Annotated in this window: 106 protein-coding genes and 5 pseudogenes (1 of these 111 only partly in view); 32 read left to right on the top strand and 79 right to left on the bottom strand. The window is 68.2% G+C overall.

Annotation, left to right across the window (positions count from 1 at the left end; genetic code table 11):
• The 3 genes from ACFSCU_RS10965 to ACFSCU_RS10955 form a co-directional block, all read left to right on the top strand.
• A protein-coding gene (locus ACFSCU_RS10965; RefSeq protein WP_377560684.1) for an inositol monophosphatase family protein crosses the window boundary here: on the top strand, positions 1-281 show its 3' end. It extends 682 nt beyond the left edge of the window; only the last 281 of its 963 coding nucleotides appear in the window; its start codon lies off the left edge, out of view; it ends in the stop codon at positions 279-281.
• A complete protein-coding gene (gene trmB / locus ACFSCU_RS10960) occupies positions 278-1054 on the top strand; it encodes a tRNA (guanosine(46)-N7)-methyltransferase TrmB (RefSeq protein WP_377560682.1) in 777 nt (258 codons plus the stop codon). The genes ACFSCU_RS10965 and trmB overlap by 4 nt, the downstream gene beginning before the upstream one ends.
• Positions 1055-1327: 273 nt before the next feature.
• Entirely contained in the window at positions 1328-2302 is a 975-nt protein-coding gene (locus ACFSCU_RS10955; RefSeq protein WP_377560680.1) for a pseudouridine synthase, read from the top strand.
• A gap of 387 nt (positions 2303-2689) precedes the next feature.
• On the opposite strand, the gene ACFSCU_RS10950 is transcribed toward ACFSCU_RS10955, so the two are convergent.
• Positions 2690-3163: a hypothetical protein gene (locus ACFSCU_RS10950; RefSeq protein WP_377560679.1), complete on the bottom strand. Its 474-nt coding sequence runs from the start codon at positions 3161-3163 to the stop codon at positions 2690-2692.
• Positions 3164-3366: 203 nt separating this feature from the next.
• Here ACFSCU_RS10950 and ACFSCU_RS10945 point away from each other — a divergent pair, with 203 nt between their 5' ends.
• Positions 3367-4293 carry an MBL fold metallo-hydrolase gene (locus ACFSCU_RS10945; RefSeq protein ID WP_180551240.1) on the top strand — a complete coding sequence of 309 codons (927 nt, stop codon included), beginning with the start codon at positions 3367-3369 and terminating at the stop codon, positions 4291-4293.
• A 369-nt stretch (positions 4294-4662) separates the two neighbouring features.
• Here the strand turns inward: ACFSCU_RS10945 and ACFSCU_RS10940 are convergent, their stop codons facing one another.
• The 11 genes and pseudogenes from ACFSCU_RS10940 to ACFSCU_RS10895 all read right to left on the bottom strand — a co-directional run bounded on the left by ACFSCU_RS10940 (position 4663) and on the right by ACFSCU_RS10895 (position 17104).
• Positions 4663-5130, bottom strand: a complete 468-nt coding sequence (locus ACFSCU_RS10940) for an AAC(3)-I family aminoglycoside N-acetyltransferase (protein WP_180551239.1) — start codon at positions 5128-5130, stop codon at positions 4663-4665.
• Positions 5131-5300: 170 nt separating this feature from the next.
• Positions 5301-6761: pseudogene (gene alaS / locus ACFSCU_RS10935) on the bottom strand (alanine--tRNA ligase); the annotation flags it as partial.
• 363 nt (positions 6762-7124) lie between these two features.
• Positions 7125-8264: pseudogene (gene alaS / locus ACFSCU_RS10930) on the bottom strand (alanine--tRNA ligase); the annotation flags it as partial.
• A 38-nt stretch (positions 8265-8302) separates the two neighbouring features.
• Positions 8303-8728, bottom strand: a complete 426-nt coding sequence (locus ACFSCU_RS10925; RefSeq protein WP_180551238.1) for a TA system VapC family ribonuclease toxin — start codon at positions 8726-8728, stop codon at positions 8303-8305.
• The gene (locus ACFSCU_RS10920) at positions 8715-9029 is read right to left on the bottom strand and encodes a type II toxin-antitoxin system Phd/YefM family antitoxin (RefSeq protein WP_180551237.1); all 315 of its coding nucleotides are present in this window, start codon (positions 9027-9029) and stop codon (positions 8715-8717) included. Before ACFSCU_RS10920 ends, ACFSCU_RS10925 begins: the two co-directional genes overlap by 14 nt.
• Positions 9030-9150: 121 nt before the next feature.
• On the bottom strand, positions 9151-9762 hold the full coding sequence (thpR, locus tag ACFSCU_RS10915) for an RNA 2',3'-cyclic phosphodiesterase (RefSeq protein ID WP_180551236.1): 612 nt from the start codon (positions 9760-9762) through the stop codon (positions 9151-9153).
• A gap of 2 nt (positions 9763-9764) precedes the next feature.
• Positions 9765-13211, bottom strand: a complete 3447-nt coding sequence (locus ACFSCU_RS10910; RefSeq protein WP_417629396.1) for a helix-hairpin-helix domain-containing protein — start codon at positions 13209-13211, stop codon at positions 9765-9767.
• Positions 13212-13214: 3 nt separating this feature from the next.
• Positions 13215-13565, bottom strand: a pseudogene (locus ACFSCU_RS18945) (PHP domain-containing protein); the annotation flags it as partial.
• An 88-nt stretch (positions 13566-13653) separates the two neighbouring features.
• On the bottom strand, positions 13654-15522 hold the full coding sequence (locus ACFSCU_RS10905; RefSeq protein ID WP_377560677.1) for a DNA polymerase Y subunit UmuC family protein: 1869 nt from the start codon (positions 15520-15522) through the stop codon (positions 13654-13656).
• Positions 15491-16312 (bottom strand): translesion DNA synthesis-associated protein ImuA, encoded by an 822-nt coding sequence (imuA, locus tag ACFSCU_RS10900; RefSeq protein WP_377560676.1) that lies wholly within the window; start codon positions 16310-16312, stop codon positions 15491-15493. The genes ACFSCU_RS10905 and imuA overlap by 32 nt, the downstream gene beginning before the upstream one ends.
• Positions 16313-16414: 102 nt before the next feature.
• Positions 16415-17104 carry an ion channel gene (locus ACFSCU_RS10895; protein WP_180551231.1) on the bottom strand — a complete coding sequence of 230 codons (690 nt, stop codon included), beginning with the start codon at positions 17102-17104 and terminating at the stop codon, positions 16415-16417.
• Positions 17105-17156: 52 nt separating this feature from the next.
• Between ACFSCU_RS10895 and ACFSCU_RS10890 the strand changes: the two genes are divergently transcribed.
• From ACFSCU_RS10890 to ACFSCU_RS10865, 6 genes are all read left to right on the top strand, one after another.
• Positions 17157-17966, top strand: a complete 810-nt coding sequence (locus ACFSCU_RS10890) for a thymidylate synthase (RefSeq protein ID WP_180551230.1) — start codon at positions 17157-17159, stop codon at positions 17964-17966.
• Between the two features lie 73 nt (positions 17967-18039).
• On the top strand, positions 18040-19041 hold the full coding sequence (locus ACFSCU_RS10885) for a thiamine pyrophosphate-dependent dehydrogenase E1 component subunit alpha (RefSeq protein ID WP_257645853.1): 1002 nt from the start codon (positions 18040-18042) through the stop codon (positions 19039-19041).
• A gap of 160 nt (positions 19042-19201) precedes the next feature.
• Entirely contained in the window at positions 19202-20176 is a 975-nt protein-coding gene (locus ACFSCU_RS10880; RefSeq protein WP_377560673.1) for an alpha-ketoacid dehydrogenase subunit beta, read from the top strand.
• Positions 20173-20682, top strand: a complete 510-nt coding sequence (locus ACFSCU_RS10875; RefSeq protein WP_377560671.1) for a dihydrofolate reductase — start codon at positions 20173-20175, stop codon at positions 20680-20682. The genes ACFSCU_RS10880 and ACFSCU_RS10875 overlap by 4 nt, the downstream gene beginning before the upstream one ends.
• A 71-nt stretch (positions 20683-20753) precedes the next feature.
• On the top strand, positions 20754-20972 hold the full coding sequence (locus ACFSCU_RS10870; protein ID WP_333707660.1) for a hypervirulence associated TUDOR domain-containing protein: 219 nt from the start codon (positions 20754-20756) through the stop codon (positions 20970-20972).
• Between the two features lie 4 nt (positions 20973-20976).
• Positions 20977-21522: a DUF488 domain-containing protein gene (locus ACFSCU_RS10865; RefSeq protein WP_257646220.1), complete on the top strand. Its 546-nt coding sequence runs from the start codon at positions 20977-20979 to the stop codon at positions 21520-21522.
• A gap of 103 nt (positions 21523-21625) precedes the next feature.
• Here ACFSCU_RS10865 and ACFSCU_RS10860 read toward each other — a convergent pair whose 3' ends face one another.
• The 5 genes and pseudogenes from ACFSCU_RS10860 to ACFSCU_RS10840 all read right to left on the bottom strand — a co-directional run bounded on the left by ACFSCU_RS10860 (position 21626) and on the right by ACFSCU_RS10840 (position 24875).
• The gene (locus ACFSCU_RS10860) at positions 21626-22672 is read right to left on the bottom strand and encodes an NAD(P)-dependent alcohol dehydrogenase (RefSeq protein ID WP_377560916.1); all 1047 of its coding nucleotides are present in this window, start codon (positions 22670-22672) and stop codon (positions 21626-21628) included.
• Between the two features lie 29 nt (positions 22673-22701).
• A complete protein-coding gene (locus ACFSCU_RS10855; RefSeq protein WP_377560669.1) occupies positions 22702-23148 on the bottom strand; it encodes a cyclophilin-like fold protein in 447 nt (148 codons plus the stop codon).
• Positions 23145-23751, bottom strand: a pseudogene (locus ACFSCU_RS10850) (DapH/DapD/GlmU-related protein). Before ACFSCU_RS10850 ends, ACFSCU_RS10855 begins: the two are co-directional and overlap by 4 nt.
• A complete protein-coding gene (locus tag ACFSCU_RS10845) occupies positions 23748-24608 on the bottom strand; it encodes an alpha/beta hydrolase (protein ID WP_377560667.1) in 861 nt (286 codons plus the stop codon). Before ACFSCU_RS10845 ends, ACFSCU_RS10850 begins: the two are co-directional and overlap by 4 nt.
• Positions 24609-24647: 39 nt before the next feature.
• On the bottom strand, positions 24648-24875 hold the full coding sequence (locus ACFSCU_RS10840) for a hypothetical protein (RefSeq protein WP_257645849.1): 228 nt from the start codon (positions 24873-24875) through the stop codon (positions 24648-24650).
• Positions 24876-24997: 122 nt separating this feature from the next.
• Between ACFSCU_RS10840 and ACFSCU_RS10835 the strand changes: the two genes are divergently transcribed.
• The 3 genes from ACFSCU_RS10835 (at position 24998) to xth (ending at position 27270) form a co-directional block, all read left to right on the top strand.
• Positions 24998-25903, top strand: coding sequence for a LysR family transcriptional regulator (locus ACFSCU_RS10835; RefSeq protein ID WP_180551228.1), 906 nt, complete (start codon positions 24998-25000; stop codon positions 25901-25903).
• A 139-nt stretch (positions 25904-26042) separates the two neighbouring features.
• Positions 26043-26489 carry a helix-turn-helix domain-containing protein gene (locus ACFSCU_RS10830; protein WP_180551227.1) on the top strand — a complete coding sequence of 149 codons (447 nt, stop codon included), beginning with the start codon at positions 26043-26045 and terminating at the stop codon, positions 26487-26489.
• Position 26490: 1 nt separating this feature from the next.
• The gene (xth, locus tag ACFSCU_RS10825) at positions 26491-27270 is read left to right on the top strand and encodes an exodeoxyribonuclease III (protein ID WP_333707653.1); all 780 of its coding nucleotides are present in this window, start codon (positions 26491-26493) and stop codon (positions 27268-27270) included.
• Between the two features lie 17 nt (positions 27271-27287).
• Here xth and ACFSCU_RS10820 read toward each other — a convergent pair whose 3' ends face one another.
• The 32 genes from ACFSCU_RS10820 to ACFSCU_RS10665 form a co-directional block, all read right to left on the bottom strand.
• A complete protein-coding gene (locus ACFSCU_RS10820; RefSeq protein WP_333707651.1) occupies positions 27288-27908 on the bottom strand; it encodes a GAF domain-containing protein in 621 nt (206 codons plus the stop codon).
• 254 nt (positions 27909-28162) lie between these two features.
• Positions 28163-29707 (bottom strand): nitrogen regulation protein NR(I), encoded by a 1545-nt coding sequence (gene ntrC / locus ACFSCU_RS10815; RefSeq protein ID WP_180551225.1) that lies wholly within the window; start codon positions 29705-29707, stop codon positions 28163-28165.
• Positions 29708-29860: 153 nt separating this feature from the next.
• Positions 29861-30934 carry a nitrogen regulation protein NR(II) gene (glnL, locus tag ACFSCU_RS10810; RefSeq protein WP_257645848.1) on the bottom strand — a complete coding sequence of 358 codons (1074 nt, stop codon included), beginning with the start codon at positions 30932-30934 and terminating at the stop codon, positions 29861-29863.
• A 162-nt stretch (positions 30935-31096) separates the two neighbouring features.
• Positions 31097-31627, bottom strand: coding sequence for a hypothetical protein (locus ACFSCU_RS10805; RefSeq protein ID WP_180551223.1), 531 nt, complete (start codon positions 31625-31627; stop codon positions 31097-31099).
• A 162-nt stretch (positions 31628-31789) separates the two neighbouring features.
• On the bottom strand, positions 31790-33205 hold the full coding sequence (glnA, locus tag ACFSCU_RS10800) for a type I glutamate--ammonia ligase (protein WP_377560665.1): 1416 nt from the start codon (positions 33203-33205) through the stop codon (positions 31790-31792).
• A gap of 217 nt (positions 33206-33422) precedes the next feature.
• Positions 33423-34268 (bottom strand): competence/damage-inducible protein A, encoded by an 846-nt coding sequence (locus ACFSCU_RS10795; protein WP_377560663.1) that lies wholly within the window; start codon positions 34266-34268, stop codon positions 33423-33425.
• Complete coding sequence (locus tag ACFSCU_RS10790; RefSeq protein WP_377560662.1) at positions 34249-35151, bottom strand: EI24 domain-containing protein; 903 nt, start codon at positions 35149-35151, stop codon at positions 34249-34251. Before ACFSCU_RS10790 ends, ACFSCU_RS10795 begins: the two co-directional genes overlap by 20 nt.
• A gap of 69 nt (positions 35152-35220) precedes the next feature.
• Positions 35221-36924, bottom strand: a complete 1704-nt coding sequence (locus tag ACFSCU_RS10785) for an AMP-binding protein (protein ID WP_180551222.1) — start codon at positions 36922-36924, stop codon at positions 35221-35223.
• Positions 36925-37108: 184 nt separating this feature from the next.
• Complete coding sequence (locus tag ACFSCU_RS10780) at positions 37109-37501, bottom strand: hypothetical protein (RefSeq protein ID WP_377560661.1); 393 nt, start codon at positions 37499-37501, stop codon at positions 37109-37111.
• Between the two features lie 59 nt (positions 37502-37560).
• Positions 37561-38619: a beta-N-acetylhexosaminidase gene (gene nagZ / locus ACFSCU_RS10775; protein ID WP_377560660.1), complete on the bottom strand. Its 1059-nt coding sequence runs from the start codon at positions 38617-38619 to the stop codon at positions 37561-37563.
• Positions 38620-38785: 166 nt separating this feature from the next.
• Positions 38786-39184, bottom strand: coding sequence for a holo-ACP synthase (acpS, locus tag ACFSCU_RS10770; RefSeq protein WP_180551220.1), 399 nt, complete (start codon positions 39182-39184; stop codon positions 38786-38788).
• Complete coding sequence (locus ACFSCU_RS10765; protein ID WP_180551219.1) at positions 39181-39714, bottom strand: 2'-5' RNA ligase family protein; 534 nt, start codon at positions 39712-39714, stop codon at positions 39181-39183. Before ACFSCU_RS10765 ends, acpS begins: the two co-directional genes overlap by 4 nt.
• Positions 39715-40488 (bottom strand): pyridoxine 5'-phosphate synthase, encoded by a 774-nt coding sequence (locus ACFSCU_RS10760; RefSeq protein ID WP_377560658.1) that lies wholly within the window; start codon positions 40486-40488, stop codon positions 39715-39717.
• The gene (recO, locus tag ACFSCU_RS10755) at positions 40485-41246 is read right to left on the bottom strand and encodes a DNA repair protein RecO (protein ID WP_180551218.1); all 762 of its coding nucleotides are present in this window, start codon (positions 41244-41246) and stop codon (positions 40485-40487) included. The genes ACFSCU_RS10760 and recO overlap by 4 nt, the downstream gene beginning before the upstream one ends.
• A 158-nt stretch (positions 41247-41404) precedes the next feature.
• Positions 41405-42400 (bottom strand): GTPase Era, encoded by a 996-nt coding sequence (gene era / locus ACFSCU_RS10750; protein ID WP_180551217.1) that lies wholly within the window; start codon positions 42398-42400, stop codon positions 41405-41407.
• Positions 42397-43086 (bottom strand): ribonuclease III, encoded by a 690-nt coding sequence (rnc, locus tag ACFSCU_RS10745; protein WP_180551216.1) that lies wholly within the window; start codon positions 43084-43086, stop codon positions 42397-42399. Before rnc ends, era begins: the two co-directional genes overlap by 4 nt.
• Before the next feature lie 25 nt (positions 43087-43111).
• Positions 43112-43477: a DUF4845 domain-containing protein gene (locus ACFSCU_RS10740; protein WP_373368311.1), complete on the bottom strand. Its 366-nt coding sequence runs from the start codon at positions 43475-43477 to the stop codon at positions 43112-43114.
• A 28-nt stretch (positions 43478-43505) separates the two neighbouring features.
• Positions 43506-44474 carry a signal peptidase I gene (gene lepB / locus ACFSCU_RS10735; protein WP_180551214.1) on the bottom strand — a complete coding sequence of 323 codons (969 nt, stop codon included), beginning with the start codon at positions 44472-44474 and terminating at the stop codon, positions 43506-43508.
• On the bottom strand, positions 44474-46282 hold the full coding sequence (gene lepA / locus ACFSCU_RS10730) for a translation elongation factor 4 (protein ID WP_333706491.1): 1809 nt from the start codon (positions 46280-46282) through the stop codon (positions 44474-44476). The genes lepB and lepA overlap by 1 nt, the downstream gene beginning before the upstream one ends.
• Positions 46283-46752: 470 nt before the next feature.
• Positions 46753-48231, bottom strand: a complete 1479-nt coding sequence (locus ACFSCU_RS10725) for a DegQ family serine endoprotease (RefSeq protein ID WP_333706489.1) — start codon at positions 48229-48231, stop codon at positions 46753-46755.
• A 96-nt stretch (positions 48232-48327) separates the two neighbouring features.
• Positions 48328-49350 (bottom strand): MucB/RseB C-terminal domain-containing protein, encoded by a 1023-nt coding sequence (locus ACFSCU_RS10720; protein WP_333706487.1) that lies wholly within the window; start codon positions 49348-49350, stop codon positions 48328-48330.
• Between the two features lie 74 nt (positions 49351-49424).
• Positions 49425-50072 carry a sigma-E factor negative regulatory protein gene (locus tag ACFSCU_RS10715; protein ID WP_377560656.1) on the bottom strand — a complete coding sequence of 216 codons (648 nt, stop codon included), beginning with the start codon at positions 50070-50072 and terminating at the stop codon, positions 49425-49427.
• A gap of 36 nt (positions 50073-50108) precedes the next feature.
• On the bottom strand, positions 50109-50741 hold the full coding sequence (gene rpoE / locus ACFSCU_RS10710) for an RNA polymerase sigma factor RpoE (RefSeq protein ID WP_377560655.1): 633 nt from the start codon (positions 50739-50741) through the stop codon (positions 50109-50111).
• Positions 50742-50778: 37 nt separating this feature from the next.
• Positions 50779-51249: a hypothetical protein gene (locus ACFSCU_RS10705; protein ID WP_377560654.1), complete on the bottom strand. Its 471-nt coding sequence runs from the start codon at positions 51247-51249 to the stop codon at positions 50779-50781.
• A 76-nt stretch (positions 51250-51325) separates the two neighbouring features.
• Positions 51326-52570 (bottom strand): beta-ketoacyl-ACP synthase II, encoded by a 1245-nt coding sequence (gene fabF / locus ACFSCU_RS10700; RefSeq protein WP_377560653.1) that lies wholly within the window; start codon positions 52568-52570, stop codon positions 51326-51328.
• Between the two features lie 7 nt (positions 52571-52577).
• Positions 52578-52814 carry an acyl carrier protein gene (acpP, locus tag ACFSCU_RS10695; RefSeq protein WP_106703654.1) on the bottom strand — a complete coding sequence of 79 codons (237 nt, stop codon included), beginning with the start codon at positions 52812-52814 and terminating at the stop codon, positions 52578-52580.
• 92 nt (positions 52815-52906) lie between these two features.
• Positions 52907-53656 (bottom strand): 3-oxoacyl-ACP reductase FabG, encoded by a 750-nt coding sequence (fabG, locus tag ACFSCU_RS10690; RefSeq protein ID WP_377560652.1) that lies wholly within the window; start codon positions 53654-53656, stop codon positions 52907-52909.
• Between the two features lie 23 nt (positions 53657-53679).
• Positions 53680-54630 carry an ACP S-malonyltransferase gene (fabD, locus tag ACFSCU_RS10685; protein ID WP_333706473.1) on the bottom strand — a complete coding sequence of 317 codons (951 nt, stop codon included), beginning with the start codon at positions 54628-54630 and terminating at the stop codon, positions 53680-53682.
• Between the two features lie 62 nt (positions 54631-54692).
• Positions 54693-55673: a beta-ketoacyl-ACP synthase III gene (locus ACFSCU_RS10680; RefSeq protein WP_180551211.1), complete on the bottom strand. Its 981-nt coding sequence runs from the start codon at positions 55671-55673 to the stop codon at positions 54693-54695.
• Between the two features lie 30 nt (positions 55674-55703).
• Positions 55704-56744 (bottom strand): phosphate acyltransferase PlsX, encoded by a 1041-nt coding sequence (plsX, locus tag ACFSCU_RS10675; protein ID WP_180551210.1) that lies wholly within the window; start codon positions 56742-56744, stop codon positions 55704-55706.
• 179 nt (positions 56745-56923) lie between these two features.
• The gene (gene rpmF, locus ACFSCU_RS10670; protein WP_180551209.1) at positions 56924-57106 is read right to left on the bottom strand and encodes a 50S ribosomal protein L32; all 183 of its coding nucleotides are present in this window, start codon (positions 57104-57106) and stop codon (positions 56924-56926) included.
• Between the two features lie 174 nt (positions 57107-57280).
• On the bottom strand, positions 57281-57829 hold the full coding sequence (locus ACFSCU_RS10665) for a YceD family protein (protein WP_180551208.1): 549 nt from the start codon (positions 57827-57829) through the stop codon (positions 57281-57283).
• A gap of 26 nt (positions 57830-57855) precedes the next feature.
• Here ACFSCU_RS10665 and ACFSCU_RS10660 point away from each other — a divergent pair, with 26 nt between their 5' ends.
• Together ACFSCU_RS10660 and ACFSCU_RS10655 are read left to right on the top strand one after the other, a co-directional pair.
• Positions 57856-58449, top strand: coding sequence for a Maf family nucleotide pyrophosphatase (locus ACFSCU_RS10660; protein WP_180551207.1), 594 nt, complete (start codon positions 57856-57858; stop codon positions 58447-58449).
• A complete protein-coding gene (locus ACFSCU_RS10655; RefSeq protein ID WP_180551206.1) occupies positions 58446-59231 on the top strand; it encodes an SAM-dependent methyltransferase in 786 nt (261 codons plus the stop codon). Before ACFSCU_RS10660 ends, ACFSCU_RS10655 begins: the two co-directional genes overlap by 4 nt.
• A 136-nt stretch (positions 59232-59367) precedes the next feature.
• Here the strand turns inward: ACFSCU_RS10655 and ACFSCU_RS10650 are convergent, their stop codons facing one another.
• The 4 genes from ACFSCU_RS10650 to ACFSCU_RS10635 all read right to left on the bottom strand — a co-directional run bounded on the left by ACFSCU_RS10650 (position 59368) and on the right by ACFSCU_RS10635 (position 62592).
• Positions 59368-60324, bottom strand: a complete 957-nt coding sequence (locus tag ACFSCU_RS10650; protein ID WP_377560649.1) for a S49 family peptidase — start codon at positions 60322-60324, stop codon at positions 59368-59370.
• 196 nt (positions 60325-60520) lie between these two features.
• On the bottom strand, positions 60521-60898 hold the full coding sequence (locus ACFSCU_RS10645) for a Rieske (2Fe-2S) protein (RefSeq protein ID WP_180551205.1): 378 nt from the start codon (positions 60896-60898) through the stop codon (positions 60521-60523).
• 30 nt (positions 60899-60928) lie between these two features.
• Positions 60929-61591, bottom strand: coding sequence for an HAD-IA family hydrolase (locus tag ACFSCU_RS10640; protein WP_180551204.1), 663 nt, complete (start codon positions 61589-61591; stop codon positions 60929-60931).
• Entirely contained in the window at positions 61588-62592 is a 1005-nt protein-coding gene (locus tag ACFSCU_RS10635; RefSeq protein ID WP_377560648.1) for an RluA family pseudouridine synthase, read from the bottom strand. Before ACFSCU_RS10635 ends, ACFSCU_RS10640 begins: the two co-directional genes overlap by 4 nt.
• 601 nt (positions 62593-63193) lie before the next feature.
• Here ACFSCU_RS10635 and ACFSCU_RS10630 point away from each other — a divergent pair.
• From ACFSCU_RS10630 to ahpF, 5 genes are all read left to right on the top strand, one after another.
• On the top strand, positions 63194-66160 hold the full coding sequence (locus ACFSCU_RS10630) for an Rne/Rng family ribonuclease (RefSeq protein WP_377560647.1): 2967 nt from the start codon (positions 63194-63196) through the stop codon (positions 66158-66160).
• A 768-nt stretch (positions 66161-66928) separates the two neighbouring features.
• The gene (locus ACFSCU_RS10625; protein ID WP_180551203.1) at positions 66929-67834 is read left to right on the top strand and encodes a M23 family metallopeptidase; all 906 of its coding nucleotides are present in this window, start codon (positions 66929-66931) and stop codon (positions 67832-67834) included.
• A gap of 18 nt (positions 67835-67852) precedes the next feature.
• A complete protein-coding gene (locus tag ACFSCU_RS10620; protein WP_180551202.1) occupies positions 67853-68284 on the top strand; it encodes a bactofilin family protein in 432 nt (143 codons plus the stop codon).
• A gap of 245 nt (positions 68285-68529) precedes the next feature.
• Positions 68530-69102, top strand: a complete 573-nt coding sequence (ahpC, locus tag ACFSCU_RS10615) for an alkyl hydroperoxide reductase subunit C (RefSeq protein ID WP_180551201.1) — start codon at positions 68530-68532, stop codon at positions 69100-69102.
• 249 nt (positions 69103-69351) lie between these two features.
• Positions 69352-70956, top strand: a complete 1605-nt coding sequence (gene ahpF / locus ACFSCU_RS10610; protein WP_377560646.1) for an alkyl hydroperoxide reductase subunit F — start codon at positions 69352-69354, stop codon at positions 70954-70956.
• A 103-nt stretch (positions 70957-71059) separates the two neighbouring features.
• Here ahpF and ACFSCU_RS10605 read toward each other — a convergent pair whose 3' ends face one another.
• The 11 genes from ACFSCU_RS10605 to ACFSCU_RS10555 form a co-directional block, all read right to left on the bottom strand.
• On the bottom strand, positions 71060-71491 hold the full coding sequence (locus ACFSCU_RS10605; RefSeq protein WP_180551200.1) for a hypothetical protein: 432 nt from the start codon (positions 71489-71491) through the stop codon (positions 71060-71062).
• Positions 71492-71566: 75 nt separating this feature from the next.
• Entirely contained in the window at positions 71567-71914 is a 348-nt protein-coding gene (locus tag ACFSCU_RS10600; protein WP_180551199.1) for a TfoX/Sxy family protein, read from the bottom strand.
• Between the two features lie 120 nt (positions 71915-72034).
• A complete protein-coding gene (gene fba, locus ACFSCU_RS10595) occupies positions 72035-73051 on the bottom strand; it encodes a class II fructose-bisphosphate aldolase (protein WP_180551198.1) in 1017 nt (338 codons plus the stop codon).
• An 86-nt stretch (positions 73052-73137) separates the two neighbouring features.
• Positions 73138-73842, bottom strand: coding sequence for a phosphoglycolate phosphatase (gene gph, locus ACFSCU_RS10590; protein WP_377560645.1), 705 nt, complete (start codon positions 73840-73842; stop codon positions 73138-73140).
• A 13-nt stretch (positions 73843-73855) separates the two neighbouring features.
• Positions 73856-75907 (bottom strand): transketolase, encoded by a 2052-nt coding sequence (gene tkt, locus ACFSCU_RS10585; RefSeq protein WP_377560643.1) that lies wholly within the window; start codon positions 75905-75907, stop codon positions 73856-73858.
• A gap of 197 nt (positions 75908-76104) precedes the next feature.
• Positions 76105-76989 carry a phosphoribulokinase gene (locus ACFSCU_RS10580; protein WP_180551197.1) on the bottom strand — a complete coding sequence of 295 codons (885 nt, stop codon included), beginning with the start codon at positions 76987-76989 and terminating at the stop codon, positions 76105-76107.
• Positions 76990-77073: 84 nt separating this feature from the next.
• Complete coding sequence (locus ACFSCU_RS10575) at positions 77074-78183, bottom strand: class 1 fructose-bisphosphatase (protein ID WP_180551196.1); 1110 nt, start codon at positions 78181-78183, stop codon at positions 77074-77076.
• A gap of 24 nt (positions 78184-78207) precedes the next feature.
• Positions 78208-78930, bottom strand: coding sequence for an HAD-IA family hydrolase (locus ACFSCU_RS10570; RefSeq protein WP_180551195.1), 723 nt, complete (start codon positions 78928-78930; stop codon positions 78208-78210).
• Positions 78927-79886 carry a CbbX protein gene (cbbX, locus tag ACFSCU_RS10565; protein WP_180551194.1) on the bottom strand — a complete coding sequence of 320 codons (960 nt, stop codon included), beginning with the start codon at positions 79884-79886 and terminating at the stop codon, positions 78927-78929. Before cbbX ends, ACFSCU_RS10570 begins: the two co-directional genes overlap by 4 nt.
• Before the next feature lie 76 nt (positions 79887-79962).
• Entirely contained in the window at positions 79963-80397 is a 435-nt protein-coding gene (locus tag ACFSCU_RS10560; protein ID WP_180551193.1) for a ribulose bisphosphate carboxylase small subunit, read from the bottom strand.
• Positions 80398-80586: 189 nt separating this feature from the next.
• Complete coding sequence (locus ACFSCU_RS10555) at positions 80587-82053, bottom strand: form I ribulose bisphosphate carboxylase large subunit (RefSeq protein ID WP_180551192.1); 1467 nt, start codon at positions 82051-82053, stop codon at positions 80587-80589.
• Between the two features lie 110 nt (positions 82054-82163).
• Between ACFSCU_RS10555 and ACFSCU_RS10550 the strand changes: the two genes are divergently transcribed.
• The gene (locus ACFSCU_RS10550) at positions 82164-83102 is read left to right on the top strand and encodes a LysR family transcriptional regulator (RefSeq protein WP_180551191.1); all 939 of its coding nucleotides are present in this window, start codon (positions 82164-82166) and stop codon (positions 83100-83102) included.
• A gap of 28 nt (positions 83103-83130) precedes the next feature.
• Here the strand turns inward: ACFSCU_RS10550 and ACFSCU_RS10545 are convergent, their stop codons facing one another.
• The 6 genes from ACFSCU_RS10545 to ACFSCU_RS10520 form a co-directional block, all read right to left on the bottom strand.
• The gene (locus ACFSCU_RS10545) at positions 83131-84420 is read right to left on the bottom strand and encodes a heme biosynthesis protein HemY (RefSeq protein ID WP_377560642.1); all 1290 of its coding nucleotides are present in this window, start codon (positions 84418-84420) and stop codon (positions 83131-83133) included.
• A 4-nt stretch (positions 84421-84424) separates the two neighbouring features.
• Positions 84425-85567: a uroporphyrinogen-III C-methyltransferase gene (locus ACFSCU_RS10540; protein ID WP_377560640.1), complete on the bottom strand. Its 1143-nt coding sequence runs from the start codon at positions 85565-85567 to the stop codon at positions 84425-84427.
• A 220-nt stretch (positions 85568-85787) separates the two neighbouring features.
• Complete coding sequence (locus ACFSCU_RS10535) at positions 85788-86591, bottom strand: uroporphyrinogen-III synthase (protein ID WP_377560639.1); 804 nt, start codon at positions 86589-86591, stop codon at positions 85788-85790.
• A gap of 5 nt (positions 86592-86596) precedes the next feature.
• Positions 86597-87520, bottom strand: a complete 924-nt coding sequence (gene hemC / locus ACFSCU_RS10530; protein ID WP_180551190.1) for a hydroxymethylbilane synthase — start codon at positions 87518-87520, stop codon at positions 86597-86599.
• Between the two features lie 430 nt (positions 87521-87950).
• A complete protein-coding gene (locus ACFSCU_RS10525) occupies positions 87951-88691 on the bottom strand; it encodes a LytR/AlgR family response regulator transcription factor (RefSeq protein WP_180551189.1) in 741 nt (246 codons plus the stop codon).
• On the bottom strand, positions 88688-89746 hold the full coding sequence (locus tag ACFSCU_RS10520; protein WP_377560638.1) for a sensor histidine kinase: 1059 nt from the start codon (positions 89744-89746) through the stop codon (positions 88688-88690). The genes ACFSCU_RS10525 and ACFSCU_RS10520 overlap by 4 nt, the downstream gene beginning before the upstream one ends.
• A gap of 208 nt (positions 89747-89954) precedes the next feature.
• Here ACFSCU_RS10520 and argH point away from each other — a divergent pair, with 208 nt between their 5' ends.
• The 8 genes from argH (at position 89955) to ACFSCU_RS10480 (ending at position 98306) form a co-directional block, all read left to right on the top strand.
• Positions 89955-91409, top strand: coding sequence for an argininosuccinate lyase (argH, locus tag ACFSCU_RS10515; RefSeq protein ID WP_377560637.1), 1455 nt, complete (start codon positions 89955-89957; stop codon positions 91407-91409).
• Positions 91410-91878: 469 nt separating this feature from the next.
• Entirely contained in the window at positions 91879-92304 is a 426-nt protein-coding gene (locus ACFSCU_RS10510) for a type IV pilin protein (protein WP_377560636.1), read from the top strand.
• Positions 92295-92774 carry a GspH/FimT family pseudopilin gene (locus ACFSCU_RS10505; RefSeq protein ID WP_377560635.1) on the top strand — a complete coding sequence of 160 codons (480 nt, stop codon included), beginning with the start codon at positions 92295-92297 and terminating at the stop codon, positions 92772-92774. Before ACFSCU_RS10510 ends, ACFSCU_RS10505 begins: the two co-directional genes overlap by 10 nt.
• A complete protein-coding gene (pilV, locus tag ACFSCU_RS10500; protein WP_257645846.1) occupies positions 92771-93376 on the top strand; it encodes a type IV pilus modification protein PilV in 606 nt (201 codons plus the stop codon). Before ACFSCU_RS10505 ends, pilV begins: the two co-directional genes overlap by 4 nt.
• The gene (locus tag ACFSCU_RS10495) at positions 93373-94503 is read left to right on the top strand and encodes a PilW family protein (RefSeq protein WP_377560634.1); all 1131 of its coding nucleotides are present in this window, start codon (positions 93373-93375) and stop codon (positions 94501-94503) included. The genes pilV and ACFSCU_RS10495 overlap by 4 nt, the downstream gene beginning before the upstream one ends.
• Positions 94500-95039, top strand: coding sequence for a pilus assembly PilX family protein (locus tag ACFSCU_RS10490; protein ID WP_180551185.1), 540 nt, complete (start codon positions 94500-94502; stop codon positions 95037-95039). Before ACFSCU_RS10495 ends, ACFSCU_RS10490 begins: the two co-directional genes overlap by 4 nt.
• 48 nt (positions 95040-95087) lie before the next feature.
• A complete protein-coding gene (locus tag ACFSCU_RS10485) occupies positions 95088-96020 on the top strand; it encodes a hypothetical protein (RefSeq protein WP_180551184.1) in 933 nt (310 codons plus the stop codon).
• A 3-nt stretch (positions 96021-96023) separates the two neighbouring features.
• Positions 96024-98306: a pilus assembly protein gene (locus ACFSCU_RS10480; RefSeq protein WP_377560633.1), complete on the top strand. Its 2283-nt coding sequence runs from the start codon at positions 96024-96026 to the stop codon at positions 98304-98306.
• A gap of 66 nt (positions 98307-98372) precedes the next feature.
• On the opposite strand, the gene ACFSCU_RS10475 is transcribed toward ACFSCU_RS10480, so the two are convergent.
• Positions 98373-98975, bottom strand: a complete 603-nt coding sequence (locus ACFSCU_RS10475) for a PadR family transcriptional regulator (protein WP_377560632.1) — start codon at positions 98973-98975, stop codon at positions 98373-98375.
• A 104-nt stretch (positions 98976-99079) separates the two neighbouring features.
• On the opposite strand from ACFSCU_RS10475, the pseudogene ACFSCU_RS10470 reads away from it, so the two are divergent.
• Both ACFSCU_RS10470 and ACFSCU_RS10465 read left to right on the top strand, forming a co-directional pair.
• Positions 99080-101098: pseudogene (locus tag ACFSCU_RS10470) on the top strand (NADPH-dependent 2,4-dienoyl-CoA reductase); the annotation flags it as partial.
• 171 nt (positions 101099-101269) lie between these two features.
• Positions 101270-101881 carry a nuclear transport factor 2 family protein gene (locus ACFSCU_RS10465; protein WP_180551847.1) on the top strand — a complete coding sequence of 204 codons (612 nt, stop codon included), beginning with the start codon at positions 101270-101272 and terminating at the stop codon, positions 101879-101881.
• 120 nt (positions 101882-102001) lie between these two features.
• Here the strand turns inward: ACFSCU_RS10465 and ACFSCU_RS10460 are convergent, their stop codons facing one another.
• Positions 102002-103438: an SLC13 family permease gene (locus ACFSCU_RS10460; protein ID WP_377560631.1), complete on the bottom strand. Its 1437-nt coding sequence runs from the start codon at positions 103436-103438 to the stop codon at positions 102002-102004.
• Positions 103439-103582: 144 nt separating this feature from the next.
• Here ACFSCU_RS10460 and ACFSCU_RS10455 point away from each other — a divergent pair, with 144 nt between their 5' ends.
• Complete coding sequence (locus ACFSCU_RS10455) at positions 103583-105040, top strand: rhomboid family intramembrane serine protease (RefSeq protein ID WP_180551181.1); 1458 nt, start codon at positions 103583-103585, stop codon at positions 105038-105040.
• A gap of 22 nt (positions 105041-105062) precedes the next feature.
• Here ACFSCU_RS10455 and ACFSCU_RS10450 read toward each other — a convergent pair whose 3' ends face one another.
• From ACFSCU_RS10450 to hflX, 7 genes are all read right to left on the bottom strand, one after another.
• A complete protein-coding gene (locus ACFSCU_RS10450; RefSeq protein ID WP_180551180.1) occupies positions 105063-105587 on the bottom strand; it encodes a phosphoribosyltransferase in 525 nt (174 codons plus the stop codon).
• A 74-nt stretch (positions 105588-105661) separates the two neighbouring features.
• On the bottom strand, positions 105662-107035 hold the full coding sequence (locus ACFSCU_RS10445; protein WP_180551179.1) for an adenylosuccinate synthase: 1374 nt from the start codon (positions 107033-107035) through the stop codon (positions 105662-105664).
• 24 nt (positions 107036-107059) lie between these two features.
• Positions 107060-108220: an ATP phosphoribosyltransferase regulatory subunit gene (locus ACFSCU_RS10440; protein ID WP_377560629.1), complete on the bottom strand. Its 1161-nt coding sequence runs from the start codon at positions 108218-108220 to the stop codon at positions 107060-107062.
• 135 nt (positions 108221-108355) lie between these two features.
• On the bottom strand, positions 108356-108541 hold the full coding sequence (locus ACFSCU_RS10435) for a DUF2065 domain-containing protein (protein ID WP_180551178.1): 186 nt from the start codon (positions 108539-108541) through the stop codon (positions 108356-108358).
• A gap of 4 nt (positions 108542-108545) precedes the next feature.
• Positions 108546-109433, bottom strand: a complete 888-nt coding sequence (hflC, locus tag ACFSCU_RS10430; RefSeq protein WP_180551177.1) for a protease modulator HflC — start codon at positions 109431-109433, stop codon at positions 108546-108548.
• Positions 109434-109445: 12 nt separating this feature from the next.
• Positions 109446-110798, bottom strand: a complete 1353-nt coding sequence (hflK, locus tag ACFSCU_RS10425) for an FtsH protease activity modulator HflK (RefSeq protein ID WP_180551176.1) — start codon at positions 110796-110798, stop codon at positions 109446-109448.
• The coding region (hflX, locus tag ACFSCU_RS10420) for a GTPase HflX (protein ID WP_377560625.1) at positions 110795-111813 on the bottom strand (1019 nt) is incomplete at its 5' end. The genes hflK and hflX, both read right to left, overlap by 4 nt.

Below are 111813 nucleotides of genomic sequence, written 5' to 3'. Positions count from 1 at the left end.
CGGGCGGCCTGATCGGCAACTTCACCGGCGAATCGGGCGACCTGGAACAGGGCGAATGCCTGGCCGGCAACCCGCGCGTGTATGCGCAGCTGGTGCAGGTGCTGCGCAAGTACTCTCGTTTCGATAGCGTGCAGCGCTCGTCCGACAAGGAGAAGGCGCTGATTTCTCTCAAGAAACCCGACACGGGTGAAGCCGCCACCGACAGCCACGCCAGCGATGCCGCCTTCGACGCCTGGGCCGGCCCCGACGCCGCAGCGGGCGACGAACCCCCGCGCGCATGAGCACGGCCGACGGCAGCGCGCCCGCCGCTGCACCCACGCCCGCTGAACCCCACACGCCCCCCGGCGATGTGGCGCACCCGCGCGCCATCCGCACCTTCGTCATGCGCGCCGGCCGCACCACCATCGGCCAGGCCCGCGCGCTGGCCGAGCTGGGGCCGCGCTACCTGCTGCCCTACGATCCGGATACTACGGATTTGGTAGCTGCCTGCGCCCTTCAGTCGGGCGCTGAAGGCCAGAATCACTCGAAAACTGTGCTGGAGATCGGCTTCGGCATGGGCCATGCCACGGCGCACATCGCGGCGCTGATGCCCGACACGCTGTTCATCGGCTGCGAGGTGCATGAACCCGGCGTGGGCGCGCTGCTCAAGGCCATCGGCGAGCAACAGCTGGCCAACCTGCGCATCATCCAGCACGACGCCGTGGAGGTGCTGCAGCACATGATCGCGCCCGCCAGCCTGCACGGCGTGCACATCTTCTTCCCCGACCCGTGGCACAAGAAGCGCCACCACAAGCGCCGCCTGATCCAGCCGCCGCTGGTGCGCCTGCTGGCCACGCGCATCGCCCCCGGCGGCTACGTGCATCTGGCCACGGATTGGGAGCCCTACGCCCAGCAGATGCTGCAGGTGCTGGGTGCCGAGCCGCTGCTGGCCAACACCGCCGACGGCTACGCACCGCGCCCCGCCTACCGGCCCGAAACCAAGTTCGAACGCCGCGGCCTGCGCCTGGGCCACGGCGTGTGGGATCTGGTGTTCCGGCGCCTGCCCACGGCATGAAAGATGACGGCGCGACGCGCCATGACCGCGGCGGCGCCGCATGACGAGATCACTCCACTGCTGCTTGATGACCAAGAAGTCTCAGATGCGGCTTGTGGGAGCGGCCTTGGCCGCGATGGCAGCGCCTGGCCCCGAGCCACGGCTGATCGCGGGCAAGCCCGCTCCCACAAAAACGCATGACTGAAGCGTCCTCCCTGACGACAGGATGCTCATCCGTTCATGGTGCGCAGCACCGTCATTGACGCGCAGCGCCGTCATTTCGTCATTCCCCGCATGAGCCGCCCACCGCGCCCCCCACACCTGCCGCTGCGCGACGGCGTCAGCGCCAGTTGCCTGGTGGCGCAGCCGGGCGATGCCGGCGCCAGCGTGCTCGACCTGCTGGCCGCCCGCCTGCCCGCACTCAGCCGCGCCGACTGGGCCGAGCGCCTGCACGGCGGCGAGGTGCTGAACGCCGACGGCGACCCGCTGGCCGCCGACGCGCCCTGCCGCCCCGGCCAGCGCCTGTACTACTACCGCCGGCTGGACGACGAGCCCGAGCCGCTGAACACCGAGCGCATCGTGTTTCAGGACGACTGGCTGGTGGTGGCCGACAAGCCGCACTTCATGCCCGTCACGCCCAGCGGCCGCTTCGTGCAGCGCAGCCTGCTGGTGCGGCTGAAGCGCCGGCTCGGCCTGCCGGACTTGAGCCCGGTGCACCGCATCGACCGCGAAACGGCCGGGCTGGTGGTGTTCGCCGTGCAGCCGCACACGCGCGATGCTTACCAGGCGCTGTTCCGCGACCGGCGCGTGCAGAAGGTGTACGAAGCCGTGGCGCCGCACCGCGCCGACCTGGCGCTGCCGCGCACCCACCGCAGCCGCTTGGAGCCCGATGCCGAGCGCTTCTTCATCTCGCGCGAGGTGCCGGGCGAGCCGAACAGCGAGACGCACATCGAGCGCACCGCCGTGTTCGGCGCGCACGCGCTGTACCTGCTGCAGCCGGTGACCGGGCGGCGCCACCAGTTGCGCCTGCACCTGCACGCGCTGGGCGTGCCGATCCTGGGCGACGGCTTTTATCCCACGGTGCTGCGCGGTCCGGGCGCGCCGGACGATGCCGAGCGGCCGCTGCAGTTGCTGGCCCGCGCGCTGATGTTCGACGACCCTTTCACCGGCGCGGCGCGGCGGTTTGAATCGACCTTGACGCTGGCCGCCAGCCAGGGGCGGTGGCCCGGTGGCTGCGCTGCGGTGTCGGTGCCGCAGGCACCGGCCTGATTCCGTTTCGCGTTGCAAGCGCTTTTTTTGACGGATGACGGAATGACTTCGCCGCTGCGCGGCGTAATGACGAAACGACGTCCGTGATGCGCCAAATGCCTCGCACGCCGCTGGCGTCATGGCGGCGCAGCCGCCGTCATCCAAGCGCAGCGAGGTCATTTCGTCATCGCACGCGAGAAGCCATCCTTTCGAGCAACGAAACACCATAAGTGTCCGAAGCCTGAGGCGCGGTCGGTCTGAGACGGTGTTGGGACAACCTCCATGGCGTAAGACCTCCAAAAACATACTCCCCATACACCCATCCTTCAGCGCCTGTCCATCGGGCGATAGATCCATATACCCCCTGAAACTCAACCCGTCTCCAGCGCGGAACGCGCCGCCCGCGCCTCAACGCTCCGGCAGGCTGCCCAGGTCGGTCAGCGGCGCCGGGTGCAGCGGCGCGTATTCGGTGTGCCCGCGCGCCTCGCGCCGCTCGTGCAGGCGCTGGCGCACGGCGCTGCGCAGATCGGCCAGCTGATCGGCCGGCAGCGCGTGCTCGTCCTCATGGTTGGCGGCGGCCACCACCGAGGCGATGCGCGCCGAGCTGCTGTCGGAGTGCGCGCGGTGCGCATGGCTCAGGTCGTCGCCGTCGCGGATGGTGAGCATGAAATGCTCGCCCCGCAGTTCGCCCAGCTCGGTCAGCTTGCGGCGGAAGAACAGGCGGATTTCCTCGCGCGCCTGCTGCGGAATGTGCTGCGCGGTGTGCACCACCAGCACGAAGCCCGCGCGGCCCTCGGTGTCGCGCGTGGCCAGGCAGTCGATGCGCCCCGCCATGCCGACGTGGCGCATGACGTAGGCGCTGGCCGCGCGCAGGCGCCGCAAGCGCGTGGCCGGCGAGCGGAAGCGGGCGCGGACTCGTTCGATAAACTGGATGACAGGATCGCGATTCTGGACAGCCGGCCCGCACCGCCAGTGGCGCCGCGGACCATCTGAAAGAATACCCGATACCCCCGCATTCAGGGGGTCTTCCGCCGCGCACCACGGCCGCTGGTGTGCACTTGCCGCCACTTTGCCGCGCCATTGCCATGCACGCCCTGCCCTCTGATCTGATCGTCTTCGAGCGCGGCTGGCTCTCGTCCAACAACCTGCTGTGCCTGGGCGATGCGCCGGCCTTCATCGACACCGGCCACACCAAGCACGCCGCCGACACCGTGCGCCGCGTGCGCGATGCGCTGGGCGGCCGCCCGCTGGCCGACATCGCCCACACCCACCTGCACAGCGACCACTGCGGCGGCACCGGCGCGCTGCAGGCCGCGTGGCCCGCCGTGCGCACCTGGGTACCCGCGCCGTCGCTGCCGCACGTGCAGGCGTGGGACCAGGACGCCCTCACCTTTGGCGACAGTGGCCAGCGCTGCGACCGCTTCAGCGCCGGCCACGCCCTGGTGCCCGGCCAGGCGGTGCGCCTGGGCGCGCACGAATGGCAGGTGCTCGCAGCGCCCGGGCACGACGCGCTGGCGGTGCTGCTGTTCGAGCCGCGCCATGGCATCCTGATGGCGGGCGACGCGATGTGGGAGCACGGCGTGGGCGTGATCTTTCCGCACATCGACGGCTCGGGCGGCTTCGAGCACTTCACCGACACGCTGGCGCTGATCGAGCGGCTCGACCCGGCCGTGGTCATCCCCGGCCACGGCGCGCCGTTCGGGCGCGAGGGCGGCGCCATCCAGGCCGCCATGGCGCGCGCCCGCGCCCGCATCGAGCAGTTCCACGCCCACCCGGCCGCGCACGCGCTGTACGCCGCCAAGGTGCTGATCAAGTACCAGATGCTGGACGCCGAAAGCATGGCGCACGCCGACTTCCAGCACTGGCTGGAACACGCCCCCGCCCTGCGCACCCTGCACCGGCAGCACCGGCCCGATCTGGACTGGCACGCCTGGCTGGCGCTGGTGCTGGCGCCGCTGTTCGGCAAAGGTGTGTTGCGGCGCGACGAGACGCACGTGCACGACGGCGCCTGATTCCAATTCCAGGTCAAAGCTGCCATGGCCCGTCATTCCGGCGCAAAGCCTGCCCCGTACCGCGATACGGGGCCGGAATCCAGACGGCGTGTGCGCAGAGCCATGGATCCCGGCCTTCGCCGGGATGACGGTGATGGACGCATGGAATTGGAAATGGAATCAGCAGACGAGGTGCAGGCGCAATCACCCTTGAACGGGCGATAGCCATTTGGCGCCATGGTGCAGTTCAATAACAGGAGCTGCTTGCGCCCGCCACACGGGCGCTGAAGCCCATTTTTCTTCCACGAAAAATATGGAAGGTCCCCCCCTGCTTCCACCCGGCCTGTGCGGCGGCGCGCCGCCCGCCGTGGGCCACGGGGTGCGCCGGCCTCAGCGCGAAGGGTGCGGCCGGGGCGGGATGTCGAAGTGCAGCACGTCCTCGCGCGTGCCGAGCCGGGTGTACAGCGCGATCGCCGCATCGTCGCCCTGGTCGGCCTGCACGAAGATCACCCACGCGCCGCGCTCGGCGGCCATGGCCTGCAGGTGGCGAATCAGCGCCGTGGCCACGCCGCGCCGGCGGTGCGCGGCATCGACCGCCAGGTCGTAGAGGTAGATTTCGCTGCGCGCCTGCTCGAACTTGGGCAGCACATACGCCACCAGCCCGCCGATCACCGCGCCGTCCTCCACGGCGGCCAGCGCGATGACGCCCTCGCGCGCCAGCCACGCGCGCGCTTCGTCGGCGGACGGTGGCTTGCCAAGGTAGGTGGCCTCATCCTCGAAGGCAGCGCCGAACATGGCGCGCATGGCGTCCATCAGCGGAACGTCATCGACGCCGAGATGATGGACCGCAAACGCCATCGTCGGCCCCGATCAGACGCGCTCTGCCACCCAGCCCTGCACCGACGACAGCGCCTTCGGCAGCCCCGACGCATCGGTGCCCCCAGCCATCGCCATGTCGGGCTGCGACTGCGGAGCAGAGGGCCCGCGAAGTGGCCCCGCGCAGCAGGATGCCAAGCCCGACATTTGGTTCACACCCGCTCCGCCACCCAGCCCTGCACGGATTTCAGCGCGTTCGGCAGCCCGCTCGCATCGGTGCCGCCCGCCATCGCCATGTCGGGCTTGCCGCCGCCCTTGCCGCCCACTTGCTGGGCGACGAAGTTGACCAGCTCGCCGGCCTTCACCTTGCCCACCGCGTCCTTGGTCACGCCGGCGGCCAGCTGCACCTTGTCGCCTTCGACGGCAGCCAGCACGATGGCGGCGGACTTGAGCTTGTCCTTCAGCTTGTCCATGGTCTCGCGCAGCGTCTTGGCGTCGGCGCCGTCCAGGCGCGCGGCCAGCACCTTCAGGCCGTTCACGTCCACCGCCTGGTTCACCAGCTCGTCGCCTTGCGAAGAAGCCAGCTTGCCCTTGAGCTGGGCGATTTCCTTCTCCAGTGCCTTCACCTGATCGAGCACCTGGCCCAGCCGCGCCTGCACCTCGGCCGGCGGCGCGCGCAGCGTGGCGGCCACGCTGTGCAGACTGGATTCGAGGCCCTGCGTGTATTCCAGCGCGTTGGTGCCGGTGATGGCTTCGATGCGCCGCACGCCGGCGGCCACGCCGCCTTCGCTGACGATCTTGAACAGGCCGATGTCGCCCGTGCGCCGCACGTGCGTGCCGCCGCACAGCTCCTTGCTGGAGCCGATGGTCAACACGCGCACGGTTTCGCCGTATTTCTCGCCGAACAGCATCATGGCGCCGCTTTTCTGAGCGTCGTCCAGCGCCATCACCGCCGCATCGGTGGCCGCGTTGGCGAGGATTTCGGCGTTGACGCGGCGCTCGATCTCGGTGATCTGATCGGGCGTGACCGGCGCGTTGTGCGCAAAGTCGAAGCGCGTCTTTTCGGCATCGACCAAGCTGCCCTTTTGCTGCACGTGCGCGCCCAGCACCTCGCGCAGCGCCTTGTGCATCAGGTGCGTGACGCTGTGGTTGCGCATGGTGGCGGCGCGCGTGAACTGGTCAACCTTGGCGTCCACCGTATCGCCCACTTTGAGCGCGCCTTGCGTCATCACGCCATGGTGACCGTAGACATCGGCCTTGATCTTCTGCGTATCCTGCACGCCGAACTCGAAACCTTCGGCCGTCAGCACACCGGCATCGCCCACCTGGCCGCCGCTTTCGGCGTAGAACGGCGTGGTGTCCAGCACCACAATGCCGCTTTGACCTTGTTTCAGGCTGTCTACCCGCACGCCGTCTGCGTAGAGCGCTACCACTTTGCTAGTGTGAACGAGTTCTTCGTAGCCCGTGAAACGGTTCGCATCACCGCTGTAATCTACGGCCTTGTCCATCTTGAACTTGCCCGCGGCGCGTCCGGCCGCCTTCTGCTGCGCCATGGCTTCGTCGAAGCCCGCCACGTCTACCGTCACGCCGCGCTCACGGCACACGTCCTGTGTCAGATCGAGCGGGAAGCCGTAGGTGTCGTGCAGCTTGAAAGCCAAGCCACCGGACAACGGCGGACTCTGAATCGCCCGCACCTCTATAGCGTTTGGCGCCTCGGAACCGCGACGCTGTATTTCCGCCCTGAATTCAGGTGAAACGCTGCTGGGAAGGAGAGCTACTAACCTGGGATCGAAACAGGTGTTGTTTGCCCCATTCTTCAAGAATTCGTCGAGGTTAGATAAGAAGTCAGCCTCACGTCCCACATACCGATTGGGCGTCGCCACAAGCCTTAGCCGATCATCCACTTTGAGAATGTCTGGAAATGCAGATGAAAGGACCATCTCCTGAGCCGTCATCCGCAATGCGCCCTTGAACACAGTGGCGTTAACGCTCTCGGACAAGACGCGCATTTCGTCGTCAACGAAGGCGTTATTAAGAATCTCCATGCCCGTTTCCAGCGTCTCATAAAAGCGCTCTTCCTCGGCCTTCAGCACCTCTTCCACGCGCTTGCCTTCAGCCTGCAGGCGCGGGTAGGCAGCGCCCATCAACTCCACCAGCAGCGGCACCAGCTTGTAAAAGAAGGGCTTCTTCTGCCCCAGCTTGTAGCCGTGGCGGATGGCGCGGCGGATGATGCGGCGCTGCACGTAGCCGCGGCCTTCGTTGCTCGGCATGACGCCGTCGCTGACCAGAAACGCCGTGGCGCGGATGTGGTCGGCGATCACCTTCAGCGAAGGGTTCGCCAGGTCGGTGCAGCCGGTCACCTCGCAGGCCTTGGCGATCAGCTTGTCGAACAGGTCGATCTCGTAGTTGCTGTGCACGTGCTGCAGGATGGCGGCCAGGCGCTCCAGGCCCATGCCGGTGTCCACGCAGGGCGCGGGCAGCGGCGTCACGCTGCCGTCCTCGTGCATCTCGAACTGCATGAACACGTGGTTCCAGATCTCGATGAAGCGGTCGCCGTCTTCCTCAGGCGATCCGGGCGGGCCGCCGGGGATGTGCGGGCCGTGGTCGTAGAAAATTTCGCTGCACGGGCCGCAGGGGCCGGTGTCGGCCATCATCCAGAAGTTGTCGGACTTGTACTTGCCGCCCTTGTTGTCGCCGATGCGAATCACGCGCTCGGGCGGCAGGCCGATGATCTGCGTCCAGATGCCGTAGGCCTCGTCGTCGTCTTCATACACGGTGGCCAGCAGGCGCTCGGGCGGCAGGCCGTAGACCTTGGTCAGCAGCTCCCAGCCCCATTCGATGCTCTCCTTCTTGAAGTAGTCGCCGAACGACCAGTTGCCCAGCATCTCGAAGAAGGTGTGGTGGCGCGCGGTGTAGCCGACGTTCTCCAGGTCGTTGTGCTTGCCGCCGGCGCGCAGGCAGGCCTGCACGCTGGCCGCGCGCACGTAAGGGCGCTTGTCGGTGCCGAGGAACACGTCCTTGAACTGCACCATGCCGCTGTTGGTGAACATCAGCGTCGGGTCGTTGCCGGGCACCAGCGGGCTGCTGGGCACCACGGTGTGGCCCTTGCTCTCGAAGAAGTCGAGGAAGGTCTTGCGAATGTCGGCGACGGAGATGGGGGGCTTGTTTTGGCTCATGATGTTTTGGGTTGGAAGCGCTTGTGGAGCAAGCGCAGTCAGCTCAGTAATTGATAGCGAAGGCCGGAGAAGCGGGCAAAGTCCCTGTCGAAGGTCAGCACCTCGGCCTGGTGTTCGATGGCGATGGCGGCGATGTGGGCGTCGGTCATCAGGTTGCCGGCAGTGCCGGCCGACAGCAGCAGGCGGCCGAAGATACCGGCGTGCAGCGGCCCCGGCTCGAGCACGCGCACGCGCGGGTGCGCCAGCCACTCGTCCACGATGCCCAGGACCTCGGCCACGTCCAGCGGCGATGGCAGGATGCCCCGCTTGGTCGACAGCCGCATGAAGCCCATCAGCACGACCCAGGTCAGCGCCATGCCGCGCGGGTCGGCCAACATGTCTTCCAGCGTCTTGCGGGCCAGGTCGTGCTGCGCGCTGTCGGCGTGAACGGCGTTGAGCAGCAGGTTGGTATCAGGAAGCAGCATGGCGCTCCTGGTAGTCCTGCTCGATGCGGCGCATCTTCTCGATCAGTTCTTCGTCTTCCAGTTCGGCCGCGAGCTGGTTGGCCTTGGTCAGATCGACCAGCGGCACCCCGGTATGAAAGGTGCGCTGAACGAATGGCGGAATGGCTTGCGCCGGCGCGTCGGCCTTGGCATGCAGCGGCACGATCTTCGCCACCGGCTTGTTGTGGCGCATGATGATCACTTCTTCGCCCGCCTCGGCGCGCGCGACGAATTCGGACAGGCGGGTCTTGGCCTCGAACAGGCCGACGGCGGGTGATGGCATGACGACCTCCAGAAAAATTGGTTGAATCAACTAGATTTTAGCGGATTCGGCGCCTGGCCGGCGTTCTGCCATCGCGGAGATGGACTTGACACCTCGCGCTGCTGCCAGCGCCGAGTCCGCTTCATGGCGCCCTGCGGCCGAACTGCCCCAGCCGGCGGTACTGCGGCGGCTGGGCCTTGAGGTCGGACCAGATCAGATCGACCTGCCGCACCGTCCAGCGGATGGGCTCGGTCAGCGGCGCCAGCGTGGGGCGTTCGGCATGACGCAAAGTGGTCAGGTGGGGCTTGAAACCGTTGCTGGCGGCGGGCAGGCCCGCCTGACGGGCCAGTTGGGCGGTGGCGCGGTGCAGCGCGGCCAGTTCGGGCGTGTGCTCCGGCACCAGCACCGCAATCACGCCGCTGGGCGCGCGCCACAGTTCGGCTTGCGTGAGCGTGATCTCGAACGTAGCAAACCGCAGCGTCTGCAGCGCGGCCAGCCAGTCGCGCTCGTGCGGCGCATCGACCGCGTTGAAGAACTGCAGCGTGAGGTGCATGCGCTCGGGCACCGGGTGCAGGCGGCGCGGCAGGCCGGGCCAGCGCTGGCGTTCGGCGTCGATGGCAGCGCAGGCCTCGGGCGGCGGGAACAGCGCGGTGAACAGGCGGCGCGGGGCGGCGGGCGTGGGCAGGTCGGTCATGGCGAACAGCGCATTCTGCGCGGGGTGGGCGACGTGTGCGGCGGGGCGGCGCCGGGCCATGGTCAATGAAAGTCGCGGCTCGTCGTCAGCCCGGCGATGCGGCCGAGCAGCGGCGTGAGATCGACAAAGCGCTGCGCGATGAGATGGCGCACGTGGCCGCCGCTGTCCTGGCCGATCTGCCATTCGCCCTGCACGGCCAGCAGGCGCGAGCGCAGCAGGGCGTTGCGCTGATCTTCGGCCACCCGCACGCTTTTCCAGACGATGACGTTGACGGGGCCGGTCTCGTCTTCCAGCGTGACGAAGATGGTGCCCTTGGCGGTGCCGGGCTGCTGCCGGCCGATGACGATACCGCAGGCGCGCACCTGCTCGCCGTGCCGGGCGGCCTTCAACTCCTGGGCGCTGCGCAGGCGCCAGCGGGCCAGGCGCGGGCGCAGCAGCGCCAGCGGGTGGCGCCGCAGCGTCAGGCCGAGGGCGGCGTAGTCGTGCACGATTTCTTCGCCTTCCGGCGCGGCGGGCAGCACGAGCGCGTCCTCGTCGATGGGCGCGTCGCGCAGCAGTTCCGGTGCTGACTTGAGGGCCGCGCCCTGCCACACCTGCTGGCGGCGGTGGCCGGCCAGGGTGATGAGCGCGTCGGCGGCGGCGAGCTGGTTGAGTGCCTTCACGTCCAGTTGCGCGCGGCGCGCGAGGTCATCGACGCTGGTGAACGGCCGCTCGGCGCGCGCTTGCTCGATGCGCCGGGCGGCGGCTTCGTTCAAGCCCTGCGCCAGGCGCAGGCCCAGGCGGACGGCAGGTCTTGCCGTTTCTCTTGCTGGGGTAAGGCTGGGATGGGTGCCGGCGGATTGGCGGGTGGCGCGGGGTGGCCCCCACCCCGGCCCTCCCCCAGCGGGGGAGGGAGAAAAATAAGCTTCATTTTCAATAGCGTGTTGCGCTTTCTGGGTAAGGTCCCGAGGCAAATTTGATTCAAAAAAAGGCTGCGCATCTTCAACCGCCTGCCCCTCACCCCAGCCCTCTCCCGCAAGCGGGAGAGGGGGCGATAGCCGCCCGTGCCGCAGCGGATGGGCTTGCTCCCTCGCCCCTCTGGGGAGAGGGCTGGGGTGAGGGGCCGACGGCGCGGCCATCGGCCACGGGGCTGACCCCCACCCCGGCCCTGCCCCAGCGGGGGAGAGAGCCAAGACAGCCTCCTCCAGCGCGCAATCCCACCCGCTCACCGTCACATCCGGCGGCAGCACGACGACGCCGTGGCGCCTGGCGTCCTGAACCAGTTGCGCCGGGCCATAGAAACCCATCGGCTGCGAATTGAGCATCGCCGCCAGAAACGCCTCGGGCTCGTGGCACTTGAGCCAGCTGCTTTCGTAGGCGATCAGGGCAAAGCTGTAGGCGTGGCTTTCGGGGAAGCCGTATTCGCCGAAGCCTTCGATCTGCCTGAAGATGCGCTCGGCGTATTCCAGCTCATAGCCGTTGCGCCGCATGCCCTGGATGAGGCGTTCGCGGTGCGGCCCCAGACCGCCCTTGCGCTTCCAGGCGGCCATGTCGCGGCGCAACCGGTCGGCATCCTCGGCGCTGTAGTCGGCGGCGATCATGGCGACTTCCATGACCTGCTCCTGAAAAATCGGAATGCCCAGCGTGCGCCTGAGCGCCTTGGCCAGGCGGGGCTGGCATTCCGGGTCGTCAGGATCGGCCGGGTTGGGCGCGGGGTCGTTGGTCGAACGATCGTAGGTGATGGGCAGACCGCGCCGCCGACGCTCGCGCGCCTTCAGGTACGGGTGCACCATGCCGCCGCTGATCGGCCCCGGCCGCACGATGGCGACTTCGACCACCAGGTCGTAGAAGGTGGTGGGCTTCAGGCGCGGCAGCATGCTCATCTGCGCGCGGCTTTCGATCTGGAAGGTGCCCACGGTGTCGGCGCGGCGGATCATGCGGTAGGTTTCCGGACATTCGCTCTGGATATCGGAGCGCGTGAACGGCCTGCCACGCCGACGCGAGACCATTTCAAGGCAGCGCCGCATGGCCGTGAGCATGCCCAGTGCCAGCACGTCGACCTTCATCAGGCCCAGCGCGTCGAGGTCGTCCTTGTCCCACTGGATGACTTGCCGCAGCGCGGGGCGCGGCGGCAGCCAGCGTTCCAGTTCCGGGCAGATCGCGTGGGCGCTGGCGGGTGCTTCACCTTCTGCGTCGGGGTCGGCCCACTGCACGGGATCGCCTTCCATGGCCGCGTTTTCCAGCGGCACCAGGCGGTGCAAGGGCGTTTCGGTCAGCACGAAGCCGCCGACGTGCTGGCTCAGGTGGCGCGGCGCGCCGCGCAGCTGCTCGGTCAGTTGCAGCCACAGGCTGGCCAGCGCGGGCGTGATGGCGGCGCCGACCGTGGCCGCCAGATCGCCCAGGCGGTGCGCGGCCAGGCCGTCGTCGAACCAGTGGTGATCCTTGGCGAAGGCGTCGATCAGCCGCTCGTCCACGCCCAGCGCGCGGCCCACGTCGCGCAGGGCGCTGCGCCTTCTGTAGCAGATGACCGTGGCGCTCAAAGCGGCGCGGCTGCGGCCGTATTTGCGGTAGATGTACTGGATGACTTGTTCGCGCCGCTCGTGCTCGAAATCGACGTCGATGTCGGGCGGCTCGTTCTGGCGCGCCTTGCTGATGAAGCGCTCCAGCAGCGGGTTGGATTTTTCGGGGTCGGCGGCGGTGATGCCCAGGCAATAGCAGACGACCGAATTGGCCGCCGAGCCGCGCCCCTGGCACAGGATGCCCTGCCCTCTTGCCCAGCGCACGATGTCGTGCACGGTGAGGAAGAACATCTCGTACCGGCATTCCTCGATCAGGGCGAGTTCCTTGTCGATGAAGCCTTGAATGCGCGGCGGCACGCCTTTGGGAAAGCGCCAGGCGGCGCCTTCGCGGGTCAGTTGCGCCAGGGTTTCGGTCGGCGTCAGGCCCTCGATGACCGCCTCTTCCGGATAGTTGTATTGGATTTCGTCCAGCTCGAACGCGCAGCGCGCGGCCACCGCCAGCGTGGCGGCCAACAGGTCGGGCGGGTACACCGCCGCCAGCCGCTCGCGCGGGCGCAGGTGGCGCTCGGCGTTGGCTTGCAGCGCGAAACCGCAGGCGTGCACCGGTTGGCCGACGCGGATGGCGGTCATCACGTCGTGCAGGCGTTTGCGCGCGCGCACGTGCATGTGCACGTCGCCGGCCGCCGCCAGCGGCCAGCCGGTGGCGGCGGACAGCGCGCGCAGCTGCGCCAGCCAAAGGGCATCGTCGGCGCCACCGTGCAGCTCGGCCAGCAGCGTGATTTTTGAATCAAATGGGCCGCTGACGCTTGTCTGTAAAGCGCAGTCAGCTATTGAATCGATAGCTTTCGACCCCTCCTTCGCCGGCGCCCACAGCAGCGCGCAGCGCCGCAGTGCGGCCAGCGCCTGGGCCAGCGGCGGCAGCGCGTGGTGCCCCTTGGGCGCGGCGCGGCGACAGGCGGTGATGAAGCTGCACAGGTCGCCCCAGCTGTGCAGATCGCGCGCGATCGCCACCAGCGTGCCCTGGCCGTCGAAGCGGAATTCGCTGCCGAAAAGCAGTTGCAGCGGCGCACTCACGCCGGCGGCGCGGCGCGCGGCGCGCACGGCGCTCAGTTCGTCGTCGAACGCATCGCCGGGCTCGGGTGCGCGGGCGCAGACCTTGTGCGCGCTCCAGGCGCGCACCACGCCGGCCACCGAGCACTCGTCGGTGATGGCCAGCGCCGTGTAGCCCAGCGCCCAGGCGCGGCGCACCAGCTCTTCGGGGCTTGAGGCGCCGCGCTGGAAGCTGAAGTGGGTGAGGCAGTGCAGTTCGGCGTAGGGCGGCGGCTCGGTTGCTTCTTTTTCTGTAGCTTGTTGCGCAGTCTGGATGCCGACCAGCGGCTGATTTTTCTTCAAGAACCGGGCGCGATGGCGCCGCGCCCAGTCGGCGCGTTCGGCCAGTTCCTTGTGGCTCGGCTCAGGCATACAGGCCGTGCAGGAACCAGCGCGGTCCGGCGGCGCTCGGCGCCGCCGACGTGGCGCGTTCGCGGTAGACCCACAGCAGTTCGGCCGCCGGGTTCTGGGCGATGTAGTAGTCGCGCGCGGCGACAGGGGCGCCGGGTGCGGCAGGGTCGGGCCACCAGCCGGTTTCGACGCGGCGCGGGCCGGCCAGCAGGCGCAGCGGGCCGTGGTGGCAGGGCTGGCCGCCTTCGGCCACCTCCAGCGGCAGCGGTTCGCGCAGCAGCCAGGTGGGGGCGAGCGCGTCGGGGAGAAGGCTGTGCCACGAGGTTGCGGCTCCCTCACCCCGACCCTCTCCCGCCCGGCGGGAGAGGGAGTAAGCAGCCCCGGGCGATGCCACCGCTTGCTCCCTCGCCCCTTTGGGGAGAGGGCTAGGGTGAGGGGCCAGCGGCGCGGCCATGGTCAACGGTGGCGACCCCCACCCCAGCCTTCCCCCAGCGAGGGAAGGAGGAAAGTTTGCTTCATTTTCAATAGCGAACTGCGCTTTATCAGCAACGATCAGAGGCTGATTTGGTTCAAAAAACGGCTGCGCATCTTTAGTTGCTTTCCCCTCACCCCAGCCCTCTGCCGCCGGCGGGAGAGGGGGCAGTGGGCGCCCGTGCGGCAGCGGATGAGTTTGCGCCCTCGCCCCTTTGGGGAGAGGGCTGGGGTGAGGGGCTGGCGGCGGTGGCATGGCTGACGGGGGCTGCCCCCATCCCAGCCTTCCCCCAGCGGGGGAAGGAGCCATGTCCTTGGGCCGCTTTCCGGATCGCTTCTGCGCCGTGGGACTGGCCGCCGGCGACGGCCGGCCAGGCTCGGCCGCCTGCCAGCCCTGCATGCACTCCGGCCGATGATCGGCCTGCAGCACGGGCGCTTGCACGCTGCCGACGCCCAGCCGCGCGCTGACGCGTTCGATGAAGACGTGCAGCGGATCGCCGCTGCGCTGGTCTTCGGGCAGAAAGCTCACCGTGGGCGCGACCCAGGGCGCGGTGTCCAGGCTGCGCAGGCGCAGGCCGTTCGCCGGCGCCAGCAGGCTGACGTGCGCCAGCCGCTCGGCCAGCAGGCGGCGCAGGTGCACCATGGCCTGCCCCGGCTCGGCCGTGCCGATGACGAGCGATTGCGTGGGCGGCAGCGCGCGGCCGTCCAGGCGCTTCAGGTCGAGCGTCCATTCCAGCTCGAACGCCAGCACGCCCAACTGGCGCGCGCGCAGCCACAGCTGTAGCAAAGTGAGCAGGCGGTTGGCCGACCACATCAGCGCCGGGGCGTCGTCCGCGCGCTGGGGCAACTCGAGCCGCTGGTCGAAGCGCTCGGGCAGCGTGAGCCAGGGGTAGCTTTCAGGCGCCAGGCCCCAGGCGATGTCGAGCGCGCGGCGCAACTCGGCGCCGAAGCGCCGCACCATCGGCGCGCGCGGCAAGGCGTGCACATCGCCCCAGGTGCGGCAGCCCAGCCGCGCGAACAGGGGCAGGTGCGGCTGCGCGGCCGTGAGCGTGGCCAGCGGCAACGCGGCGGGCCGGTCGGCAGGCAGCGCCTGCCTGCCCGAGCGCAGGCGCAACAGGGCGATTGCTACCAATCCAGTAGCTTCCTGCGCTTGCTGCACAACGGCTGGCGCCGGATTTGATTCATTAATGCGGCGCATCAGCGCCTTCAGGCCGCCCCACAGCCGCAGGCTGGCCGAGACTTCGAGCAGCAGCGCCTCGTCCACCCAGGCCACGTGCGGCGTGAACTGCAAGGCCCACCAGCCGAGCGCCTCGCGCGTGGGCGCCGCGCCGACGGGCGGCGCCGCAGCCGCGGGCAGGCCATCGCCCGCCACGCTGCCCTCAGGCGGCCACTGCAAGGCGATCCAGTGCATGGCTCTCTTCTTTCTTCGTGTCCAGCGACCGCACCTTCCCGCCGCCCGGCCCGGCCGCGCCCGCTGGCGCGCTGGCGGCCAGCAGCGCGCGCAGCCGTGGCGCCTGCGCCGGCAGCTGCAAGGGCGCATCGAGCGGCGGCCCGCGGCGCTTGAGGATGTCGACGCACAGCGCTGGTGCCAGCGCCTGCCGCGCCGCGTCGGGGTGCCCCGCGCCGTGCACGGGCGCCGCCGCCGGCACGCCCACCCGCAGGCGCAGCCGCGCGCAGGAGCCGGCCGCCCCGGCGGCCTGCGGCCGCAGCACGAACAGCAGGCTGTCGGCACGCAGCGCGGCCGCCGCGTGCAGGCGGCGCAGATCGCCGGCGCGCGCGCGCGGCAGCCAGGCCCGCACGGCGGCCACGTCGGCGCAGCGCAGCGCCTGCTCGCTGGCCCACAGTGGCGCCACCGGCGTTTCGCCGCGCACCCACAGCACGGATGAGGCGGGGAGCCCCGCCGCCGCGAACGCGGGCAGAAACGGCTCGTGCGGCGGATTGACCAGCACCACCGCCCCGCCGCTGGCCTGCTGGCGCGCCACCACGGCCGGCAGCAGCAACGACCACACGGGCGCATCGCGCGCCGGCTGCAGCAATTCGATCAGCGCGCCCAGCGGCCAGCCGCCGCCGGGCAGTTCGGCATCCAGCGCGGCGTGGCCGCTGGCCACCGTGCCCACGGCCGCGCCCGCCAGCTCATCGGCACGCCAGACGCTGGCGCCAAGGGCGGATGGCAGGGACGACAGACAGGACGAGGCAGACATTTCAACCGCATGAAAACAACGCAAATAACTGTTGTTTTATACAGTCTTTTGGCCCATCTGTCACCCGCCGCGAGCGAGCCAAAAAACAGGAGCAGCCGGCGCTTATCGGTCGCCGCTTGCGCGCCGGGTCACCGTCAAGGCCACCAGCCGAGAGACCACGCCGGCGATGTACATCACGCCCGCCAGCTCCTCCAGCATGACCAGCGCGCGGCCCATGGGCTTGACCGGCGCGATGTCGCTCAAGCCCACGCCGGCCAGCGTGGTGAAGCTGAGAAACAGCAACTCGAACCAGGTGCGCGGTTCGCCCGGTCGCACCGCCGCCGGGAAGGTGCCCGGCACCAGCAGTTGGCAGGCCATGTACAGGTGCGCGAAGGCCCAGGCCAGCACGGTGAAGGTGGCGCCAGCGGCCATCAGCTCGTCGGTGGTGGCGGTGTCGTCCTGCAGAAGGTAGGCGATCAGCGCGCCGGCCGCGTACAGGTAGAACAGCGCCTCCAGCACCGAGATAAGCAGCAGCAGGTGCGTGCCCGGCGACACCCACTGCCACATCCACAGCACCAGCACGCTGGCCGCCAGCCCCATGGCCCAGCTGTTGGCGGCCGGGCTCTGGCGCACCACGCGCAGCGCCATGCCCAGCACCAGCAGCCCGAACAGGCTGAGCACCACCTGCCCCACGCGCCCGGTGCGGCCGTCGTCCAGCAGCGCATACATCACCACCCCCACCAGTTGCACCGCCAGCAGGGCCGACGAGGGGTAGTGGCGCAGGCGCCGCAGCAGGCGAAGGGGCTGGATCATGGCGCGATTGTCGCCAAGGTCTGCTTGCCGGCTTGCGCCACAATCGGCAGCAATGAACCGACCGATCCGCCACCAGTACGAAGATTTCATGCGCCACGTGCACGAGCACGGCGTGGCCAAGGCCGACCGCACCGGCACGGGCACCAAAAGCGTGTTCGGCTACCAGATGCGCTTCGACCTGAGCGAGGGCTTTCCGCTGGTCACCACCAAGAAGGTGCACCTGAAAAGCATCATCTACGAGCTGCTGTGGTTCCTGCGCGGCGACGGCAACGCACGCTGGCTGCAGGAGCGCGGCGTGACCATCTGGGACGAATGGGCCAAGCCCGATGGCGACCTCGGCCCCGTGTACGGCGTGCAGTGGCGATCGTGGCCCAGGGCCGATGGCACGCACATCGACCAGATCGCGCAGGTGGTGAACACGCTCAAGACCAACCCCGATTCGCGCCGCATCATCGTGAGCAGCTGGAACGTGGCCGAACTCGACCAGATGGCGCTGATGCCCTGCCACGCGTTCTTCCAGTTCTACGTGGCAGATGGCAGGCTGAGCTGCCAGCTCTACCAGCGCAGCGCCGATATCTTTCTGGGCGTGCCCTTCAACATCGCCAGCTACGCGCTTCTGACGCACATGCTGGCGCAGCAGTGCGACTTGGCCGTGGGCGATTTCATCTGGACGGGCGGCGACTGCCACATCTACGCCAACCATGAAGAGCAGGTGAAAGAGCAGCTCAGCCGCGCGCCCTTCCCCTACCCCACGCTCACGATCCGCCGTCGCCCGCCGTCGATCTTCGATTACGAATTCGACGATTTCGAGGTGCAGGGCTACCAGCACCACGCGGCCATCAAGGCGCCGGTGGCCGTCTGAGATTTTTCAAGACAAATCGGCCTCCAGCGCTGATTCAGCAAGCGCAACCAGCTATCAATAACGAAGTAACCGAATGACCGATCTGTTATCGCTTTACCGCACCATGGTGCGCATCCGCGCCTTCGAGGACGCGGCCGAAATCGCCAGCCAGGGCGGCGTCGCCGCCTGGGGCAAGCAGGCCTCGGCCACGCCCGCGCTGGTGCGCGGCCCGCTGCACCTGTCCACCGGGCAGGAGGCCGTGGCCGCCGGCGTGTGCGCGCACCTGAAACCCGCCGACCTGCTGACCAGCACGCACCGCGGCCACGGCCACACGCTGGCCAAGGGCGCCGACCCGACGAAGATGATGTGCGAACTGTTCGGCCGCGCCACCGGCTACAACGGCGGCAAGGGCGGCTCGATGCACATTGCCGACTTCTCCGTCGGCATGCTGGGCGCCAACGGCGTGGTGGCGGCCGGCCTGCCGATTGCCGTGGGCGCGGCGCAGGGCCTGAAGATCCGCGGGCAGGACGCCATCGCCGTGTGCTTCTTCGGCGACGGCGCCATCAACCGCGGGCCCTTCATGGAGGCGCTGAACTGGGCCGTGGTCTACCACCTGCCCGTGCTCTTCGTGTGCGAGGACAACCGCATCAGCGCCACCACCGCCAGCGCGCCCATGACCGCCGGCCCCGGCGCCAGCGCACGCGCGGCGTCGATGGGCATTGCCGCCGTGCAGGTCGACGGCACCGACGTGCAGGCCGTGAGCCAGGCCGCGGGCGAGCTGATCCGCGAGATCCGCACCGGCAGCGGCCCGCGCCTGCTGCACGCGCTGACGGACCGGCACAAAGGCCACGTCTCGGTCGACCCCGGCACCTACCGCGACCCGAAGGACGTGCAGGCCGCCCTGGCGCGCGACGGCATCGCCCGCACGCGCGCGCAACTCGTCGCGCAGGGCCACACAGCGCAGGTCGAGCAGATCGAGCGCGAGGCGCAAACCGAGATCGACGCCGCCGTGGCCACTGCCACGGCCGCCCCGCTGCCCGACAAGGCGCAGGCGTACACCGACATCCAGACCACCGGCGAAGGAGTGTGGGCATGAATATCTCCAGGCTCCCCCCTGAGTCGCCTTCGGCGCCTTCCCCCCTGAGGGGGGACGCACCCGACGACCGGGGAAACCCCGGCCGTGGGTGCCCGCGCATGGCCTGCTCCGCGGCCGTTGGGCTCGTCGGATTTTGTGCAACCTGGACCGTATGAACCCCATGAAACTTGAGATGACTTACGCCCAGGCCGCCGCGCTCGCGCTGTCGCAGGCCATGGAAGCCGACCCGCACGTCATCGCCCTGGGCGAAGACCTGGGAAGAGGCGGCGTGTTCGGCCAGTACCGCGATGAAGCCGGTGCGCCGCTGGTGCAGCGCTTCGGTGCCGATCGCATCATCGACACGCCGATTTCAGAAAGCACCATCGTCGGCGCCGCCGTGGGCATGGCGCTGGCCGGCTGCAAGCCAGTGGTGGAACTGCGCGTGGTCGACTTCGCGCTGTGCGCCATCGACGAAGTCGTCAACCAGGCTGCCAAGAACCGCTACATGTTCGGCGGCCAGGGCCGCGTGCCCATGGTGATGCGCATGCCCATCGGCATCTGGTCATCGTCCGCCGCGCAGCACAGCCAGTCGCTGGAGGCGTGGTTCGCGCACATTCCGGGGCTGGTCGTCGTCACGCCTTCCACACCCGCCGACAACCACGGCCTGCTGCTGGCCGCGCTGGCCTCGGGCGACCCGGTCGTCTACATGGAGCACAAGGAACTGTGGGCCACGCCCGGCCCCGTGACGCCCGGCGAAGTCGTGCCGCTGGGCAAGGCGCGCGTGGCGCGCGAAGGCAGCGACGTGACTATCGTCAGCTGGTCGCGGCAGATGCAGTCCTGCCTGGACGCCGCCGAGCAGCTGGCCACGCAAGGCGTGCAGGCCGAGGTGATCGACCTGCGCACCATCTGGCCGTGGGACAAGGCCGCCGTGCTGGCCAGCGTGGCCAAGACGGGCCGCCTGCTGGTGGCGCACGAGGCCATCCGCGTGGCCGGCTTCGGCGCCGAGATCGCGGCCACGGTGGCCGAGGAGACCGGCGCCAAAGTCGCCCGGCTGGGCGCGCCGCGCATCCCCGTCGGCTACGCGCCCACGCTGGAGGCCGAGGCGCGCGTCAGCGCCGCACAGGTCGCGGCCGCCGCGCAAAAGCTCGCCGCATGACACGCCCCCGCATCGGCCTCATCTGGGCGCAGGCGCGCAATCGCGTCATCGGCAAGGATGGCGTCATGCCCTGGCATCTGCCAGAAGACTTGGCCCACTTCAAGCGCACCACGCTGAGCCACCCGGTCATCATGGGGCGCAGGACCTGGGACTCGATCCCGCCCAGGTTCCGCCCCCTGCCCGGCCGCACCAACATCGTCGTCACGCGGCAGAAAGATTGGCAAGAAAACGGCGCCCAACGCGTACCCAGCCTGCGCGAGGCGCTACAACAATGTGAGAATTCCGAACAGGTCTGGGTCATCGGCGGCGCGCAAATCTACGCCCAGGCCCTGCCCCTGGCCGATGAACTGGTGGTGACCGAAATCGACGCCGAGGTCGACGGCGACGCCTTCGCCCCCGCCATCGGCCCCGAATGGCACGAGGTCGCGCGCGAAGAGATCGCCGCCGCCAACGGCCAGCCCCTGGCCTTCGTCACCTGGCGCAGAAGCGGTCGCACCGGCGATTGACCCTTCACCCGTGTCGGGCGCGCAGGCCGCCCACAATGGCCTTTCACGCCATTCGACACAAGGAGTGCGTCATGGCCAAAGCGTCATTCAAGGTTGGCGACCACGTGCGCTGGAACTCCGAAGCCGGCCACGTGAGCGGGCACATCACCAAGGTGCACCAGCAGGACTTCGACTGGAAGGGCTACACGCACCACGCCAGCGCCGACGACCCGCAGTACGAAATCAAGAGCGACAAGACCGATCACGTCGCGGTGCACAAGGGGGCGGCGCTGCACCACGTCGCCCAGTAGCGCCATGCCGGCGCGCCTGCCCTACTTCACCATCGGCCATTCCACACTGTCCGTCGACGAACTGGCCGCGCGCCTGAAGGCGGCCAAGGTCACGCGCCTGATCGACGTGCGCACCATTCCACGCTCGCGCACCAACCCGCAGTTCAACCAGGACGTGCTGCCCGCTGCGCTGGCGCCGCACGGCATCGCCTACGAAGCCATGGCCAGCCTGGGCGGGCGCCGCAGCCTGCAGCGCAACGTGGCGCCGGAGGTGAACGGCTTCTGGGACCACCGCAGCTTTCACAACTACGCCGACTACGCGCTGCAACCCGCCTTTCGCGAAGGCCTGGCCGAACTGCGCACCAAAGGCCAGCGCGAGCACTGCGCCGTCATGTGTTCCGAAGCCGTCTGGTGGCGCTGCCACCGCCGCATCATCGCCGACCACCTGCTGGCAGCGGGCGAGGACGTGCGGCACATCATGGAGGGCCGGATCGAGGCAGCGCACCTGACGGCCGGCGCGCAAATCGGTGCCGACGGTCAGATCAGCTACCCCGGGCCATCGGGCGCCTGAAGAACCCTGCGCCGACCATCTTGAACAGGCCGTGGGCAGTTCCTGTCATTGAACGCTCGGAAGAGAACTCAGCGCGCCGCGGATCGACGGGCGCAGCGCTGGCCTATGCCAGTGTTCGGGTATCGATGACGAAGCGGTATTTCACGTCGCCCCGGATCATGCGCTCGTAGGCGTCGTTGATCTGGTCGGCGCGGATCATCTCGATGTCGGCCACGATGCCGTGCTGCGCGCAGAAGTCCAGCATTTCCTGCGTTTCCGGGATGCCGCCGATCATCGAGCCGGCCAGGCTGCGGCGCTTGGTGATCAGGTTGAACACGCCGGGCGATGGGTGCGGCGTGGCCGGGGCGCCGACCAGCGTCATCACGCCGTCGCGTTTGAGCAGCGCGAAGAACGGGTCGAGGTCGTGCGGCGCCGCGACGGTGTTGAGGATGAAGTCCAGGCTCTGCGCATGCGCGGCCATTTCATCAACATGGCGCGAGACGACCACCTCGTCGGCGCCCAGCGCCCGCGCCGCCGCGCGCTTGGATTCGGACGTGGTGAAGGCCACCACCCGCGCGCCCATGGCCTTCGCGAGCTTGATGCCCATGTGCCCCAGCCCGCCGATGCCGACCACGCCCACCTGGTGACCCGGGCCGACCTTCCAATGGCGCAGCGGCGAATAGGTGGTGATGCCCGCGCACAGCAGCGGCGCCACGGCCGCAAGGTCGCTTTCAGCATGGCGCACGCGCAGCACATAGCGTTCGTGCACCACGATCTTCTGCGAGTAGCCGCCCAGCGTGTGGCCCGGCGCGTCGGGCGTGGGGCCGTTGTAGGTGCCGACCATGTGGTCGCAGTAGTTCTCCAGCCCGTCGTGGCAGTCGGCGCAGGTCTTGCACGAATCGACGATGCAGCCGACGCCGACCAGATCGCCCACCTGGAAGCCGAGCACGCCCGGCCCGACGGCCGAGACGCGCCCCACGATTTCGTGCCCCGGCACGCACGGGTACAGGGTGCCGGCCCATTCCGAGCGCACCTGATGGATGTCGGAATGGCACACGCCGCAAAAGGCGATGTCGATCTGCACGTCGTGCGCCCCGGGGGTGCGGCGCGTGATGTCGAGCGGCTGCAGTGGCGCTTGCCCGGCATGGGCACCATAGGCCTTGACGTTCATCATGATGGGTCTTTCGTGTGGAAGGTGGATCAGGGTGCGGTGAAGCGGACACGCGCCTGCACCGGCCCCAGCGCCTGGGCCAGCCCGCCGGGCTGCTGCACCCGGCCAATGCGGGTATAGCGGTAGCTGGAGGACAAGTCCTCGTAGAACACGACCAGCGTGTCGTCGCCGTAGAGCAGCACGTCGCCGGCGCGGATGGTGCCGATGCGACTGGCGTTGGCGGGCAAGGCACGCGGCAGGCGGGCGTGCTTCTCGTTGCCGTTCAGCTCCGCCATGTCGAGCGAGAGCGGCAGCAGCGCACCCAGGGCGCGCGCGGCGGGGTTGTCTTCGAGCGCGACGGCATAGCGCTGCTCACCGATGGTCATCCACATGCTTCGCTCCTGTGTGGCGCGCGCGGGCGGGCCGAGCAGCAGCCCCACGCCAGCCGCCAGCGCACGGCGCCGGGTGATCTTGGGCTGGGCTGTTGTCGTATTCATGTTGCTGCGTGCATCGCGGCGGGCGGGTCTTCTCCGGGCTCGATCCAGCGGATGAAGCGGGCCGGCACACCGCCCACGATGGCGTTGGGGGGGCACGTCTTTCGTCACCACCGCGTTGGCGGCCACCACGGCATTTTCGCCAATCGTCACGCCCGGCATCACCGACACCGCCGCGCCCAGCCAGGCGCCGCGTTCGATGACGATGGGTGCGCAATAGGTGGCGCGGCGCCTGGCCGGATCCAGCGGATGGTTGATGGTGACCAGGTTGACCTTGGGCCCGATCAGCACGTCGTAGCCGATCGTGATGCCGCCGCGGTCCATGAATTCGCAGGCGTGGTTGACGAACACGTTGCGGCCGACGCGGATGTTCTTGCCGAAGTCGGTGTAGAACGGCTGCATCAACCAGAACGACGCATCGACCGGCACGCCCGTCAGGCGCTCGAACAGCGCCCGCATGTCTGCGGGGCTGCGGTAGCCGGTGTTCATCTCGGCGACGATCTGCTGCGCCTCGGTGATCAGGGCGGCGATCTTCGCGTAGTCGGGGTCGGTGATGGCGATCACCTCGCCGGCCCGCTCGCGCTCGAAGATGTCGCGCGCGTTCATGCCAGGCTCTGCTTGAAGAAGGTGTCCAGTCGGTCGAACGGAATCCTGGCCAGGTTGTCGTACAGATCCACGTGGTCGGCGTCCGGCACCACCAGCAACTCCTTCGGCCCGGTGGCGGCTTGGTACACATCGTCGGAGTAGTAGCGCGAGTGCGCCTTGTCGCCCGTCACCAGCAGGATCGGGCGCGGCGCGATCATGTCGATGTGGGCCGCCAGCGGAAAGCCGAAGAAGGCCATGGGCGTGGTCGCCGTCCAGGCGGTGGTGGAGTTGATCGAGCGCGGGTGAAAGCCGCGCCGGGTGCGGTAGTAATTGAAGAAAGCGGTGAGCACCGGGTCGGCTTCGGGCGGCAGCTTCTCCGGCAGCACGCGCGTGCCCTTAACGATGCGGCCTTGTTCATCGAAAGGCACTTCGTGCAGGCCCAGCGCGGGCTGGCCGCTCTCGGCATCGGCCCAGCGCTGCTGGCTCAGGTAGTCGATGACCTGCTGGCGCTGGGCGCGCGTGTAGCTATCCTGGTGCGCACGGCTCATGCTGCGCGACATGTCGTACATGGCCGAGGTGGCCACGGCCTTGATGCGCGAATCGGCCGACGCGGCCGTCAGCGCCATGCCGCTCAGGCCGCAGATGCCGATGGCGCCGATGCGGGTGCGGTCCACCCCCGGCAGCAGGCCGATGGCATCGACGGCGGCGCTGAAGTCCTCGGTGAAGATGTCGGGCGAGGCCACGTTGCGCACCACGCCGCCGCTTTCGCCCGTGAAGGACGGGTCGAACGCCAGCGTGACGAAACCGCGTTCGGCCAGCGTCTGTGCGTACAGCCCGGCCACCTGCTCCTTGACCGCGCCGAACGGGCCGCTGATCACCAGCGCCGGGCGCTTGCTGCCCGCCGCGCCCTTGGGCTGTTAGAGGTCGGCAGCGACGGTGATGCCGTAGCGGTTGCCGAACGTGATCTTGCGGTGATCGACGCGGGAGCTTTTCGGGAAGACTTTGTCCCAGTGCCGGGTCATGGTGCGCGCTCCTGCAGAGTGGGTCTGGGCGCCCGCGGACGTGGCCTGCAGCGCCGTCGCGGCGGCGGCGGTGAACGAGGCGGCGCCTTGCAGGGCGCGGCGGCGGGACATGGTGGGGGTCATGGGTGAACTCCTGTCGTGCGGCGCCCGAAGGGCCGATGGGAGGAATTCTGGGCGCGCGGCGAAGCCCTGACTAGATGATGAATGCTTATTCAGCTTATTAGTTTTTCTTGATAATCAACGCCATGGCACGCCGCAACCTCAATGACCTGCTGGCCTTCGTGACCGTGGCGCGCGAGGGCAGCTTCACGCGCGCCGCCGCCGCACTGGGCGTCACCCAATCGGCGCTCAGCCAGGCCGTGCGCGGGCTGGAGGAGCGCCTGCAGATTCGCCTGCTGACGCGCACCACGCGCAGCGTGGCACCCACGGTGGCGGGCGAGCGGCTGGCCAAGGCCATCGGCCACCGCTTCGACGAGATCGAAGCCGAACTCGACGCACTCACCGAATTGCGCGACAAGCCCGCCGGCCTGGTGCGCATCACCGCCGGCGAGGGGCCGCTGAACTCGATCCTGCTGCCCAAACTGCTGCCGCTGGTGCGCGAATATCCGGACATCACGCTGGAACTGGACATGCACTACGGCTTTCGTGACATCGTGGCCGATCGCTTCGACGCCGGCGTGCGCATGGGGCAAACCATCGACAAGGACATGATCGCCGTGCCTATCGGCCCGCCGCTGCGCATGGCGGTGGTCGGCTCGCCGGCCTACTTTGCCGAACACGGCAAGCCGCGCGCGCCGCAGGATCTGACGGTGCACCGCTGCATCAATCAGCGCATGGTCAGCTCGGGCGGGTTGTACGTGTGGGATTTCGCACGCCGCGGCCAACGGGTGAACGTGCGGGTCGACGGGCCGCTGATCTTCAACACCACGCCACCGCAGATTGACGCCGCGCTGGCGGGCCTGGGCCTGACGCTGCTGCCTGAGGACGAGCTGTCGCCGCACCTTCAGGATGGCAGCCTGGTGCGCGTGCTGCAGGACTGGTGCCCGCCATTCGACGGCTACCACCTCTACTACCCCAGCCGCCGCCAGCCTTCGCCGGCGTTCAGCCTGGTGGTGGAGGCGCTGCGCTGGCGCGAGGCGGCACGTTCATGACGCGCGTGTAGTCATTGCCAGAAACTTGCCCGATCGACGTCAGAAGACGGTGAGCGCGGGTGTTCGCCGCACCCAGGCCGTGCGGCCACGCAGGCGCGACTTCGGCCTGGGGTGATGGCTCAGCGTACGATCGACCCCCATGAATCCACTCGCCAACGCCCTCAAATCCGAGATCGCCCGGGTCGCGCGCAAGGAACTCAAGGATGAGTTGCTCGCCCTGCGAAAGGTCACCACCACCCATCGTTCCGAAATTGCCGCGCTCAAGCGCGAAGTCAAGGCCTTGCGCGCGCAGCTCAAGACCCATGAGAAGGCCATCGGCCAACTGCCGGCGGCAGCGCCCGCTGCCGAGGCGCCTTCGGGGCGCCAGCTGCGCTTCAGCGCCGAGGGCTTCGCGGCCCAGCGGGCGCGGCTGGGGCTGTCGCAGGTGCAGATGGCGCAATTGCTAGGCGCGTCCGCGCTGTCGGTCTACAAGTGGGAATCCGGCAAGGCGCATCCGCGCGCCGCGCAGCTCGAGCGCATCGCCTCCATTCGCCAATTGGGCAAGCGCGAGGCCCTCGCGCGCCTCACGGCCGGGCAAGGTGGCTGAGATGCGCATCACCACCTGGAACGTCAACTCCCTCACCGCCCGCCTGCAGCACGTGCTGGACTGGCTGGCCGCCAACCCGGTCGACGTGCTGGCGCTGCAGGAACTGAAGATGACGGACGACAAGTTTCCGCTCGAGATGCTGCGCGAGATCGGCTACGAATCCGCCGTGTTCGGGCAGAAGACATACAACGGCGTGGCCCTGCTGTCGCGCACGCCGGTGGCCGACGTGGGACGCAACATTGTCGGTTTCAGCGACGAGAACTCACGCGTGATTGCCGGCACCGTGGATGCGCCGGGCGGGCCGCTGCGCATCGTCAACGGCTATTTCGTCAACGGCCAAGCGCCGGGCACCGACAAGTTCGACTACAAGATGAGCTGGCTGCGCGGCCTGCGTGACTGGCTGCGCGAGGAGCTGGCGGCGCACCCGCGCCTGGTGCTGCTGGGCGACTTCAACATCGCGCCGGAAGACCGCGACAGCTACGACCCGGTGGGGCTGGCCGAGACGATCCACCACACGACTGAGGAGCGGGAGCACTTCAAGGCGCTGCTCGGCCTGGGCCTCACCGATGCCTTCCGCCTGTTCGAGCAGCCGGAGAAGAGCTATTCGTGGTGGGACTACCGCATGCTCGGCTACCAGAAGAACCGCGGCCTGCGCATCGACCACATCCTGGTCAGCGAACCGCTGGTGCCGCTGGTCAGCGCCTGCAGCATCGACCGCACGCCGCGCAAGTGGCCCAAGCCGAGCGACCACGCGCCGGTGACGGTGGAACTACTGGGCTGAAGGCGCCGCGGCGCCGCTCAGGCCGCACGCGGCGACAGCGCCAGCGCCTGGGCCTCGTCCGCCGGGGCGCGCAACAGCAGCAGCCGCATGACAGCTTCGGCCAGGTTGCACAGCGTCTGGTTCTGCGCCGGGGTCAGCGTGCGTGGCTTGGTGTCGAGCACGCACACGGTGCCCATGACCAGACCTTGCGGGGTCACCAGCGGCGCGCCAGCGTAGAAGCGCAGGCCCGGCTCGCCGAGGACCATGGGGTGCATGGCGACGCGCGGATCGTTCAGCGCGTCCTGGATCACCGTCATGTGGTAGGGCGAATGCAACGCGTGCTGGCAGAACGACAGCTCCAGCGGCATGAAGGCGACCTCCAGGCCAAAGCTGCCCTGCAGCCATTGCGTGTGGTCGTCCAGCAGCGTGACGGCGGCAATGGGCGCATCGCACACCTGCGCCGCCATGCGGGCGATCAGCTGGAACAGGTCGTCGCCCTGGTGGTGCAGGGCATCGAGGCGGGCCAGCTCCAGCGTGCGCAGCCATCCTGCGACGTCGGTCTCCACCACCGGCGGGCGTGCAGGCGCCACCACCTGGGTGGGCACGGGCGGCAGCGCCAGGGGCAGCTTGACCACGGCCGCGGCGCCCAGTCGAATCACGGGCGCCGATGCGCGCTCGGCAGGCCGAGATGCGGCGGGCGGGTTGGCTGGGCTCCGGTTTCCGAACAGGAGCCGCAGGGCTGAAACAGGCATGGCGGATGCGAAAAAAGTACTGTCGTGCTCTTTTGGTTCGAATCCCATTGTGCCCTGCATCCAGACGGCGACCGGCAGGGCCCATCTGGCTGGCGTGAACTATTCCACCGTTTGCGCGGGGCCGCACCACCGCCTGCCCGGCAGGATGCCTCCGGCCGAATTCACGCCGGCTCGTCGTCGAGGCCCAGTTCCTGGATCTTGCGCGTGATGGTGTTGCGGCCGATGCCGAGCCTTTGCGCCGCCTCGATGCGCCGGCCGCGGGTGGTGACCAGCGCGGCTTCGATGAGCTGGGTTTCGACCTGGTGCATCAGCTGGTCCCACACGCCGGGCTGGCCGCTGGCCAGCAGGCGCATGGCCTCGGCCCGCAGGCCTTGCGGCCAGCCGTCCGGCGCGGCGGGCGGAACGGGTGCCGGCAAGGCGCCCGTGTCGAGCGGCTCGACCGGCGCCTGAGATATCGCAGCAAAATCAGCCTCCATCGTCATGGATACGGCGCTGGCAGCTATGGTTTCGATAGTTTCCAGTGCCCTGTCGGCCACGGGAAGCTGCGCGGCGCCCAGCACCTCGGGCGGCAGATCCTTGAACTCGATGACCTGCGCCGGGGCCATCACCGTCAGCCAGTGGCAGATGTTCTCCAACTGGCGCACGTTGCCCGGAAAGTCGAACCCCGCCAGCCGCGCCAGCGCCGCGTCGGCAAAGCGCTTGGGCTCCACGCCCAGCTGTCGCGCGCTCTGCTGCAGAAAATGCCGCGCCAGCGCGGGCACGTCGGCACGCCGCTCGCGCAGCGGCGGCAGGCGCAGGCGAATCACGTTCAGGCGGTGGAACAGGTCTTCGCGGAAGCTGCCGTCCTTCACCCGCTGCTCCAGGTTCTGGTGCGTGGCGGCGATCACGCGCGCGTTGGTCTTCACGGCGCTGTGGCCGCCGACGCGGTAGAACTGGCCGTCGGACAGCACGCGCAGCAGCCGCGTCTGCAGATCGAACGGCATGTCGCCGATCTCGTCGAGGAACAGCGTGCCGCCGTCGGCCTGCTCGAAGCGGCCGCGCCGCATGGTCTGCGCGCCGGTGAAGGCGCCGCGCTCGTGGCCGAACAGCTCGCTCTCCAGCAAATCCTTGGGAATCGCCGCCGTGTTGATGGCCACGAACGGCCCGCCGGCGCGCGGCGAATGCTTGTGCAGCGCGCGCGCCACCAGCTCCTTGCCGCTGCCCGATTCGCCGGTGATCAGCACCGTGACGTTGCTCTGCGACAGCCGGCCGATGGCGCGGAACACGTCCTGCATGGCCGGGGCCTGGCCCAGCATCTCGGGCGCCACAGTCTGCTGCTCGGCGGCGACCTCCTCGCGCTGGCTCTCGGCCACGGCGCGGTGGATCAGCTCGACCGCCTTGGGGATGTCGAACGGCTTGGGCAGGTATTCGAAGGCGCCGCCCTGGAAGGCCGACACGGCGCTGTCGAGGTCGGAGAAGGCCGTCATGATGATCACCGGCAGGCCCGGCAGGCGCTGCTTCACCTGGCCCAGCAGGTCGAGCCCGCTGCCGCCCGGCATGCGGATGTCGCTGACCAGCACCTGCGGCGGTTCGGCCTCGTCCTCCAGCGCGTTCAGCACCTCGCGCGGGTTGGTGAACGAGCGCGTGGCCAGCGATTCGCGCGACAGCGCCTTCTCCAGCACGAAGCGGATGGACTGGTCATCGTCCACGATCCAGATGGGTTTCATCAGTGTTCCCGGTTGTTCATTGCCGCACGGCTTGCTGCATCAAAAATCATAGCTGCTTGCGCTTGCTGTAGGCCGATTTCAGATTCATTTGGCTTGAAATCATTGTCTGGCAAGCGCAAGCCACTATCAATTTCGAACCACCCTGCCCCGCGCTCAAGGCAGCGGGATCAGGATACGGAAGTCCGTTCGTCCGGGCCGGCTGTCCAGTTCGATCACGCCGTGGTGCTGCTGCACGAAGGTCTGCGCCAGGGTCAGCCCCAGGCCGCTGCCACCCTCGCGGCCCGACACCAGGGGGTCGAACACGCGGTCCTTGATCGCCTCCGGCACGCCGGGCCCGTTGTCGATGACATGCAAGTCCAGTGCCAGGCGGCAGCGCTGCTTGCCGATGGTGATCTGCCGCGCCACGCGCGTGCGCAGCACGATCTCGGCGTCGCCCTGCGCGATGCGCTGGCCCAGCGCCTGCGCGGCGTTGTGCACGATGTTGAGCAGCGCCTGGATGAGTTGCTCGCGGTCGCCGCGGAAGTCGGGAATCGAGATGTCGTAGTCGCGCCGCACCGCCAGCCCGCGCGGGAACTCGGCGGCGATCAGCGCGCGCACGCGCTCGCACACCTCGTGGATGTTCACGTCGCCCACCACCTGCGGGCGGCGGTGCGGCGCCAGCAGGCGGTCCACCAGCTGCTGCAGGCGGTCGGCCTCGCGGATGATGACCTGCGTGTATTCGCGCAGCTCGCGGCTGTCGATCTCCATCTCCAGCAGCTGCGCGGCGCCGCGGATGCCGCCCAGCGGGTTCTTGATCTCGTGCGCCAGGTTGCGGAACAGCTCCTTGTGCGCGCGCGCCTGGTTGGCGGCGCGCTCCTCGCGCTCCTGGCGCGCCTGCTGCTCCAGCGGCACCAGCTCGACGATCAGCTCGCCCTTGGCTTCGGTCTGCGCCACGATGGCGTGCACCGGCCACGGCTCGCCACCCAGGCGGCGCAGCTGGGCCTCGTAGCGCAGCGCCGCAAACTGGTTGCCGTGCGCGCCCTCCAGCGCGTGCTGAAACGCGGCCGCGTCGGCAAAGTAATGCGTCAGCGCCGTGCCCTCGATGCTGCGCGACGGCAGGCCCACGGCGTCTTCGAGCGCGGCGTTGGCAAAGCGCACCACGCCGCCCGCGTCCACCACGGCCACGGGGGTGACCAGCAGATCGAGCGCCTGAAGGCGGGTGCGGGAAGATCGGTGGGCGGCGGGCATGGTGTGATAACCAATGCAAGCGGCGTGCCCGTCCGTGGGCCGTCGCTGCGCCATTTATACCAAATCAGGCCCCAGCGCTTGTGCAGCAAGCGCCAGCAGCTATCAATATCGAAGCATTCTGCGCAGGGTGGCCGCCGCGGCTCCGGCGGCCGCGCGGCGCGCTCAGCGCAGCCGCGACAGCTCGCGCTTCAGGCCGTCGATGTCGCTCTGGTTGCGGGCGATCGAGGCCTTCATCTCGGCCACGCGGTCCAGGTACTTCTGGTAGTTGCGCGCCTCGCCGCCGATCTTGTCGGGCTCGCCGTTGTTGTATTCCTTCACCAGCTCGGCCTGCTTGGCCTCGGCGCGGCGCAGTTCCTGCTCGAGGATGGCCTTGGCGTCGGAATCGCGCGCACGCTGCTCGGGCGTGTCAATGCGCGGGGCCGACGGCGGCGCGCTGGCCGTGCGCGGCGCCGCCGCGGCGCTGCGCGTGACGGGCGTTGGCGCCGGTGCGGCCGGCGCTGCTGCGGGCGCGGTGCCGCGCACCACGGTCACGTTGCCGCCTTCGACGAGCTTGCAGTCGCTGCGGCCCTTGATCTGGTTGGTGTATTCGTTGCCGCAGCGGTAGATGCGGTCCTGGGCCGACGCGGGCGCCGCCGCGCCCGCCAGCAAGCCGGCGGCCAGGCAGAGACAGGAAGTCAGCAGGAGAGGTTTCATGTCGGTGGTGTTCACGCGGCGGCCGGGGCCGGCACGCGTCTTAAAGCATTAAGTATCGAGCAAATAGACCCGCTTGACCACGCCATGTTCCCGCCCCACAAGGAAAAAGGGCGACCAAAGTCGCCCTTTTCGCCCGATTCGACTGCAATCGTTGTGATCAGATCACAGCGAGTAGTACATGTCGTATTCGGCCGGGTTGACCTGCACGCGGATGCGGTTGACCTCGGTCATCTTCAGCTCGATGAAGGCGTCGATCCAGTTGTCGGTGAACACGCCGCCCTTGGTCAGGAAGGCGCGGTCCTTGTCCAGCTCTTCCAGCGCCTGGTCGAGGCTGTGGCACACGGTGGGCACCAGCTTGTCCTCTTCGGGCGGCAGGTGGTACAGGTCCTTGGTGGCGGCCTCGCCGGGATGGATCTTGTTCTCGATGCCATCCAGGCCGGCCATCAGCAGCGCCGAGAAGCACAGGTAGGGGTTGGCCATCGGATCGGGGAAGCGCGCCTCGATGCGGCGTGCCTTGTCGCTGGCCACGTGCGGGATGCGGATCGAGGCCGAGCGGTTGCGGCTGGAGTAGGCCAGCTTCACCGGCGCCTCGAAGTGCGGCACCAGGCGCTTGTAGCTGTTGGTGGTGGGGTTGGTGATGGCGTTCAGCGCGCGGGCGTGCTTGATGATGCCGCCGATGTAGTACAGCGCCGTGTCCGACAGGCCCGCGTAGCCCTTGCCCGCGAACAGGTTCTTGCCGCCCTTCCAGATCGACTGGTGCACGTGCATGCCGCTGCCGTTGTCGCCGTGGTAGGGCTTGGGCATGAAGGTGGCCGTCTTGCCGTAGCTGTCGGCCACGTTCCACACCACATACTTCAGGCGCTGCGTCCAGTCGGCGCGTTCCACCAGCGTCGAGAACTTGGTGCCGATCTCCATCTGGCCGGCGCCCGCCACCTCGTGGTGGAACACCTCGACCGGCACGCCCAGTGCTTCGAGGATCAGCACCATCTCGGCGCGCATGTCGTGCGTGCTGTCGACCGGGGCCACGGGGAAGTAGCCGCCCTTGGTGGTCGGCCGGTGGCCGCGGTTGCCGCCTTCCAGCTTGGCGCCGGTGTTCCAGGGCGCCTCGTATTCCTCGATCTGGTAGAAGCTGTGGCCGGGCTCGGTGCTCCAGCGCACGCCGTCGAAGACGAAGAACTCGGGCTCGGGGCCGAAGTAGGCGGTGTCGCCGATGCCGCTGGCCTTGAGATACGCCTCGGCGCGCTTGGCCAGCGAGCGCGGATCGCGCTCATAGGCCTTGCCGTCGCCCGGCTCCAGCACGTCGCAGGTCAGCACCAGCGTGGGCTCTTCGTAGAACGGGTCGATGTAGGCCGTGCCGGGGTCGGGCATCAGCAGCATGTCGGAGGCCTCGATGCCCTTCCAGCCGGCGATCGACGAGCCGTCGAAGGCGTGGCCTTCGCTGAACTTGTCCTCGTCGAAGTGCGACGCCGGCACGCTCACGTGCTGCTCCTTGCCACGGGTGTCGGTGAAGCGGAAATCGACGAACTTGCACTCGTTTTCCTTGACGAGTTTCATGACGTCGGCGACGGACTTGGCCATCAGGTTCTCCTAAGCGGGGTGGGTGGTTTGAAAGGGTAACGGCGTGGGAAATGCAGCTTCCATGCCAACGCTGCGGCGCCCCGCAACGGCCGGCCACGGTCGTCATGCACGCGATTTTGCCTGTTCCTGAGCACGCTGCCGGCGCACGGCCGCGAATCTGCCGGGCACGCGCACCCCATCTTGGTGCATTCGTGCGGCATGCACCAAACACGGGAACTCAAGGACGCACCAGTTCGGGGCCATAGCGCAGCTGGTAGGGCAGCAGCCAGGCGCGCAGGTTGGCATAGGCCGCCGGCACCGCCTCGGCGGCGCCTTTCACGCCCAGCTCGATGTGTCGGCCGTGCTGCGGGTGGTCGACGCTGGGCAGGCTGAACACCTTCACGCCGGGGTGCTCGGCCTCGACGCGTTCCATCACCGGCGACAGCTCGGCCTCCGCGCCGCCGAAGATGATGACCGAGCGCTCTTGCCAAGCGCGCTGGCGAAAGCAATGCGACCAATGCGTGTCCAGCGCCCATTCGATCATCGGCCAGGCCATGACTGGAAAGCCCGGTACGCAATAAATAGCACCCCCCGCAGGCCCCGCAACGCTGAAACCCGGGATCTGGTTGTAAGGGTTGGGCACGATGCCCGCCCCTTCGGGGAACACGCCCATGTTCAGCCGGTGCAGGTTGTCGGCGCGCTCGGGTTCCCACGGCACACCCTCCTGCTCGGCCACGGCCTGCAGTCGCTGCAGGATCAGGCGCTTCGCCTCGGGGTGCAGCGCCAGCGGCACGCCCAGCGCGGCGGCGGCGCACTGGCGCGTGTGGTCGTCGGGCGTGGCGCCGATGCCGCCGGTGCAGAACACCACGTCGCCCGAGGCGAGCGCGTGCCGCAGCGTCGCCGTGATGCGCGCCGGCTCGTCACCCACGTACTGCGCCCAGGCCAGCGGCAGGCCGCGTGCGCCCAGCAGCTCGATCACATTGGCCAGGTGCTTGTCGGCGCGCTTGCCGGAGAGGATTTCGTCGCCGACGATGATGAGGCCGAACGACGGCACACGGGAGGATTCAGCTTGAACGGTTTGCATCGCGCCAGGGAACATCGGTGATGGAAGTGCGGGCATCGGCCGGTGGCAGCGCCCCCGCGGGTGGCGGTGCGGGCGGCGGCACCGGCTGCACGGCGCGCAGCTGCACCAGCGCATCCAAGCAGTAATGCGCGAACCACAGCGACGAGAACACGAACACGAAGGTGTAGATCCAGATCGCCAGCGGCACCAGCACCACGAACAGCGCCGCAAACAACACGCCCGAGGCCCACACGATGCCGGGCGCCGCGCCCATGTAGCCGGTGGCAATGCCCATGGCCAGCAGGGGCCAGCGGTGGGCCTTGAAGACGGCCGCGCGCTCGGCGCTGCTGGCGTAGTCGGCCAAGGCATCGAAGCTCATCACGCGGTAGGTCAGCCAGCCCCAGATCAGCGGCGGCAACAGCAGCACCAGCGGCGGAATCAGCCACAGCGGCAGGCTCACAATCAGCGCCACCACCGCCACCAGCAGCGAGCCGGCCGACCAGCCGATGGACGCCGCCAGCGACGCCCCGCCCTGCCGCCGCAGCGCCGGAAAGCGCCGCTCGGCCACTATGCGCGCCAGCGTCGGCGTCATCAGCGTCGACACCAGCACCAGCGAGGTCAGCACGATCACCGGCGTGGCCAGCGCCACCAATGCGAACGGCGCCAGCAGCGCCGCCAGCCCACCCGGCCAGCCCACCTGCAGGCGGTCATCCAGCCAGCCGACCACCGACCAACTGGCCAGCGCCGCGCGCATCCATTCGACCGCGCCGCTCCAGAAGAAATAGCCCAGCCCCAGCGCCACGACAGTCATCACCGCCAGCGGCAGCAATGTCATGCCGATCACGCGCGGCAGCAGCGCGTGGCCGAGCGCGCGGACGAAGGCGTCGAGGACGCGTTGGATCATGAACGGAGCATAGCGCGGCGGCTCCTGCGGCTGACCAGCCCCTGCGGGATGCGCCGGTGCGCTGGCCCATCAGCCTTTCAGCGCCGGAAAGTCCTCTTCGAAGTACTCGAACTCCCCGCCCGGCGTGGCCTCGCTGCGCTCATGCTCTGCCCTGCGCATCTGCACGCGGCGGATCTTGCCGCTGATGGTCTTGGGCAGTTCGGTGACGAACTGGATGCGCCGCACGCGCTTGTAGGGCGCCAGGCGCTCGCGCGAGAAGGCCAAGATGGCCTCAGCCAGTTCGGCGCTGGGGTGCTCGCCCGGCATCAGGGTGACGAAGGCCTTGGGCACGGCCAGACGCACCGGGTCGGGGCTGGGCACGATGGCGACTTCGGTCACCGCCGGGTGCTCGATCAGGCAGCTTTCCAGCTCGAACGGGCTGATGCGGTAGTCGCTGGCCTTGAACACGTCGTCGGCGCGGCCGACGAAGGTGATGTAGCCGTCGGCGTCGCGCGTGGCGGTGTCGCCGGTGCGGTAGCAGCCGTTGCGCATCACTTCCGCGGTCTTCTCGGGGCTGTCCTCGTAGGCCTCCATCAGGCCCAGCGGGCGCACCGCCAGGTTCAGCGACACCTCGCCCTCGTCGGACGGATGTTCGTCGATGTCGAGCAGCACCACCTCGTAGCCGGGAAGCGGGCGCCCCATGCTGCCGGGCTTGACGGGCTGGCCGGGCGGGTTGCCGATCTGCGCCGTGGTCTCGGTCTGGCCGAAGCCGTCGCGCAGGGTCAGGCCCCAGGCGTTCTGCAACTGGTCAATGATCTCGGGGTTGAGCGGCTCGCCAGCGCCGATCACCTCGCGCAGTGCCAGCCTGCTGCGCCAGGGCGCCAGGTCTTCCTGGATCAGCATGCGCCACACGGTGGGCGGCGCGCACAGGCTGGTGACCTTGTACTTCTGCAGCACGCCCAGCAGCGCCGCGGCCGAGAAGCGCGCGTAGTTGAAGATGAAGATGGTGGCGCCCGCGTTCCAGGGCGCGAAGAAGCAGCTCCACGCATGCTTGGCCCAGCCGGGCGAGCTGATGTTGAGGTGCACGTCGCCCGGCTGCAGGCCGATCCAGTACATGGTGCTGAGGTGACCCACCGGGTAGCTCTGGTGCGTGTGCAGCACCAGCTTGGGCTTGCTGGTTGTGCCGCTGGTGAAATACAGCAGCAGCGGGTCGGTGGCCTGCGTCGGGCCATCGGGTGCAAAGGTGGCGGGCACGCTGCCGCTGTCGTCGAAGCTCAGCCAGCCTGCCACCGACGCGCCGACGGCAATGCGGGTGTAGCTGCCGGGCAGCGCGGCAAACTTGGCGGCGTGCTCGCTGGCCACCACCACGTGGCGCACGTTGCCGCGCTCCAGCCGGTCCTGCAGATCGTCGGGCGTGAGCAGCATGGTGGCCGGGATCATCACCGCGCCGAGCTTGATGCAGGCCAGCATCAGCTCCCACAGCGCCAGCTCGTTGCCCAGCATCAGCAGCACGCGGTCGCCGCGGCGCACGCCCTGGGTACGCAGCCAGTTGGCGACCTGGTCGGAGCGTTCGCTGAGTTGCGCAAAGCTGCGCTTCACCTCGCTGCCGTCCTCGCCCACGATGTGCAGGGCCGTGGGTTCGTTGCCGCGCGCCATGGGGTCGAAGTAGTCGAGCGCCCAGTTGAACGGGCCCAGCTGCGGCCAGCGGAAGTCGCGGTAGGCGGTGGCGTAGTCGGTGCGGTGCTGCAGCAGGAAGTCGCGCGCCGCGATGAAGGCGCTGGCTTGGTCGGCCATGGCGGTGTCTCCGGTGTCGTTGTCAGGCGATGCGCCCTGCCGCACACTGCCACAGGGCTGCCGGATCATCTTAGCCGAGCCGCCACGCACCTTGCCGGCAGCAAGATGCCAGCACCCAGAATTCAAGCGAAAAGTGGCTGAAGCGCCCGTCCCACAAGCGCTGGCAGCTATCAATAAAGAAGCATCAAGGTTGCTGCCGCGGTGCCGGCGCCTTGGGTGCGGCCGGCACCTCGCGCCAGTGCACGTCCTGCACGCGCGTGGGCACCGATGCACCCGTCACATCGGCCGCGTCGGCGCGCGGCGTGGCGCTGCCGGGGTGCTGCTGCGGCCAGCGCTGGCGCGTCATCTCGCGGTAGCGGCGCCACAGCACGGTGACGGCGGCGGGCCGGCCGGTGAACAGGCTGCTGATCAGGCTGACGACGACCATCACCACCAGCCAGATCGCCAGGCTGGCGGCGAACACCAGGCCCAGCATGGCCAGCATGGCCCACACCAGCAGGCCGAGCACCACGCTCATCACGCGCCCCAGCCCACCGCCGGCAGCGGGCGAGGAAGAAGGCAATTGATGGAAAGACATACCGTTCATGCTCCGTCAGACCATGCGTCGGGTCGAAAGTTCAGCCGCCTCAGCCGGCCTTAAGGCAGCAGCGCGAGCGCGTGCAGATAGTCGGTCGCGCGCATCAGGGTACCCCAATCCGCCGCGGCTTGCCGGGGCAGCAGCGCGCGGCGGCGGGCGTCGCTGGCGCCGGAGGGCGCCCAAGCGCCCTTGATCTGTGCCTCGGCCAGGCCGTCGATGGCGTCGTCGAGCACGCTGCCGGCGCCCAGCGACTGGTTGCACAGCAGCGCCAGGTCGCAGCCGGCGTGCAGCGCGGCCAGCACGGCCTCGGTCGGTGTCACGGTGCGGCCCTCAATGTGGCGCGCGGCTTCCATGCTCAGGTCGTCGGTGAAAATGGCGCCACCAAAGCCCAGGCGCTGGCGCAGCACGGCCTGCAGCCAGCGGGCCGAATAGCCGGCGGGGTGTGAATCGACCTTGGGGTATACGACGTGCGCGGCCATCACCGCATCGAGCGACATGCCCAGCCAGCCATAGGGCGCGGCATCGTCGGCCAGGATGGCCTTGAGCGAGCGGCGGTCGCGCGGCAGGTCGGTGTGCGAATCGGCGGCGACGAAACCATGGCCGGGAAAGTGCTTGCCGCAATTGCCCATGCCGGCGCGCAGCAGGCCGTGCATCACGCTCTTGGCCAGCATGGCGACGACGCGCGCGTCGGCGTGGAAGGCGCGGTCGCCGATGACGCCGCTGGGACCCCAGTCGAGATCCAGCACGGGCGTGAACGAGAAATCGACGCCGCAGGCCCGCAGCTCGGCCGCCAGCACATAGCCGCAGGCGGTGGCGGCGTCCTGTGCGCGCATGGCATCGTGCATCCACAGCTCGCCCAGCGCGCGCATGGGCGGCAGGTGGGTGAAGCCATCGGTGCGAAAGCGCTGCACGCGGCCGCCTTCGTGGTCGACGCAGATCAGCAGGTCGGGCCGCAGCCGCTTGACGCTGGCGCAGAGCGCCGTGAGCTGCGCGCGGCCCTGCCAGTTGCGCCCGAACAGAATCAGCCCGCCCACCAGCGGATGCGCCAGGCGGCGGCGGTCGTCGTCGGTCAGCTCGGTGCCAGCGATGTCGATGATCAGGGGGGCGTGCTGCATCATGGGTTCAGGTGGGGTGAGCTTCGACAGCCTGAACAGCCGGACGCAGAGGACGCAAAGATTTCGCAGAAAGCGCAGAAGAAAACCAATAAAAGGGTTTCCTGCATTTTTTGCGTCCTCTGCGTCCGGCTGTTCAAGGCATCCAAGTATGCGGCGAATCAGCCCACCGTCAGCGCGGCAGCTTCTCCACCACGCAGAAGCTGGCCGCGTACTCGCTCTCGTCGGTCACGCTGATGTGCGCGGCCAGGCCCTGCGCCTCGAACCACTCCTTCAGCCCGCCGTGCAACACGATCATCGGCTCGCCGCTGGGGCGGTTGGCGATCTCGCACAGGCGCCAGTGCATGGGCAGGCGCATGCCCAGGCCAATGGCCTTGCTGAACGCCTCCTTGGCCGAAAAGCGCGTGGCCAGGTAGCGCAGGCCGCGCTCGGGCCAGCGTGCGCTGCGGCGGCGCCACACGGCCAGCTCGGTCTCGCTCAGGATCTTCTGCGCGAAGCGCTCGCCATGCCGCTCGAAGCTGGCACGGATGCGGCGGATGTCGCAGATGTCGGTGCCGATGCCGTGGATCATCCCGGCATCTCCAGCGGCACGCGCGCCAGCAGCTCGAAGCGCGGGACGGCCTCCTCCAGCTGGCCCAGCACCAGCGCATTGAACACGGCGCGGATGACGATGCGGCGCGCGTTCCAGTCGTCGGCAATTTCGCGCGCCGCACGCTCGCTGGCCACGGCGGCCAGGGTGATGTGCGGCACGAAAGGCCGGTCGGCCCGCCGCGCGCCGGCGAACAGGCTGCCGGGCCGGTGCAGGCTGTCGTGCCAGCGGCCCAGCGTGCTCAGGCCCTCGTCGGGCAACAGCAGCACGTGGGCTGCGCCCTGCCCCGTCCACCACGGCATGGCGCGGCGAAACACCGCATCGCACGGCCACAGCGTGGCGGCCACCTCGCGCAGTTGCGACAGCGCCGGCCCCTCGGCCACCGACTGCGCGAACACCAGGGTGACATGCGGGCCGAGCAGCGCTGCCTGCGGATCGTGCGCGCGCCGCACGGCGTCGATGGTGCGCTCGTCGGCCGCGCTGAGGTGCGGGAAGGCGGTGACGTAGAGCATCTAAGCCGCCGCGAAGGCCGCGTCGATGCAGCGCAGGTAGTCGCGCACCGTGGCGGCGTAGCCCAGCTCCAGCGCGTCGGCGATCAGCGCATGGCCGATCGACACCTCGGCCACGCCGGGCACGGCGCGCAGGAAGTCGGTGAGGTTGTCGCGGTTCAGGTCGTGCCCGGCGTTGACGCCCAGGCCATTGGTCAGCGCGGCCTGCGCGGCGCCGCCGTAGGCGATGAGTTGCTGCCGGCGTACGGCCGGATCGGCGTGCGCGGCGGCATAGGGCTCGGTGTACAGCTCGACGCGGTCGGCACCGACCTCGGCGGCCCAGGCCATCAGCGCCGGCGCCGGGTCCATGAACAGGCTGACGCGCACGCCCAGGCTGCGGCATTCGGCCACCAGGGGCTTGACGCGCGCGCGCACGGCTGCATCGTCCAGCTGCCAGCCGTGGTCGCTGGTGAACTGGTCTTCGCTGTCGGGCACGAAGGTGGCCTGGTTCGGACGCACGTCGCGGATGAAGGCCATCAGGTTCTGCGTCGGGTTGCCCTCGATGTTGTATTCGCGGCCGGGCCAGCGCTGCATCAGCGCGGCGAGTTCATGCACGTCGGCGGCACGGATGTGGCGCTCGTCGGGCCGCGGGTGCACGGTGATGCCGTGCGCGCCGGCCTGCAGGCACAGCTCGGCCGCGCGGGTGACGCTGGGAATGCCCAGGTGGCGCGTGTTGCGCACCAGGGCGACCTTGTTGACGTTGACCGACAGCTGGGTTTGGGGGGTGGTGGTGTTCACGACAGGCTCTGCAGATCCATCATCAGCTGCCGCGTGCGCAGCGTGCCGACGCCGCAATGGTAGTGGAGCAGCGCGCGCAGCTGCTGGCGCAGGCGGGTGCGCGCGTCGGCCGGCAGGCCGGCCACGGCGTGCAGCGTCGCCAGGAACGGCGCCGCGTCGTCCATCGCCGCAGCCAGCGCCTGCCAATGGCTGCCCATCAACCAGCTGTCATCCTCGTCGTGTGCCGCGCGCAGGCCGCCTTCGGCCACCAGGCGGTATGACGCCTCGGCAGCCAGCGGCGCGAAGGTGAGCGTCTGCGCATCCAGCGCGGGCAGGTGGCCGGTCTCGCGCAGCAGCAGCAGTTCGAAGGCGCGCAGCGCGGCGGCCACCAGCGGCTCGGCATGCTCCGACGCCAGCACCTGCACCAGTGCGGCGTAGGCGTCGAACAGGCGCGGGTGCGCGTCCTCGCGCGCCAGCAGGCGCAGCAGCAGTTCGTTGGCGTAATAACCCGACAGCAGCGCTTCACCGGTGGGCATGACCTGGCCGCCACCCCATTCGGCGCTTTTCAGCGTGCGGATTTCGGCGTCGCCGCCCCAGCTGAGCGACAAGGGCTGCAACGGCAGCAATACCGGGCGGAAGTTGGACGAGGGCCGCTTGGCCCCCTTGGCCACCAGCGCCACGCGGCCATGCGCGCGTGTGAAGGCCTCGACGATGACGCTGGATTCGCTCCAGTCGTAATGGTGCAGCACGTAGGCGGGCTCGTGCGCGACGCGTTTCATGGGTGGGTGGGAAAGCTGGCCTCGTCGGCCAGCATTGCAAAAAACATAGCTTCTTGCGCCTGATTCATAAGGATTTCAGATAGTTTTATATCTGAAACCCTTATATAGCAGGCGCAAGCAGCTATCAAAATAAAACCGTGCCGGATGGATGGCGCGGCTCATTCATAGCCGAAGCTGCGCACGCGCGCCTCGTCGTCGGCCCAGCCGCTGCGCACCTTCACCCACAGCTCGATGAACACCTTGCAGTCCATCAGCTTTTCCAGCTCCTGCCGCGCCTCGGTGCCGATGCGCTTGAGGCGCTCGCCCTTCTCGCCGATCACCATGGCCTTGTGGCCGTCGCGCTCGACCACGATGGTGGCGGCAATGCGCACCATGCGGCCGTGCGCCCTGCTCTTTTCTTCCTTGAACTGGTCGATCACCACGGTGGAGGTGTAAGGCAGCTCGTCGCCCGTCAGGCGGAACAGCTTCTCGCGCACCACCTCGCTGGCCAGGAACTTCTCGCTGCGGTCGGTCAGCTCGTCATCGCTGTACCACCAAGGTTGCTCGGGCAGGTAGCGCTCGCAAATCTGCAGCAGCCTGCGCACGTCCTTCGGCTGCTTGGCCGACATGGGCACGAATTCGGCGAACGGGTGGCGCTCCTGCATGTCGCGCAGCCAGGGCGCCACCTCGGCGCGGCGGTGCACGGTGTCGAGCTTGTTGGCCACCAGGATGGCGGGCGTGCCCGCCCTGAGCAGCGACAGCACCTTGGCATCGCCCAGCGTGAAGCTGCCGGCCTCGACCACGAACAGGATCAGGTCGACACCGTCGATGGCGCCCAGCACCGTCTTGTTGAGCGACTTGTTCAGCGCCGCCGAGTGCTTGGTCTGGAAGCCCGGCGTGTCGACGAACACGAACTGCGTGCCGCCACCCTGCTCGTTGGTCAGCGTGCGGATGCCGGTGATGCGGTGGCGCGTGGTCTGCGCCTTGCGACTGGTGATGCTGATCTTCTGGCCCACCAGCGCATTCAGCAGCGTGGATTTGCCGACGTTGGGTTTGCCGACGATGGCGATCAGGCCGCAGCGCTGCACCGGCTCGGCGCTCAGGGGTTCAGCATCATTTCGGCCGTCAGGCGGCGCCGGATCAGCGCCGGCAGCTCTGTTTTCAGGAGTATTCATGTGGCGTTCGATTCCAGCATCTGCAGCATGGTGGCGGCCGCCGCCTGCTCGGCGGCACGGCGCGAAACGCCCTGGCCCAGCGCTTCCAGATCGAGCTGCGGCACCCGGCACGCCACCTCGAACGTCTGGCGGTGCGCGGCCCCCAGGATCTGCGTCACCTCGTACTGCGGCAGCGCCATCTTGCGCCCCTGCAGCCATTCCTGCAAGGCGGTCTTGGCGTCCTTGGCGGCGGCGGACATGGCGGGAGAAATCTCGACCCGCTCGAACAGCCGGCGCACCAGCGCATCGGCTGCAGCCGGGCCGCCATCGAGGTACACGGCGCCGATGATGGCCTCCAGCGCATCGGCCAGGATGGAGGGGCGGCGCTGGCCGCCCGAGCGCATCTCGCCCTCACCCAGGCGCAGCAGCGGCGACAGATCCAGTTCCAGCGCCAGACGGTGCAGGCTGTCCTGCCGCACCAGGTGCGCACGCAGGCGCGACAGATCGCCTTCGGCCCCGCTGCCCAGCGCCTCATACAGCATGTGCGCCACGGCCAAACCCAGCACCGAATCGCCCAGGAATTCCAGGCGCTCGTTGTGGTCGGCCGAATAGCTGCGGTGCGTCAGCGCCTGCTGCAACAGGGCCGGCGTCTTGAACGGGTACTGCAGCCGCGCCTGCAAGGCCTGCAGGCTGGCGAGCGCACTCACGGGGCGCGCCGAGCGGGGGCGAGACTCAGTTATAGCCACTCGCCGACGAGCCGCGGTACTTGAGCAGCAGATAGGCTGGGCCAGCGAGCGGAATTTCCTTGTCGTAAGCGAACTCGACCACCACCTTGTCACCCTGCTTGGTGATTTCCAGGTCCTTGCCGGAAATGGAGCTGATGTAGTCCACGGCGGCCGTGCGGTCGAAGGCGGCGCGCACCGCGGGCACGGTGTCGCCGTCGGCAGCGGCCTTCTTCACGGCCTTCTGGATCGCCATGAACTCGGTCGCCGTGGGCAGCACGCGCGCGCCCACGATGGCCAGCAACGCCAGCACAATGCCCAGGATCAGCAGGCCGATGAAGGAAATGCCGCGCTGCGACGACAGACGTTGGTGCATCATTTTGTCCACTCGATGGTGAAGAGAATCAGTTGAAAGCGCCGATGCGCTTGAGATCGCCGAAGTTCATCCAGACGAAGAAGGCCTTGCCGACGATGTTGCCGTCGGGCACGAAGCCCCAGAAGCGCGAATCCAGCGAATTGTCGCGGTTGTCGCCCATCACGAAGTAATGGCCTTCCGGCACCTTGCAGCTCACGCCTTCGACGCTGTAGCGGCAATTGTCCTTGTATTGAAAGTCGAACGCGCCGGCGACGAAGCCGGGTCGGCGGTCGTCGACGATGATCCGGTGATTTTTCACGCCCAGTTGCTCGTCGAACTGCTTGTAGTACTCCATCGTCGATTCGTCGAAGAAGTCCGAGGCCACCGCGCGCGGCATGGGCTGGCCGTTCACCGTCAGCTGCTTGTTCAGGTACGACACCTCGTCGCCCGGTACGCCGACCACGCGCTTGATGTAGTCCACGCTGGGCTGCGGCGGGTAGCGGAACACCACCACGTCGCCGCGCTGCACGGGCTTGCCCTCGGTCAGGCGGGTGTGGATCACCGGCAGCTTGAGCCCGTAGGTGAACTTGTTCACCAGGATCAGGTCACCCACCAGCAGGGTGGGGATCATCGAACCCGAAGGAATCTTGAACGGCTCGAACACGAACGAGCGCAGCATGAAGACGATCAGGATCACCGGGAACAGCCCGGCGGTCCAGTCCAGCCACCAGGGCTGTGCCAGCACGCGCTCGCGCGCCGTGGCCAGGTCGCCCTGATCAACCTGCGTGATGCCCTGCGCGGCCAGATCGGCGCGGCGCTGGTCGGCCTGCTGCTGCAGCGCATCGGCCGCGGCGCGGCGGCGCGGCAGGAAGATGAAACGCTCGGCCAGCCAGTACAGCCCCGTCACCACGGTTGCCATGAACAGCAGCAGCGCGAAGTTGCCCTCGATGGCGCCCAGGTACCAGGCCGTGCCGTAGCCGACGAACGCGGCCAGGATGATCGCGGTCAGGATCGGCATCAGTCCTCCACCTGCAAGATCGCGAGGAAGGCCTCCTGCGGCACCTCGACCGAACCAATCTGCTTCATCCGCTTCTTGCCTGCCTTCTGCTTTTCCAATAGTTTGCGCTTGCGGGTGATATCCCCCCCGTAGCATTTTGCCAGCACGTTCTTGCGCAACGCCTTGATGTTCTCGCGCGCGATGATGTTGGCGCCAATGGCCGCCTGGATCGCCACGTCGAACTGCTGACGGCTGATGATCTCGCGCATCTTGGCCGCCACCGCACGGCCACGGTACTGGCTCTGGCTGCGGTGCACGATGATGGACAGCGCATCGACCTTCTCGCCGTTGAGCAGGATGTCGACCTTGACCACGTCCGACGGGCGGTATTCCTTGAACTCGTAGTCCATGCTGGCGTAACCGCGGCTGACGGATTTGAGCTTGTCGAAGAAGTCCAGCACGATCTCGCCCAGCGGCAGGTCGTAGGTCAGCATCACCTGCCGGCCGTGGTAGGCCATGTTGAGCTGCACGCCGCGCTTCTGGTTGGCCAGCGTCATCACCGGGCCCACGTAGTCCTGCGGCATGTACAGGTGCACGGTGACGATGGGCTCGCGAATCTCGTGGATCTTGCCCTGGTCGGGCATCTTCGAAGGGTTCTCGACCATGATGACCTCGCCGTCGGCCTTCTCCACTTCGTACACCACGCTGGGCGCGGTGGTGATCAGGTCCATGTCGAACTCGCGCTCCAGGCGTTCCTGCACGATCTCCATGTGCAGCAGGCCGAGAAAGCCACAGCGGAAGCCAAAACCCAGCGCCTGCGACACCTCGGGTTCGAAGTGCAGGCTGGCGTCGTTGAGCTGCAGCTTCTCCAGCGAGTCGCGCAGTGCGTCGTACTGGTTGGCCTCGGTCGGGTACAGCCCGGCGAACACCTGCGGCTGGATCTCCTTGAAGCCGGGCAGCGCCTTGTCGGCCGGCCCCAGGTTGTTGGGCAGCTTCTTTTCCAGCGTGATGGTGTCGCCCACCTTGGCGGCTTTCAACTCCTTGATGCCGGCAATGATGTAGCCCACCTCGCCCGCCTCCAGCGACTCGCGCGGCACCTGGCCGGGCGTGAACACGCCCACGTTGTTGGCCTCGTAGGCGGCGCCGGTGGCCATCATCTTGAAGCGCTCGCCCTTCAGCAGGCGCCCGTCGACCACGCGCACCAGCATCACCACGCCCACATAGGCGTCAAACCAGCTGTCGATGATCATGGCGCGCAGCGGCGCATCGGGCTGACCGCGCGGCGGCGGCACCTTGGCGACGATCTGTTCGAGCACCTCGTCGATGCCCATGCCGGTCTTGGCCGAGATGGCGATGGCTTCGCTGGCGTCGATGCCGATCACGTCCTCGATCTCGGACTTGGCGTTGTCGGGATCGGCCTGCGGCAGATCCATCTTGTTCAGCACCGGCAGCACCTCCACACCCAGGTCGAGCGCGGTGTAGCAGTTGGCCACCGTCTGCGCCTCGACGCCTTGCGAGGCGTCGACGACGAGCAGCGCGCCTTCGCAGGCCGAGAGCGAACGCGAGACTTCATACGAGAAGTCCACGTGGCCCGGCGTGTCGATCAGGTTGAGGTTGTAGACCTTGCCATCGCGCGCCTTGTATTGCAGTGCGGCGGTCTGCGCCTTGATGGTTATCCCCCGCTCCTTCTCGATGTCCATCGAGTCGAGCACCTGCTCGCTCATCTCGCGATCAGTGAGGCCGCCGCAACGCGAGATGAGTCGATCGGCCAGCGTGGACTTGCCATGATCGATGTGCGCAATGATTGAAAAATTTCTGATGTGGTCCATCAACGAATGCAGGCAAGTATTTGAATTACCGAGGCGCGCACATGAAAAAAGGGCGCGCCAGTGATGTGACGCGCCCTCAACCAACAATCTATGGCAACTGCGATAGTTGGGACTTCATTGTAGGCAAAAAAGCGCGTCACCATGAGCCCTTCTTCGTGGCCGCGCCACCGTTGCGGTGTAGCAACGCATCTTTATCAACAACTTATCAACAGTTTCCGAAGAACAATTTCTGGACAACCGGGATGTCCCGGGAACGGCACAGGAATGGCGAGAGGGCTTGTCACATCGTGGTGGCAAAAAACCCATTCATATGCGCGAAGCAGCCAGTCAGCGGCTCGAATTCTATCCAAATTCATATGTAGGCCCCGCGCATGACCAGCCTGTACACAGCTTGTCCGCTGCCACTGATCGGGCACCAGCGTCGTAAAAAACCCCAAGTCCGAGTTTGGAGCGGGGTTTTTAAGGGGTCATCAACGGTTGGGGCGTACCAGGACAAACTGCACCAGATCGCCGCGCTGGATCAGCATGTTCACCGGTCGATTGCGATCAGCCTTGCCCACTGCGGACTCGAACTCGCGCACGTTGTTGATCTCGACGTTGCCGACGGACAGGATCACATCGCCCTCGCGCAGGCCGGCGCGCGCACCAGCATCCGCCGCGGCTTCCACGCGCACGCCACGCTTGACCTTCAGTTCGCGTTTTTGCGCCTCGGTCAGATCCACCACCGTCAGGCCCAGGGCCTGCACCGTGCCGGCGGCCTTGGGCGCTTCGCTGCTGCGCGCAGCCGGCCGGCGGGCGGTCTGCTCGGGCTCCAGCTCGGCGATGGTGATGTTCAGGTCGCGGTTCTGGCCACGGCGGAACACCGTGATGGCGCTGCGCGTGCCCGGCTTCGTGTTGCCCACCTGACGCGGCAGGTCGGACGCCTTCTCGATGGCACGACCCTCGAAGCGGGTGATGATGTCACCCGCCTCAACGCCGGCCTTCTCGGCAGGAGAGCCCGCTTCCACACTGCGCACCAGCGCACCTTGCGGCTTGCCCAGACCGATGGATTCGGCCACCTCGCGCGTCACCTCGGCAATCTGCACGCCGATGCGCCCGCGCGTCACGCGACCGCTGGCGCGCAACTGTTCGCTGACGCGCATGGCCTCATCGATCGGAATGGCAAAGGAAATGCCCATGAAGCCGCCCGAGCGCGAATAGATCTGGCTGTTGATGCCCACCACCTCACCGCGCATATTGATCAGCGGACCCCCCGAATTGCCGGGGTTGACGGCCACGTCGGTCTGTATGAAGGGCAGGTAGTCACCCGTGTCGCGCTGCTTGGCGCTGACGATGCCGGCCGTGACGGTGTTCTCCAGCCCGAACGGCGAGCCGATGGCCATCACCCATTCACCCACGCGCAGGCGGTTCACGTCGCCGATGCGCACCGACGGCAGGCCCGTGGCCTCGATCTTGACCACCGCCACGTCGGTGCGCTTGTCGGCGCCGACGAGCTTGGCCTTGAATTCGCGCTTGTCGGGCAAGGTCACCAGCACTTCGTCGGCCCCGTCGACCACGTGGGCGTTGGTCATGACGTAGCCGTCCGGCGAGATGATGAAGCCCGAGCCGACGCCGCGCGGCACCTCGCGCTCCGGCTGTTCCTGCGGCGCCTGGCGCGGGCCCTGGCGTGGCACGTTGGGCAGTGGAATGCCGAAGAAGCGCCGGAAGAATTCCTGCATCTCCTCGTCCACCTGCCCGCCTCGCCCGGCGCCGGCACGCACGCGCTCGACGGTGCGGATGTTGACCACGGCCGGACCCACCTGTTCGACCAGATCGGTGAAGTCGGGCAGACCGCGCACCGAAGGCGCCACAGGCACCGGCGCCTGCGCCACCGAAATCGCCGGCATCGCCAGCGCTACCGCCGTCAGCAAGGGGGCTGCCATGGCGGCCACGCTCAATTTCTTCGTCATCAGCATCGGTCTTCAGCTTTCTTTTCTGGCTTGTTCATCCCAGGCCAAGCCGCTACCGGGCCCGGCCAACAACACGAAGGGGGCAGCGCACCCTGTTCAGGGCCGGCGCTCGAGACCCTGGACAAACGCTTGCAGCGTGGCGGCGGGCACTTCGCCCACCGCGCTGACCCACCACGGCCCTGCGCCATCCGGCCAACGCCGTACCAGCGCGTGGGTCGCGCCCATCGCAGAGGCCCCTTCGCGATCATGCCGCTGCGGATCGAACGGCTCCATGAACAGGGACACCGTGGCCAGCCCATCCGTGAAGATCCATTGCACGACCGAGGTCGACTTCGACAGCGGACGGCGATAACAGTTCCGTGACTGGAAACCCGGCACAGGCGCCTTGAGGCGCCAGCCTTCGGCCTCCGCCGTGGTCTGCACGCGTTCCGACTTGACGACCCGATAACCCTCGGTGTCGGACATCATCTGGCGCAGCTTGTCGGCCTGCACGGGCGCGTTCAACTGCAGTTCGGAAAAGGCCGCCTGTTCCAGCACACGTCCGCGGCTGTCCAGCGTCTGCGTCTTCACCACCATGCCGGTGCGCATTTCGCTCCAGATGCGGTAGCCGAAGCGCCAGGCATCGCGCGGCGTGAGCACCACGATGTCGGCGTCGAAGCCGGCCACACGGCCGTGACCCACCTCGCGGGCAGCATAGAAATCAGCGGTCGGAAAATCGTGCCCCACGCTGAGCAGGTTCGGGAACACCCCGCCCGCCTCGCGTTGATCGAGCTTGGCAACGCGCGCTTCGGGCAGGAAGGTGACCACCGATTCGTTGCGACGGAAAGTCGAGCGCGGCACGCCGGTCAAGGCTTCCACACGCTCCATCTGCACATCGCCCTCGCACACATGCCAGATGCGCGAACTGGACATGGCACCGGAAGCCGAGGAAACCACGAAGGTGCCCATGTAGGACGGCAGTTGCGCCGCCTGCTGCAGGCGCACCAGCCATTCCGCCACGCTGCGCTGCGGCGGCCCGACAGGGCGATCAGGTGCACTGCCACCGACTTGCGCCACACCTTGCGCACCGGCCAGTGTGAACAGACCACCCGCACACCATGCCAAGGCAGCCTGCTGCAAGCGCCGAGCCCACGATCGATGCTGGCCGCTCAACCCGCGGCCGCATGACCCCGCCCCCATCCGAACCGTCGCGCTCAACGCCCTGAACCCTCGAACGTGGCGTTGCGCAGGAAACCCGCCGCATTGCCCAGCGCCGTCGCGCCGGAGGTCTGTCGGTGCGCGGCCAGCAACTCGTCCAGCCGCGCATCGCGCAGCATCACGGCGCCGGCATCCGCCTCTGCCGGATTCGATGCCACGGTCACCGGCACCGGGGCCGCCAGCGTGGCGATCTGCGTCGGCGCGGGCGCACCACCTTGCGACAGCTGGACGCCAACACCGGCTTGCGGACCGATGCCACCCATCACACCCCAGCCGATGGCGGCCACGGCCGCAAAAGACGCCAGGCCAGCCACCATCTTCCAGCGGAACACGCCGTCATTGGCAGCTGGTTGTGCCACATCGCGCACCTGGATGGGGCTGGGCGCCGGCACCCTCGCCACAGGCGCCGCCTCCTGCTGCAGGCGCGCGCTCAGGCGGGCCACAAAGGCGCTGTCACGGCCACAGGCGGCCAGATCGGTGGAGCGCAGCACATCGCCCACCAGATGGTAGACCTGCCAACATTCGCGCGCCTCGTCGGACGCCATCATCTGCAGCGCCGCCGATGCGTCGGCCCCCCGCAGCTGTCCGTCCATCAGGGCCGACACCGTTTCGCGATCCAGTTGACTGTCGAGTTGAGTCTTCATGATTGAGCACCGTTACCGATTCGTCCCACCCACCGTTTACCAACGCTTGCCTGTCTGGTGGCTCAGCAAGGGCTTGACCCTGGCTGAAATCGCCTCGCGCGCCCGGAAGATCCGGGACCGCACCGTGCCGATCGGGCAATTCATCGCTTCCGCAATCTCTTCATAACTCAGCCCTTCGATCTCGCGCAGCGTCACGGCGGTGCGCAGATCCTCGGGCAGGGCCTCCATCGCCGCGTTGACCGCCGCTGCGATTTCGCGTGCGGCCAGTTCAGATTCAGGCGTAGATTCCGAGGTTAGTTCGTTTTCCCGGCGGGAAGTTTCATCGTCGTCGTCGGCCGAATGCAGGGCCGTCTCGGTCACCACCGGATTGCGCTTGAGTTCCATCAGCGACTTCTTGGCCGTGTTGACGGCGATGCGGTAGAGCCAGGTGTAGAACTGGGCGTCGCCGCGAAACTGGTGCAGCGCCCGCCAGGCGCGGATGAAGGTTTCCTGGGCGATGTCGGGCACCAGGTCGACGTCGCGCACCATGCGGCCGATCAGCCGCTCGATGCGGCGCTGGTACTTGATGACCAGCAGTTCATACGCCCGGTGGTCGCCCGCAGCGGCACGCTCCACCAGCAGTGCATCGCTGTCGGAGGGGGCTGGAGGAGCGGCGGCGGGTTCGGTCACGCGGAATCGGGCTTCAAAAACAACGACGCGCCCGACATCAGGCGCGTTCGGCATCGGCTCGGGGCACTGCGCCCTCCGTCGCCGAAGTCATGGGTGAATATAGCGCACAGCGCAACAGGTGCCAGCGCTGCGGGTCGACCGAGGCCTGGGCCCACAACCACCTCCCCCGTGAACTGCCGACGGGACGGAACCACAGCAGCATCCAGCGCTGGGCGTCCAGCCGGACCTGGACCTGAGCGCCCTCCTGCTCGCCATGCGAGTCGATGACCCACCAGCGCTCGCCATCCCAGCGCAGCCGGCGCGGCACCTGACCACGCCAGAAATGCCAGCAACCCAGCATGGCGGCAGTCGAAAAAACCAATAAAAAGATAGCTGCTTGCGCTGTGTGGGCGCCGGCTGGAGGCCAAAAAAATACTGAAACCAGCATCAGCAGTCCACCCGCCGAGAGTGCCGTCAGCCAGACCGCGAGCGCGCGCGTGCGGCCCACGGCATAGACCACCGCGGGCACGCCCCTCAAGATTCAGTGCTTTCTCGGGTCGGGCGCGGCGGCACGACGCCGCCGTCCGCTGCCGCCAGCAGCGTCATCAGACCCGCTTGAGAACCAGCGAACCGTTGGTGCCGCCAAAACCGAAGTTGTTCTTCAGCGCCACGTCCATCTTCACGTCGCGTGCGGTGTTGGCGCAGTAGTCGAGGTCGCACTCGGGGTCCTGCTCGAAGATGTTGATGGTGGGCGGCACCTTCTGCTCGTGCAGCGCGAGGATGGTGAACACGCTTTCGATGCCGCCGGCGCCCCCCAGCAGGTGACCGGTCATCGACTTGGTGGAGCTGACCACGGTGGACTTGGCGTGATCGCCCAGCGCCGCCTTGATGGCATTGGACTCGTTCACGTCGCCCAGCGGCGTGGAGGTGCCGTGCGCGTTGACGTAGCCGATCTGCTCGGCGTTGATGCCCGCGTTGCGCAGCGCGGCCACCATGGCGCGGCGCGGGCCGTCCATGTTGGGTGCCGTCATGTGCCCAGCGTCGGCGCTCATGCCGAAGCCGGCCAGCTCGGCATAGATCTTCGCGCCGCGGGCCTTGGCGTGCTCGTACTCCTCGAGCACGACGATGCCGGCGCCCTCGCCCAGCACGAAGCCGTCGCGGTCCTTGTCCCAGGGGCGCGAGGCCGTCTTGGGGTCGTCGTTGCGGGTCGACAGCGCGCGCATGGCGGCAAAGCCGCCGATGCCCAGCGGCGACACCGTGGATTCGGCGCCACCGGCCACCACCACGTCGGCATCACCGTATTCGATCAGGCGCGCGCCGTCGCCGATGCAATGCAGGCCCGTGGTGCAGGCCGTGGCGATGGCAAGGTTCGGCCCCTTGAAGCCGAATTTCATCGACACATGCCCCGCCACCATGTTGACGATGGAGGCCGGCACGAAGAATGGCGAAATGCGCCGCGCGCCACGCGCGGTGAATTCGCCGTGCGTCTCCTCGATCATCGGCAGGCCGCCGATGCCGGAACCGATCACGCAGCCAATGCGCGTGGCTTCCTCTTCACCCAGCGCCTCGCCCGTGGGCAGGCCGGCGTCGCGCACCGCCTCGGCGGCGGCCACGATGCCGTAATGGATGAAGGTGTCCATGGTGCGCGCCTCCTTCGCCGAGATGTGCGGCGAGATGTCCAGCCCCTTCACCTCGCCGGCGATGCGGCTGGCGAACTGGCTGGCGTCGAAGCGCGTAATGAGGTCGATGCCCGAGCGGCCGGCCAGCAGGCTGGCCCAGCTTTCCGCCACCGTGTTGCCCACGGGGCTGACGCAACCCAGGCCGGTAACTACGACGCGGCGTCGGGACATCGGTGGATCAGGCTTTCTTGCTGTTGGCGTAGTCGATGGCGGCCTGCACCGTGGTGATCTTCTCGGCGTCCTCGTCCGGGATCTCGATACCGAACTCGTCTTCCAGTGCCATCACCAGTTCCACGGTGTCGAGCGAGTCCGCGCCCAGGTCGGCCACGAAGGCCTTTTCGTTGGTGACTTGAGACTCTTCCACGCCGAGTTGCTCGGCGATGATTTTCTTGACACGTGCTTCGATATCGCTCATGGGTTCCCTCTGAGGGTGATGAAAAAAAGGATTTTACCCGCGCTTACAGCCGATATTCGGCGTGCAGGCGCGCTCGAAATGGTGTAGGGCCGTCAGGCCATGAACATGCCGCCGTTGACGTGCAGTTCCTGCCCCGTCACGTAGCCCGCCTCGGGGCTGGCGAGGTAGGCCACGGCAGCGGCGATGTCGGCCGGTGCGCCCAGGCGGCCCAGCGGAATCTGGCCGGCCAGCGCCTTCTGCTGCTCCTCGCCCAGCGCCGCCGTCATGTCGGTGGCGATGAAGCCCGGGGCCACGCAGTTGACGGTGACGCCGCGGCTGCCCAGCTCGCGCGCCAGCGCGCGCGTCATGCCCGCCACACCGGCCTTGGCGGCGGCGTAGTTGGCCTGGCCGGGGTTGCCCGAGGCGCCGACCACGCTGGTGATGCTGACGATGCGGCCATAGCGCTGCTTCATCATCGGCCGCATCACGGCGCGGCTCATGCGGAACACCGCCTTCAGGTTGGTGTCGAGCACGGCGTCCCAGTCCTCGTCCTTCATGCGCATGGCGAGCTGGTCGCGCGTGATGCCGGCGTTGTTGACCAGCACGTGCAGCGCGCCATGTTCCTTGACGATGGCGTCGATCAGGCCTTCGGCCGCCGCGGCGTCGTTGACGTCGAGCGCGGCGCCGCGGCAGTCCGGGTGCGCAGCCAGGGCAGCGCTGATCCTGCCGGCACCCTCTTCCGTGGTCGCCGTGCCGATCACCTTCATGCCGCGCGCGGCCAGCGCCTGCGCGATCGCGGCACCGATGCCGCGCGAGGCGCCGGTGACCAGGGCCACCTGGCCCGCCATGACGGTTTCAGACATTCGATTTCCCTCCAGCTCGTTGTTCAGGCCACCTGCGCCTTGACCTCGGCCAGGGAGGTCGGGTCGTACATTGCCAGCCCCGTCAGGTCGGCGTCGATGCGCTTGGTCATGCCGGCCAGCACCTTGCCGGGGCCGCATTCGACCACGGTGTGCAGGCCCATGGCCTTGATCTTGTGGATGCACTCGACCCAGCGCACCGGCCCGAAAGCCTGGCGGTACAGCGCGTCGCGGATGCGGTCGTGGTCGTCCTCGATGGCGACGTCGATGTTGTTGACCACCGGAATTTTGGGATCAGCGAAGTCCACCGCTTCCAGCGCGCCCTTCAGGCGCTCGGCCGCGGGCTTCATCAGGCTGCTGTGGAACGGCGCCGACACCGGCAGCGGCAGCGCGCGCTTGGCACCCATGCCCTTGAGCACTTCGCAGGCCTTGTCGACCGCGGCCTTGGTGCCGGCGATCACGGTCTGCACCGGGTCGTTGAAGTTGACGGCCTCCACGACTTCAGTGCCATTTTGGCCCATGGCGCCCGTCACTTCTGCGCAACCAGCTATTACTTTTGAAGCATCCAGACCCAGAATCGCGGCCATGGCGCCGGTGCCCACGGGCACCGCCTCCTGCATGGCCTGGGCGCGCAGGCGCACCAGCGGCACGGCCTCGGCCAACGGCAGCGCCTCGGCCGCGACCAGCGCGGAATATTCGCCCAGCGAATGCCCCGCCACCGCGGCCGGCAGCGCCCCGCCTTCGGCCCGCCAGGCGCGCCAACAGGCCACGCCGGCCACCAGCATCACCGGCTGGGTGTTGGTGGTCAGCGCCAGGTCTTCCTTGGGGCCGCCGGCGATCAGCGCGCCGATATCCTCATTGAGCGCGTCGGAGGCTTCGGCGATCGTCTCGCGCACCGCCGGGTGGTCGCCCCAGGCGTCCAGCATGCCCACGGACTGCGAGCCCTGGCCGGGAAATACGAAGGCGATGGGTTTCATGGCTCTCGAACTCAAATATGAACAAAAAGTGGCTTCAGCGCTTATGCAGCAAGCGCTGGCAGCTATAAATCAAGAAGCACCGCACCCCAGGTGAAGCCGCCGCCCACGCCTTCCAGCAGCAGCGTCTGCCCCGGCTTGACCTGGCCCGTGCGCACGCCATGGTCCAGCGCCAGCGGAATCGACGCGGCCGAGGTGTTGCCGTGGTCGTGCACCGTCACCACCACCTTCTCAAGCGGCAGGTGCAGCTTCTTGGCCGTGCCCTGCATGATGCGGATGTTGGCCTGGTGCGGGATCAGCCAGTCGATGTCGGCTTCGGTCTTGCCGGCCTTCTGGAGCACGGCGCGCGCCGCTTTGTCGAGCACGTTGACCGCCAGCTTGAACACCGCCTGGCCGTCCATCTTGAGCAGCGGATCGCCCAGCACCTGCCCGCCCGACACATGGCCCGGCACGCACAGGATGCCGACGTGCTTGCCGTCGGCGTGCAGGTCGGTAGCCAGGATGCCGGGCGTGTCGCTGGCCTCCAGCACCACGGCGCCGGCGCCGTCGCCGAACAGCACGCAGGTGGTGCGGTCGTTGAAATCGAGGATGCGGCTGAACACCTCGGCGCCGATCACCAGCGCCTTGTGCGCCGTGCCGTTGGCGATCAGCGCGTCGGCCACCGTCAGCGCGTAGACGAAGCCGCTGCACACCGCCTGCACGTCGAACACCGGGCAACCGGCAATGCCCAACTTGTGCTGCACGATGGCCGCGGTGGACGGAAACACCATGTCCGGCGTGGAGGTGGCAACGATGATCAGGTCGATGTCGCTGGCCTGCAGGCCGGCCGCCTGCAGCGCGGCCTGCGCCGCCGGCACCGCCAGCTCGCTGGCCGGCACATCGGGCGCGGCAAAGTGGCGCGCCTGAATGCCGGTGCGCTCGACGATCCATTCGTCAGAAGTCTCGATGCCCCGCGCGGCCAGTTCGGCCACCAAGTCGTCGTTGGTCACCCGGCGCGGCGGCAGGTAGCTGCCGGTGCCGGTGATGCGGGAATAGCGTCTTGTCATGGAATCTTCTTGTAATGCAGTGCGCCAACCTCAGGCAACGGACGGCACGGCCGGCCGGGCAGGCGCCGCCAGCAGGGGCGCGGCGTGGGCAATGCGGCTCTGCACGCGCGCCAGCAGCTGGTGGCTGGCCGCATCATACGCCCGGCACAGCGCCTGCTCGAAGGCCACGGCGTCGGCCGAGCCGTGGCTCTTGAACACCAATCCGCGCAGGCCCAGCAGCGCGGCGCCGTTGTAGCGGCGGTGGTCCATGCGCTTCTTCAGCGCGCTCAGCACCGGGTACGACACGGCGGCGGCCAGCTTGGTCAGCAGGTTGCGCGAGAACTCCTCGCGCAGGAACTGCACGATCATCATCGCCAGGCCCTCGCTGGTCTTCAGCGCCACGTTGCCGACGAAGCCGTCGCACACCACGATGTCGGCCGTGCCCTTGAAGATGTCGTTGCCCTCGACGTTGCCGATGAAGTTCAGGTCGCCCGAGGCCTTGGCGGCACGCAGCAGCTCGCCCGCGCGCTTGATCTCGTCGCTGCCCTTGATGGCTTCCTCGCCGATGTTGAGCAGCCCCACGGTCGGCTGGTCGTCGTTCTTCAGCACCGACACCAGCGCCGAGCCCATGACGGCGAACTGCAGCAGGTGCTCGGCCGTGCAGTCGACGTTGGCCCCCAGGTCGAGCACCGTGGTGGCGCTGCCCTTGGCGTTGGGCATCTGGGTGGCGATGGCCGGGCGCTCGATGCCTTCGAGCGTCTTGAGCAGGTAGCGCGCGATCGCCATCAGCGCGCCGGTGTTGCCGGCCGACACCGCCGCCTGGGCCGCGCCGTCCTTCACCTGCTGGATCGCCACGCGCATGGACGAATCTTTCTTCTTGCGCAAGGCCACTTCCACCGCATCTTCCATGGCCACCACCTCGGTCGCGGGCACCACGCGGGCGCGCTCGTGGGCAAAGCCCTGCAGGTCGTCGGGTCGGCCGACCAGCAGCAACTGGGCGTCGGGGTGGTTGTCGAGAAACTGGCGGCAAGCCGGCAAGGTGACGCTGAGGCCGTGGTCACCGCCCATGCAATCGACAGCCAGAACGATCATGCAAGCCCCGTGCGAACACCGCGCCGCGATGGGCACGGATCGAAGAAAAACAGAGAAAACCCAGCCGCCAGAAACGGCAAAGGCCCGAGGCTACGCGGTGGTAGCGCCGGGCCCGGCAAGTATAGGGTGGGGCTGCCTCATGGCAGGGCCCCGGCCCTTTGCGTCAAGCCACGGAAGAATCAGGCTTCCGTCTTGGGCTTGATCACCTGGCGGCCACGGTAGAAGCCGTTGGGGCTGATGTGGTGGCGCAGGTGGGTTTCACCCGTGGTCGGCTCCACGGCGATGCCGGGGGCGGACAGGGCGTTGTGCGAACGGTGCATGCCGCGCTTGGAGGGCGACTTCTTGTTTTGCTGAACAGCCATGATGGCTCCTTTGATGTCTGGTTGAGGCCCCGGGGCAGACTGCCGCCTGGGGCAAGTTGGAAACCGTTTTGGCGCAACCGGCCGGGCCAACCCAGCCGCTCTTGCGCGCGAAGCCCGCGATTATAGCCCGAAATCGAGCTGATTCGCCAGTGTTGGCAGGCAGTTAGCGCCGTTTCAGTTGGGCTTGTCGTGCTTGAGGGCGGCCAGCGCGGCGAACGGATTGGTCTTTTCCTCCTGCGCCGCGTCGAAATCGGCGCTCTGTACCGACAGTTGCACCGCGTCGGGGCACTCATCGTGGCGCGGCACCAGCGGCAGCGCCATCAGCAGTTCGTCCTCGATCAGCGCGCGCAAATCGAAGTCGGGCGCCAGCGCCAGCACGTCGTCGTCCGAGGCCTCGTCCAGCGCCGCGGCGGTGTCCTCGTCGGGCACGAAGACGAAATGGCGGTCCACCGCCAGCGGCACGCGCACCTCGCCCATGCAGCGCTGGCAGGTCAGCGGCAGCGTGGCCTGCGCGCGCAGGTGCAGGGCCGGGCGGCGGCTGCCATCGACGGCGCTGCGCTGCTCGCCGTCGGCCTGCCAGTCAATGGTCAAATCCGCCTCTGGCGCCCGCAGTTCCTGCGCAAGGCGCTCATATTTTTGTATCGAATCATGGGCCGACAGGCTGGCCTTGGCCTGGGCGAAGGCCGCCACGTCGAGCCGGCCGGGGGCAAACGTCTTGCTCATCAAGGCAGTGTAAGAGAATCGCCGCCATGATCCCGACCGCCGCCCGCCTGCTGATCCTGGGTTCCACCTCACCCTACCGGCGAGAACTGCTGGCCCGGCTGGGCCTGCCCTTCACCACCGAGGCGCCGCGCGTCGACGAAACCCCGCAGCCCGGCGAATCACCGCGCGACCTGGCGCTGCGGCTGGCGCTGGCCAAGGCGCGCGACGTGGCCGGTCGGCATCCCGAGGCCATCGTCATCGGCTCCGACCAGGTGGCCGACCTGGCGGGCGAGCCGCTGGGCAAGCCCGGCACGCACGAGCGCGCCGTGGCGCAGCTGCAGCGCATGCGCGGGCAGACGGTGATCTTCCAGACCGCGCTGGCGGTGGTGTGCGCGGCCACGGGTTTCGCGCAAAGCGACCTGGCCGCCGTCGAGGTGCGCTTCCGCGACCTGGGCAACGACGAGATCGAGCGCTACCTGCAGGCCGAGCGCCCCTACGACTGCGCCGGCAGCGCCAAGAGCGAGGGCCTCGGCATCGCGCTGCTGGAGGCGATCCACAACGACGACCCCACCGCCCTGGTCGGCCTGCCGCTGATCCGCACCGCCCGCCTGCTGCGCGCCGCCGGGCTGACGCTGCCATGAGCGCGCCCGCCGCCGCCAAGGGCACGCTTTACCTGGTGCCCACGCCGCTGGACCACGGCTGCAACACACAGTCGCCGCTGGAGGACGTGCTGCCGCTGGGCACGATCAAGGCCGCCGCCGCCCTCACCCACTGGATCAGCGAAAACGCCAAGTCCACCCGCGCCTTCCTCAAGCGCGTCGATGCGCTGGTGCCGCTGGCACAACCCATTCAGGCGCAGCAGATCACCGAACTGCCGCGCGAGGTGCACAAGAAGGGCGACCACGGCGGCGCGGCGCGCTTCGACGCCCGGCCGCTGCTGGCTCCCGCGCTCCAAGGCCAGAATGTGGGCCTGATCAGCGAGGCCGGCATGCCCGCCGTGGCCGACCCTGGCAGTTCGGTGGTGCGCGCGGCACACGATCTGGGCATCACGGTGGTGCCGCTGGTCGGGCCGGTGTCGATCCTGCTGGCGCTGGCCGCCAGCGGCCTGAACGGGCAGAACTTCGCCTTCGTCGGCTACCTGCCGCAGGACGCCGCCGCACGCACGCAGCGCATCCGCGAGCTGGAAGCCCTGGCCCACAAGACCGGCCAGACGCAGCTGTTCATCGAAACACCCTACCGCAACCCGGCGGTTTGGCAGGCGCTGCTACAGACGCTCAGGCCCGCCACGCGGCTGGCGGTGGCGCAGGGCCTGACGCTGACCGATGGCCGTGTGCAGGCACGTGCTGTCAGCGCCTGGCGGCAGGCCCGCACTGATGACAATGCCCTGGGGCGAGCGCCGGCGGTGTTTGCCATCGGGCCTTGAAGCTACCGCATGCAGCTTTCTCCGAGGTTGTAGGAGCGGCGGCAGCCGCGAAGACTTCGTCGCGCGCAGTGATACGCCGCCATCGCGGCTGCCGCCGCTCCTACAGGCGATCAGCCAGCCCGAAAGCCCATCGACATCAGCGCACGCTGGGCGCCACCTGCAGCGCCTTCACCGCGCCCTCGCCCATGGCCGCGCCGAAACGCTTGGCAAAGCGCTCGGCCAGGTTCTTTTTGTTGGTGTAGTCCACCAGTTTCTCGGCCTTCACCACGTCGCGCGCCACTGAATCCAGGCTGCCGAAGTCGTCGGCCAAGCCCAGCGCAACAGACTGCTCGCCGGTCCAGAACAGGCCGCTGAACATCTCGGGCGTTTCCTTCAGGCGCTCGCCGCGGCCTTTCTTGACGACGTCGATGAACTGGCGGTGGATCTGCTCCAGCATGGTCTGCGCGTGCTGCTTGTGCGCCTCGGACTGCGGGCTGAACGGGTCGAGGAAGCCCTTGTTCTCGCCCGCCGTGAGCAGGCGCCGCTCGATGCCCAGCTTGTCCAGCGTGTCGACGAAGCCGAAGCCGTTGATCAACACGCCGATGCTTCCCACGATGCTGGCCTTGTCGACATAGATCTTGTCGGCGGCCGAGGCGATGTAGTAGGCGGCCGAGGCGGCGGTTTCCTCCACCACGGCGTACACGGGCTTCTTGTGCAGGGCGCGCAGGCGGTGGATTTCGTCGCTGATCAGCCCCGCCTGCACCGGGCTGCCGCCGGGCGAGTTGATGAGCAGCACCAGCGCCTGCGCGCCCTTGTCTTCCATGGCACTGCGCAGCGCGGGCAGCACGAATTCGGCGCTGGCCTCGGCCTCGTCGGCGATCTCGCCCTTGATGGCGACCATGGCGGTGTGCGGCGTGGCGGGCGTGCTGGTGAGCAGCGCGTCGGAGAACAGCAGCCAGATGAGCGCGCCGAACAGCAGCATCCACAGCAGGCTGCGCACGATGCGCCAGCGGCGCGCGGCGCGGCGCTCGCGCACGTCGGCCAGCAGCAGTTTTTCAATCGCCTCGCGTTCCCAGTGGATGGTCTTGGCGTTCAGGGTGACTTCGTTTTCCATGGCGGTGTGCGCGGGATGCGCAAGGATGAAGGGCAGGTTGATTCCAACCGGATGCGATGAGGCAGCAGGTCGGTGTTCTACAAAAACAGGAGCTGCCAGCGCCTGATAAAAGACAGTTTCATCATCATTTCAATCTGAAATATAGGCGTAACGGGCGCAAGCAGCTATAAAAACAAAAGCATCGCCGCCGATGCCTTCAGAACTCGATCGGCTGCAGCAAATGGCTGGTGTGCCAGTGCACCACGCCGTCGCGTTCGCTCATGGCCACCTTGACCAGCCCGCCGCGGCAGGGCCCGCCGGCGCAGTCGCCGGTGTCGGGCGCGTAGGCGGCGCCGTGCGTGGCGCACAGCAGCCACTGGCCAGTGTCGTCGAACACGCGGTTGGGCTGGTAATCCAGCTCCATCGCCACGTGGGTGCAGCGGTTCAGGTAGGCGTGCGGCCGCCCTTCGAAGCGCACGGCAAAGGCGCGCAGCGTCTGGCCGCCGTAGACCACGTCGAAGGGCACGGCCAGGCCGCCCTCCTGCAGGTCGGCGCTGTTGCACAGGGGAATCGCTTGGCTGTCGTTGTCGGTCATGCGCGGGCAGCTATCAAAATATGAGTCCAGTCAGGCGTTGTCGGCCAGCCAGCGATGCAGTTCGGTGGCGGAATGGGCGATGAAGCGCGGGCGCAGGGCGCCGAACTCGCTCGGCTCGTGCGCGCCATAGCTCACGCCCACGCTGGCGCAACCGGCGTTCACCGCCATCTGCAAATCGTGCGTGGTGTCGCCGATCATCAGCGTGCGCTCGGGCTCGGCGCCGAATTCGCGCATCAGCTCGTGCAGCATGCGCGGGTGGGGCTTGCCGGCCGTTTCGTCGGCGGTGCGCGAGCCGTCGAAGATGCCGTGCAGCTGCCGCGAGGCCAGCACGTCGTCCAGCCCGCGGCGGCTCTTGCCGGTGGCCACCGTCAGCCAGTGGTGGCGTCTTTTCAGATCGGCCAGCATCGGCAGCACGCCGTCGAACAGGCTGATGTCGTGCTGGGTAGCGAGGTAATGGTGGCGGTAGCGCTCGCCCAGCAGCGGGTACTTGTCCTTCGGCACGTCGGGCGCGGCGTGCGCCAGCGCGGGCATCAGCGCCATGCCGATCACGTAGGCTGCCGCCTGGTCGGTCGGCCTGGCACCGCCCACGTCCAGCACCGCCTGCTGGATGCTGCGCACGATGATGGCGGTGGAATCGAACAGGGTGCCGTCCCAGTCGAAGCAGATCAGGTCGAATTGGCGCGGGCGGCTCATGCGGAGGGCGGGGGTTGCTTTGAAAAAGAGAGCAGATCGGCCGGCAGCGGCGCCAGCAGTTCGACGGCCTGCGCCGTGGCCGGATGCACGAACTGTAGCCGCCACGCGTGCAGGAACATGCGTCTGAGTCCTTGTTTCTGCAAGCTCTTGTTGCGCTCGAAGTCGCCATATTTGTCGTCGCCCGCGATCGGGTGGCCCTGCGATGCCAGGTGCACGCGGATCTGGTGCGTGCGGCCGGTCTTGATGGTCACTTCTAGCAGGGTGAAGTCGGGCAGGCGCTCGCGCACCTTGACCAGGCTGATCGAGCGCATGCCGTCCGGGTCGTCCTTGGTGGTGGTCTTCACGCGCCGCTCGCCCTCGCCTTCGCCGCCCGGCAACAGGTATTTGCGCAGCGGCACGTCGATCACTTTCAGTCGCTCGGGCCAGTCGCCCAGCACCAGCGCCAAGTAGGTCTTGCCTGTTTCGCGCTCGCGGAACTGGTCCTGCAGGTGCTTCAAGGCGCTGCGCTTCTTGGCGACGAGCAGGATACCGCTGGTTTCGCGGTCGAGCCGGTGCACCAGCTCCAGAAAGCGGGCATCCGGGCGTGCGCGCCGCAGTTGCTCGATAACGCCGAAGCTCACGCCCGAGCCGCCATGCACCGCCACGCCGGCCGGTTTGTCGAGCGCGATCAGGTGCTCGTCCTCCAGCAGGATGGGGAATTCGCGCGCCGGCGCGGCGGCGGCCTTGTCCTCGGGCGAGCGTTCGCTCACCCGCACCGGCGGCACGCGCACCACGTCGCCCGCCGCCACCCGCGTGTCGGCGGCGGCGCGGCCCTTGTTCACCCGCACCTCGCCGCTGCGGATGATGCGGTAGACGTGGGTCTTGGGCACGCCCTTCAGGTGGCGGATCAGGAAGTTGTCCAGCCGCTGGCCGGCGCTCTCGGCGTCCACCGTCAGCCAGCCGACCTCGGGTTTGCCCTGAGCCCCCGGCGGGGCTGCTTTGGCACCTATAATGCGATTCACTGGCAACCGGCCGTAAGTGGTTGAATTTGAAATGGAAGTCACCGCCCGAATGAACGGGTAGTCTATTCCACCCGCCCACAAGCAGCCGCCAGTAAAGGTCGATGCCGCACCTGCACAAGAAAGCGCCCTGCCCCCACTGAACCGGGCAGGCACGCCAAGAAAAGCGCAGGATCAGGCCGACGCGATGAAACCCCTACGGAATACCCATGACCGGCAGGCCGCCCCACGCGGCTTGGCCTGCGGGTCGGATCGAAGCGAGACTTTTTTGTGCTGATGGCAATCATGATGGTTCTGGAGCGCTGGCTGCGGCCGATGCTTTATGAGCAAAATCACGCCCCAGCGCCCGCCAGGCAAGCGCGAGCAGCTACGCTTTATGTAGCAATCTTGCCTTGCCCGGCCCTCGCACCCATCCAAGCCAGCCCGCCTGACCCCGGCCGCTGAACCAGCGCGTTCAGCAGCTTTGAAGGCGCGCGCCCCGCACGCCTTCTTCCTCCAGTCAGTCGCCGCGGCCATTCCGTCCGTTGCATTGCGCCGTCCGAGGCATCTTGGGCTTTCCCCCGGGCAAGCCGTTGACTGCTTTTGATTTGAAGGACACCGCATCATGAAACGGATGCTGATCAACGCCACGCAGGCCGAAGAGCGCCGCCTGGCGATCGTCGATGGACAGAAACTGCTCGACTACGAGATCGAGATCGAAGGGCGCGAGCAGCGCAAGGGCAACATCTACAAGGCCGTGGTGACGCGCGTCGAGCCGTCGCTGGAGGCCTGCTTCGTCGACTACGGCGAAGACCGCCACGGCTTCCTGCCGTTCAAGGAAATCTCGCGCCAGTACTTCGCGGAGGGTGTCTCCGTCAGCCAGGCCAGGATCAACGATGTGATCAAGGAAGGCCAGGAACTGCTGGTGCAGGTCGAGAAGGAAGAGCGCGGCAACAAGGGCGCCGCGCTGACCACCTTCGTCAGCCTGGCCGGCCGCTACGTGGTGCTGATGCCGAACAACCCGCGCGGCGGTGGCGTCAGCCGCCGCATCGAGGGCGAGGACCGCGCCGAGCTGAAGGAGGCGATGGACCAGCTCGAGTACCCGAAAGGCATGAGCATCATCGCCCGCACCGCCGGCATCGGCCGCACCGCGCCCGAGTTGCAGTGGGACCTGAACTACCTGCTGAAGCTGTGGGACGCCATCGACGGTGCCGCCAAGGGCGGCAAGGGCGCCTTCCTGATCTATCAGGAGAGCAACCTCGTCATCCGCGCCATCCGCGACTACTTCAACTCGGACATCGGCGACATCCTGATCGACACCGATGACATCTACGAGCAGGCGCACCAGTTCATGAGCCACGTGATGCCCGAGCAGGCGCACCGCGTGAAGCGCTACCGCGACAACGCGCCGCTGTTCTCGCGCTTCCAGATCGAGCACCAGATCGAATCGGCCTACTCGCGCACCGTCACCCTGCCCTCGGGCGGCGCCATCGTGATCGACCACGCCGAGGCGCTGGTGGCGGTGGACGTGAACTCGGCCCGCGCCATCAAGGGCGGCGACATCGAGGAGACCGCCACGCGCACCAACCTGGAAGCCGCCGACGAGGTGGCGCGCCAGATGCGCCTGCGCGACCTGGGCGGCCTGATCGTGATCGACTTCATCGACATGGAGGAGAGCAAGAACCGCCGCGAGGTCGAGAACCGCCTGCGCGAGGCGCTGCGCCAGGACCGCGCCCGCGTGCAGTTCGGCAGCATCAGCAAGTTCGGCCTGCTGGAGATGAGCCGCCAGCGCCTGAAGCCCGCGCTGAGCGAAGGCGCCTCCATCCCCTGCCCGCGCTGCGGCGGCTCCGGCCACGTGCGCGACACCGAATCGTCGGCGCTGCAGATCCTGCGCATCATTCAGGAAGAGTCCATGAAGGACAACACCGCCGCCGTCAACGTGCAGGTGCCGGTGGAAGTGGCCTCGTTCCTGTTGAACGAAAAGCGCCCCGAGATCGCCAAGATCGAGCTCAAGCAGCGCGTCAACGTCACCCTGGTGCCCAACAAGACGCTGGAGACGCCGCACTACAAGCTCGAGCGCCTGAAGCACGACGACCCGCGCCTGGACGACATCGACAGCAGCTACAAGATGGCCGAGGAGTTCGAGGACCCGACCACCGTCACCCGCCGCAGCCAGGAGCCGACCAACAAGCAGCAGCCCGTCATCAAGGGCGTGCTGCGCGACACCCCCGCGCCGGTGGCCGAGCCCAAACCCGAGCCGGTGGCCGCCGCGCCGGCGCCTGCGGTGGCACCGGCCGCCTTCACGCCCGCTGCCGCGCCCGCGCCGGCCGGCCTGGTGGGCTGGCTGAAGAACCTGTTCGGCATGGCCCCGCCGCCCCCGCCCGTGGTGGCGCCCGCGCCCACGCCGGCACCCGCCACCGCCGAGAAGCGCGAAGGCCGCGGCGGCCGTGACGGCGAACGCCGTGGCGGCCGCGGTGGCCGTGGCGGCCAGCGCGGTGAGCGCGGTGAAGGCCGCGGCAGCGACGAGCGCCGCAGCGACAACCGCGGTGAGAGCCGCGCCGAAGGCCAGGGCGAAGCCCGCAACGGACAGCGCGACGGCAGCCGCCGCAACGGCGAACGGGGCGACCGCGGCCCGCGCGGCGACCGCCAGCGCGAGCGCCGCGACCCGTTGGCCGCCGATGCCGGCGCGCCCACCACCGACATCGCCACCGCCGACGCCGGCGCCGACACCAGCGCCCGCCCGCCGCGTGGCGAACGCAGCGAGCGCGGTGAACGTGGTGAACGTGGCGAAGGCCGCCGCAGCCGTGGCGAAGGCCGCCGCGAACGCGGCGAGCGTGGCGACCGCGCCGAGCGCGCCGAAGGCCAGCCGCACGACGACACCGCCGTGGTCGACACCGCCGCCCTGGCCACCTCGGCCGTGACCGCGGTCGACGGCAACTCCGCCGCCGAAGTCGTGGGCGACGCGCCGCAGGGCGAAGAGCGCCGCGAGCGCCGTTCGCGCGACCGCTATGGCCGCGACCGCCGCGATCGCAACGGCGAGCGCCGCGACGAGCGCGCCGCCGAGCTGCCCGGCAGCGTGTCCGACGACGGCACCGTGGCGCAGCCCGCGGCCCAGGCCGGCAGCGCCGACGCGCCCGCACCGCGCTCGTACTTCGCGCGCAGCGCCGCGGTCGACGATGCCCAGGCCCCGGCCACGGTGGCCGAAGCCAACGTGGCGCCCGCGCCCACCCCGCCGGCGCCGCCGGCCCGTGCGTCTGTAGCATCGCCGGTCCCTGCCGCCGCCAACGGCCACGCCGCGGCGCCAGCCGCCGGCCTGCCCAAGGTCACGCCATTCGCGCTGCCCCTGGGCGACCTGGAATCGCTGGCGCAATCCGCCGGCCTGCAGTGGGTCAACTCCGACGCCGACAAGGTGGCCAGCGTGCAGGCCGCCATCGCCGCCGAGCCGCAGCCGATCCGCGTGCCGCGCGAGCGCCCGCCGCTGGTCGAGATCGACGACGGCCCGCTGGTGCTGGTGGAAACGCGCAAGGACCTGCGTGAAGTCACCCTGCCGTTCGAGCAGGAAAGCCGCCACGGCGGCACGGCCGCGCACTGACGCGCGCCCCGGGCCAAGGGTGCCCCGCGCGCCGCTGCGCGGGCACCCTGGCCGGCTTTGTGCGGGCCGAAGGGACGATCGAAGCTGTTGGCTTGAAAGCAAGCAGCTTGGAAAACCTTTGAACGCAGAAGTCGCCAAGACTTCGCAGAAGACGCAGAAGAGTCATTTGCCGTTCATCAAGGAAGCTTGATCAGCAACAAGTCTCAGACCGTGTTGTGGGAGCGGGTTTGCCCGCGATGAGGCGTCTCATCGCCACCAACGCTTGATCGCGGGCAAGCCCGCTCCCACACAGCGGATGCGGTCCGCGCGTCATCTGAAATTTCTTGATAGTCAAGCACTTGTGAAAGCTCGCACAAGGTTTCCACCCGCTTGTTCTGCGCCTTTTGCGAAGTCTTGGCGTTCTCTGCGTTCAAGAATTCAGCGCATCCTCAAGCCGATCGCTTGCCCATCAACGATCCGCAGGGGGGACCTTGAAAATTTTTTCAAGCATCAAAAACGGCTTTTGCGCCCAACTGCCGGGCGCCAGCAGCTCCTCTTATTGAACTACCCAACCCCGCCAAATGGCTATCGCCTGTTGACCTTCCGGGTTGCGGTATTTTTTGCTGGGAATCTGCGGGCTTTCGCCTTACACTGCCCGGCGTTGCCACACACCCGGTAACAACTGCATGCCTCCAGCGGGCTTGACGCGATCAAGCCTCGGCATTCGGAGGTGGGGTCTTCTCGTGCTGTACCGCCCCGCTTCATTGCATCGCTCCATTTCTCTGCGCCATGGCACGATCCACCGTTCTCATCGTCACGCCCGAGCAGACGCGCTCGCTCGAAGTCGACACGCGCCTGCTCGCCTGGTTGCGGCCGCTGCTGCTGGGCCTGGGCGCCAGCACGGCGCTGCTGGCGGCGGGGCTGGTGGGCCTGGGCGCGCAGCATCTCACCTCACGCGCCGACAGCCAGCAGGCGCTGGACGAGCGCCGGCAGGAGATCGACGCGCTGCGGCGCGAAGTGGCCGACCTGAAGAACTTCACCTCGGCCGAGATCAATGCCAAGCTCGCGGCGCTGCAAAAATCAGAGCAGATGATCGGCGATCTGCAGACCTACCTGCAGGCGCGCGGCGTCAACGTCAAGCCGGTCTCCGCCGCGCCGCCCAGGGGCCAGCCCAACCCCGCCGCCGGCGGCCCGGCGCTGCAGGCGCACGTTGGCAAGCCGGTGCCCTATACCGGCAGCTTTGCGCGCGATGCCGGCAACCTGCTGGAGGTGCTGCAATCCGTGCCGCTGGGCCTGCCGCACGGCGGCGCCATGTCGTCGGCCTTCGGCGAGCGCCCCAACCCCTTCACCGGGCGCGGCAGCGAGTCGCACGGCGGGCTCGACTTCAAGGGCACCACCGGCGAGCCGGTGCAGGCCACGGCCAGCGGCAAGGTCGTGTTCGCCGGCTGGCAGGGCGGCTATGGCAACGTGGTGCAGGTGGCGCACGCCCACGGCTACACCACGCTGTACGCCCACCTGTCGCGCATCGACGTGGAGCGCGGCCAGCCCGTCACCGCGGGCGACACCGTCGGCCTGCTCGGCTCCACCGGCCGCTCCACCGGCCCGCACCTGCATTACGAGGTGCAGCGCCGCGGCGAGCGGCTCGACCCCGAGCAGTTCCTGGCGCTGAACGACGCCGCCGCTTCCAACCCCTGACCGCAGCGAGGCCCGCGCATGTTCGGCTCCAAAGACAAATCCCCCACCCGCGTGCCCGACAGCGGCGCCGGCAGGCAGATCGACACCGTCATCGCCGAGCACTGCACGCTGGCGGGCGACCTGACGACCAAGAACTCGATCAAGCTCGACGGCCGCATCGAAGGCACGCTGCGCGCCGAAGGCCGCGCCATCATCGGCGAGACCGGCAGCGTGAAGGGCGACGTGCACGCCGCCGACCTGCTGGTGCTCGGCCGGCTGGAGGGCAACGTGCACGCCCAGCGCCTGCACCTGCACGCCAGCGCGCAGATCCACGGCAACATCGAGGCCGAGACCCTGCAGGTCGACCCCGGCGCGCGCTACCAGGGCAGCGTGACCATGCGCGATGCCGGCGCCGCCAGCCCCGCCGTGCTGCCCTTCGCGCCGCCCGCCGACAAGGCCGCCAAGGGCTGACGCCCGCACCCCCCGGCCCGCCTGCGCCCCCGCCCGCCTGCGCCCACGTCGCAGGCATGGCACACCGCGACACCCGCCTGTCACCGCTTCTGCGGTAAGCTGTACCGTTGCTGGCGCCCCCGTGCGCCGGCGGCCAGGCACTCATAGCCTGCGGCTAAACATAGATTAGATAAAATGAATCACAAATCCAATAGCTCTAATCTATACTTCATCCATCGCAACTTCATCAACCCAGGAGAACACGCATGTCGTCTTTGATCAACACCAAGGTCCAACCCTTCAAGAACCAGGCTTTCCACAACGGCCAATTCGAGGAAGTGACCGAGAAGAACCTGTCGAACGGCAAGAACTGGTCCGTGGTGATCTTCATGCCCGCCGCCTTCACCTTCAACTGCCCGACCGAGATCGAGGACGCGGCCGAGCACTACGCCGAGTTCCAGAAGGCCAACGCCGAGGTCTACATCGTCACCACCGACACGCACTTCAGCCACAAGGTGTGGCACGAGACGTCGGATGCCGTCGGCAAGGCCAAGTTCTTCCTGGTGGGCGACCCCACGCACCAGCTGACCAACGCCTTCGGCGTGCACATCCCTGAAGAAGGCCTGGCCCTGCGCGGCACCTTCGTGATCGACCCCAGCGGCACCATCAAGACCATGGAAGTGCACAGCAACGAAATCGCCCGCGACGTGACCGAAACCGTGCGCAAGCTGAAAGCCGCCCAGTACACCGCCGCCCACCCCGGCGAAGTGTGCCCCGCCAAGTGGAAGGAAGGCGAGAAGACGCTGAAGCCCTCGATCGACCTCGTTGGCAAGATCTGATGACCGGCGGCGCTGCGCGCCGCCGATGACCTCGCTTCGCATCGATGACGCGCCTTGCGGCGCATGACCAGAACCCGTCATGGCGCGCCAGCGCCGTCATTGAAGCCGAAGGCGAAGTCATTCCGTCATCGAACACCCGCCGAACGGCGACAGGGCGCCCTGCCTTGCCGTTCGGCTTTTTATTGAACAAATCAGGCTCTAGCGCCCGCCAGACAAGCGCCAGAAGCTATCAAACAAGGAGCACCCACCATGTTGGACGACGACATCAAGCAACAACTGACCGCCTACCTCGAGCGCGTGAAGGAGCCGTTCGAGATGGTGGCCTCGCTGGACGACGGCGACAAATCGACCGAACTGCGCGAGCTGCTGGAGGAAATCGCCGCCGCCCGCCCCGACAAGATCACGCTGCGCACCGATGGCAGCGACGCGCGCAAGCCCTCGTTCACCCTCGCCCGCCCAGGCAGCGGCACGCAGCTGCGCTTTGCCGCCATCCCCATGGGGCATGAATTCACCAGCCTCATCCTGGCCCTGCTGTGGACCGGCGGCCACCCGCCCAAGGTCGAAGTCGATGTGCTGGAGCAGATCAAGGCCCTCGACGTCGACCTCGACTTCGAGGTCTACATGAGCCTGTCGTGCCACAACTGCCCCGACGTGGTGCAGGCGCTCAGCCTCATGAGCATCTACAACCCGCGCATCAAGACCACGATCATCGACGGCGGCCTGTTCCAGAACGAGATCGAAGAACGCGAAATCATGGGCGTGCCCACCGTGTTCCTGAACGGCGCGTTCTTCGCCAACGGGCGCATGAGCGTGGAAGAAATCATCCAGAAGGTCGACACCGGCGCCGCCAAGCGCGATGCCGAACGCCTGAGCGCCAAGGCCCCGTTCGAGGTGCTCATCGTCGGCGGTGGCCCCGCTGGCGCGGCGGCTGCGATTTATGCAGCACGCAAGGGCATCCGCACTGGCGTCGTGGCCGAGCGCTTCGGCGGCCAGGTTAACGACACCATGGAAATCGCCAACTACCCCGGCATCCCCGAAACCAACGGCCCCGCCTACGCCGCCGCGCTGGAGCAGCACGTGCGCAACTACGAGGTCGACATCATGAACACGCAGCGCGTGGCCGAACTGGTGCCCGCCGCGCAGCCGGGCGGCTACGTCACCGTCAAGCTCGACAACGGCGGCCAGCTGCGAAGCCGCACCGTCATCCTGGCCACCGGCGCGCGCTGGCGCAACGTCAATGTGCCGGGCGAGCAGGAATACAAGACCAAGGGCGTGGCCTACTGCCCGCACTGCGACGGCCCGCTGTTCAAGGGCAAGGACGTGGCCGTCATCGGCGGCGGCAACTCGGGTGTCGAGGCCGCCATCGACCTGGCCAACGTGGTCAAGCACGTCACCGTGTTCGAGTTCCTGCCCGAGATGAAGGCCGACGCCGTGCTCATCAAGAAACTGAAGAGCCTGCCCAACGTCACCATCCACACCAACGCGCAGACCACCGAAATCACCGGCGCGGGCGGCAAGGTCAACGGCCTGAAATTCAAGCACCGTGCCGACGGCACGGATGCCAAGGTCGATCTGGAAGGCGTGTTCGTGCAGATCGGCCTGGTGCCCAACACCGAATTCCTGGGCGACGTGGTCGAGCGCAGCAAGTTCGGCGAGATCGTCGTCAACGCGCGCGGCGAGACCAACGTGCCCGGCGTGTTCGCCGCCGGCGACTGCACCACGGTGCCGTACAAGCAGATCGTGGTGGCGGCGGGGGCGGGCTCCACGGCGGCGCTCAGTGCATTCGACTACCTGATCCGCACGCCGGCGCCGGAGAGTGCCAAAGCGCAGGTCAGTGAAGCGGTCACGGCGTGAACCTTGCGCGAAAACGCGCACCATAAAGAAAGCCCCGCGCAGATAGCGCGGGGCTTTTGTCTTTCAAGGCACCAGCGTCGGCTTCGTTCTGATCAAGCGGCGGTCACGATTTCGGGCAGATCCGGTCGAACATGGCGCTGTCAGTGACTTGCGAGGGGTCGTGCTTCTCGAACTCTGGTCCAAGCGCGCTGATCGCCTCCTGGCTCGGTGCTGGAATGAAACCCACCAGATAGCGCCCCGGCTTGCCGTAGTCCCTTACGTCGACGGTATAGCGATATCCCCGCAACCGGGCGAGCTTGGCGAAACTGCAGGCAATGAACACCGACGATGCGACCGATGGCCCGTAATTGAAATGAACATCCACTACGGATGTCCCTTGGTAACGCGCCACCTCTTCGACGATAACGTCGACATTCTGGCTACCCTCGGCGCGCGCATTCGCCGTGAACAATGGCGTTTCAGTTTGCGCGGGCGTTCCGGCACATGCGGCGAGCGCGACGAGCAACAGGAGCAGGAATTGTCTGTACGCCAGCATGGAATCCTCAGCGAAACATCGGGAGCAAAAAAAAAAAGCGTGGGGTTGTTAAGCAGAGGGAACCTGGTCAGTTTTTCAATCCTTGCGTCGCTTCCTGCTCACCGGCGCCTTCTCGTTATACGCCAGCGCCCGCCGCACCCATTCCTCCAGCGCCGCGTCAGTCTCCAGCACGGCACCATCGACATCGATATAGCCACGATAGGGTTTGCCGTTCATGACCACGGTGCTGCAACCCTCGCGCGCTGCCAGTTCGTCGTGCTGCGCCGGGTCGATGCGCACCATCAGTTCGCGCTCGATGGCGTTGATGCACATCTTGTCGTTCACTAGGAACGCGGTGGCGCCAAACATCTTTTTCTCCACCACCTGCGGCACGTCGGCCAGGCGCTGGCGGATGCGGTCGAGCAGCGACAGTGGCGAGGTCATCGGGGCTCCTTGGCAGCGGCGCGGCCGGTGCGACCGCGCGGGGCATCATGCCATGCGCTGCCGCCCGCGCGGCGGTTGACATCACCTTGAGTTGCTCCACGGCACGCCGGCCGTGACGGCCTACAAGCCCGTGGCGCGCAGGATGGCCCCGCCATGGCCGGCGCAGCCGAAGGCCTCGAAGCGGGCCTGGCAGATGCCGCGCGCGGCCTTGCGGGCGGCCTCCAGCGCCTTGCGCGGGTCGAACTCGGCGGGCTGGCGGGCGAAGGCCTCGCGCATGGCGCCGGTCATGGCCAGGCGGATGTCGGTGTCGATGTTGACCTTGCGCACGCCGTGGCGGATGCCGCGCACGATTTCCTCGACGGGCACGCCGTAGGTCTCGCGGATGTCGCCGCCGTACTGGCGGATGAGGGCCAGCCACTCCTGCGGCACAGACGACGAGCCGTGCATCACCAGGTGCGTGTCGGGGATCTGCGCGTGGATGGCGGCGATGCGGTCGATGGCGAGGATGTCGCCGGTGGGCTGACGCGTGAACTTGTAGGCGCCGTGGCTGGTGCCGATGGCGATGGCGAGCGCGTCGACGCCGGTGCGGGCCACGAAGTCGCGCGCCTGCGCGGGGTCGGTCAGCAGCATGTCGTGCGTGAGTTTGCCTGCGGCGCCGACGCCGTCTTCCTCGCCCGCCTCGCCCGTCTCCAGCGAGCCCAGGCAGCCCAGTTCGCCCTCGACCGAGACGCCGACGGCGTGCGCCATCTCGCACACGCGGCGCGTCACGTCGACGTTGTAGTCGTAGCTGGCGGGGGTCTTGGCGTCTTCGCGCAGCGAGCCGTCCATCATCACGCTGGTGAAGCCCGAGCGGATGGCCTGCAGGCACACCGCCGGGCTGGCGCCGTGGTCCTGGTGCAGCACGATGGGCAGGCGCGGGTGCGATTCGGCCGCGGCCAGCACCATGTGGCGCAGGTAGGGCTCGCCCGCGTACTTGCGCGCGCCGGCCGAGGCCTGCAGGATCACCGGGCTGTCGGCGGCCTGGGCCGCTTCCATGATGGCCTGGATCTGCTCCAGGTTGTTGACGTTGAAGGCGGGCACGCCGTAGCCGTGGCTGGCGGCATGGTCCAGTACGGTGCGCAGGTTGACAAGGGGCATGGTGGGTCTCCTGATGAATTCTTGAATGAAAAGTGGCTCCAACGCCCGCCGGACGGGCGCTAACAGCTATGAATTGATGACCAACATCAGTCCGTGGCGGGCACCGCGCGCAGCGCGTCCCAGGCCTGGTGCAGCGGGGCGAAGCCATCGAACACGGCGTCGGGCGCGCTGTCGCTGACAGGGCGGCCCATGTTGTAGCCATGGGTCAGCAGCCACACCGGCACGCCGGCAGCGCGCGCGGTGGCGGCGTCGATGGACGAGTCGCCCACGAACAGCGCACGCGCGGGCTCGATGCCAAAGGCCGACAGGCAGCCCAGCAGGCCGGCCGGGTCGGGCTTCCTGGTGGGCAGCGTGTCACCGCACACCACGCGGTCGAGCCACGCGCCCAGCCCATGCGCGGCCAGCACGCGCTCGGTGAAGCGCGTTTCCTTGTTGGTGACCACGCAGGTGCGCACACCTTGCGCCCGCAGCGCCTGCAGCAGCGCCACTGCGCCGTCATACGGGCGGCTGCGCGTGCCGCAGCGCAGCAGGTAGTCGTGCTCGAACTGGGCGTAGGCCTCGGCCAGTTCGCGCGAGGGGCGCACCCGCGCCGCGTCCACGCGCCGGGCAGCGGCCATGGCCTGGATCAGCAGTTCGCGCGTGCCGTGGCCGATCCAGCCGATGACGCGGTCGGGCGGCATGGCCGCCAGGCCCAGGCGGGTCAGCGTGTCGTTGACCGCGTCGCCGATCTCGGGCGCGGTGTCGATCAGGGTGCCGTCGAGGTCGAAGGCCACCAGGGCGGGCTGGATCATCGTGGCGCGGCCTTCACGCGGGTACGGCGGCGTGCGGGGCGCGCTGGCCGGCGCGCACGCGGCTGCGCACGGCATCGGCCACGCACTGCGCGGTGATGCCGAAGTGCGCATACAGGTCCTTGGCCGGCGCCGATTCGCCGAAGCTGGCGATGCCCACCACGGCGCCGGTGCGGCCGACGTACTTGCGCCAGAAGTCGGGGTGCGCCGCCTCCACCGCCACGGCGGGCAGGTGCGGCGGCAGCACGGCGTCCTGGTAGGCGGCGTCCTGGCGGTCGAACACGTTGGTGCAGGGCATCGACACCACGCGCGTGGCGATGCCCTCGCCCGCCAGGGCGGCCTGCGCGGCCATGGCGACGGTCAGCTCGGAGCCGGTGCCGATCAGCACCGCCTGCGCGCCTTCCATGTCCGACAGCACGTAGCCACCGCGGCGGATGGTGCCGGCCGCCACCTTGCCGCCGGTCAGGTTGGGCAGGTTCTGGCGCGACAGGGTCAGCGCGGTCGGGCCGTCGGCGCGCTCGATGGCGCAGGCCCAGGCCACAGCCGTTTCCAGCCCGTCGGCTGGGCGCCAGACGTCGAGGTTGGGGATCAGGCGCAGGCTGGGCAGATGCTCCACGCTCTGGTGCGTGGGGCCGTCCTCGCCCAGGCCAATGCTGTCGTGCGTGAACACGTGGATCACGCGCAGCTTCATCAGCGCGGCCATGCGCACCGCGTTGCGGCTGTAGTCGCTGAAGGTGAGGAAGGTGCCGCCGTAGGGGATGAAGCCGCCGTGCAGCGCCATGCCATTGAGCGCGGCCGCCATGCCGAATTCGCGCACGCCCCAGGACAGGTGGTTGCCCGCGCGGTCGCGCCCGGCCACGGTGCAGCCCTTGAAGTTGGTGAGGTTGGAGCCCGTGAGGTCGGCCGAGCCGCCGAACAGCTCGGGCAGCAGCGGCGCCAGCGCATCCAGCGCGTTCTGGCTCGCCTTGCGGGTGGCGATGGCGTCGGGCCTGGCGGCGATGGCCTCGAACAGCGCAGGGAGCCGGCTTGCAAAGTCTGCCGGCAACTCGCCCTGCATGCGGCGTTCGAACGCCGCCGCCGCCTCGGGGAAGGCGGTGCGATAGGCCTCGAAGCGCTCGCGCCAGGCGTGCTCGGCAGCACGGCCGCGCTCGCGTGCATCCCAGGCCTGCGCGACCTCGGCCGGCAGCTCGAACGGTGCGTGCGACCAGCCCAGCGCGTCGCGCGTGGCCTGCACTTCGTCGGCACCCAGGGCGGCGCCATGCACGTCGTGCGTGCCGGCCTTGCCCGGCGATCCCTGGCCGATCACGGTCTGGCAGCAGATCAGCGTGGGCTTGCCGTCGGGCCGCGCGGCCTGCGCGCGCGCGGCGCGCAGGGCGGCGTCGACGGCGGCGGGGTCGTGCCCGTCCACCTTGGGGATCACGTGCCAGCCATAGGCTTCAAAGCGCTTCGGCGTGTCGTCGGTGAACCAGCCCTCGACATGGCCGTCGATGCTGATGCCGTTGTCGTCGTACAGCGCGATCAGCTTCGACAGGCGCAGCGTGCCGGCCAGCGAGCAGGCCTCGTGGCTGATGCCTTCCATCAGGCAGCCGTCGCCCATGAAGACGTAGGTGTGGTGGTCGACGACCATGTGGCCCTCGCGGTTGAACTCGGCCGCCAGCAGCTTCTCGGCCAGCGCCATGCCCACGGCGTTGGCCAGGCCCTGGCCGAGCGGGCCGGTGGTGGTTTCCACGCCGGGCGTGATGCCGACCTCGGGGTGGCCGGGTGTCTTGCTGTGCAGTTGGCGAAAGCGCTTCAGCTCGTCCACGGCCAAGTCATAGCCGGTCAGGTGCAGCAGCGCGTACAGCAGCATCGAGCCGTGGCCGTTGGAGAGCACGAAGCGGTCGCGGTCGGCCCAAGCCGGGTTGGCGGGGTTGTGCTTCAGGTGCCGGTTCCACAGTACCTCGGCGATCTCGGCCATGCCCATGGGCGCGCCAGGGTGGCCGCTCTTGGCCTGTTCGACCGCGTCGACGGCCAGCATGCGAATCGCGTTGGCCATCTGACTGGCGAGTTCGGGTTCTGGAATGCTCATGTGAGGTCAGGGATGGTGGAGAGAGTTCAAGAACAGCCGGACGCAGAGGACGCAGAGATCACGCAGAGGACGCAAAAAGAAAAACCGAAGGTCTCTTCCAGTGGGTCACGGCGCGCGCGGGGCAAGACATCTCTTGCCGTGTCTTTTGCGTCCTCTGCGAATTTCTTGCGTCCTCTGCGTTCGGTTTTTTGACTGTTTCAACCGTTGCCCAGCACCCGCTTGCGCCGCTCCTGCATGCGCCACACGAAGGGCGTGAAGATCAACTGCATCGCCAGTTCCATCTTGCCGCCCGGCACCACGATGGTGTTGGCGCGGCTCATCCACGAGTCGTGGATCATGTTCAGAAGGTACTGGAAGTCGATGCCCTTCGGGTTGGCGAAGCGGATCACCACCATGCTCTCGTCGGCGCTGGGGATGTCGCGCGCGATGAAGGGGTTGCTGGTGTCCACCACCGGCACGCGCTGGAAATTGACGTGGGTGTGCGCGAACTGCGGCACGATGACGTTCACGTAATCGGGCATGCGGCGCAGGATGGTGTCGGTGACGGCCTCGGTGCTGTAGCCGCGCTGATGCTTGTCGCGCCACAGCTTCTGGATCCACTCCAGGTTGACCACCGGCACCACGCCGATGCGCAGGTCGGCATGCTGGGCGATGTTGTGCTCCGGCGTGATCACCGCGCCGTGCAGGCCCTCGTAGAACAGCATGTCGGTGTCTTCGGGCAGCGTCTCCCAGGGCGTGAAGGTGCCGGGCTCTTGCTGGTAGGGCGCGGCTTCCTCGGCGTTGTGCAGGTACTTGCGCGCCCTGCCCTGGCCGCTTTCGCCGTAGCTGCGGAACAGCGCCTCCAGCTCGCCGAACAGGTTGTTGTCGGCGCCGAAGTGGCTGAAGTGCTTGTTGCCCTGGCGCTCGGCCTCGGCCTGGCGCTGCTTCATCTCCTGGCGGTCGTAGCGGTGGAAGCTGTCGCCTTCGATGATGGCGGCGGTGATGCCCTCGCGGCGGAAGATGTTCTGGAAGGTGCGCGTGACCGTGGAGGTGCCGGCGCCGGACGAGCCGGTGATGGCGATGATGGGATGGCGTTCGGACATGGTGGTGGACCGGCTGTGAAATGAGAGTCAAACAGGGCTCTAGCACCCGTCCCACGGGCGCAACCAGCTATCAATAAAGAAGCATCAAAGCGCCACTTCCTCGCGGAACAGGCTGCGCTCGCCGAACAGCGGGTGGTGCGTGTCGACGGCCTTGGCAGGTTCGGCGTGGTAGCGCTCGATGCGCTCGACCTCGTTCTTCGAGCCGAAGATCAGGCCGATGCGCTGGTGCAGCGCCGTGGGCTGCACGTTCAGCAATGGCTCGCGGCCGGTGGAGACGCGCGCCCCCGCCTGCTCCATGATGAAGCCGACCGGATTCGCCTCGTACAGCAGGCGCAGGCGTCCTGGCTTGGCCAGATCCTTGGTGTCGCGCGGGTACATGAAGATGCCGCCGCGCATCAGGATGCGGTGTGCCTCCGCCACCATGCTGGCGATCCAGCGCATGTTGAAGTCCTTGCCGCGCGGGCCGGTCTTGCCGGCCAGGCATTCGTCCACGTAGCGCTTGACCGGCGCCTCCCAGAAGCGCGCGTTGGAGGCGTTGATGGCGAACTCCTGCGTGTCCTCGGGCACCCGGATGTCGGGGTGCGTGAGCATGAACTGGCCGAGGTTCGGGTCCAGCGTGAAGCCGGCCACGCCGTTGCCCACCGTGAGGATCAGCATGGTGGTGGGGCCGTACAGCGCGTAGCCGGCTGCCAGCTGCTGGCAGCCCGGCTGCAGGAAGTCGGCCTCCACCACATCGCGGCCCGAGTCGATGACCTCCTGTGGCGCGCGCAGCACGCTGAAGATGCTGCCCACGGTGACGTTGACGTCGATGTTGCTGGAGCCATCCAGCGGGTCGAACACCAGCAGGTACTTGCCGCGCTGCAGCGTGGCCGGGATCTGGTAAGGCTCGTCCATCTCTTCGGACGCCATGCCGGCCAGCTGGCCGCCCCACTCCGTCATCTGGGTGAAGTAGTCGTTGCTGATAACGTCGAGCTTCTTCTGCTGCTCGCCCTGCACGTTGACGGCGGTCGACACCTCGGCCGCCGGGTTGCCCAGCACGCCGCCCAGTTCGCCGAAGGCGACCGAGCGCGCGATCGCCTTGCAGGCCAGCGCCAAGTCGAGCAGCAGCGCGTTGAAGTCACCGCTGGCGCCGGGAAAGCGGCGGCGCTGCTCGATCAGGTATTGCGTCAGGGTGAAGCGGCGGGGCGTGACCATGAAAGAAATCCTCGGGTACTCGGGTCATGGCTGTGGCGTGCTCTGCGCGTGCCATTCGCGCAGCTGGGCGACGCTGACGCCAGCCAGATCGGGCAGCACGCGCAATGCGCCGGTGAAGTCGTGGTGGGCGGTGAAGTCGTTCGGCGTGACGATGGTGGCCAGCTTGGCGGTGCGCGCGGCCATCAGGCCGTTGGCCGAGTCCTCGAAGGCCAGGCAGGCGGCGGCCGGCACAGCCAGGCGCGCCAGCGTCTGCTGGTAGACCATGGGGTCGGGCTTCTTGCGCGGCGCCGTCGACGCATCCTCGACCACGGTGAAGAACCGCTGCCAGTCCGGCCCGATGGCGCGCCGCAGCAGCGCGACGATGTTGACCGCCGAGGTGGTGGTGGCAATGGCCAGGCGCAGGCCTTCGGCGTGCGCGGCCTCGATCAGCGCCAGCACGCCGGGGCGCAGCTGCACGGCGCCGTCGCGCACCGCTTGCTCATAGGCAGCGGTCTTGAGTTCGTGCAGGCGCGCGATCGTGGCCTGCACGCGGTTGCCGAGGTCGGTCACGTCGGGCCTCACCTGCTTCCAATAGTGCAGCATGCGCTCCTTGCCGCCGGAGACTTCCAGAAGCTGGGTATAGAGCGGCACGTCCCATTGCCAGCCGATGCCCTCCTGGGCGAAGGCCTGGTTGAAGGCGGCCAGATGGGCCAGCTCGGTGTCGGCCAGCGTGCCGTCGACGTCGAAGATCAGGGCTTGAAGGGTCATGGCTTGGCCTCTTGCGTGAACACGCGGCTGGCCAGGATGTCCTCGGCCGCGAGGGTGCTCAGGTCGTCGGCCGTGAGTTGCCGGTCGCGGTCGGCGAACAGGCGGCTGGCCTGGCGCAGGCGCGCGCGATCCAGCGCGTTGCGCACGCTGCGCGCGTTGGCGAAATGCGGCTGGGCGATGCGGCGATCCAGGTAGCGGGCAAACGCGTCCTGCGCGCCATCGCCGAAGCGGTAGTTCTGCGCGCCCAGCATCTGCTGCGCGATCTGCATCAACTCGCCCGCGCTGTAGTCGGGGAAGTCCAGATGGTGCGCGATGCGGCTGCTCATGCCGGGGTTGGACTGGAAGAAGGTGTCCATGCGGTCCTTGTAGCCGGCCAGGATCACCACCAGGTCGTCGCGCTGGTTCTCCATCACCTGCAGCAGGATCTCGATCGCCTCCTGCCCGTAGTCGCGCTCGTTCTCGGGGCGGTACAGGTAGTAGGCCTCGTCGATGAACAGCACGCCGCCCATCGCCTTCTTCAGCACTTCCTTGGTCTTGGGCGCGGTGTGGCCGATGTACTGGCCCACCAGGTCGTCGCGCGTGACCGCCACCAGATGCCCTTTGCGCACATAGCCCAGGCGGTGCAGGATGGTGGCCATGCGCATGGCCACCGTGGTCTTGCCGGTGCCGGGGTTCCCGGTGAACGACATGTGCAGCGGCGGCGCCTGCGAGGTGAGCCCCAGGTTGCCACGCAGCTTGTCGATCACCAGCAGCGCGGCGATGTCGCGGATGCGTGCCTTTACCGGCGCCAGGCCGACCAGGTCGCGGTCCAGTTCGGCCAGCACGTCCTCGACCTGCGACTGAGCCAGCACCTCGCCCACCGTGCGTGCTCGGGCGACGGCCTCGGCCACCGCCGATGGCGCCGGCACGTCGGCTGGCGCGGCCACGCCGGGGATGCGGTACAGCGGTGCGTTCATGGTCGAGTCCGTGCCGAGGTTCAAACGTGGGATCGGAACGCCCTCTCCCCTGCCCGGGGAGAGGGGGCCAGAACGCTCAGTAGCGCTCGGCCTCGGGCTTGTCGGTGGCGTAGCTGTGCACCGTGTAGCGCATCGAACGGCCCTGCACCTCCTGGCGCACCAGGCCGAAGCCGGGTTCCTTCTTCGGCCGGTTGACGATGAAGCTCATGGCGATGCTTTCCACGCCGCGCGTCGAGTCGAAGGCCATCAGGCGGATGTAGTGGTTGGGGAAGGCCTTGCGGCAGTCCTTCAGCTCGCCCAGCACGCCGGCGGCGTCCTTCAGGTCGAACATGGGCATGCCGAACATCTCCCAGTAGGTGTTGCGCGGGTGCGGGTCGTCGGTGTATTCCACGCTCCAGGCATAACCCTTGTTCAGACCGTATTCGATCTGCGCCGTAATCTCGGCGTCGGTCAGGTCGGGCAGGAAGCTGAACTGGCCTTGCGTGAGGCGGCCGGTGGGGTTGGTCATCATGATGGGCGCTCCTTTGGGGCTCGGAGAAAAGGGTCAGAAGTCCGTACGCAGAGGACGCAGAGGTTTCGCAGAAGGCGCAGAAGATTCAATGGAATGCAACCGTAGACACCAGCAAAGAATTTCTGTGTTTCTTCTGCGTCCTCTGCGAAACCTCTGCGTCCTCTGCGTCCGGCTGTTGGGGTTTGGGGGTCAGGCCACCGCCGGCGTCACCGCGTAGTCGCTGGTGTCGGTGCTCGCGTAGTTGAAGCTGATGTCGCCCCACGTATCCAGCGCGGCCTTCAGCGGGCCGCAGTGCTTGGCGGCGTCCTTCAGGATCTGCGGGCCTTCGTTCTTGATGTCCTTGCCTTCGTTGCGGGCCTTGACCATGGCCTCCAGCGCCACGCGGTTGGCCACGGCGCCGGCCTGGATGCCCTGCGGGTGGCCGATGGTGCCGCCGCCGAACTGCAGGATCACGTCGTCGCCGAACAGGTCCAGCAGCTGGTGCATCTGGCCGGCGTGGATGCCGCCGGAGGCCACGGGCATGACCTTCTTGGTATCGGCCCAGTCCATGTCGAAGAACAGGCCGCGCGGCAGGTCGGTCTTCGTATACGCGTCGCGGCAGACGTTGTAGTAGCCCTGCACGGTGAGCGGGTCGCCCTCCAGCTTGCCGACGGCGGTGCCGGTGTGCAGGTGGTCGCTGCCGGCCAGGCGCAGCCACTTGGCGATCACGCGGAAGCTCACGCCATGGTTCTTCTGCCGCGTGTAGGTGCCGTGACCGGCGCGGTGCATGTGCATGATCATGTCGTTCTTGCGGCACCAGTTGGCCATGCTCTGGATGGCCGTCCAGCCGATCACCAGGTCGACCATGACGACCACGCTGCCCAGGTCCTTGGCGAACTCGGCGCGCTCGTACATGTCTTCCATCGTCGCGGCGGTGATGTTCAGGTAGCTGCCCTTCACCTCGCCGGTGGCGGCGCTGGCCTTGTTGACGCCGTCCATCACGTACAGGAAGCGGTCGCGCCAGTGCATGAAGGGCTGCGAGTTGATGTTCTCGTCGTCCTTCATGAAGTCCAGGCCACCCTTCAGGCCTTCGTAGATCACGCGGCCGTAGTTGCGGCCCGACAGGCCCAGCTTGGGCTTGGTGGTGGCGCCCAGCAGCGGGCGGCCGAACTTGTCGAGGCGCTCGCGCTCGACCACCAGGCCGGTGGGCGGGCCCTTGAAGGTCTTGACGTAGGCCACGGGGATGCGCATGTCCTCCAGGCGCGCGGCCTTCAGCGGCTTGAACGAGAACACGTTGCCGATCAGGCTGGCCGTCATGTTGGCGATCGAGCCTTCTTCGAACAGGATCAGGTCGTAGGCGACCCAGGCGAAGTACTGGCCGGGGTTGTTGGGCACCGGCTCCACCTTGTAGGCCTTGGCACGGTAGCTGTCGCAGGCCGTCAGGCGGTCGGTCCACACCACCGTCCAGGTGGCGGTGCTGGATTCGCCGGCCACGGCGGCGGCGGCTTCCTCGGGGTCCACGCCGTCCTGCGGCGTGATGCGGAACAGGCAGATGGTGTCCGTGTCGCTGGGCACGTAGTCGGGCATCCAGTAGCCCATCTGCGTGTACTTCAGCACGCCCGCGCTGTAGCGCTTCTTGGCGTCGGTGATCTGACCTTCGGTGGTGGCGGCGGACATCGGGGGCTCCTTGTGGATCGGTCGGTGGGACGTCGATGGCGTGAAATATAAAAACTCACTTAAGTAAGGTAAATTCACATTTTCTTATCAATGGGTTCAGAAATCACTGAATGAGGAACGCCACCTTTCGCCAGCTGCGGGTGTTCAGCGAGGTCGCCCGCCACCTCAGCTTTGCCCGCGCGGCCGAGGCGCTGCACCTCACCCCGCCCGCGGTGACGATGCAGGTCAAGGAGCTGGAAGCCCATGTCGGCCTGCCGCTATTCGACCGCTCGGGCCGCCAGGTGGCGCTGACCACGGCGGGCGAATACATGCTGGTCTACGCGCGCCGCATGCTGGCCACGCTGAAGGACGCCGAGGATGCCGCCGCGCGGCTGAAGGGCGTGGAGCTGGGGCAACTGGTGATCGGCATGGTGAGCACGGCCAAGTACTTCCTGCCCAAGCTGCTGGCGCGCTTTCGTGAAGAGCACCCCGGCGTGGACATCCGCCTGGCCGTGGGCAACCGCGAGCAGCTGGTGGCGCTGCTGCACGCCGGCGAGGTGGACATTGCCATCATGGGCCGCCCGCCCAAGGAGCTGGCCACGCGCGCCGAGCCCTTCGCCGCGCACCCGCACGTGTTCGTGGCGCCGCCGGGGCATGCACTGGTGCACGCGGGCACGGTGCTGCCGGGGCAGCTGGGCGATCAGCCCTTTCTGATGCGCGAAAGCGGCTCCGGCACACGCGCCGCGCTCGAGCAGTTCCTGGAAGCGCAGCACGTGACGGTGAGCACCGCCATGGAGATGTCCAGCAACGAAACCATCAAGCAGGCGGTGATGGCCGGCATGGGCCTGTCGTTCCTGTCGCTGCACACCATCGGCCTGGAGCAGCGCCACGGCCTGATCGCGGTGCTGGACGTGCGGGGCGCGCCGGTGGTGCGGGCCTGGAACTGCGTGCACACGCTGTCCAAGCTGCTGTCGCCGGCGGCCGAGGCGTTCCGCTACTTCATGCTCGAACGGGGAGAACGATTCCTGGCGGCGGAATTCAGCCCCGTGCCCGAGAACGCGGCGCCCTGACCCGCGCCGCCGCGGCGCACAGGGGCGGCTACCCGGCCCCGGCGTCGGCCGCGCGCTTCCAGGCCTGCGCGGCAGCGGCTTCGTCGCCCCGCTGTTCGGCCAGCTGCGCCAGCGCGCGCCAGGCGTGGCGACGCAGGCCGTCGTCCTGCAGCGAGCGCGCCGCCTGCGCCAGCAGCATCTGCGCCCGGCCCCACAGGCCGCGGTGCAGGCAGGCCATGCCGGCCAGGTACTGCAGGGTCGGATCGCGCGGGTTGGCCTGCGCGGCGGATTCGATGCGGGCCAGCCACTCCTGGTCGGACGCCTCGCCGGTGGTGAGCATGCCCGCCTCCAGCACGCGTGCCAGCCGCACACGCTGGGCGCTGGAGAAGGATTCGGGCAGCGCCAGCATCTCGTCCCACACCGGGTGCAGCCACTGGCGCGCCACCGCATGGTCGCCCCCCAGGGCCAGCAGGCGCTGGGCGGCGCGCAGGGCCAACTCGGGCGTGCGGCGCTCGGCGGGGTCGAGCGTGTCCCACACCGCCTGCAACTGGCCCGGATCGTGCGCCTGACCGATCAGCTCGGCCGACAGGCTGCGCACCAGGCTGCGCGCGGCCTCGGGCGAGAAGGCGCGGTGCTTGGCCAGCAGGCGCGCGGTGTCCATGGCGTCGGCGATGCGGCCGTGCTGGCGCGCCGCCTTGAGCTTGATGCGCAGCGCGGCGGTGCGGCGCTGGGCGCCGGTGGGCAGCTCTTCCAGCCGGGCCAGGGCGCCGGCCGGGTCGCGGTCGTTGAGCGACCAGCGGGCAGCGCGCAGCAGCACGCCTTCGCGCAGTTCTGCGGCGGTGCCCGGGCGGGCGGCGGTCTTCAGCGCCTGGTCCAGGTGCGTGTCGCGCGTGGCGTGGTCCTGCAGGGCATGGGCGCTTTCGGCCGCCGTCACGTGCGCCAGGGTGCGCAGGGCCGTGGCGTGCGGCGGCGCATCGCCCGCCTCCACCAGCGCCTGCTCGCGCGCCAGCGCACCCTCGGCCGCCTTGCGCGCGCGCAGAAAGCGCCCGGCGGCATATTGCGTCATGGCGTCCAGCAGCGCGGTGTGCGTGGCGCGTTCGCGCTGCTGGGCGCGCCAGCGGCGGGCCTGGCGCGGCAGCTCCAGCGCCGCCGTCAGCGCGCGCAGCGCCAGGTGCAGCAGCACGAACAGGCCGACCAGCAGCAGCAGCACCAGGTTGACCGACAGGTCCACCCGGTGCGGCGGCCAGAAGATGGTGACGGTGCCGTCGTTGTCGCCCGTGAACAACGCCAGCGCCACCGCTGCCGCGAACAGACCCATGAGCCACAGGGCGGCGCGCATCGCTTCAGCGCTCGCCGGCGGTGGCGTTGGTGGCGGCCACGGCGTTGCCCAGGGCCACCAGGGTGTCGTCCACGCGCGGCAGGTCGGCCGATTTGGTGCTGGCCTGGATCTGCTGCAGCAGCGTGGCGGCGCCCTGGGTGCGGCGCGAGGCCGGGTCGAACCAGGTGCCGAGCGAGGCGGACGCCGCCGCAAGGTCGCTGCGTGCCGCCTCGTACTGCCGCGCCAGGATGGCCAGGCGCGCGCCTTGCAGGCGCAGCTTGAGGTTCTCGCGCACGAAGAACACCTGCTCGGGCGCCATCATGCTGGCCTCGGGCCGCTCGACACGGCTCACGCGCAGCAGGCCCTGGGCCTCGGTCTGCACGTTGTGCCACAGGCGGGCCCACCAGCTTTCGGGGGCCGGCGCCGGCGCGCCGCGCAGGCCGCCGTTGCCCATGCTGGCGCGGCCCACGTCGTTGGCGGCGGGCAGGTCGTCAACCTGGCGCAGCAGCTGGTCGATGCGCGACAGCAGGCCGGCGGTGTCGGGGATGCTGGCGGCCTTCACGCGCTCCAGGTCGCGCGCGACGGTGCGCACCACCGGCGACAGCCGCGGGTCGCTGGAGCGCGCCAGGCGCCGCTCGGCGGTGCGCAGCGCTGCCAGCAGGGGCTCGACGCTGCCGGTCAGCTGCGCCTGGTCCTGCGCCACGCGCACGGCGGCTTCCAGCTCCACCGCCAGGTTCTCGTCGCGCGCACGCGCCACGCTTTGCACCAGGGTGTCGAGCTGCGCGCGGTAGGCCACCATGTCGGCCACCTTGGTTTCCAGCGCGGCCACCTTGCCGGTCATCTCGCGCGTGGATTCCTCGGCCTGGCGCGCCAGCGTGCGCGCCTCGACCGACTGGTTGCCCGTTTCGGCACTCTGGCGTGCCAGCTGCTCCTGCATGCCGGCCACCTTCTGCCACAGCAGCACGCTCACCGTGAGGCCCACCGCCGCCAGCAGCCAGGCGGCCACCAGGCCGGGCTGCACGCCACGCACGCGCACCACGCGCGCCGCAGGCTGGGCGCGAGCCGGTGCTACCGGCGGTACGGAAGGGGATGGGGCCGCCTCCGGCGCCGGCAAGGCCGGCGGTGCAGCCGGCGCGGGCGGCAAGGCGGGGGTCGGCTCGGCGGTCATGCAAGCTGGCAACGGCCGTTGGACGCGCCCGAGCGCAGCGCGCCGGGGGTGCCACGCAAGACGCGAGGACGGCACAGGCGCGTGCCTGTCAAGACGAGCAACGCCGCATGGCGCGGCCAGGGCGGTGCGATCGGGTGCGTAGCGCGCTCACTCCCCAGATGAACGCCATCGAAGCAGGAGAGGTCAATGTTCATGAGGCTGTGTTGAAGAGCGCAGGCGGTCAACTGCTGTTGCCCAGGTTCAAGGATTCTATCGACGCGGCCACCGCCTCCAGCGTGGGCCGGGTGTCGTGCACGGCGCCAAAACCGGCCGCCCGCGCGGCATCGCCGATGCGCGGGTGCGTGACCAGTGCGCGCGCGGCCGACCAGTCGGTGCCGGGCAGGCACTGGCACAGGTTGGTGATGGCCTCGGAACTGCTGAACAGCCACAGCGCGCCGTCGGCCGCCGCCGCGCGGGCGCGCGCCTGCTGCGCGGCACTCAGCTGGGGCGGCAGGCGGCGGTAGGCGGCCACCTGGTCAACCTGCGCACCGGCCCCCACCAGCTGCGCCACCAGCCAGTCGCGCCCGGCCGCCACGCCATCGGCGCCGCCACCGCGCACGATGAGCACGCGCGTGCCGGCCCGGGCCTGCGGCGCCACGCGCGCCCACAGCGATTCGGAGTCGAACTGCGGCGCATCATGGGCCGGCGCATCGATGCGCGCGGCCGGCCAGCCGGCGCGCAGCAGCGCGGCGGTGGTGCCCGGGCCGGGCGACCACGCTCTGGTATCAATAGCTGCCAGCACTTGCTGGACGGGCGCCAGAGCCTGATTTGGCTGCAAGAACCCATCCACCGCATTGCCGCTGACGAACATGGCCGCGTGGTAGTCGCCCAGGCGCGTGCGCGCGTCCGCCAAGTCGCCGGCCATGGGCTCGGGCACGATGTCGATGAGCGCGAAGGCTTCGGCGCCGATGCCGCGCCCGGCCAGCTGCAAGACCCAGCGTTCGGCCTCGCGCGCGGGGCGGGTCACCAGCACGGGCGGTGGCATGGCGGTCAATGCGCGCCGCCGGCGCGCAGCTCGGCCGCCACGCGCTCGCCCAGGGCTGCGGCGGCGGCCAGATCGGCCACCGGGGCGCGGCCTTCGGCCGTCACCAGACGCGGCGCGCCTTCCGGGTCGCCCCAAGCGGCGCGCAGGTGCACCACGCCATCGGCCAGCGTGGCATGCGCGGCCAGCGGCATCGAGCAGCTGCCGCCCATGGCGCGGCTGACGGCGCGCTCGGCGGCCACGGCCAGCCAGGTGGTCTGGTCGGCCAGCGGGGCCAGCGCGCCCGCCAGATCGGCGCGGCCGGCGCGGATTTCGATGCCCAGCGCGCCCTGCCCCGCCGCCGGCAGCATCTCGTCGGTGCTGAAGATGTGGCGGATGCGGTCGCCCAGGCCCAGGCGCTTGAGGCCCGCCGCCGCCAGCACGATGCCGGCGTACTGGCCCTCGTCCAGCTTGCGCAGGCGCGTGTCGAGGTTGCCGCGCAGCGGCTCGATGCGCACGTCCAGGCGCTGCATTTTCGAGAGCGCCGCGCGCAGCAGCACGGTGCGCCGCAGGCTGGATGTACCGATCACGGCGCCGGGCGGCAAGTCGGCCAGCGTGGCGCAGCCGGCCGACACCCAGGCATCGCGCGGGTCTTCGCGCGCCATCACGCAGGCCAGCTCAAAGCCGGCGGGCAGCTCCATCGGCACGTCCTTCAGCGAATGCACGGCGATGTCGGCGCGGCCTTCTTCCAGCGCGGTTTCCAGCTCCTTCACGAACAGGCCCTTGCCGCCGACCTTGCTGAGCGTGCGGTCCAGGATCTGGTCGCCGCGCGTGGTCATGCCCAGCAGCGCCACGGCGTGGCCGCGCGCCCGCAGCAGGGATTGGACGTGCTCGGCCTGCCACAGGGCCAGGCGGGACTCTCGGGTGGCGATGGTGATTTGCGGGGAAGACATGGGCTGGGATGCTAGCGGATGCGTGGCGGCGGCTGCAGCGCATGCGGCGCATGGCGTGTGCGGCGTCGTGGGTGGCGGGCCATGCGGCGCGGCCGGGCCGTCGATCTGCCAGCGGCTGCGCGATCACCCCGTGTGGGAGCGGGCTGGCCCGCGATGGGGTGTGTGCAAAGTGGGCCGAGCGCCCTCATCGCGCAGTCCGGCACCCAGCCGCTCAGAAGAGAATATGGGGAGTATATGAATCTAGCGCCCGTCCACCGGGCGCTATCGGATAGGCATGCAGGGAGTATATTGACCCTCCCCCTCGATTCGCGCTATCGCTGCAGGCGCGAGCGCCGCACATGCAGCCCGATCGTTACCGCCGCCAGGCGACAAGCCTCTCCAGCACGCCGCCAGCCGTCACCCACCGCCCGGCCGCGCGAGCCGCACACCCTCACTCGCCCAGCGCCTCGCGCACCGCCGCCACCTGGCGGCGCGAGACCATCAGCACCTCGTCGACGCCGGCCAGGCGCACCGCCCAGCCTTCGCCCTCTTCCGCGTCGTGGTGCCGCACCAGGGCGCGGATGGCGTGGCGCGCCACCAGCGCGTTGCGGTGGATGCGCAAAAAGCGCTCGGGGTATTTGTCTTCCAGCTGGCTCAGGCTGCCGTCCAGCAGGTGGCTGGCCTCGGCGGTGCGCACGGTGATGTACTTCAGCTCGGCCTTCAGGTACAGCACCTCGGCCAGCGGCACGCGCACGGTGCGGCCGCGTTCGGCAATGACCAGCCAGTCCGGTGCCGAATCGGCTTCTCGCGCAGGCTGCAGCTGCGCCAGGCGCTCCACTTTCTGCAGCGCCGCCTGCAGGCGCTCGCGCCGCACGGGCTTGGTGAGGTAGTCCACCGCCTCTACCTCGAAGGCCTGCACGGCGTGCTCGGCGTGCGCGGTGACGAACACCACCAGCGGTGGGTGCGGCACGTCGCGCAGCGCGGCGGCCAGTTGCAGGCCGTCAGCGCCGGGCATGTGGATGTCGACCAGCGCCACGTCGAAAGGCTGGTGCTGCGCCAGTGCCAGCGCCTGGGCGGCGCTGTCGGCCTCGCCGGTGGGCAGCGCCGCGGGCTCGCGGCAGTCGCCCAGCAGCACGCGCAGGCGCGCGCGCGCCAGCGGCTCGTCGTCCACGATCAGCACACGCAGCGTCATCGCTCCCCCCTGGCAGGCATCGGCACCTCGATGCGGGCCTGATAGACATTGCCCGCCAGCGCGGTGCGAAAGCCGCCCTGCAGGTCGTGCAGCAGCCGCAGGCGGTCGCGCACATTGGCCAGCGCGATGCCGTGGCCGGCCTGGCCCTGCCCCGCGGGCACGGTGTTGGTCACCTTGATCAGCGCCACCTGCCCGCGCAGCTGCGTGGAGATGCGCACCTGCGCGCCGCTGGCGCTGGGCTCCACCCCGTGCTTGACGGCGTTCTCGACCAGCGGCTGCAGGATCAGCGGCGGCAGGCGCGCGGCGTTCGCGCGCTCGTCCAGCGACCACTCCACGCGCAGGCGCGGGCCGAAGCGCACCTGCTCGATCTCCAGATAGCGGCGCGCCAGCTCGATCTCCTGCCCCACGGTGGAGCTGTCGTCGCGCTCGGCCAGCGCATGGCGGAACAGGTCGGACAGGTCCTCCAGCACCAGCTCGGCCTTGGCCGGCTCTTCGCGCACCAGGGCGATCGCGGTGTTGAGCGTGTTGAACAGAAAGTGCGGGCGTATGCGCGACTGCAGCTCGGCCAGCCGCGCCGTGGTGGCCGCCGGCGTGCGCCCGCGCACGCGCCAGGCCAGCCCGGCCACCAGGCCCGCGGCCAGCAGCGCGCCGGTGCAGGCACTGGCCAGCCAAGGCGGCGAAGCCCCGGTCATCCCCAGCAGCGCCAGGGTGCCGCAGGCATACAGCCCCGCCAGCGCGCCCAGCACCACGCCGGCGCCCATCTGCAGCGCCCAGGGCAGGCGCGCCAGCGGCCGCTTCAGGCTGCAGCCCACCACCAGCCACAGCAGCGTGGCGGGCAGCGCGCCGCCGGTGATCAGCGCCACGCGGCTCACCCAGTCGGACACACCGCTGGCCACATACATCAGCCCGACGGCGACCACCACCTCGACATACAGCACGGCGCGCAGGATCACGCCCACCTGGCAGGCGTCGAACACCAGCACCGGCGCGGCCTTGGCCCGGGCGCGCGGCAGCGTGCGCTCGGTGAAGGTCGATAGAATTTGAGAGTCTTTCACGTCTCCCCCAGGGGGGACGACGCCGGTGGCCGGGCAGACCCCGGCCACGGCGTCCTGGCTTGGCCTGCTCCGCGGCCCTTCGATGGTGGAGGTGACATGCGCTGTGATCGACAAAAAGGCTGCCGCACAGTTTAGGCCGCGCTGCCTGACGTTCATCCTCCGCACCGTGCCGTCCGTCGACGGGTGCCAAATTCTTCTCTTTATTGCGATGTCATCCAACCAACTCGACAAGAAATCCGAAGCCTGGTCCGCCCTGTTCAGCGAACCCATGAGCGAGCTGGTGCAGCGCTACACCGCCAGCGTGTTCTTCGACAAGCGGCTGGCCGCGGCCGACATCCAGGGCAGCCTGGCGCATGCCGACATGCTGGCCGCGCAGGGCATCATCAGCGCCGACGATCTGGCCGCCATCCGGCGTGGCATGGCCACCATCAGCTCTGAAATCGAGAGCGGCGCGTTCGAGTGGAAGCTGGCCCTGGAAGACGTGCACCTGAACATCGAGGCGCGCCTGACGCAGCTGGTGGGCGACGCCGGCAAGCGCCTGCACACCGGCCGCAGCCGCAACGACCAGGTGGCCACCGACATCCGCCTGTGGCTGCGCGGCGAGATCGACCTGATCACCGGCCTGCTGCGCGAGCTGCAATCGGCGCTGGTCGAGGTGGCCGAGAAAAACGTCGACGTCATCCTGCCCGGCTTCACCCACCTGCAGGTGGCGCAGCCGGTGAGCTTTGCGCACCACCTGCTGGCGTATGTGGAGATGTTCGCGCGCGACGAGCAGCGCATGGGCGACGTGCGCCGCCGTGTCAACCAGTTGCCGCTGGGCAGCGCCGCGCTGGCCGGCACCACCTACCCGCTCGACCGCGAGCGCGTGGCGCGCACGCTGGGCATGGTGAATGACCAAGGCGAAGCCTGCGTGTGCCAGAACAGCCTGGACGCCGTGAGCGACCGCGACTTCGCCATCGAATTCGCCGCCGCCGCGAGTCTGGTGATGGTGCACATCTCGCGCCTCAGCGAAGAGCTGATCCTGTGGATGAGCCAGAACTTCGGTTTCATCAAGATCGCCGACCGCTTCACCACCGGCTCGTCGATCATGCCGCAGAAGAAGAACCCCGACGTGCCCGAGTTGGCGCGCGGCAAGACCGGCCGCGTGGTCGGTCACCTGATGGGCCTGATCACCCTGATGAAGGGCCAGCCCCTGGCCTACAACAAGGACAACCAGGAAGACAAGGAGCCGCTGTTCGACACCGTCGACACGCTGCGCGACACGCTGCGCATCTTCGTCGAGATGATCGGCGGCCAGCCCAACCCGGCCACCGGCGCCAAGGAAGGCGGCATCACCGTCAACCCGCAGCCCATGCAGGCCGCCGCGCAGAAGGGCTACGCCACCGCCACCGACCTGGCCGACTACCTGGTGAAGAAGGGCCTGCCCTTCCGCGACGCGCACGAAACCGTGGCCCACGCCGTCAAGGCCGCCGAATCGCACGCCTGCGACCTGTCGGAACTGCCGCTGAAGGTGCTGCAGGAGTTCCACCCCGCCATCGACAAGGACGTCTACGACGTCCTCAGCCTGCGCGGCAGCCTGGAAGCGCGCAACACCCTGGGCGGCACGGCACCGGCGCAAGTCAAGGCGCAGATCGCCCGACATCGCGCTCGGTTGGGCAACTGACCGCCCAATAACGGGGAGTATCACACGCCAGCGCCCGTCATGAGGGCGCTAGCGGACAGGTGGATGGGGAGTATACATCTGTCCGCCATACCTTCATGCACGCCGCTCACCGTCAACGCGCCGGCCCCACGCGGTAGGCCCTCGCCGTCGCCCCGTCGTCATCCGGCGACCCTTCTTCCGTCGCCGCGCGATCCGCAACATCTTGCTACATGCGTGCGACCGTCTTTCCAGGCGCAGACTCGGTCTCCACACGCATGGGGCGGCGGAAGCGCCCACCACACATACTCCCCTCGCTATCAAACAGGGAGTATTCACGTCATGCCAAGGTATTAACTTCAGCTGTTTCTTACCGTTCGTCTTGTTACATTTACCGCTGGTCGGCACTTAGGCACGGCGCGACATATCTCCTCGCCTTTCGCGCGCAATCGATAAATTCGACTGGAATCAATTTATCGATAGCCATTAACTCATGCGCACCCACCGTCGTTTCCAAGCTGGCTTCACGCTCATCGAAGTGATGATCGTGGTGGCGATCATCGGCATCCTGGCGGCCATAGCGCTGCCCTCGTACAACGCCTATGTGGTGCGCACCAACCGCGCCGCAGCCCAGGCGTTCATGCAGGAAGTGGCCAGCCGCCAGCAGCGCTATCTGCTGGATGCGCGCAGCTTTGCGGCCGACATGTCCGCCCTGGGCATGAGTGAGCCGGCCAAGGTCGCCAACGCCTACACGATCACGACCGCGTCGATAGCCGATGCCAAGCCGCCCGCCTTTACGGTGACCGCTACGCCCAAGGGCAGCCAGGCCACCAACGACACGGACTGCAAAGTGTTGACGCTGGACCAGGCTGGCACCAAGACAGCCACAGGCGACAAGGGGGTGGCAGGATGCTGGTAAAGCCCACACTGCGCCGCGCCCGCGGCTTCACCATGATCGAGTTGATGACCGTCATCTCGATCATTGCGATCCTGGCTACCCTGGCGGCGCCGTCTTTCCGAGGGTTCGTCGCCAACCAGCGCATCCGCAACGCGTCGTTCGATCTGATGGCGTCGCTCAGCCTTGCCCGCAACCAGGCCATCTCGCAGAACAGCAGCGTCAGCTTCGAGAAGAAGGGCAACGCCTGGAATGACGGCTGGCAAGTCACCGACGGCACCCATGTGTTCGGCAGTCAGGCGGGCTACAAGAACCTGAAGATCACCGACTCGGGCGGTCTCGGCAAGCTCACCTACGGCCGCGATGGCCGATCCACCACCAATGCCACCAAGTTCACGGTGGAACCCGAACCTGCCATCTCGGGTGTCGATAAACGCTGCATCACCGTGACATTGAGCGGCATGCCGACCAGCACCAAGGGAGCCTGCACATGACCTGCGCGCCATACCACCGCCGTCAAAGCGGCGTCGCCTTGATCGAAGTCCTGGTGACCCTGCTGATCCTGATGCTTGGTTTGCTGGGACTGGCCGGTGTGAGCAGCCGCGCCAACATGACGGAACTGGAGTCCTTCCAGCGCATCCGCGCGCTCCAACTGGCGCAGGACATGGCCTCGCGCCTGGACGCCAACCGCAAGGTGGCCAGTTGCTATTCCAACGGCCAGACCGGGGTCGAACTCGGCACGGGCAAGGGCAACACCGGCGTACCCGCTTGCACCACAGGCAGCGACCAGGAAAAGGCGCAGGTCGCGGCAGACCTTACCAGCTGGGACAACCAGATCAAGGGAGAGGCCGAGACGCTGGGCACAGACAAGGTGGGCGCCATGATCGGCGCCATCGGCTGCATCACGCTGGATAACCCAGCCAACAACACCTACCTGATCGCGGTGTCCTGGCAGGGCCTGGTTGCCACCGTGGCACCGACCATCGACGGCGAGTCCGGTGCCGAGCCCTTCCCGTGCGGCCACGGCGCCTATGGTGACGACGACCGCCTGCACCGCGTCGTCACGACCAAGGTACAGATTGGAGATCTCTCATGAGCCCGCGCTGCCAAGCCAGACACCTTGGGCGCCAGCGCGCTGCACGCGGCTTCACGCTGGTGGAGCTGATGGTGGCGATTGCACTGGGGCTGGTACTGCTCACCGTCCTTGTCAGCCTGATCATTTCGTCGGTCACCAACCGCTCGGAGCTCGACAAGAGCTCCCGCCAGATCGAGAACGGCCGCTATGCGCTGGAGACCCTGGTCAACGACATCCAGATGGCGGGCTTCAAGGGCCAGACCGGCATCCAGAGCTGGGACCGTGTCATGCCAGCCGCATGTCCAGCCAACACGGCCGATCTGGGCTACACCAGCACGGCAGGCAGCCCGCAGAAAGTCCCGTTGCCCGTCGTCGGCCTGACAGACGTTCCTTCCTGCCTGGCCTCCGCCGCCTCAGGCGCCAACGTGAAAACCGGCACGGGCATGCTGCTGGTCACGCGGGCGTCGTCGGAAGTGCTGGCCCCGGTAGCGGCACAACCTGGCGAGCATTACATCCAGGTTTCGACCTGCGAGGACGACCCGCTGTCGTTCGAGGCCGGCTCCCCTGCTGCCCCCGACCCAGCCGGAGGCAGCAGTGCTGCGCCCAAGTTCGAACTGCGGAAGAAGGACTGCAGCAGCAGCAACCTGGCCAGCCTGCGCAAGCTGGTGCATCGCATCTATTTCATCAGCGACTGCAACGAGTGCGGCAAGGACACCATCCCCACGCTGAAGGTCGCCGAGTTCATCAATGGTTCGATGGTCATCTCGCCGCTGGTCGATGGCATTGATGACCTGCAGTTCGACTACGGCATCGATATGGACCACAACGGGTCGCCCGACTGCTATGTCAGCGCCCCGGGCGCGCCACCGTCGACTGAGATTGACGTCGCAACCTGCCCACAGACCAGCCCCGCGTACGACTGGACCAAGGCCGACGAGAACTGGCTCAACGTGATGGCCGTGCGAGTCCACCTGCTGGCCCGCAACACGGAGCCGAGCCCCGGATGGGCAGCGGAAGAAAAGAAACGAACCTACGCGCTCGGCCTGGCCCATCCGCAGGTCGGTCGTTTCGACGACAACTACAAGCGCCACGCTTTCAGCACGGTGGCGCGCCTGATCAACGACTCGGGCATTCGGGAGTTGCCATGAACATGAACCGCCTTCAAGCGACCCGGCAGCAACAGCGAGGCGCCACCCTGCTGGTCGCCATGATCTTTCTCGTGGTGCTGATGCTGATCGTGGCTTCGGCCATCAAGGTCACCAACGTCAACACCAAGCTGGTGGGCAACATGCAGATACAGAAGGAAGCCGATGCGGCGGGCCGAGTGGCCGTCGAGCAGATCATCAGCACCGACTTCGCCCTGCAACCAGGGCCCAGGACGATCACTGTGGACATCAACAACAGCGGTCAGGCTGGCTCCACGTTCAGCGTCGAGATTCCCATGCCCGAGTGCCTGCAGAAGCGGCCGATTCGCCTGAGTGAACTCGACCTCGCCAACCCGGACGACCAAGCCTGCGGCGGCGGCAGCATCCGCATGGGTGGCGTATCCGGCGACGGCAATTCGGTTTGCGAAGCCACGACCTGGGACGTGCGCGCCATCGTGACGCCGCCGAACAGCGACAAGGCCACTCTCCAAATCCATCAGGGCGTATCTCAGCGCGTCGACCAGAACGCCAACTGCTGATCACTCCAGGCGCGCTACTTCGATCACTCACTTTCAGGGGTGCACATCATGATTCACCCCTCCCTCCGCCCGCTGTCGGTGCTTGTCTCGGCCATCCTGATCGCCGCCGCCCCGGTGCGCGCGGAAGACATCGATCTATACAACGGCGTGAGCCCCGACAACCCGTCCAACGTCGTGATCCTGCTGGACAACTCGGCCGCGGCCAGCGCCAGCGCGACCTTCAATTGCCCCTATAAGGTCAACGACCCGAAAGCCAACTTCGGCTACATGCAGTGTGGTTTGCTGATCACCCTGGACGCCATCGACAAAAGTGACATGCTGAAGGGCGCCTTCAACATGGGGATGATGTACTTTCCGCAGCAGGACGGCGGTATCTTCAAGGCGCCCAACCCGGCCACCGAGACGTTGGACCATCTGATCAACATGGACACTGCGGGCATCGGAACAATGCGCGGCGTGTTCAACGCACTGAGCCTGACCACCGACAAGACCAACTCCAACCAGTTGGCCCATGCCATGCAGGAAACCTATGCGTTCTACAACGGCAAGACAGACCTGTCGGGAACGCACTACCCCGGATTGTCGGCCACCCAGCTCTGCGCCCGCAATTTCGTCATCTACATCACGTTCGCCACCGTCAACCAGAAGCCGCAGGATCCGGGTACCCGCGCTGGCTACGCCCTGCAGTCCACGTTGGGTCTGGCGACCCTGCCGCCACAGCTCGAGCTTCCGGCCTGGAAGAACGCCACCGGCAAGTACAAGGACGATTATTCGGATGAATGGGCGCGCTACCTGAACCATCCGGTTTCTCCCGACCGCCAGGTCAATACCTTCACCATCGTCATTTCGGACGGCAAGAACCCCGACTATGAACAGCTCATGGTGAGCATGGCCCGCCAGGGCGGCGGTGAAGCCATCGTCATCGACCAGAGCAAGGCCGATGTCTCGGCCCTGTCCGACGCGCTGCTCAGAGCGCTCTAACAGATGCAGGCCACCAACGGGGTGTTCGCAGCACCGGTACTGCCGGTGTCGGCCAACAGCCAGGGCACCTACAAGAACCAGATCTTCATGGGCATGTTCCGCCCCGACGGCAGCGCCAACCCGCGTTGGGTGGGCAACCTGAAGCAGTTCCAATTCGGACAACGGACGACCAACGAGAACAAGGTCGAACTGTTCCTGGCCGACGCCAACGGCGACAGTGCCATCAACCCGGTGACGGGCTTCATCTCTCCCACAGCCGTCAGCTTCTGGTCGTCCAAGGATCCCAGCCAGTTGCCCGACTCCAAGGGCGGGTTCTGGTCCACGGAGTACCGCCAGCGCATCGGCGCTGCCGACGGTTTCGACGCGCCGGACGGCCAGTTCGTCGAGAAGGGCGGCGTGGGCCAGCGCGAGCGCATGAAGCACCTGTCGAGCATGAAGACACGCAACGTCTACACCTGCCTCGACGCCAAGTGCACAGCGGGTGCCTCTCTCAGCACCATGTCGTTCGACACCACCAACCTCACGCCGGCGCAGTTGGGCGTGACCACCAACACTGAAGCCACCAACCTGGTGAACTGGGTGCGGGGACTGGACACCGCAGCCGTCAACGGCGACACGGCTGCCGGCCCTGAAAGCAACATCCCACCGGCCAACGTGCCGCCACCCAACAACACCGCCACCTTGCCGGTTCAGGTGCGCGGCACCATTCATGGCGATGTGCTTCATTCTCGGCCCGCCGTGGTGGACTACGGCGGGACGCTGGGCACGGTGGTGTTCTACGGCGCCAACGATGGCATGTTCCGTGCCATCAACGGCAACCAGACCGCCGCCGCGGGCAGCAGCCTGGGCGTCAAGCCGGGCGAGCCACTGTGGGCCTTCGTGGCGCCAGAGCACTTCCCTCAGCTCAAGAAAATCTACAGCAACAAACCCCCGCTGACACTGGGCTCCCCCACCGGCAGCGGCAAGCCCTACTTCTTCGATGGTTCGCCCACGGTGTACCGCGATGCCGCCTCGGGTAAGGTGTACATGTACCTCACCGCACGCCGCGGCGGACGCCTGATGTACGCACTGGACGTGACGGACCCGAAAGCGCCCAAGTTCCTGTGGAAGCGAAGCAACACCGATACTGGCTTTTCTGAGCTGGGGCAAACGTGGTCTGCACCGGCGGTGGGCAAGGTGAAGGGACACAGCAACCCCGTGCTGATCTTCGGCGCCGGCTACGACCCCAACCAGGACGACGAGGCCACGACGGCGGCCGACACCATGGGACGCGGCATCTTCGTTCTGGACGCCGTGACAGGCGCCAAGGTGTGGGAGGCCGGCCCCGGCGGCAACGGCGACACCTGCAAGGGCAACCCCTGCCACCTGGAGAACATGAAGCACGCAATTCCGGCTGAAATCGCCATCCTGAACCGCGACTTCGACCTCGAGGGTTATGTCGACCGTCTCTATGCTGCAGACACGGGCGGTAACGTTTGGCGTGTCGACCTGGAGCCGGACGGCACCGGCGCAGTCTCTACCTGGCAGGTCAGCAAACTGGCAGCCCTGGGCGGCAGCACGACGCCCCGACGCAAGTTCTTCTACCCGCCCGATGTAGCACCAGGCAAGGACTACGACGCCGTGGTCATGATCAGCGGTGACCGTGAACACCCCACCGTGCACGACGACGCCACCTTCGGTGTGCAGAACCGCTTCTACATGATCAAGGACCAGTTTCCGGGCAAAGACGGCAGCCAAGGCGTCCCGGCCGTGGACAACACCGACACGGCGCGTGACGACGATGTGGCCGATCTGGTGCGCATCACCATCGATGCAACGACCGCCAAGTCGAGCCCAACCTACAGCGGCACGCTGAAGGGCTTCTTCTACACGCTACCCAGCGACGGCGAGAAAGGCGTCAACGCGCCGACGGCCTTCGGCAGCACCGTGTATTTCGGCACCAACCAGCCCAAGGCACCGGATACGTACACCTGCGAGGCTGGCCTGGGCACAGCACGCAGCTACCACATCAACTACTTCACAGGTGACGTCAAGTCGTTCGACTTCGTCGGCGGTGGCCTGCCCCCGTCGCCGGTGGTAGGCACGGTCACCATCAATGATCGGAACCAGCGCTTCATCATCGGCGCCGGTGGCGACAGCGGCCGTCCAGACGACAAGTCGGTGATCGGCGGAACCGAGTTGAACGTGCCGGCGAAGAACAACAAGCGCCGACCTACTGGTACCGGGTGCAGGATCGCTGATCGCGCTGCGTCATGTGTTGACGCTCGCGAAAGACAAAGCCGCTGATTGCTGCCAATCAGCGGCTTTTCTGTCTATCGAGAGCAATTCGGTCCGGTCGCCTCGAACGAACTTTCATTCTTGTAGCGGCTTGCGCTTTGAAGTTCTGCGCTTGATCGGCTTTTCATCTGAATCGCACGGCCTGTCCGTCTCCAGAACCTCCAGCATCTCGCGCGCCAGCTCGATCCAAATGGCCTCGTAACGCTGGCCGGCACGCAGCACCAAGTGCTGCAGGCGCTGTTCGCGCGTGGGCTGCGCGTGCTGAAAGTCGCGCGCCTCGATCTGGTCATACAGCGCCTGCGTGGCTTCGTGCTGCGCCAGCCAGGCGCGGATGTGCTCGGCCAGCGCGCCGCCGGTCGGGCCGACGGCGCCTTCGGCGCGCAGGCGCACCATCAGTTCCTCGCGCAGGGGCCGTGGCGCCAGCGGCTCGCCGATCCAGCGCACCAGCTCGGCCCGGCCCCGGCGCGTAACGCGGTAGGCACGCTTGCGCCCGCGCCCCCCCTGTTCGGGCAGCGGCGCCACCCAGCCGGCCTCTTCCATGCGCGCCAGCTCGCGGTAGATCTGCTGGTGCGTGGCGGCCCAGAAATGGCCCAGCGAACGGTCGAAGCGCGACGCCAGTTCGGAGCCCGAATCCGGGCGGTCGATCAGCGCGGTGAGCAGGGCATGAGGCAGGGACATCGGTGGCGCATCCGGTTGGCCAGGGCCGTCCATTCTATGCAACCAGTTGCATTGTCGGCCTCGCCTCGGCTACATTCATGCAACCGGTTGCATAAAGGAGCTTCATGTCCGCCTACCCTCACCTGCTTGCCCCGCTCGACCTGGGCTTCACCACCTTGCGCAACCGCGTGCTCATGGGCTCGATGCACGTGGGACTGGAAGAGGCGCTGCAGGGCTTCGAGCGCATGGCCGCGTTCTATGCCGAACGCGCGCGCGGCGAGGTGGGCCTGATCGTGACCGGCGGCATTGCCCCCAACGAGCGCGGCCGCCCCGCGCCCGGCGGCGCCATGCTGACCACCGAGGCCGAGGCCGCGCAACACCGCATCGTCACCGATGCCGTACACGCCGCCGGCGGCAAGATCGCCATGCAGATCCTGCACTTCGGCCGCTACGCCTACCACGCCGATCTGGTGGCGCCCAGCGCGGTCAGGAGCCCCATCAACCCCGGCACGCCGCACGCGCTGACGGGCGATGAGGTGGAGCAGACGATTGCCGACTTCGTGCGCTGCGCCGCGCTGGCGCAGCACGCGGGCTACGACGGTGTGGAGATCATGGGCAGCGAGGGCTACCTGATCAACGAGTTCATCGCCGCGCGCACCAACCACCGCACCGACGAATGGGGCGGCGACTACGCCAATCGCATCCGCTTTCCGGTCGAGATCGTGCGCAGCGTGCGCGAGCGCGTGGGGCGCAACTTCATCATCATCTACCGGCTGTCGATGCTGGATCTGGTGGAGGGCGGCTCGACGCTGGACGAAGTGATCCAGCTCGCGCAGGCCGTCGAGGCGGCGGGCGCCACCATCATCAACACCGGCATCGGCTGGCACGAGGCGCGCGTGCCCACCATCGCCACCAAGGTGCCGCGCGGCGCCTACACCTGGGTCACGCAGCGGCTGATGGGCCACGTGAAGGTGCCGCTGGTGGCCACCAACCGCATCAACACGCCCGAACTGGCCGAACAGCTGCTGGCCGATGGCGTGTGCGACATGGTGTCGATGGCGCGGCCCTTTCTGGCCGATGCGCAGTTCGTGCGCAAGGCGCGCGAGGGCCGCGCCGACGAGATCAACACCTGCATCGCCTGCAACCAGGCCTGCCTGGACCACACCTTTTCTGGCCGCATCACCTCGTGCCTGGTCAACCCGCGCGCCTGCCACGAGACGGTGCTGACCATCGAACCCGCCGCGCAGCCGCGCCGCATCGCCGTGGTCGGCGCCGGGCCGGCGGGGCTGGCCTTTGCCACCACGGCAGCCGGGCGTGGGCACCGGGTCACGCTGTTCGATGCCGCCAGCGAAATCGGCGGGCAGTTCAACATCGCCAAAAAGGTGCCGGGCAAGGAGGAGTTTCACGAAACCCTGCGCTACTACCGGCGCCAGATCGAGCTGCAGGGCGTGGACCTGCGCCTGAACACGCGCGCCGATGCGGCGCAGTTGATCGCCGGCGGCTACGACGACATCGTGCTGGCCACCGGCATCACGCCGCGCCAGCCGGCCATCGACGGCATCGACCACCCCAAGGTGCTGAGCTACCTGGACGTGCTGCAGGCCGAGAAGCCGGTGGGCGAGCACGTGGCCGTGGTGGGTGCGGGTGGCATCGGCTTCGACGTGAGCGAGTACCTGGTGCACCACGGCACCAGCCCCAGCATCGACCCACCCAGGTTCAACGCCGAATGGGGCATCGACACCGGTTACGCGCAGGCCGGCGGCCTGGCCGCGCCTGTGGTGGAGCCGCCCGCGCGCCGCGTGCACCTGCTGCAGCGCAAGACCAGCAAGGTGGGCGACGGCCTGGGCAAGACCACGGGCTGGATCCACCGCGCCAGCCTGAAGGCGCGCGGCGTGGCCATGTCGCCCGGCGTGCAGTACCAGCGCATCGACGACGCGGGCCTGCATGTGACGGTGGATGGCAAGCCCGAGTTGCTGGCCGTGGATAACGTGGTCATCTGCGCCGGCCAGGAGCCGCAGCGCGAGCTGCTGGCCGCGCTGCAGGCCGCCGGCTGCCGCGTGCACCTGATCGGCGGCGCCGAGGTGGCGGCCGAGCTGGATGCCAAGCGCGCGATCAAGCAGGGCACCGAGCTGGCAGCGTGTATCGAATCGGCGCCACCCGCTACTGAATCAGAAGCAAATACCGCCGTGGCATCGGTTTCCGCCGCACCCCGCTACTCCAGCGCCAGCACCGTGCGCGAGCTGCTCGGCCACCCGCCCGCCCAGGCGATTCTCGAGCGGTACCTGCCAGGCTTCTCGGCCCACCCACAGATCGCCATGGCGGCGGGCATGCCGCTGACCACGGTGGCCAAGTTTTCCGGCGGCCTGATCACCGACGAGGCGCTGCAGGCCATCGACAAGGCACTGCAGGCGCTGGGCGATGCGCCCGCGACGACACCTGCCCCCGTCTCCGCACCTGCGCCCGCTGCGCCCGCAGAGGAAGCGCCCATGGACCTGGCACCCACGCACCTGCACCCGGCCGCCGCGCGCTCGCTGGCCGCCTGGCACGCCATGGTGGCCAAGGCCGACCTGAGCGAGCTGGCCCGCATCGTCCACCCCGATGCGGTGTTCCGTTCGCCCATGGCCTTCAACCCTTACGGCCCGGCGCCCGCGCTGCTGCTGGCGCTGCAGACGGTGGTGACGATCCTGAAGGACTTCCGCTACCACCGCCAGTTCGCCAGCGACGATGGCCTGAACGTGGTGCTGGAGTTCAGCGCCCGCGTGGGCGACAAGCGCCTGAAGGGCATCGACATCATCCGCTTCGACGAGCAGGGCCTGATCACCGAGTTCGAGGTGATGATCCGCCCGCTGAACGGCCTGCAGGCGCTGGGCGCAGAGATGGGCGCGCGGCTGGGGCAGCAGCTGCCGGGCTTCAAGTTCAAGGGCTGAGGGCGGCGCGGCGGCGCCGCCGCCCTGCCGCGCCTTGAAGCACCAGCCGGTTACTTCTTTTTTGATAGCTGCCAGCGCTTATCCCATAAGCGCCGGAGGCCAATTTCGCTTGAAATTCCCTCAACGCAGGAAGAAGTACCCCCACAGCGTCAGCACGATGACGCAGAACACGTTCAGCACCGCGCCGGCGCGCACCATGTCGCTTTGCCGGATCTGGCCGGTGCCGTAGACGATGGCGTTGGGCGGTGTGGCCACGGGCAGCATGAAGGCGCACGAGGCGCCGATGCCGATCATCAGCACGAGCACGGCGGGCGGCATGCCCATGCGCTCGGCAATGGCGGCGAACACCGGCACCAGCAGCGCGGCCGAGGCGGTGTTGCTGGTGAACTCGGTCAGGATGATGATGAAGGTGGTGACGCCCAGGATGATGACGAACGGCCCGGCGCCGGTGAGGAAGGCCGCCACCTGATCGCCCAGCACGGCCGACGCGCCCGAGCTGCGCAGCAGCCCCGACAGCGTGAGCCCGCCGCCGAACAGGAACAGCACGCCCCAGTCGGTGTTGTTCGACACCTGCTGCCAGCTGGCTAGGCCCAGCGTGATGATGGCCACCGCCGCGGTGACGGCGATGAAGGTGTCGGGCGCGGTCACGCCCAGCGCGGCACTGACCTGGCTGCCGAAAATCCACGCCAGCGCGGTGCATGCGAACACCACCATGGTCAGCACGCGGCGCGTGGTCCAGGGGATCTCTTCCATCGGCACGCTGATCTTGCGGTTCAGGCGCGGGCGGAACACCAGCCACAGCGTGACCACCATGATCGGCATCAGCGCCAGCATGAGCGGCAAGCCGATCTTCATCCAGCCGGCGAAGTCCATGTCGATGGCGCGCGCGGCGATGGCGTTGGGCGGCGAGCCCACCAGCGTGCCCAGCCCGCCGATGCTGGCCGAATAGGCGATGCCCAGCAGGATGAAGACAAAGGTGTTGCGCTCGGTCTTGCGGTCGAGGTGGCTCATGATGCCCATGGCCAGCGGCAGCATCATGGCAGCGGTGGCGGTGTTGCTGATCCACATCGACAGCAGCGCGGTGACGCCGAACAGCAGCATCGCCGCCACGCCCAGGTGCGAGCCCGACAGCGACATCAGCCAGAAGGCGATCTTGCGGTCCAGCCGCTGCACGTGCAGCGCCGTGGCCAGCGCGAAGCCGCCGAAGAAAAGAAAGATCACCGGGTCGGCGAAGGCGGCGAAGGCCCGGGCGGTGTTGAAATCCGGAAAGCCCAGCAGCAGCGCGCCCACCGGCACCATCAGCGCCGTCAGCGTGGTGTGCACGGCCTCGGTCAGCCACATGATGGCGATGAACAGCAGCAGCGCCAGGCCTTTCCTGGGTGCGGGCTCGAACGGCATGAGCTGGTAGGCCAGCCAGCTGGCGGCCAGCGCGACGACGAAAACGATCAGGCCGCGCCGCACGCGCCCAGGTTCGACACCGGCGGGGCGATTCTCGTACAGCTCTTCCAGCGGCAGGTCGCTGGCAGGGCGCGCGTCGGGTGCAAGGGGTGAATTCATGCGTGCTTTCCTGTTCTTGTGAAGGCTGCGGCGAGCGCGGGTCGGCGACAATCCGCGGCGCCACGCGGGTGCAGGCCATGATACCGGGGGGGTTTGCGCAGCCCCGCCACGCCATCCACCGCGCGCTCCTGATCCGGCCACGCCATGTTCTACGCCATTCCGCTCGAATCCAAGCCCAGCTGGCGCCACCCGCCGTGGATGACGATGCTGCTGATCCTCATCAACCTGTGGGTGTGGTGGGGCCCGCAGCGGCACGAGGCCGCCGCCGACGAGCGCGCGGCGCGGCATTACCTGACGACGGCACTGCCGCGCATCGAGCTGCCGGCCTTCATCCAGCACCTGGAGAAGATCGACTCGCGCCACCTGGCGGCGGCGCGCATGCTCTACCAGCGCCAGCAATACGAGGATGTGCTGCAGCTGATGCAAAGCGACAGCAGCTTCATGCGCCGGCTGACGGATGGCCGCGTGATCACCGCCACGCATCCCGACCACGCCACCTGGCAGGCCGAACGCAGCGCCTACGAGCAGCTGCGGCCCGCACCCTTCACCGCGCGCTGGTCGCAGGACCACAACGTCGATGCCGAATGGCGCCCGGTCACCTGGGTCACCTCGGCCTTCCTGCACGGCAGCACCGGGCACCTGCTGGGCAACATGCTGTTCCTGTTCCTGTTCGGGTTTTCAGTGGAGCTGGCGCTGGGCAGCGGGCTGTACCTGCTGGCCTACCTGGCGGGCGCGGTGGGTGGCTCGGCCCTGGCGGCCTGGGCCTATGCGGGCATGGGCGGCCTGGGGCTGGGCGCATCGGGCGCGGTGTCGGCGCTGATGGGCATGTACGCGGTGATGTACCGCATGCGGCGCATCCGCTTCTTCTACCAGCTGTTCTTCTATTTCAACTACGTCACCGCGCCGGCGCTGATCCTGCTGCCGGCCTGGATCGCCAACGAGCTGCTGCAGCACTTTGCCGGCGGACGCGGCGTGGCCTACATGGCACACCTGGGCGGCCTGCTGACGGGCGCCCTGCTGATGGCGCTGGCCCTGCGCGCCGGCCGGGTGCGGCAGCAGCCGCTTGAACGGGCCGGCGGCGCGCCCGACGACGGTTTCGACGCCCGGGTGGCCGAGGCCGAGCGCCTGACGGCCGAGATGAAGTTCGACCGCGCCCTGCCCGCCTGGCGCGCTGCGGCGCAGCTGCGGCCGCAGGATGCCGATGTGCTGCGCGCCTGGTTCAACCTGGCCAAGGCGCAGCCGGCCAGCGAGGACTTTCACCGCAGCGCCAAGCTGATCCTGCGCCTGCGCGCGCAGGACCGCGACACGCTGGCACTGCAGCACGCCACCTACCAGACCTACCTGGACAAGGCGCGGCCGCGCATGCAACTGCGGCCGGCCGATCTGCAGAACCTGGTGAAGCGTTTCGTGCGCCTGGGCAGGCTGGAGGATGCCGAGCGGCTGTGCACCGCGCTGCGCGCCATGGCACCCGATCAGGCCGGCCTGCGCGACACGCTGGAACTGCTGGTGAACGGACTGCTGCACGCTGGCCAGCACGAGCGCGCCGCACACTGGAGCGCGGTGCTGAAGGGCATGGGCACGCCGGCCGCGGCCCGGCAGTGATGTTCAGGGCAAGCGCCCTGATTCAGATCTTCCACTTGGCCAGCAGCTTCTCGGGCGTGAGGCTGTCGTAGGCCTCGAAGGGCTGGTGAATCCAGGGGTTGGTCGGCAGGTCTTCCACCGAGTAGTCGGCGCTGAAGCCGGAGCAGCCCTTGGTCCAGATCACCGCCGTGCGCAGTTCGGTGATGGGCTCGTAGTTGTTGCGCAGGCGGTCCACCACGGCCTGCAGCGTGACCCCGGTGTCGGCCAGGTCATCGACCAGCAGCACCTTGCCGGCAATCTGCCCCTTGGGCGTGGTGATGTAGTGCGCGATGTCCAGATGGCCCTGCTGCGTGCCGGCCTCGGCCCGGTAGCTGCTGGTGGACATGATGGCCAGCGGCACGCTGAAGATGCGGCTGAGGATGTCGCCCGGCCGCATGCCGCCGCGCGCCAGGCACAGGATGGTGTCGAACTGCCAGCCGGACTGGTGCACCTTGATCGCCAGCTTCTCGATCAGGTTGTGGTACTCGTCGTAGCTCACGTAGAGGTGCTTGCCATCTTCGGTCAACATCGGGTTTGCTCCTGATCCAATAGCTTATTGCGCAGGCGGGACGGGCGCTAGAGCCCGATTTTCACTAGAAATCTCTAAGCCAGGAACGGGTGCTTGACCATGATCGTGTGGTCGCGGTCCGGGCTGGTCGAGATGACGTGGATCGGCACGCCGGTGACGTGCTCGATGCGCTGCAGGTACAGGCGCGCGTTGATCGGCAGTTGCTCGTAGCGCGTCACGCCCACCGTGCTGTCGCTCCAGCCGGGCATTGTCTCGTAGATGGGCTTGCAGCGGGCAATGTCGTCGGCGCCCAGCGGCAGGATGTCGATGGTCTCGCCATCCAGTTCGTAGCCGGTGCACAGCTGCAGCTCGTTCAGGCCGTCGAGCACGTCGAGCTTGGTGATGCACAGCCCGCTCAGGCCGTTGACCTGCGCGCTGCGCTTGAGCAGCGCGGCGTCGAACCAGCCGCAGCGGCGGCTGCGCCCGGTGGTCACGCCTTTTTCGGCGCCCACGGTGCTCATGTGGTAACCGGGCGTGCCCGGCGTTTCCCAGTCCAGCTCGGTCGGGAACGGGCCGCCGCCGACGCGCGTGCAGTAGGCCTTGGTGATGCCCAGCACGTAGTGCAGCAGCCCCGGCCCCACGCCCGCGCCGGCCGCGGCGTTGCCGGCCACGGTGTTGCTGCTGGTGACGAAGGGGTAAGTGCCGTGGTCGACGTCGAGCAGCGTGCCCTGCGCGCCCTCGAACAGCAGGTTGGCGCCGTGCTGGTGCGCCTCGTTCAGCTCGCGCGAGACGTCGGCCAGCATCGGCTTGATGGCTTCAGCCTGACGCATCGCCTCGTCGTAGATGGGGTCGAACTGCAGCGCACCGTCTTTCAGGTAGGGCTGCAGCGCGTCGCTGAACGTGATGGCGCCGGAGTTCAGGAAGCCCGTCAGCTCGTGGTTGTACAGCGCCAACAGGTCACGCAGCTTGGCGGCGAAGCGCTCGGGGTGCTTCAGGTCCTGCGCGCGCAAGGCGCGGCGGGCGATCTTGTCCTCATAGGCCGGGCCGATGCCGCGGCCGGTGGTGCCGATCTTCTCGCTGCCGCCGCTTTCGCGCGCGGCTTCGCGCGCCACGTCCATGGCGGCGTGCAGCGGCAGGATCAGCGGGCAGCCCTCGCTGATGCGCAGGCGCTCGCGCACCTGCACGCCGGCCTTCTCCAGCCCCTCGATCTCTTCCAGCAGCTTGGTCACCGACACCACCACGCCGTTGCCGATGTAGCAGGTCACGCCCGGGCGCATGATGCCGCTGGGGATCAGGTGCAGCGCGGTCTTGACGCCGTTGATGACCAGCGTGTGGCCCGCGTTGTGGCCGCCCTGGAAGCGCACCACGCCCTGCGCGCTCTCGGTCAGCCAGTCAACCAGCTTGCCCTTGCCCTCGTCACCCCACTGGGTGCCGACCACGACGACGTTGCGTCCGTTGGTTGCTTTCATGTCCGCCTTCAATGCTCAAAAAACTCAGTTGGATTGGACGACCCACTGCCCGCCCACCTCGATCAGTTCGCGGTCGCAGTCGAATTCGTCGATCTCGTTCTCGTGCCCCGGCAGCACGCACACCACGGTCTCGCCGCGCCCGCGCAGCGCCGCCACCGCGGCATGCAGGCCGGGCGCGTCGCCCCAGGGCGCACGGATCGCGGCGCGCAGCGGCCGGCGCCCGGCCACGCGCACCAGTTGCTTGAGGTCGAGGCTGAAGCCCACGGCCGGGCGCTCGCGGTCGAGCTTGTGGCCGAACACCGCCCCCACGCCGTCGTAACGGCCACCGCGCAGCACCGCGTCACCCGCGCCTTGCGCGTACACCGCGAAGCGCGCGCCGCTGTAATACCCATAGCCACGCGCATCGGCCAGATCCACCGTAACCGCCACGCCTTCCAGGCGCGAAGCGAGCCATCTCAAATTCGATAGCGCCTCGCGCACGTTGGGCGCCGTCTGCAGCGCTTTTTCTGCCTCATCCAGAACTTCCACGCCGCCATACAGGCCCACCAGCGCCTGCAGGCCCTGGCGCGATGCGGCGGGAAAGCTCTTCGTCAGGCGGGCCAGTTCGCTGGCGTCCTTGATGGCCAGCGCATCGTGGACTTCCGTCAGGATGTTGGGGTCCACCATCACCCCGGCCAGCAGCGCACGCACGATGCGCGCATCGGCCAGGTCGACCGACAGATGGCCCACCTGCGCGGCCTTCAGGCAGTCGAGCGACAGCGTCAGGATTTCGAGGTCGGCCTCGCGGCCGGCGTGGCCATAGATCTCGGCGCCGAACTGCAACGGCTCGCGCGTGGCGTGCGGGCGCTCGGGCTGCGTGTGCACCACCGGGCCGCAATAGCACAGGCGCGTCACGGCCTGCCGGCCCAGCAGGTGCGCATCGATGCGCGCCACCTGCGGCGTGGTGTCGGCCCGCAGACCGAGCGAACGGCCGGACAGCTGGTCGACCAGCTTGAAGGTCTGCAGATTCAGGGCTTCGCCGGTGCCGGTGAGTAGCGATTCGAGGTGCTCAAGCAACGGTGGAATCACCAGCTCGTAGCCATACGAGCGGGCGGTGTCGAGCAATTCGCGGCGGAGTTCTTCGATGTGCCGGGCCTCGGAGGGCAAAACATCGGCGATGTGATCCGGCAGAAGCCAGGCGGACATGGCTGTGGCAGCTTTCGCGGGCTGTTAAAAACGTGATTCTACAGGCGCACGAACGCCCCACCGGGGTGGTGCGATGCTCGTGATGGCGATGGATCAGGCGCGCACAGCGCCACGCGGGGCGATGCGGCAGCGCCGCTACACCAGCCAGAGCAGCAGCAGCCCGCCGCCCACCGCCAGCAAGCCGAAGAAGCGCAACTGCCCGTCCTGCAGTTGCATCAACTGGCTGAAAGCCTGGCGCCAGGCGCCGGGCGCGATCAAGGGCAGCAGCCCTTCGATGATCAGCGCCAGTCCCAGCGCCGCCAGCAGCGTACTGCCGTCCACGGCCTCAGCGGCGGGTGGGCGCGCCGCGCAGGTTGCGGAAGAAGTCCGACGACTGCGGGTCGATCACCAGCACGTCGCCCTTCTGCCCGATGCTGGCCTTGTAGGCGTCGAGGCTGCGGTAGAACTCGGCGAACTGCGGATCGCGCCCGAAGGCCTCGCCATAGACGCGCGTGGCCTCGGCATCGCCCTCGCCGCGCACCTTCTCGGCATCGCGGTAGGCATTGGCCACCGTCACCTCGCGCTGGCGGTCGGCGTCGGCGCGGATCTGCTCGCCCTCGGCGGCACCGGTGGAGCGCAGCTCGTTGGCCACGCGCTGGCGCTCGGCCTGCATGCGGCGGTACACCGATTCGGTGATCGACTCCACGTAGTCGGCGCGCGTGATGCGCACGTCGACGATGTCCATGCCCCAGGGCTTCTCGCCCTTGACGGCCTCGGTCACCTCGCGCTTGACGTCGGCCATCAGGGTTTCGCGCCGGGTGGAAATCAGCTCGCGCACGGTGCGGCGGTTGATTTCTTCCTGAAAGGCGTTGCGCACCACGCGGTTGAGTTGCATGGCGCCGGCGTTCTCGTCCAGGCCCACGTTGCGGATGTAGGCCTGCGGATCGGTGATGCGCCAGCGCACGTACCAGTCGATGACGACGCGCTGCTTCTCGGCCGTCAGCATGGGCTCGGTGTCCATGCTGTCGAGCGTGAGCAGACGCTTGTCGATGTAGCTGACGTTCTGGAACGGCGGCGGCAGCTTGAAGTTGAGCCCCGGCTCGGTGATCACCTTCTGAATCTGGCCGAGCTGGTAGACGACGCCGAACTGGCGCTGGTCGACCACGAACATGGTCGAGGCCAGCAGGCCCAGCAGGATGATGACGGTGGTGCCGATGAATCCGACTTTGTTCATGGGACGGCTTTCCTAGCGGGATTCGCGGGCGCGCGCATTGTCGCGCGAGCGCGCATCGGCGGCTGGCGCCGGCGTGGCGGGTGCGGGCGCCGGTGCGGCCTGCGCGGGTGCGGCGGCGCCAGCAGCGCCCGTGGACTGCAGCAGCCTGTCGAGCGGCAGGTACATCAGGTTGCCGCCGGAGCGGCTGTCGATGATGACCTTGTTCACACCGCTGTAGATTTCCTGCATGGCGTCCAGGTACATGCGCTCGCGCGTGACCTGCGGCGCCTTCTGGTATTCGCCCAGCACCGAACTGAAGCGCTGCGCATCGCCCTCGGCCTGCGCCACGATGCGCGCCTTGTAGCCCTCGGCCTCCTGCGTCAGGCGGGCCGCGGTGCCGACGGCGCGCGGCACCACGTCGTTGGCGTAGGCCTGGGCTTCGTTCTTCACGCGCTCGCGCTCCTGGCCGGCCTTCAGCACGTCGTCGAACGCGGCCTGCACCTGCTCGGGCGGGCGCACTCCGCCCTGCTGCATGTTCACGGCCACCACCTCGATGCCTACACGATATCGATCCAGGATGGTCTGCATCAGGTCGCGCACGCGCGGCGCGATCTGGTCGCGCTCGTCGGCCATGGCGTTGTCCATGCTCATCTTGCCGACCACCTCGCGCACGGCGCTTTCGGCGGCCTGCACCACGGCATCGTCGGGGCTCTTGCTCTCGAACAGGTAGGCGCGCGCGTCGTTCAGGCGGTACTGCACAGCGAACTTGATCTCGACGATGTTCTCATCCTGCGTCAGCATGGCCGATTCGCGCAGGCCGGTGCTCTTGATGACGCTGTCGCGGCCGACGTCGACCGAGCGGATCTGCGTCACGCGCACCGTCTCGTGCCGCTGGATGGGGAACGGCATGCGCCAGTTCAGGCCGGCGTTGCGCGTCGAGTCGTACTTGCCGAAGGTGGTAACCACGGCCTGCTCGCCTTCGCGCACGATGAAGATGCCGCTGGCCAGCCAGATCACCACGGCCACCGCCGCGATCATGCCGACGCCGATGCCGGCGCCCTTCATGTCGGGCTGAAAACCACCGCCACCCAGGCCGCCATTGCCGGGGCCGCGCCCGCGGCCACCGCCGAACAGGCCGGTGAGCTTGCGGTTGAAGTCGCGCCACAGCTCGTCCAGATCGGGCGGGCCCTGGTTGGGGCCGCCGCGGGGCGGCTGCTGCGGGGGTGGTGGGCGCGGCGGATCGGCCGGGCGCTGGTCGTCCGGGCGCGGGCTGTCCTGGCCCGACGAATCATCGCCACGCCCCCAGTGCGGGTCATTCAGATTGAACATGCCCCGGATGCGGCGTGGCCACAGGGCCAGCCGCAGGGCGCTCGTGCGGTCTTTCATTCGTTGGCTTCTCGAGGGTGCGACCCGTGATTGTGCCCAATCGGGGCGGGTGCTCCCTCCGCTTGGCTCAATGACAGGTCTTCGTGTGCGGCTGCGGGCACGCGCGCGGCCAGTTCGGCACGCAGCAGCGGCAGGCCCTCGCCGGTGCGGGCGCTGACGAACACGCGGGTCAGTTCGCGGCCATCCAGCGCCATGGAGTCCTTCAGCACGTGCGGCCGACGCCCAGGCTCCAGGCCGTCGAGCTTGTTGAACACCAGTAGTTGCGGCACCTCGGCGGCGCCGATCTCGTGCAGCACGCGCTGCACTTCGTCGATCTGCTCCAGATGGTGCGGGTTGGCGGCGTCCACCACGTGCAGTAGCAGGTCGGCATCGGCCGCCTCCTGCAGCGTGGCCTCGAACGCCTCGACCAGGCCGTGCGGCAGATCGCGGATGAAGCCCACGGTGTCGGACAGCGAGACCGAGCGCCCGCCACCCTGCCCATCGTCCAGGTACAGCTGGCGCGTGGTGGTGTCGAGCGTGGCGAACAGCTGGTCGGCCGCATAGGCCCGCGCCTTGACCAGCGCGTTGAACAGCGTCGACTTGCCGGCGTTGGTGTAGCCGACCAGCGAGATGTTGAAGGTTTCGCGGCGCTCGCGTTGGCGGCGCTGGGTCTGGCGTTGGCGCTTGACCTTGACCAGGCGGTCCTTGGTGCGCTTGATGGCGTCGCCGATCATGCGGCGGTCGAGTTCGATCTGCGTCTCGCCCGGGCCGCCGCGGCCGCCGATGCCGCCCTGCTGGCGTTCGAGGTGGCTCCAGCGGCGCACCAGGCGCGTGCTGAGGTATTGCAGGCGCGCCAGTTCGACCTGCAGCTTGCCCTCGTGGCTGCGCGCGCGCTGGGCGAAGATTTCCAGGATCAGCAGCGTGCGGTCGTTCACCGGCAGGCCGATGGCGCGCTCCAGGTTGCGCTGCTGCACCGGGCTCAGGGCCTGGTCGAACAGCACCTCCTCGGCGCCTTCGGTCTCGGCCAGCAGCCGAA

It is taken from the genome of Ottowia beijingensis (genome assembly GCF_042680925.1).
Lineage (GTDB): Bacteria > Pseudomonadota > Gammaproteobacteria > Burkholderiales > Burkholderiaceae_C > Ottowia > Ottowia beijingensis.
The sequence above is the reverse complement of the archived record's forward strand: the minus strand, read 5'-3'. Positions and strand labels throughout refer to the sequence as shown.

What these genes read in the sequence shown, in the direction of transcription:
- trmB (WP_377560682.1), top strand. Translation starts at nt 278, where the DNA reads ATGAGCACGGCCGACGGCAGCGCGCCCGCCGCTGCACCCACGCCCGCT.
- ACFSCU_RS10955 (WP_377560680.1), top strand. Translation starts at nt 1,328, where the DNA reads ATGAGCCGCCCACCGCGCCCCCCACACCTGCCGCTGCGCGACGGCGTC.
- ACFSCU_RS10945 (WP_180551240.1), top strand. Translation starts at nt 3,367, where the DNA reads ATGCACGCCCTGCCCTCTGATCTGATCGTCTTCGAGCGCGGCTGGCTC.
- ACFSCU_RS10940 (WP_180551239.1), bottom strand. Translation starts at nt 5,130, where the DNA reads ATGGCGTTTGCGGTCCATCATCTCGGCGTCGATGACGTTCCGCTGATG.
- ACFSCU_RS10925 (WP_180551238.1), bottom strand. Translation starts at nt 8,728, where the DNA reads ATGCTGCTTCCTGATACCAACCTGCTGCTCAACGCCGTTCACGCCGAC.
- ACFSCU_RS10920 (WP_180551237.1), bottom strand. Translation starts at nt 9,029, where the DNA reads ATGCCATCACCCGCCGTCGGCCTGTTCGAGGCCAAGACCCGCCTGTCC.
- thpR (WP_180551236.1), bottom strand. Translation starts at nt 9,762, where the DNA reads ATGGCCCGGCGCCGCCCCGCCGCACACGTCGCCCACCCCGCGCAGAAT.
- ACFSCU_RS10905 (WP_377560677.1), bottom strand. Translation starts at nt 15,522, where the DNA reads ATGCACTGGATCGCCTTGCAGTGGCCGCCTGAGGGCAGCGTGGCGGGC.
- imuA (WP_377560676.1), bottom strand. Translation starts at nt 16,312, where the DNA reads ATGTCTGCCTCGTCCTGTCTGTCGTCCCTGCCATCCGCCCTTGGCGCC.
- ACFSCU_RS10895 (WP_180551231.1), bottom strand. Translation starts at nt 17,104, where the DNA reads ATGATCCAGCCCCTTCGCCTGCTGCGGCGCCTGCGCCACTACCCCTCG.
- ACFSCU_RS10890 (WP_180551230.1), top strand. Translation starts at nt 17,157, where the DNA reads ATGAACCGACCGATCCGCCACCAGTACGAAGATTTCATGCGCCACGTG.
- ACFSCU_RS10885 (WP_257645853.1), top strand. Translation starts at nt 18,040, where the DNA reads ATGACCGATCTGTTATCGCTTTACCGCACCATGGTGCGCATCCGCGCC.
- ACFSCU_RS10880 (WP_377560673.1), top strand. Translation starts at nt 19,202, where the DNA reads ATGAAACTTGAGATGACTTACGCCCAGGCCGCCGCGCTCGCGCTGTCG.
- ACFSCU_RS10875 (WP_377560671.1), top strand. Translation starts at nt 20,173, where the DNA reads ATGACACGCCCCCGCATCGGCCTCATCTGGGCGCAGGCGCGCAATCGC.
- ACFSCU_RS10870 (WP_333707660.1), top strand. Translation starts at nt 20,754, where the DNA reads ATGGCCAAAGCGTCATTCAAGGTTGGCGACCACGTGCGCTGGAACTCC.
- ACFSCU_RS10865 (WP_257646220.1), top strand. Translation starts at nt 20,977, where the DNA reads ATGCCGGCGCGCCTGCCCTACTTCACCATCGGCCATTCCACACTGTCC.
- ACFSCU_RS10860 (WP_377560916.1), bottom strand. Translation starts at nt 22,672, where the DNA reads ATGAACGTCAAGGCCTATGGTGCCCATGCCGGGCAAGCGCCACTGCAG.
- ACFSCU_RS10855 (WP_377560669.1), bottom strand. Translation starts at nt 23,148, where the DNA reads ATGAATACGACAACAGCCCAGCCCAAGATCACCCGGCGCCGTGCGCTG.
- ACFSCU_RS10840 (WP_257645849.1), bottom strand. Translation starts at nt 24,875, where the DNA reads ATGACCCCCACCATGTCCCGCCGCCGCGCCCTGCAAGGCGCCGCCTCG.
- ACFSCU_RS10835 (WP_180551228.1), top strand. Translation starts at nt 24,998, where the DNA reads ATGGCACGCCGCAACCTCAATGACCTGCTGGCCTTCGTGACCGTGGCG.
- ACFSCU_RS10830 (WP_180551227.1), top strand. Translation starts at nt 26,043, where the DNA reads ATGAATCCACTCGCCAACGCCCTCAAATCCGAGATCGCCCGGGTCGCG.
- xth (WP_333707653.1), top strand. Translation starts at nt 26,491, where the DNA reads ATGCGCATCACCACCTGGAACGTCAACTCCCTCACCGCCCGCCTGCAG.
- ntrC (WP_180551225.1), bottom strand. Translation starts at nt 29,707, where the DNA reads ATGAAACCCATCTGGATCGTGGACGATGACCAGTCCATCCGCTTCGTG.
- glnL (WP_257645848.1), bottom strand. Translation starts at nt 30,934, where the DNA reads ATGCCCGCCGCCCACCGATCTTCCCGCACCCGCCTTCAGGCGCTCGAT.
- ACFSCU_RS10805 (WP_180551223.1), bottom strand. Translation starts at nt 31,627, where the DNA reads ATGAAACCTCTCCTGCTGACTTCCTGTCTCTGCCTGGCCGCCGGCTTG.
- glnA (WP_377560665.1), bottom strand. Translation starts at nt 33,205, where the DNA reads ATGGCCAAGTCCGTCGCCGACGTCATGAAACTCGTCAAGGAAAACGAG.
- ACFSCU_RS10795 (WP_377560663.1), bottom strand. Translation starts at nt 34,268, where the DNA reads ATGCAAACCGTTCAAGCTGAATCCTCCCGTGTGCCGTCGTTCGGCCTC.
- ACFSCU_RS10790 (WP_377560662.1), bottom strand. Translation starts at nt 35,151, where the DNA reads ATGATCCAACGCGTCCTCGACGCCTTCGTCCGCGCGCTCGGCCACGCG.
- ACFSCU_RS10785 (WP_180551222.1), bottom strand. Translation starts at nt 36,924, where the DNA reads ATGGCCGACCAAGCCAGCGCCTTCATCGCGGCGCGCGACTTCCTGCTG.
- ACFSCU_RS10780 (WP_377560661.1), bottom strand. Translation starts at nt 37,501, where the DNA reads ATGTCTTTCCATCAATTGCCTTCTTCCTCGCCCGCTGCCGGCGGTGGG.
- nagZ (WP_377560660.1), bottom strand. Translation starts at nt 38,619, where the DNA reads ATGATGCAGCACGCCCCCCTGATCATCGACATCGCTGGCACCGAGCTG.
- acpS (WP_180551220.1), bottom strand. Translation starts at nt 39,184, where the DNA reads ATGATCCACGGCATCGGCACCGACATCTGCGACATCCGCCGCATCCGT.
- ACFSCU_RS10765 (WP_180551219.1), bottom strand. Translation starts at nt 39,714, where the DNA reads ATGCTCTACGTCACCGCCTTCCCGCACCTCAGCGCGGCCGACGAGCGC.
- recO (WP_180551218.1), bottom strand. Translation starts at nt 41,246, where the DNA reads ATGAAACGCGTCGCGCACGAGCCCGCCTACGTGCTGCACCATTACGAC.
- era (WP_180551217.1), bottom strand. Translation starts at nt 42,400, where the DNA reads ATGAATACTCCTGAAAACAGAGCTGCCGGCGCTGATCCGGCGCCGCCT.
- ACFSCU_RS10740 (WP_373368311.1), bottom strand. Translation starts at nt 43,477, where the DNA reads ATGCACCAACGTCTGTCGTCGCAGCGCGGCATTTCCTTCATCGGCCTG.
- lepB (WP_180551214.1), bottom strand. Translation starts at nt 44,474, where the DNA reads ATGCCGATCCTGACCGCGATCATCCTGGCCGCGTTCGTCGGCTACGGC.
- lepA (WP_333706491.1), bottom strand. Translation starts at nt 46,282, where the DNA reads ATGGACCACATCAGAAATTTTTCAATCATTGCGCACATCGATCATGGC.
- ACFSCU_RS10725 (WP_333706489.1), bottom strand. Translation starts at nt 48,231, where the DNA reads ATGACGAAGAAATTGAGCGTGGCCGCCATGGCAGCCCCCTTGCTGACG.
- ACFSCU_RS10715 (WP_377560656.1), bottom strand. Translation starts at nt 50,072, where the DNA reads ATGAAGACTCAACTCGACAGTCAACTGGATCGCGAAACGGTGTCGGCC.
- fabF (WP_377560653.1), bottom strand. Translation starts at nt 52,570, where the DNA reads ATGTCCCGACGCCGCGTCGTAGTTACCGGCCTGGGTTGCGTCAGCCCC.
- acpP (WP_106703654.1), bottom strand. Translation starts at nt 52,814, where the DNA reads ATGAGCGATATCGAAGCACGTGTCAAGAAAATCATCGCCGAGCAACTC.
- fabG (WP_377560652.1), bottom strand. Translation starts at nt 53,656, where the DNA reads ATGTCTGAAACCGTCATGGCGGGCCAGGTGGCCCTGGTCACCGGCGCC.
- fabD (WP_333706473.1), bottom strand. Translation starts at nt 54,630, where the DNA reads ATGAAACCCATCGCCTTCGTATTTCCCGGCCAGGGCTCGCAGTCCGTG.
- ACFSCU_RS10680 (WP_180551211.1), bottom strand. Translation starts at nt 55,673, where the DNA reads ATGACAAGACGCTATTCCCGCATCACCGGCACCGGCAGCTACCTGCCG.
- plsX (WP_180551210.1), bottom strand. Translation starts at nt 56,744, where the DNA reads ATGATCGTTCTGGCTGTCGATTGCATGGGCGGTGACCACGGCCTCAGC.
- rpmF (WP_180551209.1), bottom strand. Translation starts at nt 57,106, where the DNA reads ATGGCTGTTCAGCAAAACAAGAAGTCGCCCTCCAAGCGCGGCATGCAC.
- ACFSCU_RS10665 (WP_180551208.1), bottom strand. Translation starts at nt 57,829, where the DNA reads ATGAGCAAGACGTTTGCCCCCGGCCGGCTCGACGTGGCGGCCTTCGCC.
- ACFSCU_RS10660 (WP_180551207.1), top strand. Translation starts at nt 57,856, where the DNA reads ATGATCCCGACCGCCGCCCGCCTGCTGATCCTGGGTTCCACCTCACCC.
- ACFSCU_RS10655 (WP_180551206.1), top strand. Translation starts at nt 58,446, where the DNA reads ATGAGCGCGCCCGCCGCCGCCAAGGGCACGCTTTACCTGGTGCCCACG.
- ACFSCU_RS10650 (WP_377560649.1), bottom strand. Translation starts at nt 60,324, where the DNA reads ATGGAAAACGAAGTCACCCTGAACGCCAAGACCATCCACTGGGAACGC.
- ACFSCU_RS10645 (WP_180551205.1), bottom strand. Translation starts at nt 60,898, where the DNA reads ATGACCGACAACGACAGCCAAGCGATTCCCCTGTGCAACAGCGCCGAC.
- ACFSCU_RS10640 (WP_180551204.1), bottom strand. Translation starts at nt 61,591, where the DNA reads ATGAGCCGCCCGCGCCAATTCGACCTGATCTGCTTCGACTGGGACGGC.
- ACFSCU_RS10630 (WP_377560647.1), top strand. Translation starts at nt 63,194, where the DNA reads ATGAAACGGATGCTGATCAACGCCACGCAGGCCGAAGAGCGCCGCCTG.
- ACFSCU_RS10625 (WP_180551203.1), top strand. Translation starts at nt 66,929, where the DNA reads ATGGCACGATCCACCGTTCTCATCGTCACGCCCGAGCAGACGCGCTCG.
- ACFSCU_RS10620 (WP_180551202.1), top strand. Translation starts at nt 67,853, where the DNA reads ATGTTCGGCTCCAAAGACAAATCCCCCACCCGCGTGCCCGACAGCGGC.
- ahpC (WP_180551201.1), top strand. Translation starts at nt 68,530, where the DNA reads ATGTCGTCTTTGATCAACACCAAGGTCCAACCCTTCAAGAACCAGGCT.
- ahpF (WP_377560646.1), top strand. Translation starts at nt 69,352, where the DNA reads ATGTTGGACGACGACATCAAGCAACAACTGACCGCCTACCTCGAGCGC.
- ACFSCU_RS10605 (WP_180551200.1), bottom strand. Translation starts at nt 71,491, where the DNA reads ATGCTGGCGTACAGACAATTCCTGCTCCTGTTGCTCGTCGCGCTCGCC.
- ACFSCU_RS10600 (WP_180551199.1), bottom strand. Translation starts at nt 71,914, where the DNA reads ATGACCTCGCCACTGTCGCTGCTCGACCGCATCCGCCAGCGCCTGGCC.
- fba (WP_180551198.1), bottom strand. Translation starts at nt 73,051, where the DNA reads ATGCCCCTTGTCAACCTGCGCACCGTACTGGACCATGCCGCCAGCCAC.
- gph (WP_377560645.1), bottom strand. Translation starts at nt 73,842, where the DNA reads ATGATCCAGCCCGCCCTGGTGGCCTTCGACCTCGACGGCACCCTGATC.
- tkt (WP_377560643.1), bottom strand. Translation starts at nt 75,907, where the DNA reads ATGAGCATTCCAGAACCCGAACTCGCCAGTCAGATGGCCAACGCGATT.
- ACFSCU_RS10580 (WP_180551197.1), bottom strand. Translation starts at nt 76,989, where the DNA reads ATGTCCGAACGCCATCCCATCATCGCCATCACCGGCTCGTCCGGCGCC.
- ACFSCU_RS10575 (WP_180551196.1), bottom strand. Translation starts at nt 78,183, where the DNA reads ATGGTCACGCCCCGCCGCTTCACCCTGACGCAATACCTGATCGAGCAG.
- ACFSCU_RS10570 (WP_180551195.1), bottom strand. Translation starts at nt 78,930, where the DNA reads ATGACCCTTCAAGCCCTGATCTTCGACGTCGACGGCACGCTGGCCGAC.
- cbbX (WP_180551194.1), bottom strand. Translation starts at nt 79,886, where the DNA reads ATGAACGCACCGCTGTACCGCATCCCCGGCGTGGCCGCGCCAGCCGAC.
- ACFSCU_RS10560 (WP_180551193.1), bottom strand. Translation starts at nt 80,397, where the DNA reads ATGATGACCAACCCCACCGGCCGCCTCACGCAAGGCCAGTTCAGCTTC.
- ACFSCU_RS10555 (WP_180551192.1), bottom strand. Translation starts at nt 82,053, where the DNA reads ATGTCCGCCGCCACCACCGAAGGTCAGATCACCGACGCCAAGAAGCGC.
- ACFSCU_RS10550 (WP_180551191.1), top strand. Translation starts at nt 82,164, where the DNA reads ATGAGGAACGCCACCTTTCGCCAGCTGCGGGTGTTCAGCGAGGTCGCC.
- ACFSCU_RS10545 (WP_377560642.1), bottom strand. Translation starts at nt 84,420, where the DNA reads ATGCGCGCCGCCCTGTGGCTCATGGGTCTGTTCGCGGCAGCGGTGGCG.
- ACFSCU_RS10540 (WP_377560640.1), bottom strand. Translation starts at nt 85,567, where the DNA reads ATGACCGCCGAGCCGACCCCCGCCTTGCCGCCCGCGCCGGCTGCACCG.
- ACFSCU_RS10535 (WP_377560639.1), bottom strand. Translation starts at nt 86,591, where the DNA reads ATGCCACCGCCCGTGCTGGTGACCCGCCCCGCGCGCGAGGCCGAACGC.
- hemC (WP_180551190.1), bottom strand. Translation starts at nt 87,520, where the DNA reads ATGTCTTCCCCGCAAATCACCATCGCCACCCGAGAGTCCCGCCTGGCC.
- ACFSCU_RS10525 (WP_180551189.1), bottom strand. Translation starts at nt 88,691, where the DNA reads ATGACGCTGCGTGTGCTGATCGTGGACGACGAGCCGCTGGCGCGCGCG.
- argH (WP_377560637.1), top strand. Translation starts at nt 89,955, where the DNA reads ATGTCATCCAACCAACTCGACAAGAAATCCGAAGCCTGGTCCGCCCTG.
- ACFSCU_RS10510 (WP_377560636.1), top strand. Translation starts at nt 91,879, where the DNA reads ATGCGCACCCACCGTCGTTTCCAAGCTGGCTTCACGCTCATCGAAGTG.
- ACFSCU_RS10505 (WP_377560635.1), top strand. Translation starts at nt 92,295, where the DNA reads ATGCTGGTAAAGCCCACACTGCGCCGCGCCCGCGGCTTCACCATGATC.
- pilV (WP_257645846.1), top strand. Translation starts at nt 92,771, where the DNA reads ATGACCTGCGCGCCATACCACCGCCGTCAAAGCGGCGTCGCCTTGATC.
- ACFSCU_RS10495 (WP_377560634.1), top strand. Translation starts at nt 93,373, where the DNA reads ATGAGCCCGCGCTGCCAAGCCAGACACCTTGGGCGCCAGCGCGCTGCA.
- ACFSCU_RS10490 (WP_180551185.1), top strand. Translation starts at nt 94,500, where the DNA reads ATGAACATGAACCGCCTTCAAGCGACCCGGCAGCAACAGCGAGGCGCC.
- ACFSCU_RS10485 (WP_180551184.1), top strand. Translation starts at nt 95,088, where the DNA reads ATGATTCACCCCTCCCTCCGCCCGCTGTCGGTGCTTGTCTCGGCCATC.
- ACFSCU_RS10480 (WP_377560633.1), top strand. Translation starts at nt 96,024, where the DNA reads ATGCAGGCCACCAACGGGGTGTTCGCAGCACCGGTACTGCCGGTGTCG.
- ACFSCU_RS10475 (WP_377560632.1), bottom strand. Translation starts at nt 98,975, where the DNA reads ATGTCCCTGCCTCATGCCCTGCTCACCGCGCTGATCGACCGCCCGGAT.
- ACFSCU_RS10465 (WP_180551847.1), top strand. Translation starts at nt 101,270, where the DNA reads ATGGCGGCGGGCATGCCGCTGACCACGGTGGCCAAGTTTTCCGGCGGC.
- ACFSCU_RS10460 (WP_377560631.1), bottom strand. Translation starts at nt 103,438, where the DNA reads ATGAATTCACCCCTTGCACCCGACGCGCGCCCTGCCAGCGACCTGCCG.
- ACFSCU_RS10455 (WP_180551181.1), top strand. Translation starts at nt 103,583, where the DNA reads ATGTTCTACGCCATTCCGCTCGAATCCAAGCCCAGCTGGCGCCACCCG.
- ACFSCU_RS10450 (WP_180551180.1), bottom strand. Translation starts at nt 105,587, where the DNA reads ATGTTGACCGAAGATGGCAAGCACCTCTACGTGAGCTACGACGAGTAC.
- ACFSCU_RS10445 (WP_180551179.1), bottom strand. Translation starts at nt 107,035, where the DNA reads ATGAAAGCAACCAACGGACGCAACGTCGTCGTGGTCGGCACCCAGTGG.
- ACFSCU_RS10440 (WP_377560629.1), bottom strand. Translation starts at nt 108,220, where the DNA reads ATGTCCGCCTGGCTTCTGCCGGATCACATCGCCGATGTTTTGCCCTCC.
- hflC (WP_180551177.1), bottom strand. Translation starts at nt 109,433, where the DNA reads ATGAACAAAGTCGGATTCATCGGCACCACCGTCATCATCCTGCTGGGC.
- hflK (WP_180551176.1), bottom strand. Translation starts at nt 110,798, where the DNA reads ATGAAAGACCGCACGAGCGCCCTGCGGCTGGCCCTGTGGCCACGCCGC.